Annotated in this window: 97 protein-coding genes, 4 tRNA genes, 4 pseudogenes and 1 riboswitch (1 of these 106 cut by a window edge); of the genes and pseudogenes, 46 read left to right on the plus strand and 59 right to left on the minus strand. The window is 70.4% G+C overall.

Annotated features, from left to right (window positions below):
* Together AB0878_RS05585 and AB0878_RS05590 are read right to left on the minus strand one after the other, a co-directional pair.
* A protein-coding gene (locus AB0878_RS05585) for an FHA domain-containing protein (protein ID WP_366576819.1) crosses the window boundary here: on the minus strand, positions 1 to 397 show its 5' end (the start). The gene continues 437 nt to the left of window position 1, outside the view; the window shows 397 of its 834 coding nt (coding positions 1–397); its start codon is at positions 395 to 397; its stop codon lies off the left edge, out of view.
* The gene (locus tag AB0878_RS05590) at positions 394 to 2,208 is read right to left on the minus strand and encodes a serine/threonine-protein kinase (protein ID WP_366576821.1); all 1,815 of its coding nucleotides are present in this window, start codon (positions 2,206 to 2,208) and stop codon (positions 394 to 396) included. Before AB0878_RS05590 ends, AB0878_RS05585 begins: the two co-directional genes overlap by 4 nt.
* Before the next feature lie 468 nt (positions 2,209 to 2,676).
* Between AB0878_RS05590 and AB0878_RS05595 the strand changes: the two genes are divergently transcribed.
* The 5 genes from AB0878_RS05595 to ahcY all read left to right on the plus strand — a co-directional run bounded on the left by AB0878_RS05595 (position 2,677) and on the right by ahcY (position 6,782).
* Positions 2,677 to 2,946: a DUF3040 domain-containing protein gene (locus AB0878_RS05595; RefSeq protein ID WP_366576823.1), complete on the plus strand. Its 270-nt coding sequence runs from the start codon at positions 2,677 to 2,679 to the stop codon at positions 2,944 to 2,946.
* A gap of 63 nt (positions 2,947 to 3,009) precedes the next feature.
* Positions 3,010 to 4,071 (plus strand): DNA polymerase IV, encoded by a 1,062-nt coding sequence (locus tag AB0878_RS05600; protein ID WP_366576825.1) that lies wholly within the window; start codon positions 3,010 to 3,012, stop codon positions 4,069 to 4,071.
* Positions 4,072 to 4,144: 73 nt separating this feature from the next.
* A complete protein-coding gene (locus AB0878_RS05605; protein ID WP_366576827.1) occupies positions 4,145 to 4,918 on the plus strand; it encodes a GAF and ANTAR domain-containing protein in 774 nt (257 codons plus the stop codon).
* Between the two features lie 63 nt (positions 4,919 to 4,981).
* Positions 4,982 to 5,065: riboswitch (S-adenosyl-L-homocysteine riboswitch) on the plus strand.
* Positions 5,066 to 5,082: 17 nt separating this feature from the next.
* Complete coding sequence (locus tag AB0878_RS05610) at positions 5,083 to 5,211, plus strand: hypothetical protein (RefSeq protein ID WP_366576829.1); 129 nt, start codon at positions 5,083 to 5,085, stop codon at positions 5,209 to 5,211.
* Between the two features lie 95 nt (positions 5,212 to 5,306).
* On the plus strand, positions 5,307 to 6,782 hold the full coding sequence (gene ahcY, locus AB0878_RS05615; RefSeq protein WP_366576832.1) for an adenosylhomocysteinase: 1,476 nt from the start codon (positions 5,307 to 5,309) through the stop codon (positions 6,780 to 6,782).
* 254 nt (positions 6,783 to 7,036) lie between these two features.
* On the opposite strand, the gene AB0878_RS05620 is transcribed toward ahcY, so the two are convergent.
* Positions 7,037 to 7,249 (minus strand): hypothetical protein, encoded by a 213-nt coding sequence (locus tag AB0878_RS05620; protein ID WP_285966505.1) that lies wholly within the window; start codon positions 7,247 to 7,249, stop codon positions 7,037 to 7,039.
* Positions 7,250 to 7,436: 187 nt separating this feature from the next.
* A complete protein-coding gene (locus tag AB0878_RS05625; protein ID WP_366576834.1) occupies positions 7,437 to 8,327 on the minus strand; it encodes a Ku protein in 891 nt (296 codons plus the stop codon).
* A gap of 237 nt (positions 8,328 to 8,564) precedes the next feature.
* Between AB0878_RS05625 and AB0878_RS05630 the strand changes: the two genes are divergently transcribed.
* The 3 genes from AB0878_RS05630 (at position 8,565) to AB0878_RS05640 (ending at position 13,081) form a co-directional block, all read left to right on the plus strand.
* On the plus strand, positions 8,565 to 9,218 hold the full coding sequence (locus tag AB0878_RS05630; RefSeq protein ID WP_366576836.1) for a TetR/AcrR family transcriptional regulator: 654 nt from the start codon (positions 8,565 to 8,567) through the stop codon (positions 9,216 to 9,218).
* A gap of 123 nt (positions 9,219 to 9,341) precedes the next feature.
* A complete protein-coding gene (locus AB0878_RS05635; RefSeq protein ID WP_366576838.1) occupies positions 9,342 to 11,075 on the plus strand; it encodes an ABC transporter ATP-binding protein in 1,734 nt (577 codons plus the stop codon).
* A 116-nt stretch (positions 11,076 to 11,191) separates the two neighbouring features.
* A complete protein-coding gene (locus tag AB0878_RS05640) occupies positions 11,192 to 13,081 on the plus strand; it encodes an ABC transporter ATP-binding protein (RefSeq protein WP_366577002.1) in 1,890 nt (629 codons plus the stop codon).
* An 82-nt stretch (positions 13,082 to 13,163) separates the two neighbouring features.
* Here the strand turns inward: AB0878_RS05640 and AB0878_RS05645 are convergent, their stop codons facing one another.
* Positions 13,164 to 14,912 carry a pyruvate dehydrogenase gene (locus AB0878_RS05645; protein ID WP_366576840.1) on the minus strand — a complete coding sequence of 583 codons (1,749 nt, stop codon included), beginning with the start codon at positions 14,910 to 14,912 and terminating at the stop codon, positions 13,164 to 13,166.
* Positions 14,913 to 15,032: 120 nt separating this feature from the next.
* Here AB0878_RS05645 and AB0878_RS05650 point away from each other — a divergent pair, with 120 nt between their 5' ends.
* Both AB0878_RS05650 and AB0878_RS05655 read left to right on the plus strand, forming a co-directional pair.
* Positions 15,033 to 15,782, plus strand: a complete 750-nt coding sequence (locus tag AB0878_RS05650; RefSeq protein WP_366576841.1) for an SRPBCC domain-containing protein — start codon at positions 15,033 to 15,035, stop codon at positions 15,780 to 15,782.
* Between the two features lie 50 nt (positions 15,783 to 15,832).
* Positions 15,833 to 17,266, plus strand: coding sequence for a DNA polymerase ligase N-terminal domain-containing protein (locus tag AB0878_RS05655; RefSeq protein WP_366576842.1), 1,434 nt, complete (start codon positions 15,833 to 15,835; stop codon positions 17,264 to 17,266).
* On the opposite strand, the gene AB0878_RS05660 is transcribed toward AB0878_RS05655, so the two are convergent.
* The 5 genes from AB0878_RS05660 to AB0878_RS05680 form a co-directional block, all read right to left on the minus strand.
* Positions 17,250 to 17,648: an SPW repeat protein gene (locus AB0878_RS05660; RefSeq protein WP_366576844.1), complete on the minus strand. Its 399-nt coding sequence runs from the start codon at positions 17,646 to 17,648 to the stop codon at positions 17,250 to 17,252. The two genes, AB0878_RS05655 and AB0878_RS05660, sit on opposite strands and share 17 nt — an antisense overlap.
* Before the next feature lie 112 nt (positions 17,649 to 17,760).
* The gene (locus AB0878_RS05665; RefSeq protein ID WP_366576846.1) at positions 17,761 to 18,111 is read right to left on the minus strand and encodes an STAS domain-containing protein; all 351 of its coding nucleotides are present in this window, start codon (positions 18,109 to 18,111) and stop codon (positions 17,761 to 17,763) included.
* 186 nt (positions 18,112 to 18,297) lie between these two features.
* Entirely contained in the window at positions 18,298 to 18,804 is a 507-nt protein-coding gene (locus tag AB0878_RS05670) for a hypothetical protein (RefSeq protein WP_366576848.1), read from the minus strand.
* Between the two features lie 98 nt (positions 18,805 to 18,902).
* Complete coding sequence (locus tag AB0878_RS05675) at positions 18,903 to 21,863, minus strand: BTAD domain-containing putative transcriptional regulator (RefSeq protein ID WP_366576850.1); 2,961 nt, start codon at positions 21,861 to 21,863, stop codon at positions 18,903 to 18,905.
* Between the two features lie 753 nt (positions 21,864 to 22,616).
* Positions 22,617 to 23,318: a DJ-1/PfpI family protein gene (locus tag AB0878_RS05680; protein ID WP_366576852.1), complete on the minus strand. Its 702-nt coding sequence runs from the start codon at positions 23,316 to 23,318 to the stop codon at positions 22,617 to 22,619.
* Positions 23,319 to 23,416: 98 nt separating this feature from the next.
* Between AB0878_RS05680 and AB0878_RS05685 the strand changes: the two genes are divergently transcribed.
* From AB0878_RS05685 to AB0878_RS05695, 3 genes are all read left to right on the plus strand, one after another.
* Complete coding sequence (locus tag AB0878_RS05685) at positions 23,417 to 24,394, plus strand: GlxA family transcriptional regulator (RefSeq protein WP_366576854.1); 978 nt, start codon at positions 23,417 to 23,419, stop codon at positions 24,392 to 24,394.
* 580 nt (positions 24,395 to 24,974) lie between these two features.
* Positions 24,975 to 26,588, plus strand: coding sequence for a YibE/F family protein (locus AB0878_RS05690; protein ID WP_366577004.1), 1,614 nt, complete (start codon positions 24,975 to 24,977; stop codon positions 26,586 to 26,588).
* Positions 26,589 to 26,689: 101 nt separating this feature from the next.
* Positions 26,690 to 26,977 carry a hypothetical protein gene (locus AB0878_RS05695; RefSeq protein WP_366576856.1) on the plus strand — a complete coding sequence of 96 codons (288 nt, stop codon included), beginning with the start codon at positions 26,690 to 26,692 and terminating at the stop codon, positions 26,975 to 26,977.
* Here the strand turns inward: AB0878_RS05695 and AB0878_RS05700 are convergent.
* The gene (locus AB0878_RS05700) at positions 26,949 to 27,605 is read right to left on the minus strand and encodes a hypothetical protein (protein ID WP_366576858.1); all 657 of its coding nucleotides are present in this window, start codon (positions 27,603 to 27,605) and stop codon (positions 26,949 to 26,951) included. The two genes, AB0878_RS05695 and AB0878_RS05700, sit on opposite strands and share 29 nt — an antisense overlap.
* 5 nt (positions 27,606 to 27,610) lie before the next feature.
* The gene (locus AB0878_RS05705) at positions 27,611 to 28,186 is read right to left on the minus strand and encodes an MBL fold metallo-hydrolase (RefSeq protein WP_366576860.1); all 576 of its coding nucleotides are present in this window, start codon (positions 28,184 to 28,186) and stop codon (positions 27,611 to 27,613) included.
* Positions 28,187 to 28,332: 146 nt separating this feature from the next.
* Between AB0878_RS05705 and AB0878_RS05710 the strand changes: the two genes are divergently transcribed.
* On the plus strand, positions 28,333 to 29,220 hold the full coding sequence (locus AB0878_RS05710; protein WP_366576862.1) for a peptidylprolyl isomerase: 888 nt from the start codon (positions 28,333 to 28,335) through the stop codon (positions 29,218 to 29,220).
* Between the two features lie 18 nt (positions 29,221 to 29,238).
* Positions 29,239 to 30,024: an aminotransferase class IV gene (locus AB0878_RS05715; RefSeq protein ID WP_366576864.1), complete on the plus strand. Its 786-nt coding sequence runs from the start codon at positions 29,239 to 29,241 to the stop codon at positions 30,022 to 30,024.
* A gap of 18 nt (positions 30,025 to 30,042) precedes the next feature.
* On the opposite strand, the gene AB0878_RS05720 is transcribed toward AB0878_RS05715, so the two are convergent.
* A complete protein-coding gene (locus tag AB0878_RS05720; RefSeq protein WP_366576865.1) occupies positions 30,043 to 30,822 on the minus strand; it encodes an enoyl-CoA hydratase-related protein in 780 nt (259 codons plus the stop codon).
* A 73-nt stretch (positions 30,823 to 30,895) separates the two neighbouring features.
* On the opposite strand from AB0878_RS05720, the gene AB0878_RS05725 reads away from it, so the two are divergent.
* Positions 30,896 to 31,759: an alpha/beta fold hydrolase gene (locus tag AB0878_RS05725; RefSeq protein WP_366576867.1), complete on the plus strand. Its 864-nt coding sequence runs from the start codon at positions 30,896 to 30,898 to the stop codon at positions 31,757 to 31,759.
* Here AB0878_RS05725 and AB0878_RS05730 read toward each other — a convergent pair.
* The 8 genes from AB0878_RS05730 to ruvC form a co-directional block, all read right to left on the minus strand.
* On the minus strand, positions 31,735 to 34,098 hold the full coding sequence (locus AB0878_RS05730; RefSeq protein WP_364058943.1) for a bifunctional (p)ppGpp synthetase/guanosine-3',5'-bis(diphosphate) 3'-pyrophosphohydrolase: 2,364 nt from the start codon (positions 34,096 to 34,098) through the stop codon (positions 31,735 to 31,737). The genes AB0878_RS05725 and AB0878_RS05730 overlap by 25 nt on opposite strands.
* 178 nt (positions 34,099 to 34,276) lie before the next feature.
* Positions 34,277 to 34,795, minus strand: a complete 519-nt coding sequence (locus AB0878_RS05735) for an adenine phosphoribosyltransferase (RefSeq protein ID WP_366576869.1) — start codon at positions 34,793 to 34,795, stop codon at positions 34,277 to 34,279.
* A gap of 5 nt (positions 34,796 to 34,800) precedes the next feature.
* Positions 34,801 to 36,054 carry a protein translocase subunit SecF gene (secF, locus tag AB0878_RS05740; protein WP_366577006.1) on the minus strand — a complete coding sequence of 418 codons (1,254 nt, stop codon included), beginning with the start codon at positions 36,052 to 36,054 and terminating at the stop codon, positions 34,801 to 34,803.
* 16 nt (positions 36,055 to 36,070) lie between these two features.
* Positions 36,071 to 37,825: a protein translocase subunit SecD gene (gene secD, locus AB0878_RS05745; RefSeq protein ID WP_366576871.1), complete on the minus strand. Its 1,755-nt coding sequence runs from the start codon at positions 37,823 to 37,825 to the stop codon at positions 36,071 to 36,073.
* A gap of 205 nt (positions 37,826 to 38,030) precedes the next feature.
* On the minus strand, positions 38,031 to 38,459 hold the full coding sequence (yajC, locus tag AB0878_RS05750; RefSeq protein ID WP_366576873.1) for a preprotein translocase subunit YajC: 429 nt from the start codon (positions 38,457 to 38,459) through the stop codon (positions 38,031 to 38,033).
* 155 nt (positions 38,460 to 38,614) lie between these two features.
* Positions 38,615 to 39,697 carry a Holliday junction branch migration DNA helicase RuvB gene (ruvB, locus tag AB0878_RS05755; protein ID WP_366576875.1) on the minus strand — a complete coding sequence of 361 codons (1,083 nt, stop codon included), beginning with the start codon at positions 39,695 to 39,697 and terminating at the stop codon, positions 38,615 to 38,617.
* Between the two features lie 3 nt (positions 39,698 to 39,700).
* A complete protein-coding gene (ruvA, locus tag AB0878_RS05760; RefSeq protein ID WP_366576876.1) occupies positions 39,701 to 40,297 on the minus strand; it encodes a Holliday junction branch migration protein RuvA in 597 nt (198 codons plus the stop codon).
* Positions 40,294 to 40,935: a crossover junction endodeoxyribonuclease RuvC gene (ruvC, locus tag AB0878_RS05765; protein WP_255638075.1), complete on the minus strand. Its 642-nt coding sequence runs from the start codon at positions 40,933 to 40,935 to the stop codon at positions 40,294 to 40,296. The genes ruvA and ruvC overlap by 4 nt, the downstream gene beginning before the upstream one ends.
* A 74-nt stretch (positions 40,936 to 41,009) precedes the next feature.
* On the opposite strand from ruvC, the gene AB0878_RS05770 reads away from it, so the two are divergent.
* Positions 41,010 to 41,456 (plus strand): cupin domain-containing protein, encoded by a 447-nt coding sequence (locus AB0878_RS05770; protein ID WP_366576879.1) that lies wholly within the window; start codon positions 41,010 to 41,012, stop codon positions 41,454 to 41,456.
* Positions 41,457 to 41,490: 34 nt separating this feature from the next.
* On the opposite strand, the gene AB0878_RS05775 is transcribed toward AB0878_RS05770, so the two are convergent.
* The 3 genes from AB0878_RS05775 to pdxT form a co-directional block, all read right to left on the minus strand.
* Complete coding sequence (locus AB0878_RS05775; protein ID WP_360604007.1) at positions 41,491 to 42,012, minus strand: DUF4262 domain-containing protein; 522 nt, start codon at positions 42,010 to 42,012, stop codon at positions 41,491 to 41,493.
* A gap of 213 nt (positions 42,013 to 42,225) precedes the next feature.
* Complete coding sequence (locus tag AB0878_RS05780) at positions 42,226 to 42,981, minus strand: YebC/PmpR family DNA-binding transcriptional regulator (RefSeq protein ID WP_360604005.1); 756 nt, start codon at positions 42,979 to 42,981, stop codon at positions 42,226 to 42,228.
* 60 nt (positions 42,982 to 43,041) lie between these two features.
* Entirely contained in the window at positions 43,042 to 43,686 is a 645-nt protein-coding gene (gene pdxT, locus AB0878_RS05785; protein ID WP_366576881.1) for a pyridoxal 5'-phosphate synthase glutaminase subunit PdxT, read from the minus strand.
* Positions 43,687 to 44,139: 453 nt separating this feature from the next.
* On the opposite strand from pdxT, the gene pdxS reads away from it, so the two are divergent.
* On the plus strand, positions 44,140 to 45,054 hold the full coding sequence (pdxS, locus tag AB0878_RS05790) for a pyridoxal 5'-phosphate synthase lyase subunit PdxS (RefSeq protein WP_366576883.1): 915 nt from the start codon (positions 44,140 to 44,142) through the stop codon (positions 45,052 to 45,054).
* A gap of 40 nt (positions 45,055 to 45,094) precedes the next feature.
* On the opposite strand, the gene AB0878_RS05795 is transcribed toward pdxS, so the two are convergent.
* Positions 45,095 to 45,658: an XRE family transcriptional regulator gene (locus AB0878_RS05795; RefSeq protein ID WP_366577007.1), complete on the minus strand. Its 564-nt coding sequence runs from the start codon at positions 45,656 to 45,658 to the stop codon at positions 45,095 to 45,097.
* A gap of 70 nt (positions 45,659 to 45,728) precedes the next feature.
* Here AB0878_RS05795 and AB0878_RS05800 point away from each other — a divergent pair, with 70 nt between their 5' ends.
* Positions 45,729 to 46,424, plus strand: coding sequence for an AzlC family ABC transporter permease (locus tag AB0878_RS05800; protein WP_366576885.1), 696 nt, complete (start codon positions 45,729 to 45,731; stop codon positions 46,422 to 46,424).
* Positions 46,424 to 46,744 carry an AzlD domain-containing protein gene (locus AB0878_RS05805; protein WP_366576887.1) on the plus strand — a complete coding sequence of 107 codons (321 nt, stop codon included), beginning with the start codon at positions 46,424 to 46,426 and terminating at the stop codon, positions 46,742 to 46,744. The genes AB0878_RS05800 and AB0878_RS05805 overlap by 1 nt, the downstream gene beginning before the upstream one ends.
* 4 nt (positions 46,745 to 46,748) lie before the next feature.
* Here AB0878_RS05805 and AB0878_RS05810 read toward each other — a convergent pair whose 3' ends face one another.
* Together AB0878_RS05810 and AB0878_RS05815 are read right to left on the minus strand one after the other, a co-directional pair.
* Positions 46,749 to 47,714, minus strand: a complete 966-nt coding sequence (locus tag AB0878_RS05810; protein WP_366576889.1) for a DUF5937 family protein — start codon at positions 47,712 to 47,714, stop codon at positions 46,749 to 46,751.
* A 59-nt stretch (positions 47,715 to 47,773) separates the two neighbouring features.
* Complete coding sequence (locus AB0878_RS05815) at positions 47,774 to 49,213, minus strand: FAD-binding oxidoreductase (RefSeq protein ID WP_366576891.1); 1,440 nt, start codon at positions 49,211 to 49,213, stop codon at positions 47,774 to 47,776.
* 143 nt (positions 49,214 to 49,356) lie between these two features.
* On the opposite strand from AB0878_RS05815, the gene AB0878_RS05820 reads away from it, so the two are divergent.
* Positions 49,357 to 51,468, plus strand: a complete 2,112-nt coding sequence (locus AB0878_RS05820; RefSeq protein ID WP_366576893.1) for an elongation factor G-like protein EF-G2 — start codon at positions 49,357 to 49,359, stop codon at positions 51,466 to 51,468.
* An 18-nt stretch (positions 51,469 to 51,486) separates the two neighbouring features.
* Here the strand turns inward: AB0878_RS05820 and AB0878_RS05825 are convergent, their stop codons facing one another.
* The 10 genes and pseudogenes from AB0878_RS05825 to AB0878_RS05870 form a co-directional block, all read right to left on the minus strand.
* Positions 51,487 to 51,999: an XdhC family protein gene (locus tag AB0878_RS05825; protein ID WP_366576895.1), complete on the minus strand. Its 513-nt coding sequence runs from the start codon at positions 51,997 to 51,999 to the stop codon at positions 51,487 to 51,489.
* Positions 52,000 to 52,034: 35 nt separating this feature from the next.
* Positions 52,035 to 52,523, minus strand: a complete 489-nt coding sequence (locus AB0878_RS05830) for an NUDIX hydrolase (RefSeq protein WP_366576897.1) — start codon at positions 52,521 to 52,523, stop codon at positions 52,035 to 52,037.
* Positions 52,520 to 53,665, minus strand: coding sequence for a glycosyltransferase family 4 protein (locus AB0878_RS05835; RefSeq protein ID WP_366577009.1), 1,146 nt, complete (start codon positions 53,663 to 53,665; stop codon positions 52,520 to 52,522). The genes AB0878_RS05830 and AB0878_RS05835 overlap by 4 nt, the downstream gene beginning before the upstream one ends.
* 16 nt (positions 53,666 to 53,681) lie before the next feature.
* Positions 53,682 to 54,599, minus strand: a complete 918-nt coding sequence (locus tag AB0878_RS05840) for a phosphatidylinositol mannoside acyltransferase (protein ID WP_366576899.1) — start codon at positions 54,597 to 54,599, stop codon at positions 53,682 to 53,684.
* Between the two features lie 170 nt (positions 54,600 to 54,769).
* Positions 54,770 to 55,369 (minus strand): annotated as a pseudogene (gene pgsA, locus AB0878_RS05845) (phosphatidylinositol phosphate synthase); the annotation flags it as partial.
* Between the two features lie 100 nt (positions 55,370 to 55,469).
* A complete protein-coding gene (locus AB0878_RS05850) occupies positions 55,470 to 56,000 on the minus strand; it encodes a MarR family transcriptional regulator (RefSeq protein ID WP_366576901.1) in 531 nt (176 codons plus the stop codon).
* 167 nt (positions 56,001 to 56,167) lie between these two features.
* Entirely contained in the window at positions 56,168 to 56,716 is a 549-nt protein-coding gene (locus AB0878_RS05855) for an HIT domain-containing protein (protein ID WP_366576903.1), read from the minus strand.
* Positions 56,713 to 58,740: a threonine--tRNA ligase gene (gene thrS / locus AB0878_RS05860; RefSeq protein WP_366576905.1), complete on the minus strand. Its 2,028-nt coding sequence runs from the start codon at positions 58,738 to 58,740 to the stop codon at positions 56,713 to 56,715. Before thrS ends, AB0878_RS05855 begins: the two co-directional genes overlap by 4 nt.
* Positions 58,741 to 58,919: 179 nt before the next feature.
* Positions 58,920 to 60,497 carry a sugar transferase gene (locus tag AB0878_RS05865; protein ID WP_366577011.1) on the minus strand — a complete coding sequence of 526 codons (1,578 nt, stop codon included), beginning with the start codon at positions 60,495 to 60,497 and terminating at the stop codon, positions 58,920 to 58,922.
* Positions 60,498 to 61,493: 996 nt separating this feature from the next.
* A tRNA-Val gene (locus AB0878_RS05870) sits at positions 61,494 to 61,568 on the minus strand.
* A gap of 385 nt (positions 61,569 to 61,953) precedes the next feature.
* Here AB0878_RS05870 and AB0878_RS05875 point away from each other — a divergent pair.
* From AB0878_RS05875 to AB0878_RS05890, 4 genes are all read left to right on the plus strand, one after another.
* Positions 61,954 to 62,379 (plus strand): SsgA family sporulation/cell division regulator, encoded by a 426-nt coding sequence (locus AB0878_RS05875; protein WP_005159130.1) that lies wholly within the window; start codon positions 61,954 to 61,956, stop codon positions 62,377 to 62,379.
* A 127-nt stretch (positions 62,380 to 62,506) separates the two neighbouring features.
* Positions 62,507 to 62,579, plus strand: a tRNA-Gly gene (locus tag AB0878_RS05880).
* A gap of 25 nt (positions 62,580 to 62,604) precedes the next feature.
* Positions 62,605 to 62,675 (plus strand) — tRNA-Cys (locus tag AB0878_RS05885).
* 1 nt (position 62,676) lies between these two features.
* Positions 62,677 to 62,751 (plus strand) — tRNA-Val (locus AB0878_RS05890).
* Between the two features lie 55 nt (positions 62,752 to 62,806).
* On the opposite strand, the gene AB0878_RS05895 is transcribed toward AB0878_RS05890, so the two are convergent.
* Positions 62,807 to 64,126, minus strand: a complete 1,320-nt coding sequence (locus AB0878_RS05895) for an integrase (RefSeq protein WP_366576908.1) — start codon at positions 64,124 to 64,126, stop codon at positions 62,807 to 62,809.
* A 120-nt stretch (positions 64,127 to 64,246) separates the two neighbouring features.
* Positions 64,247 to 64,423 carry a helix-turn-helix domain-containing protein gene (locus AB0878_RS05900; RefSeq protein ID WP_366576910.1) on the minus strand — a complete coding sequence of 59 codons (177 nt, stop codon included), beginning with the start codon at positions 64,421 to 64,423 and terminating at the stop codon, positions 64,247 to 64,249.
* 89 nt (positions 64,424 to 64,512) lie between these two features.
* Here AB0878_RS05900 and AB0878_RS05905 point away from each other — a divergent pair, with 89 nt between their 5' ends.
* The gene (locus AB0878_RS05905; RefSeq protein WP_366576912.1) at positions 64,513 to 64,740 is read left to right on the plus strand and encodes a hypothetical protein; all 228 of its coding nucleotides are present in this window, start codon (positions 64,513 to 64,515) and stop codon (positions 64,738 to 64,740) included.
* 22 nt (positions 64,741 to 64,762) lie between these two features.
* Positions 64,763 to 65,704, plus strand: a complete 942-nt coding sequence (locus AB0878_RS05910; protein WP_366576914.1) for a glycoside hydrolase family 6 protein — start codon at positions 64,763 to 64,765, stop codon at positions 65,702 to 65,704.
* A 232-nt stretch (positions 65,705 to 65,936) separates the two neighbouring features.
* On the opposite strand, the pseudogene AB0878_RS05915 reads toward AB0878_RS05910, so the two are convergent.
* A pseudogene (locus tag AB0878_RS05915) lies at positions 65,937 to 66,140 on the minus strand (site-specific DNA-methyltransferase); the annotation flags it as partial.
* Between the two features lie 339 nt (positions 66,141 to 66,479).
* On the opposite strand from AB0878_RS05915, the gene AB0878_RS05920 reads away from it, so the two are divergent.
* Entirely contained in the window at positions 66,480 to 66,818 is a 339-nt protein-coding gene (locus AB0878_RS05920) for a hypothetical protein (RefSeq protein ID WP_366576916.1), read from the plus strand.
* Here AB0878_RS05920 and AB0878_RS05925 read toward each other — a convergent pair.
* Complete coding sequence (locus tag AB0878_RS05925) at positions 66,744 to 68,030, minus strand: MFS transporter (protein ID WP_366576917.1); 1,287 nt, start codon at positions 68,028 to 68,030, stop codon at positions 66,744 to 66,746. The two genes, AB0878_RS05920 and AB0878_RS05925, sit on opposite strands and share 75 nt — an antisense overlap.
* A 97-nt stretch (positions 68,031 to 68,127) precedes the next feature.
* Between AB0878_RS05925 and AB0878_RS05930 the strand changes: the two genes are divergently transcribed.
* Both AB0878_RS05930 and AB0878_RS05935 read left to right on the plus strand, forming a co-directional pair.
* Complete coding sequence (locus AB0878_RS05930) at positions 68,128 to 68,502, plus strand: ArsR family transcriptional regulator (RefSeq protein ID WP_366576919.1); 375 nt, start codon at positions 68,128 to 68,130, stop codon at positions 68,500 to 68,502.
* A gap of 103 nt (positions 68,503 to 68,605) precedes the next feature.
* Positions 68,606 to 69,625: an NAD(P)-dependent oxidoreductase gene (locus tag AB0878_RS05935; protein ID WP_366576921.1), complete on the plus strand. Its 1,020-nt coding sequence runs from the start codon at positions 68,606 to 68,608 to the stop codon at positions 69,623 to 69,625.
* A gap of 754 nt (positions 69,626 to 70,379) precedes the next feature.
* Here AB0878_RS05935 and AB0878_RS05940 read toward each other — a convergent pair.
* Positions 70,380 to 70,517, minus strand: a pseudogene (locus AB0878_RS05940) (IS3 family transposase); the annotation flags it as partial.
* A gap of 21 nt (positions 70,518 to 70,538) precedes the next feature.
* On the opposite strand from AB0878_RS05940, the gene AB0878_RS05945 reads away from it, so the two are divergent.
* Positions 70,539 to 70,928, plus strand: a complete 390-nt coding sequence (locus tag AB0878_RS05945; RefSeq protein WP_366576922.1) for a hypothetical protein — start codon at positions 70,539 to 70,541, stop codon at positions 70,926 to 70,928.
* A gap of 92 nt (positions 70,929 to 71,020) precedes the next feature.
* Here the strand turns inward: AB0878_RS05945 and AB0878_RS05950 are convergent, their stop codons facing one another.
* Positions 71,021 to 71,347, minus strand: coding sequence for a DUF1232 domain-containing protein (locus AB0878_RS05950; RefSeq protein ID WP_366577013.1), 327 nt, complete (start codon positions 71,345 to 71,347; stop codon positions 71,021 to 71,023).
* 364 nt (positions 71,348 to 71,711) lie between these two features.
* Between AB0878_RS05950 and AB0878_RS05955 the strand changes: the two genes are divergently transcribed.
* From AB0878_RS05955 to AB0878_RS05965, 3 genes are all read left to right on the plus strand, one after another.
* On the plus strand, positions 71,712 to 72,338 hold the full coding sequence (locus AB0878_RS05955; protein WP_366576924.1) for a hypothetical protein: 627 nt from the start codon (positions 71,712 to 71,714) through the stop codon (positions 72,336 to 72,338).
* A gap of 1,171 nt (positions 72,339 to 73,509) precedes the next feature.
* Entirely contained in the window at positions 73,510 to 75,522 is a 2,013-nt protein-coding gene (locus AB0878_RS05960; RefSeq protein WP_366577015.1) for an ABC transporter ATP-binding protein, read from the plus strand.
* Positions 75,523 to 75,582: 60 nt separating this feature from the next.
* Positions 75,583 to 75,729: a hypothetical protein gene (locus AB0878_RS05965; protein ID WP_366576926.1), complete on the plus strand. Its 147-nt coding sequence runs from the start codon at positions 75,583 to 75,585 to the stop codon at positions 75,727 to 75,729.
* Between the two features lie 1,271 nt (positions 75,730 to 77,000).
* Here the strand turns inward: AB0878_RS05965 and AB0878_RS05970 are convergent.
* Positions 77,001 to 78,455 carry an ATP-binding protein gene (locus AB0878_RS05970; RefSeq protein ID WP_366576928.1) on the minus strand — a complete coding sequence of 485 codons (1,455 nt, stop codon included), beginning with the start codon at positions 78,453 to 78,455 and terminating at the stop codon, positions 77,001 to 77,003.
* Positions 78,448 to 79,140, minus strand: coding sequence for a response regulator transcription factor (locus AB0878_RS05975; RefSeq protein ID WP_366576930.1), 693 nt, complete (start codon positions 79,138 to 79,140; stop codon positions 78,448 to 78,450). Before AB0878_RS05975 ends, AB0878_RS05970 begins: the two co-directional genes overlap by 8 nt.
* Before the next feature lie 134 nt (positions 79,141 to 79,274).
* On the opposite strand from AB0878_RS05975, the gene AB0878_RS05980 reads away from it, so the two are divergent.
* From AB0878_RS05980 to AB0878_RS05990, 3 genes are all read left to right on the plus strand, one after another.
* Positions 79,275 to 80,021 carry an ABC transporter ATP-binding protein gene (locus AB0878_RS05980; protein ID WP_366576932.1) on the plus strand — a complete coding sequence of 249 codons (747 nt, stop codon included), beginning with the start codon at positions 79,275 to 79,277 and terminating at the stop codon, positions 80,019 to 80,021.
* Positions 80,021 to 82,513, plus strand: coding sequence for an FtsX-like permease family protein (locus tag AB0878_RS05985; RefSeq protein ID WP_366576934.1), 2,493 nt, complete (start codon positions 80,021 to 80,023; stop codon positions 82,511 to 82,513). The genes AB0878_RS05980 and AB0878_RS05985 overlap by 1 nt, the downstream gene beginning before the upstream one ends.
* 278 nt (positions 82,514 to 82,791) lie before the next feature.
* Positions 82,792 to 82,971, plus strand: coding sequence for a hypothetical protein (locus AB0878_RS05990; RefSeq protein WP_366576936.1), 180 nt, complete (start codon positions 82,792 to 82,794; stop codon positions 82,969 to 82,971).
* Positions 82,972 to 83,267: 296 nt separating this feature from the next.
* Here AB0878_RS05990 and AB0878_RS05995 read toward each other — a convergent pair whose 3' ends face one another.
* The 5 genes from AB0878_RS05995 to AB0878_RS06015 are packed head-to-tail and all read right to left on the minus strand — an operon-like array spanning position 83,268 to position 91,569.
* Complete coding sequence (locus AB0878_RS05995; RefSeq protein WP_366576938.1) at positions 83,268 to 84,848, minus strand: NAD(P)/FAD-dependent oxidoreductase; 1,581 nt, start codon at positions 84,846 to 84,848, stop codon at positions 83,268 to 83,270.
* Positions 84,845 to 86,368, minus strand: a complete 1,524-nt coding sequence (locus tag AB0878_RS06000) for an AMP-binding protein (protein WP_366576940.1) — start codon at positions 86,366 to 86,368, stop codon at positions 84,845 to 84,847. Before AB0878_RS06000 ends, AB0878_RS05995 begins: the two co-directional genes overlap by 4 nt.
* Entirely contained in the window at positions 86,368 to 88,665 is a 2,298-nt protein-coding gene (locus AB0878_RS06005; protein WP_366576942.1) for a hydantoinase B/oxoprolinase family protein, read from the minus strand. The genes AB0878_RS06000 and AB0878_RS06005 overlap by 1 nt, the downstream gene beginning before the upstream one ends.
* Entirely contained in the window at positions 88,665 to 90,752 is a 2,088-nt protein-coding gene (locus AB0878_RS06010; RefSeq protein ID WP_366576944.1) for a hydantoinase/oxoprolinase family protein, read from the minus strand. Before AB0878_RS06010 ends, AB0878_RS06005 begins: the two co-directional genes overlap by 1 nt.
* A gap of 52 nt (positions 90,753 to 90,804) precedes the next feature.
* The gene (locus tag AB0878_RS06015; protein WP_366576946.1) at positions 90,805 to 91,569 is read right to left on the minus strand and encodes an SDR family oxidoreductase; all 765 of its coding nucleotides are present in this window, start codon (positions 91,567 to 91,569) and stop codon (positions 90,805 to 90,807) included.
* A gap of 214 nt (positions 91,570 to 91,783) precedes the next feature.
* On the opposite strand from AB0878_RS06015, the gene AB0878_RS06020 reads away from it, so the two are divergent.
* On the plus strand, positions 91,784 to 92,392 hold the full coding sequence (locus AB0878_RS06020) for a TetR/AcrR family transcriptional regulator (protein ID WP_366576947.1): 609 nt from the start codon (positions 91,784 to 91,786) through the stop codon (positions 92,390 to 92,392).
* A gap of 567 nt (positions 92,393 to 92,959) precedes the next feature.
* On the opposite strand, the gene AB0878_RS06025 is transcribed toward AB0878_RS06020, so the two are convergent.
* Complete coding sequence (locus tag AB0878_RS06025) at positions 92,960 to 93,136, minus strand: hypothetical protein (RefSeq protein WP_366576949.1); 177 nt, start codon at positions 93,134 to 93,136, stop codon at positions 92,960 to 92,962.
* A gap of 806 nt (positions 93,137 to 93,942) precedes the next feature.
* Complete coding sequence (locus AB0878_RS06030; protein ID WP_366576951.1) at positions 93,943 to 94,083, minus strand: hypothetical protein; 141 nt, start codon at positions 94,081 to 94,083, stop codon at positions 93,943 to 93,945.
* A 675-nt stretch (positions 94,084 to 94,758) separates the two neighbouring features.
* Here AB0878_RS06030 and AB0878_RS06035 point away from each other — a divergent pair.
* Positions 94,759 to 95,112 carry a hypothetical protein gene (locus AB0878_RS06035; RefSeq protein WP_366576952.1) on the plus strand — a complete coding sequence of 118 codons (354 nt, stop codon included), beginning with the start codon at positions 94,759 to 94,761 and terminating at the stop codon, positions 95,110 to 95,112.
* A gap of 286 nt (positions 95,113 to 95,398) precedes the next feature.
* Here AB0878_RS06035 and AB0878_RS06040 read toward each other — a convergent pair whose 3' ends face one another.
* The 3 genes from AB0878_RS06040 to AB0878_RS06050 all read right to left on the minus strand — a co-directional run bounded on the left by AB0878_RS06040 (position 95,399) and on the right by AB0878_RS06050 (position 99,102).
* Positions 95,399 to 96,367: a hypothetical protein gene (locus AB0878_RS06040; protein ID WP_366576953.1), complete on the minus strand. Its 969-nt coding sequence runs from the start codon at positions 96,365 to 96,367 to the stop codon at positions 95,399 to 95,401.
* 116 nt (positions 96,368 to 96,483) lie between these two features.
* Complete coding sequence (locus AB0878_RS06045; RefSeq protein WP_366576955.1) at positions 96,484 to 97,590, minus strand: hypothetical protein; 1,107 nt, start codon at positions 97,588 to 97,590, stop codon at positions 96,484 to 96,486.
* Between the two features lie 327 nt (positions 97,591 to 97,917).
* Entirely contained in the window at positions 97,918 to 99,102 is a 1,185-nt protein-coding gene (locus AB0878_RS06050; RefSeq protein ID WP_366576957.1) for a hypothetical protein, read from the minus strand.
* Between the two features lie 1,746 nt (positions 99,103 to 100,848).
* Between AB0878_RS06050 and AB0878_RS06055 the strand changes: the two genes are divergently transcribed.
* The 3 genes and pseudogenes from AB0878_RS06055 to AB0878_RS06065 form a co-directional block, all read left to right on the plus strand.
* Entirely contained in the window at positions 100,849 to 101,385 is a 537-nt protein-coding gene (locus AB0878_RS06055) for a hypothetical protein (RefSeq protein ID WP_366576959.1), read from the plus strand.
* A 543-nt stretch (positions 101,386 to 101,928) separates the two neighbouring features.
* A complete protein-coding gene (locus AB0878_RS06060) occupies positions 101,929 to 102,333 on the plus strand; it encodes a PHP domain-containing protein (RefSeq protein ID WP_366576961.1) in 405 nt (134 codons plus the stop codon).
* Positions 102,255 to 102,497: pseudogene (locus AB0878_RS06065) on the plus strand (hypothetical protein); the annotation flags it as partial. The gene AB0878_RS06060 and the pseudogene AB0878_RS06065, both read left to right, overlap by 79 nt.
* Before the next feature lie 56 nt (positions 102,498 to 102,553).
* Here the strand turns inward: AB0878_RS06065 and AB0878_RS06070 are convergent.
* Positions 102,554 to 102,865 carry a hypothetical protein gene (locus AB0878_RS06070; protein ID WP_366576963.1) on the minus strand — a complete coding sequence of 104 codons (312 nt, stop codon included), beginning with the start codon at positions 102,863 to 102,865 and terminating at the stop codon, positions 102,554 to 102,556.
* Between the two features lie 50 nt (positions 102,866 to 102,915).
* Here AB0878_RS06070 and AB0878_RS06075 point away from each other — a divergent pair, with 50 nt between their 5' ends.
* The 3 genes from AB0878_RS06075 to AB0878_RS06085 all read left to right on the plus strand — a co-directional run bounded on the left by AB0878_RS06075 (position 102,916) and on the right by AB0878_RS06085 (position 105,294).
* Positions 102,916 to 103,233 (plus strand): hypothetical protein, encoded by a 318-nt coding sequence (locus AB0878_RS06075; RefSeq protein WP_366576965.1) that lies wholly within the window; start codon positions 102,916 to 102,918, stop codon positions 103,231 to 103,233.
* A gap of 240 nt (positions 103,234 to 103,473) precedes the next feature.
* Positions 103,474 to 103,992, plus strand: a complete 519-nt coding sequence (locus AB0878_RS06080) for a hypothetical protein (RefSeq protein ID WP_366576967.1) — start codon at positions 103,474 to 103,476, stop codon at positions 103,990 to 103,992.
* 504 nt (positions 103,993 to 104,496) lie between these two features.
* Positions 104,497 to 105,294, plus strand: coding sequence for a DUF3592 domain-containing protein (locus AB0878_RS06085; RefSeq protein WP_366576969.1), 798 nt, complete (start codon positions 104,497 to 104,499; stop codon positions 105,292 to 105,294).
* 342 nt (positions 105,295 to 105,636) lie between these two features.
* Here AB0878_RS06085 and AB0878_RS06090 read toward each other — a convergent pair whose 3' ends face one another.
* Genes AB0878_RS06090 through AB0878_RS06100 form a run of 3 tightly spaced genes read right to left on the minus strand, consistent with a single transcriptional unit; the run spans position 105,637 to position 106,778 of the window.
* Positions 105,637 to 106,224 (minus strand): DUF6461 domain-containing protein, encoded by a 588-nt coding sequence (locus AB0878_RS06090; protein WP_366576971.1) that lies wholly within the window; start codon positions 106,222 to 106,224, stop codon positions 105,637 to 105,639.
* 9 nt (positions 106,225 to 106,233) lie between these two features.
* Complete coding sequence (locus AB0878_RS06095) at positions 106,234 to 106,503, minus strand: hypothetical protein (protein ID WP_366576972.1); 270 nt, start codon at positions 106,501 to 106,503, stop codon at positions 106,234 to 106,236.
* A complete protein-coding gene (locus tag AB0878_RS06100) occupies positions 106,500 to 106,778 on the minus strand; it encodes a hypothetical protein (RefSeq protein ID WP_366576974.1) in 279 nt (92 codons plus the stop codon). Before AB0878_RS06100 ends, AB0878_RS06095 begins: the two co-directional genes overlap by 4 nt.
* 490 nt (positions 106,779 to 107,268) lie before the next feature.
* On the opposite strand from AB0878_RS06100, the gene AB0878_RS06105 reads away from it, so the two are divergent.
* Positions 107,269 to 107,544: a hypothetical protein gene (locus AB0878_RS06105; protein WP_366576976.1), complete on the plus strand. Its 276-nt coding sequence runs from the start codon at positions 107,269 to 107,271 to the stop codon at positions 107,542 to 107,544.
* Positions 107,545 to 107,660: the final 116 nt, after the last annotated feature.

Genomic DNA, 107,660 nt, shown 5'->3' on the forward strand with positions numbered 1-107,660 from the left:
GCTCCAGCAGGTGCTCGCGGTCGGCCGAACCGCGCACGAACACCGCCGTGTAACCCTCCGCGAGCGGCACGGGCTCCTCGTCGGGGAACAACAGGCGCGAGCCGGGCAGGCGGATCGGCTGCCGCCCGGTGTTGTGCATCCACCACGCGTCGCCTCGGCGCACGAGGAAACCCTGTTTGCGGCTGACCTTCCGGTCGTCCTCCCCCACGCACACGTGGACGTCCTCGCGGTTGCGTCCGAAGAGGACTTCCCGGCCGTCGCGGGGCGGCATGCGCACGCCGCCGGTCACGGCCAGCGCGAAGATCGTGCCCGGCGCCGCGGGCGGCACCCCGTAGGCGAGGCTGCCGTGGTCGGCGCCGAGGGACTCGGCCGGCCCGCCGGATCGCAGCGCGGTCATGCCTGCGGCAGCTTCGCGACGACGTCGCCCGCCAGCGACGTGGCCGGGCCGCAGAGGCCCTGCGACGGCGGGTCGCCGTGGACCACCACCTTGATCTGCTCCACCGCGGCCTCCCCGTGTGCGTCGGTGTAGGTCCGGTACACCAGCAGCGCCTGGCACGTGTTGTCGGCGAAGTCGTCGGTCGCGAGGTACGCGTCGTGCCCGGAGACCTTCACGAGCTGGCCCGAGTCGCCGTCCGGCGGCTGGTCGCGATCGAAGATCACCGTGACCGCGCGGTCCGACGCCGAGCTGTCCCAGTCACAGGTCCAGTTCCCGTAGCCCGGCATCACCTGCACCGGCGCCGTGACGCCGGCGGTGGTGCCGAGCGAAGCTGAGCTCAGCAGCGAGCAAGCGTCCACTTCGGACAGCGAGCCGGACGGGACCGGCGAGGTCCGCGCCGGCACGCCCGCGACGGCGAGCACCTTCGTCGCCGACGCGACGGCGACGTCGGCGGGCTTGCACGTGTCGAGGTTGTCGCCGTCGTCGTCGGACACCGTCACGCGAACGAGGTACTTGTCCTGCAGCTGGATCAGGCGCACGCAGGCGCCGTCCTGCGCGGGGTCGCCGAACACGTCGAACGGGCCGGAGCGCGAGCGCTGCCCCTCCGGTGCGGCGCCGTCGGACGGCGGGTCTTCCAGCTCGACCTTCACGTCGGCCTGCAGATCGTTGCCCCGCTTGAGGATCACGTCGCAGCGGTCGAAGTTGCCGTAGTCGGGATCGACCTCGGGCTCACCGAACGGGCGCAGCGGCACCGCGTCCACGAGCCGGCACGGATCGGCCGAGTGCGGGTCCTTGCCGATGCCGAGCTTCGCCGGCGCGGCCGGCACCTTCGAAGCCGCGGCAGGGGCCGGTGCCTGGCCACTGTCGGGCAGCAGGACCAGGGTCACCGCGGCGAGCACCACGACGGCGGCGACCGCCCCCGCGATCATGAACCGGCGCCGACCGCCGGAACGGCGCAGCGGCGGTGCGGGAGGCAGCCCGCCCACGCTGCCGGCCAGCAGGTCGTGCGCGGCGGAGGCGGTGGGCCGGTCTTCGGGAGCCGTCCGCATCAACGCGGCCAGCACGGGTGTGAGGTCACCGGCCTTGCGCGGCGGCGGGACCGCACCCTCGGCCGCGCGCCGGATGGTCGCGTACTCGTTGCCGCCGCCGAAGGGCGGAGCGCCCTCGACGGCGGAGAACAGCGTGGCACCCAGGGAGAAGACGTCGGACGCGGCGGTCGGCGGGTGCCCCTGGGCGACCTCCGGCGCGAGGTAACCGGGGGTGCCGCCGATGTGCGGGGAGTCGGTGACCGTCTCGTCCGTGCGGACCGAGCGCGAGATGCCGAAGTCGGTGAGCTTGGCGCGGCCGTCGTCGGTGATGAGGACGTTGCCGGGCTTCACGTCGCGGTGCACCACGCCGCCCTCGTGCACCGCGGCGAGCGCGCCCGCGACCTGCACGCCGATCTCGGCGACCGTGCGCACGGGCAGGCTGCCCTCGGCGGCGAGGACCTCGGCGAGGCTGCGCGAGGGCACGTACTCCATCACGAGCCACAGCTCGTCGCCCTCGGCGACGACGTCGAAGAAGGTCACCACGTTCGGGTGCTGCACGCCGGCGGCGAGCCGGGCTTCGCGACGCAACGTGCGGCCGCTGACCGCATCCGAGAGCCGGGCTTGCTTGAGCGCCACCTCGCGGTCGAGCTGCTCGTCGTGCGCACGCCAGACCACGCCCATGCCGCCGGTGCCGATCCGCTCGAGCAGTCGATAGCGCTGCGCGATCAGCTGGTCACCCTGCACCGACGCTCCCCTCGGCGTGGTCGGACCTCTGTGAGGTAACGCGCAGTAACGATACTGCATCACGTCCGATGGCAGGAAGCGCCCCGGATCGGGACCACTCCCCCGCCGCCCCGAGGGCAACCACGTCGACCCGGCCGTCCACTGCGAGGTCGGGATCGACAAATCGTCCCGCGCAGGTTACGTCGGGCCCGAGCCGTGACGTCGGTCCCGATTCCCTTGCGCGCCAACGGGAACCGGCACCGCAGCGCACTGCGCTGCGTGAGCGCCGGGGTCACCCGTCCGGCCGATCAAGTGTCCACAGAGGACACCGAAACCGGCACGGTGGTCCAGGATTCGACGTATAGACCGTTATACGGATGGGTGCGGCCGGGTGAATCCGCCGGGCAGCGCCCGGATCCGCGGTTGGATCACGGTGGCCGGGGGTATCTGGCGGACGTGACGGCAGGCGCGCCGCCGAAGGAGACTTCCATGCTCAGTCACCACGAACGCAGCGAGCTGGACAAGATCGAACGCTGGTTCGAGTTCAGCGATCCGGAACTGGCGGCGGCGCTCTCGCGGGGCAAGCCGGCCCCGAAACGCCGCTTGCTCACCTTCTTCGCGGTGCTCTTCGACGTCTCGGCCGTCGCGTTCCTCGTGACCGGTCTCGTCACCACGAGCCCCGCCTTCACGCTGTGCGCGCTGCTCGCCGCCGGCGGCGGGGTGGCGCTGCACATCGTGCGCGGGCACGGCCGCTCCTGACGCGGCGGCGCCCGCGGCGCGTCCGACGTGCGTCGACCGAGGTCCGCACCGCACACTGGTGGGGTGTCCGCCTGGGTCCTGCACGTCGATCTCGACCAGTTCATCGCCGCGGTCGAGATCGCGCGCCGGCCCGAGCTGCGCGGCCGGCCGGTGGTCGTGGGCGGCAACGGCGACCCCACCGAGCGTGCCGTGGTGGCCACCGCGTCCTACGAGGCCCGCGAGTTCGGCGTGCAGTCCGGCATGCCGCTGCGGCTGGCCGCGAAACGCTGTCCCGACGCGGTGTTCCTGGCCACCGACGCGCCCGTCTACCAGGAAGTCTCCGACCGCGTGATGGCGCGGCTGCGCGAGCTGCCGGTGGTGGTCGAGGTCCTTGGGTGGGACGAGGCGTTCCTCGGCCTCGACACCGACAACCTCGGCACCGAGAGCGCCGGCGCCGACGACCCCGAGGCGTTCGCGGCCGAGGTCCGCCGGGCGGTCGAGGACGAGACCGGGCTTTCGTGCTCGGTCGGCATCGGCGACAACAAGCTGCGCGCCAAGCTCGCCACCGGGTTCGCGAAACCCGCCGGGATCTTCCGCCTCACGCAGGAGAACTGGTGGGCCGTGATGGCCGAGCGGCCCACCGACGCGCTGTGGGGCATCGGGCGCAAGACCGCCAAGAAGCTCGCCGAAGCCGGGTTCACCACCGTGCTGCAGCTGGCCGGCGCCGACGCGGACGACCTCGCCGCCCGCTTCGGCCCACGCCTCGGCCCGTGGTACCGGGTGCTGGCGGGCGGGATCGGCGACGCCGAGGTCACCGCCACGCCGTACGTCGCGCGCTCCCGCAGCCGCGAAACCACGTTCCAGCAGGATCTCACCGATCCCGCTCGCATCGCGGAAGAAATCGACACCCTCGCCGTGCGGGTCGCCCACGACGTCGTGGACGAAGGCCGCCCGGCGGCGCGCGTCGCGGTGAAGGTGCGCTTCGCGCCGTTCCACACGCACACCCACAGCATCACGCTGCCGGAACCGACGTCGGACGCCGCGGCGATCGGGCGCGCCGCCCGCGAGGTGCTCGGGATGTTCACGCTCGGCAAGCCGATCCGCCTGCTCGGCGTTCGAGCGGAGTTCCCCCACCCGCCCGCGTGACCCGACGGCGGGTGCGCGTTTGGCGGCGCCCCGGCGGGGTAACCGGCGCTCCGGCACACGAGTGAGGTGAGGCATGTCCGAAAACGGCTTTCCCGCGACCGGTTCCGACGACCGGTTCGGCGGGCTGGGCGGCGAGTTCCGGGACCTCACTCGGTCGCTGCTGGAGGTCACGACCGTCGGGGGCGTGCTGCAGCAGCTGGTGACGGCGGCGGTCCGGGTGATCCCCGTCGCGAGCGTCGTCAGCGTCACGCTGCGCTCACCCGACGGGCTGTTCTACACGCCGATCGAGACCGATCCGATCGCCGTGGAGCTCGACCAGGTGCAGTACCGCACCGGGGAGGGCCCGTGCCTCGACGCGGCACGCCCGGACGGACCGGCCCACGCGGAGAGCCAGGACCTCGCCCACGAGCCCGCGTGGCCGAAGTTCGGGCCGGCCGCGGCCGAACGCGGCATGGGCTCGATGCTCGCCATCGCGTTGCTGCCCGACGCCCGCGAGCCGCAGCTGTCCGGTGCGCTCAACGTCTACGCGCGCGAAGCCGGCGCGCTCACGCCCACCGACCGCGACCTCGCGCTGCTGCTGGCCACCCACGGATCGCTGGCGCTGGCGACCACCAACGCCGTGACCGCCGCGGACCTGCAGCGAGCGCACCTGCGCAAGGCCATCGACTCGCGCGACGTGATCGGCCAGGCGAAGGGCATCCTGATGCAGCGGCGCGGCATCTCGGCCGACGAGGCGTTCGACATCCTGCGCCGCACGTCACAGGACCTCAACGTGAAGCTCGCCGTGCTGGCCGAGACCCTGGCCACCCGCCACACCGAGCTCGACCTGCCCGGTCCGCGCGCTTGACAGTCTCCGGCCCACCTTGCCATGGTGGGAACCGGTAGAACCGTGCGCCGTCGAGGCGCACTCCGGGCCGAGAGGCGCTGCGACGGAAGCCGAGGGGTTTCCGCCACGCTCGGCCCGCGAGTTCCGGAACAAGGGCGCCTCCTGCGAAGGAGGTGCCTTTTTTGATGACCCAGTTGTTGATGACACCGTGGTCGACCACGCCGTTGGCGACCACACCGTTGTCGTCACAGCAGTTGTCGACGAAACCGTTGCCGCCGAAGGAAAAGCCGGCGGACGGCCCCCGCACCTCCTGAACCCTCCCGGGTGAGCCCGGTGCCGCCGAACCCGGTGGTGCCGCGATTCCCCGTGCCCTGAAACAGAAACCACACCGAATGGGAGCGGAACAACGATGAGCCCGAAACTGCAGAACGTCGGCGGACTCGAGTTCGCAGTGGCCGATCTGGCGCTCGCCGAGGCCGGGCGGACGCAGCTGCGCCTGGCCGAGCACGAAATGCCGGGCCTGATGGCGATCCGGCGCGAGTTCGCCGAGGCGCAGCCGCTGAAGGGCGCCCGCATCGCCGGCTCGCTGCACATGACCGTGCAGACCGCCGTGCTGATCGAGACCCTCGTGGCGCTGGGCGCCGACGTGCGCTGGGTGTCCTGCAACATCTTCTCCACCCAGGACGAGGCGGCGGCCGCCGTCGTCGTCGGCCCGAACGGGACGGCCGAACGGCCCGAGGGCACGCCCGTGTTCGCGTGGAAGGGCGAGACGCTCGACGAGTACTGGTGGTGCACCGACCTGCTCTTCCGCTTCGCCGACGGCCAGGGCCCCAACATGATCCTGGACGACGGCGGCGACGCGACGCTGCTCGTCCACAAGGGAGTCGAGTTCGAAGCCGCGGGCGCCGTGCCGGCCGCCACGGACGCCGACGCCGAGGAGTACGCGATCGTCCTGCGCACGCTCGCCGAGAGCCTCGCCGCCGACCCGAAGCGCTTCACGCGCATCGCCGGCGAGGTCCGCGGCGTGACCGAGGAGACCACCAACGGCGTCAAGCGGCTCTACAAGCTCGCGACCGAGGGCACGCTGCTGTTCCCGGCGATGAACGTGAACGACTCGGTGACGAAGTCCAAGTTCGACAACAAGTACGGCATCCGCCACTCGATGGTCGACGGCCTCAACCGCGCCACCGACGTGATGATCGGCGGCAAGCTCGCCGTCGTGTGCGGTTACGGCGACGTCGGCAAGGGCGCCGTCGAGGCGCTGCGTGGCCAGGGCGCCCGCGTGGTGGTCACGGAGATCGACCCGATCTGCGCGCTGCAGGCGGCGATGGAGGGCCTCGACGTGGTCGAGCTGGACGACGTCGTGGAGCGCGGCGACATCTTCCTCACCACCACGGGCAACTTCGGCATCATCTCCGCCGCGCAGATGGCGCGGATGAAGCACAACGCGATCGTCGCGAACGTCGGCCACTTCGACAACGAGATCGACATGGCCGGCCTCACGAAGGTGGCGGGCATCCGCAAGCTGGAGATCAAGCCGCAGGTGCACGAGTGGGCCTTCCCCGCGGACGGCGGGCGCCCGGCGCACTCGATCATCGTGCTGTCCGAGGGCCGGCTCATGAACCTCGGCAACGCCACCGGGCACCCGTCGTTCGTGATGTCGAACTCGTTCGCGAACCAGGCGATCGCGCAGATCGAGCTGTTCACCAAGCCCGGCGAGTACCCCGTGGGCGTGCACCGCCTGCCGAAGCTGCTCGACGAGAAGGTGGCGCGGCTGCACCTCGACGCGCTGGGCGTGAAGCTGACGAAGCTCACGAAGGAGCAGGCGGAGTACATCGGCGTGGACGCGGCCGGCCCGTACAAGCTGGAGCACTACCGCTACTGAGCCACCGCTACGGGCCCGGGCCGCCCCGGCGGAGACCGGAGGCCGGAAATAAGGGGTCCTCCGGCTCCGAGGGGGAGGGAGAGCCGAAGGACCTCGTTAGTGTTAGCACATCGCCAAGCCGGTGTACACAGCTGCATACACGATCGGGTAAGGATCGGGGGCCGAGGGGAATCCTTCGGCGGAAAACCGTGAAGGCCTCGTTCCGCGGGCTGCCGGGGAACGAGGCCTTCACGGTCACTGGGCCGCGGGAGGGCTCAGGAAGCCTGCCGAAGCTCCGCCTCCACCTCGACGGCGAGCGTGCAGGAGCACTCCGCGTCGACGGTGTGGCAGTCGATGATCAGGGCGTGGCGGACGCGGTCGAGGTCCGCGCAGCTCTCGTCCGTGCACTCGGCGAACCCGCCGTCCGGGTGAACCACCAGGGTGCCGTGACAGTGGTCGATCCCGCTGGTGCAGAACGCGCACTCCATGCTCAGGCCGCCTTCCGCTCTCGTGCTCTCGAACCGGTGCTGTTCGAACCCGGCTCATCTCGGACCGGACAGCTTCTTGGTACCACCGGTGAGCGCCAGAGTCTGGCATACGGGCGGCGTGTCGCCGCACCCGGTCCGGTGATCTCGGACCGGCGGCGATTTCGGCGGCTCGGCGGGAAAACTGCGCTCAGGCGCTCTTCGGCCGGCGGGCGCGCGGGGCGGCCTTCTTGGCCGGTTTCTCTTCGTCCGGTGCGGCCTTGCGCGAACGCGAGGAGGTGCTCTTGGCCGGCGCGGCCGAGCGTGACTTGCGGGCTTCGGAGACGCTCGCCTCCAGTGCCGCCATGAGGTCGACCACGTCGGCTTTCGCCGCCACCGCCCCGGGTTTCGTCGTCTCGTTACCCGAGACCTTGGCCTCGATCACGGATTCGAGCGCCTCGCGGTAGCCGTCGGTGTACTTTTCGGACTCGAACACCGGTTCCGCCAGCGAATCGATGAGCGAGCCGGCCATGGTGAGCTCCTGCGGGCGCACCTGGGGCGGATCTTCGCGCAGGAACGGGAAATCGGGCGTACGCACCTCGTCCGGCCAGAGCATCGTCGTCATCACGAGGACGTCGGACACCACGCGCAGCAGGGCCAGGCTCTCGCGCTGGCGCACGGCGACCTTGGCGATCGCCACGTGACCGGCCTTGTGCAGCGCGTCGCGCAGCACCACGTACGGTTTGACGGCGTTCTTCTGCGGCTCGAGGTAGTAGGTCTTGTCGAACTGGATCGGGTCGATCGACTCGAGCGGCACGAACTCCAGCACGTCGATCGTGCGCTGCGTGGCCAGCGGCAGGTCGGCCAGGTCGGCGTCGGTGATCACGACCATCTCGCCGTCGGGCAGCTCGTAGCCTTTGGCGATCTCGGCGTAGGGCACCTCCTGCCCGTCGACCGAGCAGAAGCGCTTGTACTGGATGCGGCCGCCGTCCGACTCGTGCACCTGGCGCAGCGAGACGTTCTTGTTCTCCGTGGCCGCGTACAGCTGGATCGGGATGCTGACCAGCCCGAACGAGACCGAGCCCTTCCACATCGACCGCATGCGCGCTCCTCCGCCGTCCGCCGGTCCTCCACTCACGCTCGGTAACAACCGTAGCCCGGATCATCCGATCCCGACAGTCCCGCCGGTCGGCGCGGGTCCCGACCGGCCCAGCCTGACCTGCGGTGACCCGCCCGAGCCGGTCACCCGGGGTAGCGGCTGCGCCGAAAACTCCCGCCGCACAAAAGTGCGGGGCACGCAGTTTATTGCGTGCCCCGCACTTTTGCTACGCTGGCTCGCATGACCTCCGAACCCGCGGAGCCCGTGCTCGGGCTGCGCGAACGCAAGAAGCTGGCGGCCCGGCAGGCGCTGGGTTCCGCGGCGCTGCGGCTCGCGCTCGAACGCGGCCTGGACCAGCTGCGGGTCGAGGACATCGCGAGCGAGGTCGGCGTGTCGCCGCGCACCTTCAACAACTACTTCTCCAGCAAGGAGGAGGCCGTCTGCTCGTTCATCGTCGCGCAGCAGGAGCGGATCCGGGAGGCACTGCGGGCCCGGCCGGCCCACGAGCCGCTGTGGGAGGCCGTGATCAACGCCGCGGTCGTGCAGGCCACCCACGACGGCGCGCCCCGGCGCGAGGACGTGCACCGCATGCGGGACATGCTCCGCAACGCGGGGTTGTTCGCCGAAATGCTGCGCGCGCACGCCACCGTGGAACGCGTGCTGGCCGAAGCCGTGGCCGAACGGGCGGGCAGCACCGCAAATCCGTTGCACGCGAGGATGCTCGCGGGGATCGTACAGAGCGCTTTCCGCATCTCGTTCCACACGTGGCTGACCTCCGGACCGGACACGGAGTTCCTGCCCACGTTCGTGAACCTGCTGCGGGAAGCATCCGCGGGCATGCCCACGCTGACCGCGGCCGCCGCGACCACCACGGCACGCACCGTAGCTTCATGAAACACCGGGGTTTCATGAACCACCCGGCGTCGTGAACCGCCCGAACCGCACCACAATTCCACAACCGAACCGTCCGAACCGGACACACCACCGCAGAACACCACCCTGGGGGAGAACCGACCCGTGCTGATCCGCCTGTTGCGCAGTCATCTGCGCCCCTACAAGACGGCCATCTGGCTGGTCGTCGTCCTGCAGTTGATCCAGACCCTCGCCGCGCTGTACCTGCCGACGCTCAACGCCGACATCGTCGACAACGGGCTCGTGAAGGGCGACACCGGCTACATCATGCGGATCGGCGGGATGATGCTGCTGGTCACGCTCGTGCAGATCGCCGGCTCGATCGGCGCCGTCTACTTCGGCGCGCGCACCGCCATGTCCCTGGGCCGCGACGTGCGCGGCTCGGTGTTCCACCGGGTCCAGGACTTCTCCGCCCGCGAGGTCGGCCAGTTCGGCACGCCCTCGCTCATCACCCGCACGACCAACGACGTGCAGCAGGTCCAGATGCTCGTGCTGATGACGCTGACGCTGATGGTGTCGGCGCCGATCATGTGCGTCGGCGGCATCGTCCTGGCGCTGAACCAGGACGTGCCGCTCTCGTCCCTGCTGCTGGTGATCGTGCCCGTGCTGGGCGTCGCCGTCGGGCTGATCATCGCCCGCATGCGCCCGGCGTTCCGGCTCATGCAGGTGCGCATCGACAAGATCAACCAGGTGATGCGCGAGCAGATCATGGGCATCCGCGTGATCCGCGCGTTCGTGCGCGACAAGCGCGAGCGCGAGCGCTTCGGCCAGGCCAACGACGAGCTGCTCACCGTGTCGCTGCGCGTCGGCCGGCTGATGGCGCTGATGTTCCCCACCGTGATGCTGGTGGTCAACGTCTCGAGCGTCGCGGTCCTGTGGTTCGGCGGGCACCGCATCGAGAGCGGCTCGATGCAGATCGGCGCGCTCACCGCGTTCCTGGCCTATCTGCTGCAGATCCTGATGTCGGTCATGATGGCCACGTTCATGTTCATGATGGTGCCGCGCGCCGAGGTGAGCGCCGAGCGCATCTCCGAGGTCCTCGACACCGAGTCGAGCGTCCGCCCGCCGCTGAAGCCGGTCTCCCCCGGCCGCGTGCACGGCGTGCTGGAGCTGACCGGCGTCGAGTTCTGCTACCCCGGCGCGGAGAAGGCGGTGCTGCGCGACATCTCGCTGCTCGCGCGCCCCGGTGAGACCACCGCCGTGATCGGCAGCACCGGCAGCGGCAAGACCACGCTGCTCAACCTGATCCCCCGGCTCATGGACGCCACCGCCGGCACCGTCCGCGTGGACGGCGTCGACGTGCGCGAGCTCGACCCGGCGGTGCTCGCCTCGGCCGTCGGGATGGTTCCGCAGAAGCCGTACCTGTTCGCGGGCACGGTGGCGAGCAACCTGCGCTACGGCAACCCCGACGCGACCGACGAGGAGCTCTGGCACGCGCTGGAAGTGGCGCAGGGCAAGGACTTCGTGCAGAAGATGCCCCAGGGGCTCGACTCCCCGATCGCCCAGGGCGGCACGAACGTCTCGGGCGGGCAGCGCCAGCGGCTCGCCATCGCGCGGATGCTGGTGCACAAACCGGAGATCTACCTGTTCGACGACTCGTTCAGCGCACTGGACTACGCCACCGACGCGGCGCTGCGCCGCGCGCTGACCGACGAGACCCGCGAGGCGACGGTGGTCATCGTCGCGCAGCGCGTGAGCACCATCCGGGGCGCCGACCGCATCATCGTCCTCGACGACGGGCGCGTCGTCGGCACCGGAACCCACCACGAACTGATGGACGGCAACGAAACGTATCGCGAGATCGTGCTTTCGCAGCTGACCGAGCAGGAGGCGGCGTGAGCGAGGAAGAGGGCACCACGGGAGCCGTCGCGACGGAGGTCGGCGAACGGCCGACGGCGGCGCGGAACAAGAACGTCGCGCCGGCCGCGGGGCCGGGGCGGTTCATGGCCGGCGGCATGCCGCCGGAGAAGGCCATGGACTTCAAGGGGTCGCTGGCCCGGCTGCTGCGCCTGCTGCGGCCGCAGCGCGCGGCGCTGATCGGGGTGCTGGTGCTCGGCACGCTGAGCGTCGCGCTGACCGTGATCGGGCCGAAGATCCTCGCGCGCGCCACCGACCTGATCTTCGCGGGCGTGATCGGCAAGAACCTGCCCGCCGGCGTCACGAAGGACGCGGTGGTCGCGGGCCTGCGGGCGCAGGGCAACACCACGCTGGCGGACATCTTCGCGCGCGCCGACATCGTGCCGGGCCAGGGCATCGACTTCACGGCCGTGGGCCAGGTGCTGCTGATCGTGCTGGCGCTGTACGTGATCGCGTCGTTCTTCGGCCTGATCCAGGCGCGCCTGACGACGAGCCTCGTGCAGGGCGCGGTGTACTCGCTGCGCCGCGACGTGGAGGAGAAGCTGGCGCGGCTGCCGCTGCGCTACTTCGACCGCCAGCCGCGCGGCGAGGTGCTCAGCCGCGTCACCAACGACATCGACAACCTCGCGCAGTCGCTGCAGCAGACGCTCTCGCAGATCGTCACGTCGGTGCTGACGGTGATCGGCGTGCTGGTGATGATGTTCCTGATCTCCCCGCTGCTCGCGGTCATCGCGCTACTGACCGTGCCCGCGTCGGTGTTCATCGCGGCCAAGATCGGCAAGCGCGCGCAACCGCAGTTCATCAAGCAGTGGGCGACGACCGGGAAGCTCAACGCGCACATCGAGGAGATGTACACCGGCCACTCGCTGGTGAAGGTCTTCGGCCGGCGCGAAGAGGCGGAAACGACGTTCCGCGAGCAGAACGACACGCTGTACAACGCGAGCTTCCGGGCGCAGTTCATCTCCGGCACGATCCAGCCGGCGATGATGTTCATCGGCAACCTGAACTACGTGCTGGTGGCCGTGATCGGCGCGCTGCGGGTGGCGTCGGGCAGCCTGACGCTGGGCGACGTGCAGGCGTTCATCCAGTACTCGCGCCAGTTCAGCCAGCCGGTGACCCAGATCGCGAGCATGGCGAACCTGCTGCAGTCGGGTGTCGCCTCGGCCGAGCGGGTGTTCGCGCTGCTCGACGCGAAGGAGCAGGAGCCCGAGCCGGCGGACCCGCAGCGCCCGGCCGTGGTGCACGGCAAGGTCGAGTTCCACGACGTGTCCTTCCGCTACCTCGAGGACACCCCGCTGATCGAGGACCTCTCGCTCACGGTGGAGCCGGGCCAGACCGTCGCGATCGTCGGCCCGACCGGTGCCGGCAAGACCACGCTGGTGAACCTGCTCATGCGGTTCTACGAGATCGACAGCGGGCGCATCACGCTCGACGGTGTGGACATCGCGAAGATGGACCGCGAGGAGCTGCGCGACAAGACCGGCATGGTCCTGCAGGACGCGTGGCTGTTCGGTGGCACCATCGAGGAGAACATCGCCTACGGGGCCGACGAGGTGACCCACGAGCAGGTCGTCGAAGCGGCCACGGCGACGTACGTCGACCGCTTCGTGCGCACCCTGCCCGACGGGTACGCCACGGTGCTCGACGACGAGGGCGGCTCGGTCAGCGCCGGCGAGAAGCAGCTGATCACGGTGGCGCGGGCGTTCCTCGCGAAACCGGCCATCCTCATCCTCGACGAGGCGACCAGCTCCGTGGACACGCGCACGGAGGTGCTCATCCAGCGCGCGATGAACTCGCTGCGCGAGGGCCGCACGAGCTTCGTGATCGCCCACCGCCTGTCCACGATCCGCGACGCCGACGTGATCCTCGTGATGGAGGCGGGCCGCATCGTGGAGCAGGGCGACCACGAAACCCTGCTGCACGCGGGCGGCGCGTACTCCCGTCTGTACGCGGCGCAGTTCGCCGAGGCGATGGCCGAGACGGACTGATCGTTCGAGGTGCTCGGTCCGGGGCGGTGCCGCTGTGGTGAACCACGGCGGCGCCGCCCCGGACTCTTTTCCGGGCCGTGTTTTACAGGCGGGGCACGTTGCGCAGGTTGGACTTCGCGAGCTGCAGCATCTTGCCCACGCCACCGCCGAGGACGGTGCGGCTCGCGGCGAGCGCGAAGCCGCGTACCTGGGCGGCGGTGATGTTCGGCGGGATCGACAGCGCGTTGGGGTCGGTCACGACGTCGAGCACCGCGGGGCCGTCGTGGTCGAGGATCTCGCGGATACCGTCGCGCACATCGGCCGGCTTCTCGACGCGGCGCGAATGCAGGCCGGACGCGCGGGCGATGGCGGCGAAGTCGACCGAGTCGTGGTCGGTGCCGAATTCCGGCAGGCCGTCCACGAGCATCTCGAGCTTCACCATGCCGAGCGAGGAGTTGTTGAACACCACGGCTTTCACGGGCAGCGCGTGGGTCTTCAGCGTGAGCAGCTCCCCCATCAGCATCGCCAGCCCGCCGTCACCGCACATAGCCACGACCTGGCGGCCCGGCGCGGCCGACTGCACGCCGATGGCGTGGGGCAGGGCGTTGGCCATGCTGCCGTGCACGAACGAGCCGATCAGCCGGCGCCGGCCGTTGGGCGTGACGTAGCGGGCCGCCCAGACGTTGCCCATTCCGGTGTCCACGGTGAACACCGCGTCGTCGGCGGCCTCCTCGTCGAGGATGTCGGCGACGTACTCCGGGTGCAGCGGCACGCGCTGCGCGACGTCGCTGGTGTACGCGTCGACCACGCGCTGCAGGCTGCGTTCGTGCTTGTGCAGCATGCTGTGCAGGAACGAGCGGTCCTCCCGCCGCCGGAGCCGCGGCAGCGCGGCGCGGATCGTGGCGCCGACGTCGCCCAGCACGCCGAACTCGAGCACCGAGCGGCGGCCGATGCGGGCGGGGTCGATGTCCACCTGCACGGTGTTGCGCTGCGGCAGGAACGTGTCGTACGGGAAGTCGGTGCCGAGCAGCAGCACGAGGTCGGCCTCGTGCATCGCGTCGTAGCAGGAGCCGTAGCCGAGCAGGCCGCTCATGCCGACGTCGAACGGGTTGTCGTACTGCACGTATTCCTTGCCCCGCAGGGAATGCCCGACGGGCGCGCCGATCGTGTCGGCCAGCGCGAGGAGGTCTTCGTGGGCATCGCGGCAGCCCGCACCGGCCATGATCATCACCTTCTCGGCGCGGTTGATCCGCTCCACGAGCCGGTCGACGTCGGCCGCGGCGGGCACGATGGCCGGCGGCGTGCCCAGCGGCGCGGACACGCCCGTCGGGTTCACGGCGGACTCGTGCGAAACGTCGCCGGGCAGCACCAGCACGGCCGCGCCGCGCCGGCCCACGGCGTTCTGCACCGCGATCCGCGCGAGCCGCGGCATCTGCTCCGGTCCGCTTACCAGCTCGCAGTAGTGCGAACACTCCGCGAACAGCTGCTGCGGGTGCGTCTCCTGGAAGAAGCCGGTGCCGATCTGCGTCGACGGGATGTGCGACGCGAGCGCGAGCACCGGCGCGCCCGAGCGGTGGGCGTCGTAGACCCCTTGCAGCAGGTGCAGGTTGCCCGGGCCGCAGCTGCCCGCGCACACGGCCAGCTCGCCGGTGAGCTGCGCCTCCGCGGCCGCGGCGAACGCGCCGGCCTCCTCGTTGCGCACGTGCACCCAGTCGATCCCGCCGCGCGCCGAGCCGCCGGTGCGGCGCACGGCGTCGACCACGGGGTTGAGGCTGTCGCCCACCACGCCGTAGATGCGGCGCACGCCGGACTGCACGAGAACGTCGATCAGCTGGTCGGCCACGGTCGCCATGAGCGGTCCTTTCCTCGGTTCCCCGGCAGTCTCGCACCTCCCGGTGAACGTCGCTCGCCCTTGACAACTATTCTTGTCAATGACACGGTGGGATTCCCGTCAGGTGAGGAGGAACCGGTCATGACCCACGAGTTCGACGTAACCAAGCAGGTCCGTCTGCCCGCGCCCCCGGAGGACGTGTGGGACGCCGTGGCCACCGGGCCGGGCATCGACTCGTGGTTCATGGGCAAGCACGAGGTCGACGCGCAGGCCCGGCGCGTCCGCTTCACCATGGGCGAGTTCACCAGCGAAGCCGAGATCACCACATGGGAGCCGCCGCGGCGCTTCGCCTACCGCGCCACGCCGGCGCCCGACGGCAGCTTCGACGCGTTCGAGTTCCTCGTGGAGGCGGCCGAGGGCGGCACGTCGGTGCTGCGCTTCATCCACCACGGCTTCACCGCGCAGGACTGGGGCGAGGAGTACCACGAGGGCTTCAGCCGCGGCTGGGACATGTACCTGCACACGCTCGGCCAGCTCCTGCGGCACTTCCCCGGCCGCCGCGCGCGGTTCGTGATCGCGAGCGGCCCGGAGCCGTCGGCTTCGCTCGATGCCTGGCAGAAGCTCGTGCACGCGCTGGGACTGCCGGACACACCCGAGGCCGGGCGGCCGGTGCGGTTCGCGGTCGACGGCGTGGGGACGGTCGACGGAATCCTCGACTACACGACCCCGCACTACGCGGGCATCCGGACCCCGGACGCGCTCTACCGCTTCCACGAGCGGTCGGGACTGGGGATGCCGATCGCGATCGGGCACCACCTGTTCGCCGCCGACGCCGACGTCGACCAGGAAAGCAAGGCCTGGCAGGCGTGGCTGGAGCGCGTACTGGCGTGAGCGGCCGCTAAAGTGGGCGCACCCGAAGGGACGGGGGTGCCACGCCTGCGATGGCGGACGAACTCGCCGAACGCCGGCGCCGACGCGCACTCGGCCAGGCTTCCGAACCGGTCCTCGAACACCCGGTCGACCACCATCCCGTCGAGACGCATCCTGCCGACCGGCACCCGGTCGAGAACGGTGGCGTGTTCGTGGTCCAGGAGCACCGCGCGTCGCAGCTGCACTGGGATTTCCGCCTGGAACGCGGAGGCGTGCTCACGTCGTGGACCGTCCCCCGCGGTCTGCCCCGCTCCCCCGGCCGCGGGCGCCTTGCCATCCGCATCGACGACCAGCCGGTGGACTACGCGGACTTCGAAGGCGAGATCCCGGCCGGCGAGTACGGCGCCGGAACGGTCGAGACGTGGGACCGCGGCCGCTACGAAACCGTGCACTGGCAGGCCCACCACATCGAGTTCGTGCTGTACGGCGAACGCCTGCGCGGCCGCTACGAGCTCGACCGCGGCGGCGCCGAGGCCGACGGGACGGACGGCTGGCGGCTGCGCCGTCTCGACCCCGCCGAGCCCGGCCACGAGGAGACGCCGCGCTTCCTGGCGCCGATGCCCGCCCGGCCGGGACGCATGCCGCCGGCGGCCGAGGACGGGGACTGGGCCTACGAGTTCGCGTGGCCGGGTCGGCGCACGCTCGTGCGCGCGGGCGGCGCACGCGTGACCGCCGTCGACGAGACCGGCGCCGACGTGACCGCGCGCTACCCGGAGCTACGTGGTCTCGCCGCGCAGCTGGGCTCCACGGAAGCGTTGCTGGACGGGCAGATCGTGGTGTTCGCCGCGGGCCGGCCGGACCCGCAGGGGCTGCGCCGCCGGGCGGAAGCGGACCCCGCGACGGCGCGCCGGCTCGGGGACCGGCATCCCGCGTTCTTCTTCGTCTCCGACGTGCTGCACCTCGACGGCCGCTCGCGGCTCGACCTGCCCTACGTGGAACGCCGCGAGCTGCTCGACGACCTGGGCCTCGCCGGCGACCACTGGCAGGTGCCGCCGACCCACCTCGGCGACGGGGGCGCGGTCGCGCGGGCGAGCCGCGACCACGGCCTGCCCGGCCTTCTCGCGAAACGCCGGAGCAGCCCGTACCGGCCGGGCCGGGCGAACACCGACTGGCTGTTCGTGGAGTCGCCGGACGTACGCCGGGTGCTCATCGCGGGCTGGCGCCCCGGCGGCGGCCGGCGAGCACGGACGTTCGGGTCACTGCTGCTGGCCGTGCCCGACGGCGCCGGCCTGCGCTACGCGGGCAGTGTCGGAGTCGGCTTCTCCGAAGAGGAACTCGGCTCGCTCGCCGCAGCGCTCGCGCAGCTGGAGCAACCGGAGCCGCCGTTCGCCGACGTGCCGGACCACCCCGACGCGCGCTGGGTGCGGCCCGTGCTCGCCGCGGAGGTCGTGCACGGGCCGAAGTCCGCGCCGCGCTGGCGCGGGCTGCTCAGCGAGCCCGGGTAGCCGGGCGGCGCAGGCACAGCGCGATGCCGGCCAGCAGCACGACGGCGCCGGCGATGAGGTTGCCCGTCAGCGCGCCCGCCGAGGGCGCGGTCTCGTCGCCGTAGCGCAGGACCAGCGGGGACACCGCGGCCCAGACGCCGAGCACCGGCAGAACCCACGTGAGGGCCTGCGGGCGCGTGGTGCGCGCTCGCACGGCGGCGAGCACGATGATCGCCAGACCGGCCACCGTGTTGCTGATCGCGAGCTCGGCCGCGCCGCCGAACCGCGCGAGCCACGGGCCGATGATCAAGTACAGGCCGGCCAGCACGGCCAGCCCGGCGGCGCCGCCGACCAGTGCGCCGACGGCGCCGTTCGCGCCGGTGCGTTCGGTCGTGGTGGACATCCCGGATCACCTCGCCGTAGTCGGGTTCCCTTGATCGGGTTCACGAGTGGAGTACCCACGATCGGCGGGGCTCGCACGGGCCCGGGTGATCTCCACCCGTTCGGCGGCCGGTCTAGGCGCGGGCGGCCGCGCAGGCGTCCACGAGCCGCGGCCGCACGTCCAGGGCCTGGGCGGCGCCTGTGACGTCGAAGACCCGCAGCACGAGGCGTCCGGTCGCGACCACGGACAACGCGGGGCGCGTGCGGCTCGTCTCCTCCAGCACGCGCAGGCCGGCGCAGCTGAGGAACCCGACGCGCGAGAGGTCGACCACGAGCTTCTCCCCCACCACGCACGCTTCGGCGAGCACCGTCCGGAAGTCGCCGACCGAGGCCGCGTCGATCTCGCCCGCGGCGGTGACGAGCACGAGGTCGTCGCGGACGGTGGTGAGCAGGGTGAGGCCGGAATCCCCTCGGCGCTGGGGCATTGGTTCGACGGTACGCGCTCCGCGGATGCGGTCAACCCCCGTGCGGCGCACGCGTGGGCGACCTCACGAATCACCCAGAGTGAGCGAACGGGTGCGGAACGGTCATCGGTGCTGCTGGGCCGGGCCGGGGACTGCCCATCGCCCTCAGTGGTGGGCAGTCCCCGGCCGGCCGCGCGGCCGGTCCGATCAGCCGCCGGTGGTGTAGTAGGTGATGTCCCAGTGGTTGCCCTCGTCGCAGTAGAGGTTGCTGGAGGGGGCCTGCCACTGCGGGTAGCCGTCGCCGCGGAGGCCGATGTAGGAGAAGTTGTTCTTGATGTAGCCGTCGATGCAGCTGTTGTGCGAGATGTCCACCTTGTAGCCGTTGTAGTGGCTGTAGGTGCCCGAGGCGTGGCCGACCTCGGTGCCGCCGGTGATGTTGATCGCGCAGCCGCTGGCGCGCTTGAGCGTGATCACGCCGCTGACGGTGGTCTGGTTGATCTGCTCAAACGACGTGCAGGTGGAGTTCGACCGCGTGGTGCACCCGCCGCTGGACGAGTGCGTGACACCCGCCGCCGACAGCTGCGACGCCGCCTGGGCCTGCGTCAGCTTGGTGACGGCGGGCGCGGCCGAAGCCGCGGCCGTGCCGAGCACCGTCATGGCCGCCGCGGCGGCCAGTCCGACGGCCGCCTGGGGCAGCATCGGAGGAATGCGCATGACTTGCCTCCTCGTGGGGACTTTCGACGAGGGGAAGCCAAGTGCGCGGCTCCATACGAACGCCAAACGCCGGTGCCGCGGCGACGCCGGCGTGTGCGTCAGGTCCTGATCTTCGCCAAGACTTCACGGGCCCGGTCGCCGGCGGGTGAATCACTCGAAGCGGCGTTGAGCTCGCGCAACGCGCGCAGCTCCCACAGCGGGAAGCCGAGCTCGCGGAAGACGTCCGCGGCGCCGGCGAGGGCCCGGGGTGCTTCGCCCGCGCGGGCCTGAAGCTTGCCGAGGCTCAGCAGCGCGTAGCCGATGCCGCGGCGGTCGCGCAGGTCGCGGAACACGGCCATGGCGCGGCGCAGGTGCTGCTGCGCGCCCGCCGGGTCGGCCGCGCGCAGGCGGGTCTCGGCGAGGCTGCGGTGGGTGTAGGCGGCCGCGTGCCGGTGGCCGATCTGCTCGAACAGGTCGAGCGAACGCGTGAGGCAGCGTTCGCCTTCGGCGACCTCGCCGGCGTCGGTGTGGAGGTCGCCGAGGCTGCGCAGGACGTGGGCCTCCCAGTGGCGTTCGCGGGTGCGGACGGCGCCGCCGAGCGCGCCCGTCAGCAGGTCGGCCGCGCGGTCGGTGCGGCCGTGGCGGCGGAGCACGTCGGCGTAGCGCTTGGCGACCTGGTCGTGCCAGCGGCCCGCGCAGTCGCCGGCGAGCAGGAGCGCGGCTTCGAAGCTCTCGCCGGCCCGGCGGACGTCGCCGAGGTCCTCCGACAGGCCGCCGAACTGCGCGGCCGCGATGGCCTGGCCCCGGACGTCGCCACACGCACGCAGGAGTTCCAGGGCTTCGCGCAGCTCTTCGACGGCGAGCTCGGCCTGGCCGGCGTCGGCGTCGAGGTCGGCCAGCGCGACCAGGGCGGCGCCGCGGCCGCGCGGGTCACCGAGGGCTTTGAAGCGCGCGCCGGCCAGGGCGAAGTAGGTACGGGCCTGGCGCGAGCGGCCGAGCTGCCAGTGGACGGAGGCGAGGGTGAACAGCTTGCCCGCCTCGGCCGGGCGGTCGCCGAGGCGGCGGGCCGCGGCGAGGCCGACGACCGAGACCGCCCTCGCGGAGCGGCCGAGCCACGGCGTGCCGGCCAGGGCCGCGCACGCGTCCGAAAGGCGGGCGGCCAGTGCGTGCCGGCGGTGGCGGCCGGCGAGCCGGGCGGCCATGGCGACGAGCTCGGTTTCCCGGCGGCGCCATGCGTCGGGGTCGGCGGTGGCGAGGCGGGCCGCGGCGACGTCCGGCTGCGCGAACGGCGGTCCGGCCGGTTCGAAACCCTTGTCCAGTACGGAAAGCACGCGTTCGGCGAGGGCCAGGACGGCTTCGAGCGCGCGGTCGACCGCGGCGGGGTCGGGTTCACCGGGCAGCCGGGCGAGGCCGAGGCGAACGAAGCGGGGCACGCCGTGGCGGCCGTGCTCGTCAGCGACCAGGAGGTGGGTGTCGGCCAGGGTTTCGAGGCGGTCGCGAGCTTCGGCGGGGCGGGTGGCGAGCAGCGCGGCGGCGCACCAGTCGGGCACGGGCCGGCGGAACAAGCCGAGCAGGCGCAGGAGATCGCGGTCTTCGCCCGGGCAGTCGCGCAGGGCCGGGAGGACGGCCGCGCGGACGCTGACGTCGCCGGCGGCGAGCTCGTCGAGGGCGCGACGGTCGTCGCCGAGGCGGGCGGCGAGGTCCGCGATCCGGAGATGGGGCCGGGTGGCGAGCCGCAGCCCCGCGACGCGCAGCGCGAGGGGAAGCCCGGCGCAGCGCGCGACCACTTCGCCGGCGGCGGCGGGCTCGGCCGCGATCCGCGCTTCGCCGGCGACGGCGGTGAGCAGCGTCGTGGCGTCCACAGTGGACAGTTCACCGACGGGAACGGGCCTTGCCGCCACCAATCCCGGCAACGGCCGCCGCGCCGTCACGAGGACGCCGCAGCCGGAGCCGCTCGGCAGCAGCGGGCGGATCTGGGCCTCGGTGCGCGCGTTTTCGAGCAGGACGAGCAGGCGCCGGTCGACGGTGTGGCTGCGCCAGGCGGCCACGAGCGCGGTGAGGTCGCCGGTGAGCTCGGCCGTGGCGGCGCCGAGGGCGCGCAGGAAGGCGACGAGGACGTCGCGGGGTTCGGTGGTGGCGAGGTCGGCCACGAGCTGCCCGTCGGGGAAGCGGCGCCGCGCCCGCCACGCGGCCTGCACGGCGAGCGCGCTCTTGCCCGCCCCGGCGGCGCCGTGGACCACGACCGGCGCGGGCGTGCGCAAGTGCCGCGAGACGGCGGCGAGTTCCGTTGCGCGGCCCGTGAAGTCGGGCACGGGTGCGGGCAGCTGCGCGGGCGGGCCGCCTGCCGTCCACTCGGCGCCGGCGATGCGGCGGTACAGCGCGTCGAGCTCCGGCCCCGGCACCACGCCGGCCTCGTCCCACAGCGCGCGGCGCGTGCGGCGCAGCACGTCGAGCGCGGCGTCGCGGCGGCCCAGCCCCGCCAGCGCCCCGGCGAGGCGGCCGGCGAGCCGTTCGTCGGCGGGCCGCGCGGCCACCACGGGGGCGAGCCGGTGCACCACGGCCTGCCCGTCGCCCTCGGCGAGCTGCAGGTCCACCAGCTGCAGGAGGACCGTCCGGCGGCGGTCCTCCAGCCACACCTCGTGCGCCTCGACGAGCGGTCCCGTCGCGACGTCGCAGAACGCCCCACCCCGCCAGCACGCGAGCGCCCGGGTGAGCAGCGCTTGCTTCGCTTTCGCGTCCTCCGCCGCCAGCCCGGCCGACGCCAGCGCGACGAACTCCGCCGCGTCGAGCTCCCCCTCGGCCACGCTCAGGGCGTACCCGCGCGGCCCCGACCTGAGCCGCTGCGCGGGGTCGTCCGCCGCCAGCCCGGGCGACAACGCCTTGCGCAGCTTCGACACCGTCACCTGAACGATCGCCGCCGCACTCGGCGGCGCCCCGTCGGGCCACAGCTCGTCGACGATCGTCGCCCGCCCGACCACCTCGTTGGGCCGCGCGAGCAACAACGCGAGCAACCGCCGCGGCTGCGCCGCCGACGGCAACGCGACGGTCGCCGCCAGCGGACCGAGGACCTGGAACCGCACCGCAAGCTCCCCACGGGCCGCACGTCACCTGATCGAGCGCCCCGAAAGTACCTGCGCGACCCTCCGTTCCCGCCGGTTCGGGCGGCCCTCACCCGGATGGCCCACCCCGTTGGAAGGGTGCTCGGGGCGGGGTTGGTGCGAACGGTCCTTTCGCGCCGGCCCGCCGTTGCACCCGCGCGACCACGCACCAAGGGGCGGCGCTCAACCTGGGCACCCGGGCGCGAACGGTCCCCCCGCGCCGGCCCTCGCCTACACCCAGGCCACCATGCGCCTCGCGCGGTGGCCGGCCTGATCAGTTGGGCACGAACGATCCCTTCGGCCCGACTCGCCGTTGCAACCGCGCAGGCACGCGCTCGGGCCGCGCTCAACCTGAGCAACCAGGCGCGAACCGTCCCTTCACTCCAGCCCTTGGCCAGCAGGCCGGGCGAGCTTGCGCCTCGCACGGTGATCGGCCTCAGCAGTCCGCGCGAACGGTCCCTTCGCGCCAGCCCACGGCCGACAGGCCGGCTGGTGGGCTACGCGGCTCGCCCGGCCGACGTAGCTCATCGCGAATCGTGCCGTCGCGCTCGACCACCGCTCGGCGAGCGGCCGTTCGCCGAACGCCGTGCCACGCCCCACGATCCTGTGCGGCCCGCGCGAGCGGTCCCGCCGCGCTCACTCCCGCCGCGCCGCGGCCGCCGAGTCAGCCGGCCACCGTCACAGCGCCCCCGACCGGGCGTCGGCGTGGACGGTCCCCCCACACCGGCGTCCGGCTCAGGCGTGTGCGAGCAGCTTCGCCTTGAGGTCGGGCCGGTCGGCCAGCACGTGGTCACCCAGGGTGTGTTCCAGCAACGGCTTCAGCGCACCGTGCGGCGCGGTCTCCCAGTCGAGCGGGCCCAGTGGCGGCTCGGGGTCGTATTCGATGCCGAACTGGACGGTGCGGGCGACGTCGGGGCCGGCGAGGCGGTCGACGAGGTGCAGGGCCAGGTCGATGCCCGCCGAGACGCCCGCGGCGGTGATCACGGGGCCGGCGTCGACCCAGCGGCGGGCGACCGGGGTGGCGCCGAACGCGCGCAGCAGGTCGCGGAACATCCAGTGGGTGGTGGCTTCGCGGCCGTCGAGGAGGCCGGCCTCGCCGAGGAGCAGGGCACCCGTGCAGACGGACGTCATGAGCTCGGCCGTGCGGGCGGTCGTGGCCAGGTAGTCGATCAGCGGCCGGTTCGCGAGCGCCTCCAGGGTCGGCGCGGAGCCGCCCGGGACGAGGACGCCGTAGGGCTCGCGGATGTCGGCGAACGTGTGGCTGGGCGCGATCCGCAGGGGCGTGTCGGTGCCGATCGGGTCGAGGGTCTCGCCCACGACCACCACGCGGAAGTCCGGTTCCGCCGTGGCGAACGCGCTCAGCACCTGGAGCGGGCCCACGAGGTCGAGCACCGTGAGGCCGGGGTAGAGGACAAAGGCGAACGTCTTCTCGGTCATGCCTCCCACCGTGCCCCCGCGAGCGCGCAGAGAGGAGGGCGATGTCCGTAATCCTGCGAACCATGTCGATCGGCCTGCTGACCTGCTAACGTTCGATCATGCCGGGGCCGGAACGGCAGGTCGTGATCGTCGGGTACCCCGACGCCGAGCTGCTCGACATCGCGTGCGTCTCCGACGCGCTCGACGCCGCCAACCGGCTCGGCGCGCGCCCCGGCTACGCCCTGCGGCTGGCCACTGTGGACGGACACCCGTTCCGCTGCCAGTCCGGCATCACGCTGACGCCCCACGTGCGCCTCGACCAGGTTTCGGGGCCGCTGCACACGATCGTCGTCTCCGGCGGGACCGGTCACCGCGCGGCCGCGGCCGACGAGCGCCTGCTCGAACACGTCCGCCGGCTCTCCCGCGACAGCACGCGCACGGCGTCGGTCTGCACCGGCTCCACCGTCCTCGCGGCCGCCGGCCTGCTGAGCGGCCGCCGCGCGACCACGCACTGGGCGTACGCGGCGCAGCTCGCCGCGAAGTACCCGTCGGTGCGGGTGGACCCGGTGCCGCTGTTCATCCGCCACGGCGACGTCTACACCTCGGCCGGCGTCACCAGCGGACTGGACCTCGCGCTGGCGTTCGTCGAGGAGGACCACGGCCCGACGCTCGCCCGCGAAGCCGCCCGCGCCCTCGTGACGTATTTGCAGCGCCCCGGCAACCAGGCGCAGGTGAGCATGTTCCTGTCCGGCCCGCCGCCCGAGCACCGGCAGGTGCGCGACCTCACCGCGTTCGTCGCCGAACACCTGGGCGACGACCTGGGCACGCCCGTGCTGGCCCGGCAGGCCGGCATCAGCACCCGCCAGCTGACCAGGTTGTTCGACGCCCACCTCGGCACCACGCCCGGCAAGTACGTGCGCACCGTCCGCGCCGAGCACGCCGCCCGCCTCCTCGCGGGCACCGACCTGCCGCTGGCGGCCATCGCCCGCCGCTGCGGCTTCGGCTCCACCGAGACGCTGCGCCAGGCCTTCCTCGACCACTTCGACACCCCGCCGTCCGCCTACCGCCGCGTGCACCTGCGCCAGGCCCTCGGCTGAGCGAAACGCCGGATACGACCGGGTCGTCCCCACCCGGTACGGGTGACGGCCACGGCCGGAGTGCAGGATGTGCGCCGTGGCACCGCCCGACTACCCCGCCGACTTCGACGACGCCGCCGACACCGGCCCCATCCGCCGCGTCGCCGACGACTCCTCCGCGCCCCCCGCCCGGCCCCGCCGCCCCCGCACGGGCGACGAACCGGCCTGGCCCGGCGCCGAAGAGCCGGTGCGCCGCGCCACGCCCCGCTCCGGCGACAACCCGGCCGGCCGCCGCACGGGCGAAACCCCCCTGCCACCACGCCGCGCCGGCGAGACGCCGGCCCGCCGCCGCACCGGGGACACCCCACCCCCGGCGAGCCACCGCACGGCCGAATCCCCTCGAGCCGGCCGAACCGGGCAGGCTCCGCTGCCGCCCCGCGACGCCGAGGGAACCCCCGCCGGCCGCGAGACGGGCGAAACCCCAGCGCCCCCACGCCGCCGCGGCGAGACCCCGCCTCCGACCGGCCGCCGGGGCGGTCAAACCTCGCGCCGGACCGGCGAAACTCCGCTCCCCGGCACTCGCCACACCGGCGAAACCCCGCTGCCACCCACCCGCCGCACCCCAGGGCAGGCACGCCGCGACAGCGAAACCCCGCGCACCACCAGCGAATCCTGGCCACCCGACACCGACGGCGGCTCGCCGTCCACAGGCCGCCACACCGGCGAAACCCCGCTCCCACCCACCCGCCGAACCCAGGGACAAGCGCGCCGCGACGGCGAAACCTCGCACGCCCCAAGCGAATCCTTCTCGCTCGACGCCGAGAGCGGCCGGCCGTCCACCGGCCGCCGCACCGGTGACACGCCTCCCCCCACCGGCCGCCGCCCCCGCACCGCCGTGAGCCCGGGCGACGCGCCGGAACCCGACGCCACCCCCGAACCCACCGCCCGCAAGGGCCTCCGTGCCGCGCTCACCGCCAAAGCGCACGGCCACGGTCATGGGCACGGACATGGCCACGGCCCCGCCGCCCCTGCCTCCACCCGGGTGCGCAAGCTGCTCATGGTGCTGCTCATCCCGCTCGCCCTCGCGACGGTCGTCGGGATGATCGTGCTGTACCCGTGGGGCAAGGCGTCGCCGACGAGTGTGGTGCCGCAGGGCACGCCGGTGCAGGCGTCGATCACGGCGACCGCCACGGGGCCGTGCCTCGCGAACGGCCAGGTGCAGGTGGGCGCGGACACCGATCCCGACCAGAAGCCGTGCCTCACCGTCGATCTGACGATGACCGACGGCCCCGGCAACGGGAAACCGCTGCGGCTCATCGTGCCGATCGAGCCGAGCACGCCGCGCTTCTCCACCGGCGACAACGTGGTCCTCGCCTACAACGGCGGCAACGCCACCGACCCGGCGTCGTTCCAGCTCGTCGACTTCCAGCGCGGCACGCCGCTCGTGCTGCTGGCCGCGCTGTTCGCCCTCGCCGTGCTGGTGCTCGGCCGCTGGCAGGGGCTCGCGGCGCTCGTCGCGCTGGTGCTGAGCTTCGTGGTGATCGTGCTGTTCGTGCTCCCCTCGATCCTCGCCGGCGAGAACCCGCTGCTGGTCGCGATCGCGGGCGCCGGCGCGATCATGTTCGTCGCGCTGTACCTGACCCACGGGCTGTCGGCGAGAACGTCGGTCGCGGTGCTCGGCACGCTGGTGAGCCTCGCGCTGATCGGCATCCTGTCGGCGATCTTCTCCGTCGGCGCCTCCCTCACCGGCCTCGACGACAGCACGTCCACGCTCATCGGCTCGCTCGGCCACGGCATCGACGCGCGCGGCCTGCTGCTCGCCGGCATCGTGATCGGCGCGCTCGGTGTCCTCGACGACGTGACGGTGACGCAGACCAGCGCCGTCTGGGAGCTGCGGCGCGCGAACCCGGCGCTGGGCTGGCGCGAGCTCTACCGTTCCGGCCTGCGCATCGGCCGGGACCACGTCGGCTCGGCCGTGAACACCCTGGTGATGGCCTACGCCGGTGCCGCGCTGCCGGTGCTGCTCTACTCGTCGATCTCCGGCGTCGGGCTCGGCGCGCTGCTCGGCAGCGAGGACATCGCGTCGGAGATCATCCGCACGCTCGCGGGCTCCGTGGGCATCGTCGCGGCGGTGCCGGTGACGACGATCCTGGCGGCCTTGATCGCGGCGCGCGAGCCCGTCGACCACCTCGTGAGCACCACGAATACGCCGTAGTCACACCAGTAACACGAGCGAACCCCGGCCGGAACCCGACCCGGTGGCTGCGGTACGAAGTCCGCGACCGAGGCGAGTACATCCGTACCCGAGGAGGGGTCGTGTTCTCAGCCGTACTGGCGGGACCGCGGGTCACCGTGCACCTGGTCCGGCGGTTGTTTTCGGCGGTGCTGGAGGCGGCCGAGACCGTCCCGCGGATCGCGACCGCGCTCGACGACGTGCGGGCGACGCTGCGCCACCTCGAGCGCCTGCTCGCCTACGTCGCCGAGGAGCTGCCGGACCTCGCCGACCAGGTGGAGCAGATCCGCGCGCGCGTCGACGGCATGGAAGAGGCCTCGAAGGACCGCGTCACCCCGGCGGTCACTCCAGCGTCGCGACGAAGCGGCTGACGGCTTCCATCGGGAACCGCTGGATGTAGCGCCCGGCCGGGGCGGCCGACGCGAGCCGGTACAGCGGCCGCTCGGCCACGGCGTCGCCGCGCGCTTCCGACCGCAGCTCCGCGACCAGCAGCTCGGAGAACACCAGCCCGTTGGCCTCGGTGTTGTTCAGCAGCGCGTCGGCGACGCGGCGCAGCTGCAGCGCACCCAGCTCGCGCCCGCCCGTGCCGGCGAACACGGCGAGGTCGACCTTCACGGTCTTGCGCCGCTTGCCCGCGTTCACGAGCAGGCTCACCGTGCGGGTTCCGCGCACGTCGCCGATCACGATGTCGAGCCGCTCCGCCTCGACGAGCCCGATGCGGCGGACGCCCCACGTGCGCACGACCAGCGTCGTGCCTTCCAGCCAGATCCGGCGGCGCAGCGTGTACAGCACGATGTACAGCAGGGGAAGCGCCACGACCACCGCGACGATCAGGCCGGCGAGCTGGCCGCCGATCAGGCCCGCGATGCCCCCGAACGCCGCGGCCACGATCACCGCGCCGACGAACCCGGACCACGCGCGGCGGCGCGTGAGCTTCGCGTCCTCGGCGAACAGCGGCAGCCGTTCCGGGGCGCCCTTGACGCCGTCCTGCTCGGTCATGCCCGTCACGCCTCCGCCGCCGTGAGTGCGGGGTTGGTCGCGCGTTCGCGCCCGATGGTCGTGGCGGGCCCGTGGCCCGGCAGCACGACGGTGTCGTCGGGCAGGGTCAGCAGCTTCGTGCGCAACGATCTCTCCAGGTCGGCGCCGGAGCCGTCGGAGCGCCCGATCGACCCGGCGAACAAGGTGTCCCCCGTGAGCACCAGCCTGCCACCTTCGCTCGCCTGCCCGGCGAACGCGACCGACCCCGGCGTGTGGCCGGGCAGGGCCACGACGTCGAGCACCAGACCCGCCACTTCGAGCGAGCCTTCGGCCAGGGCCACCGACGGTCCCGCGAACCACTCGCGGTCGGCCGGGTGCAGGTGCAGCGGGAGGTCGTGGCCGGCGGCGCCGGCGACGTGGTCGGGGTGACCGTGGGTGGCGAGCAGCGCGACCGGCGTCAGCCCGTGCTCGGCGAGCGCGGCCGCCAGTGGTTCCGCGGACTCCTGCCCGGGGTCCACCACGACGCACTCGCCGCCGGGCTCGGGGGCGAGCAGGTAGCAGTTCGCGCGCAGTGGACCCGCGGCGAACCCGACGACGAGCACCAAACCCCTCCAGTCCCGGTGTTTGCGAAGCGGCGCCGATCACGATCGGATCGAGACTAGCGGCCCCTGTACAGAGTCCTCACAGGCTGTGCCCATACACTGCCGCTACCTCAGACGTGTGACATCGAGCCTGAACTGGAGGGCGGGTGGCGACCAACCAGCAGCGCCGTGAAGCCGCTAAGCGGAAACTCGAGCGGCAGATCGAGCGCCGGCGGGACCGGGCCAAGCGACGCAAGATCGTGGGCGCTGGAGTGGTCGGCGGTGTCGTCCTCATCGTGGCCGGCGTAGTCGTGTGGGTCGTGAACAGCGGCGGTGGCGACGACGCCACCGCGGCCGCCACCCCGCCGCCGTCGAGCTCGGCGCCGCCGGTGCCGACCGTCGGCCAGATCCCGACGCAGCGCACGGCGCTGCCGACGCGGCCGAAGGCCCTGCCGAACCCGACCACGTGCTCGTACCCGGCCGACACGACGAGCGCGCCGCCGCCGAAGAAGACCACGGCGCCGGACGGCAAGAACGTGTCGTCGCAGGGCAAGGTCGACATCACGATGAAGACCACCGTCGGCGACATCCCGATCACGCTCGACCGCGCGCTCGCGCCGTGCACCGTCGAAGCGTTCGTGAGCCTGGCGAAGCAGGGCTTCTACACCGACACGATCTGCCACCGCCTCGGCGTCACCGACCTGCAGATGCTGCAGTGCGGCGACCCGAACGCCAAGGGCGACGTGACGACCGACGGCACCGGCGGCCCCGGCTTCACCATCCCGGACGAGTTCATCGACGGCGAGAAGTACGGCCGCGGCATCCTCGCCATGGCCAACACGGGCCAGCCCAACTCGGGCGGCAGCCAGTTCTTCATGGTCTACGGCACCGCCGAGCTGCCCCCGAACTACACCATCTTCGGCAGCATCTCCGACGACGGCCTCAAGGTCCTCGACGCGATCGCCAAGACGGGCATCGGCACCGTCGGCCAGGACGGCGCGACCGGCGAGCCGAAGAAGCAGGTCAAGTTCACGGCCGTCAACGTCGCGGCCTGATTGTTCTCTCGAGGCTCAGTGTCCTTCCCGTTCGAGCTGAACGGCGCCGAACCCGGCGCCGTTCAGCTCGCTCGTTTTCTGGGCGGCTACGGCCACTTCACCGCGATGCAGGTCCGCGCCGGCCGAGTCCGCGGCCTCGACCTGCACCTCACGCGCCTGGCCTCGAGCACCCGCCTGCTGTTCGGCAGCGAACTCGACCTCGATCAGGTCCGCGGCTACGTCCGCAAACTCGTCGCCGGGCAGGGCGCGCTGTCCGTGCGCGTGCACATCTCTTCCTACGCCGGCGAAGAAGCTCCCGTCATGGCGCCCGAAATCCTCGTGTGCACCGGTCCCCCGCACGAGCACGTCGCCGACCCGATCCGGCTGAAGTCGGTGCGGTATGAACGCGACCTGCCCGAGGTGAAGCACACCGGCACGTTCGGCCTGATCCACCACTCGCGCCAGGCTGCGCTCGCGGGCTACGACGACGCGGTGTTCATCGACCACAGTGGACACCTCAGCGAAGCATCCATCTGGAACCTCGGGTTCCTCGAAGGCGACACCATCGTGTGGCCCGAAGCAGCGGTGCTGCCGGGCATCACCTACCTGCTGCTGAAGGAACGGCTGGGCGCCGCAGGCGTCGCGCAGGTGACCCGCCCGGTCCACCCCCGCGAGCTCCCCGGTTTCGACGCCGTGTTCCTCACCAACTCCGAAACGATCGGACGGCCCGTCGCGTCGGTCGACGGGGTGGCGTTGCGCAGAGACCCGGCGGTCGCGCGGCTGCTGGCCGAGGCGTACGAAAGTGCGCCCTGGGACGAGATCTGAGCGGCGCCCCCAGCGTCCTCAGCGGTACGTGAACTTCGGCGGCCGGCGGTTCAGGAACGCGTCGACGCCCTCCGCGTAGTCCTCGCCGTGCAGGGCGGCGAGGCGGATGGCGTCCACTTCGTCGTCCGGGGTCTGCTGGCCCGCGACGATCTTCTCGATGATCCGGTTCATGCCGCGGATCGAGGCCTGCGAACGCGAGCACAGCGTTTCCACGAAGGCCGCGGTGGCCGCGGTGAGGCCTTCGGCGGCGTGGAGATCGTTGACGAGGCCGATCTCGCGGGCGCGGACGGCGTCGATGAGCTCGCCGGACAGCAGGAGGTACCGGGCGTTCGCGGGGCCGACGAGGGAGACCAGCAGGCGGGTCGAGTCGAAGTGGAAGACGATGCCCAGCTTGGCGGGCGTGATGCCGAAGCGCGCGTCTTCCGAGGCGAAGCGGAAGTCGCACGCCACCGACAGCTGGCAGCCGCCGCCGATGCAGTTGCCCTGGATCATGGCGACGGACGGTTTGCGCATCGAGGTCAGGGCGGCCACGGCGCCGTCGACGGCCTTGTCGTAGGTGGCCGCGCCGTCGGCGGTGGAGCGCAGGTCGCGGAACTCGCTGATGTCGGCGCCGGCCGAGAAGTGCTTGCCCGCGCCCGTGAGCACGAGGACCTTGAGCGCCGGGTCGGCCTCGACCTCGGCGACGACGCCCGGGATGGCCGACCACATGTCGTAGGTGATGGCGTTCATCTTCTCCGGCCGGGCGAACGTCAGCCGCGCGACCTCACCGTCGCGCGTGAACTCGAATCCGTCGGTCATGCCAGCACCCTAGCGGGATCGCCCAGCGCGAAACCCGCGTCTGTGACCAGCTCGCCGCGCTAGCGTGGCCGCCATGGGGATGATCGAGGTCGACGGCGTGCGGTTCGGCTACGACGAGGCCGGCGAAGGCCCGCCGGTGGTACTTCTGCACGCCGGACTCGCCGACCGGCGCATGTGGGATCACCAGTTTGCGGCCCTGGCCGAGCACCACCGCGTGATCCGCTACGACCGCCGCGGCCACGGCGACTCGCAGGCGGCCGAAGGCACCGTCTCCCACCACCGCGACCTGCTCGCGCTGATGTCCGCGCTCGGCATCGACCGGGCCGCGCTCGCCGGCTCGTCGATGGGCGGCGCCTACGCGCTCGACGCCGCGCTGGCCGCGCCCGAACGCGTCACCCGGATCGCGCTCGTCGGCGCCGGGCTGTCCGGGCACGAGTGGCCCGAGCCCATGGCGTCGGACAGCCGTGAAGCCATGCGCGCCGCGGTGCCGCGGGAGAAGCTCGAGCGCTACCTCGACCACACCGCCGAACGCGTCGACGAGGAGGACGTCCGGGCCATCGCCGACGCCAACGTCCGCTACCTCGTCGTCGGTCCACATCGGACACGAGCGGACGTGGACCAGGACTTCTACACCCGCGCCCTCGCGCTGTGCGAGGGCGTCTACCGCCGTGAGTGGACCGATCCGAAGTGGACGGAGGACGTCCCGGACACCCGCCACCGCCTCGCCGAGATCACCGCGCCCACGCTCGTGATCATCGGCCTCGCCGACGGCTCAGGCCTGCTCGAACTGGCCGACCGGTTCGAGCACGAAATCCCCGGTGCGACCCGGCTCGACCTGCCCGACACCGGCCACCTGCCGCCGATGGAGCGCCCCGCCGAAGTGACCGAGGCGCTCCGTTCGTTCTTCGCCGATCAGGAAGCCGACGTGACCCGGTAGACGTCGTACACACCCTCGACGCCCCGCACCACCTTCAGCACGTGGCCGAGGTGCTTCGGGTCGCCCATCTCGAACGAGAACCGGCTCACGGCCACGCGGTCGCGCGAGGTCGTGACCGACGCAGAGAGGATGTTGACCTTCTCGTCGGCCAGCACCTTGGTGACGTCGGACAGCAGCCGGTGCCGGTCGAGCGCCTCGACCTGGATGGCCACGAGGAACACCGACGAGGACGACGGCGCCCACTCCACCTCGACCAGCCGCTCGGGCTGGGTGCGCAGGTCGTCGGCGTTGGTGCAGTCCGTGCGGTGCACGCTCACGCCACCGCCGCGCGTGACGAACCCGAGGATCTCGTCGCCCGGCACCGGGGTGCAGCAACGGGCGAGTTTGGCCCACACATCGCTGGCGCCCTTCACGATCACGCCGACGTCGTTGGACCCGCGCCGCCGCGTGACGGTGGACGGCGTGGCCCGCTCGGCGAGCTCCTCCTCCGCCTCGTCGACGCCGCCGATGAGCGCGACCAGCCGCTGCACCACGTGCTTCGCGCTGGTGTGGCCCTCCCCCACGGCGGCGTACAGCGAAGAGATGTCCCCGTGGCGCAGCTCCTTGGCGACCGAGCCCATCGACTCCGCCGAGACGAGCCGCTGGATGGGCAGCCCGACCTTGCGGATCTCCTTGGTGATCGCTTCCTTGCCCGCGTCGATCGCCTCGTCGCGGCGCTCCTTCGCGAACCACTGGCGGATCTTCGCGCGCGCCTTCGGCGAACCGGCGAACTGCAGCCAGTCGCGGCTCGGGCCGGCGTTCTCCGCCTTCGACGTGAAGATCTCGACGTTCTCGCCGTTCTCCAGCTTGCGCTCGAGCGCCACGAGACGGCCGTTCACGCGGGCGCCGATGCAGCGGTGCCCCACCTCGGTGTGCACGGCGTAGGCGAAGTCGACCGGCGTGGAATCCGCCGGCAGCGTGATCACGTCGCCCTTCGGCGTGAACACGAAGATCTCGCGCGCGGCCAGCTCGTAGCGCAGCGATTCGAGGAAGTCACCCGGGTCCGCGGCCTCACGCTGCCAGTCGAGCAGCTGGCGCATCCACGCGATCTCGTCGACGTCCATCGAGTTGCCGCTGTGGGTGCCCTTGGTTTCCTTGTACCGCCAGTGCGCGGCGATGCCGTACTCGGCGGTGCGGTGCATCTCGTAGGTGCGGATCTGCACCTCGAGCGGCTTGCCGTCCGGCCCGATCACGGTGGTGTGCAGCGATTGGTACACGCCGAACCGCGGCTGGGCGATGTAGTCCTTGAACCGGCCGGGCACGGGCTGCCACAGCGCGTGGACGACACCCATGGCGGCGTAGCAGTCGCGCACGTCCTCGACGAGGATCCGCACGCCCACCAGGTCGTGGATGTCGTCGAGATCGCGCCCGCGCACGATCATCTTCTGGTGGATCGAGTAGTAGTGCTTCGGCCGGCCTTCGACCTTCGCGGTGATCCGCGACGACACGAGGTTGCCCGTCAGGTCGGCGATCACCTTGCGCAGGTAGGTGTCGCGCGAAGGTGCGCGATCGGCGACCAGCCGCACGATCTCGTCGTACTTCTTCGGCTGCAGGATCGCGAACGCGAGGTCTTCGAGCTCCCACTTGACCGTCGCCATGCCGAGGCGGTGGGCCAGCGGAGCGAGCACCTCCAGCGTCTCGCGGGCCTTGCGGGCCTGCTTCTCCGGCGGGAGGAACCGCATGGTGCGCATGTTGTGCAGCCGGTCGGCCAGCTTGATCACGAGCACCCGCGGGTCCTTCGCCATGGCGATGACCATCTTGCGGATCGTCTCGGCCTCGGCCGACATGCCGAGCTTGACCTTGTCCAGCTTGGTGACGCCGTCGACGAGCTCGCCGACCTTGTCGCCGAAGTCGGCCTTCAGCTGGTCGAGCGAGAAGCCCGTGTCCTCCACGGTGTCGTGCAGCAGCGCCGCGACGAGCGTGGTGGTGTCCATGCCCAGCTCGGCGAGGATCGTGGCCACGGCGAGCGGGTGCGTGATGTACGGGTCACCGGACTTGCGCCGCTGGTCGCGGTGCAGCTCCTCGGCGACGTCGTAGGCGCGCTGCAGCAGCGCGAGGTCCGCGTTGGGGTGCAGCTCGCGGTGGATCACGGCGAGTGGCTCGAGCACCTGCTTCACGGGCGCGGCCCGCTGGGCCGTGATGCGCCGGGCCAGCCGGGCCCGCACCCGGCGGGTCGCCGACGGGTTGGGCGCGGCCCCGTTCGCCTTCGGCGGCGGTACCGACTGCGCACCGCGCGCACCGGAGCCATCCTTCGCGGGCACCGGCTTCGCGGGCACCGCGGCGTCGAGCTCTTGGCTCACCCGCACCTCCTGCTGCTCGTGCGGCCTTCGAACCCCCAGGGTAGCCGTTCGACCGCGTGGCCTCGCCGCCTACGTCCGATCGGCAGACGGCGCGCCGCCGAGCACCGGCGGGACCACGTCTTCTTCAACGCAGCACGCGCGTCCCGGCTTCCCGGCCGTTCGCGCTGGTGACGCGGGGTCAGACGACCTGCAGCGCCTCGACCCGGCGGCCCGCCAGCACGCCGCGGCCGCCCAGCGCCGCGAGCTCCAGCACCACCGACACGCCGTCGACCACGGCGCAGGCGTCTTCGAGCAGCTTGGCCGTCCCGGCGACCGTGCCACCGGTGGCGAGGACGTCGTCGATCACGCCGACGCGCTGGCCGGGGTGCACGACGCCGGCCGGCAGCTCCACGCTGGCGGTGCCGTATTCGAGGGCGTAGTCGACCCGGCCGGCCACCGACGGCAGCTTGCCGGGCTTGCGGATGAGCACCACGCCGAGGCCGCGGGAGTACCCGACGGCCGCGGCGAGGAGGAAACCGCGGGCCTCGACGCCGGCCAGCAGCTCGACCCCGGGGGTGAGCGTGCCGGCCAGCGCGTCGACGACCGTGGCGAACCCGGGGCCGTCCGCGAAGAGCGGGCTCAGATCGCGGAACAGCACGCCGGGCTCGGGAAAGTCCGGCACCTCGGCGATCAGGCCGAGGGCCTTTTCCAGCTCCATCCGGCTCAGCGCTTCCGCTTCGCCGACGACACGCCGCCACCGGCGCGGCGCGGCTTGTTCTGCGGACGCGCCTTCGGAGTGCGGGCCGGGACGCCGGCCGCCGCGGCCATCGCCTTCTCCTTGCGCAGCTCGGCGGCCAGGGCGTCGTCGTCCGTCGCGTCGAAGTCCTCGCCCTCGGCCTCGCGAGCGGCGGCCTTGGCCCGGCGGGCCGCGACGCGCTGCGCCTGCTGCTGGTACTTCGGCTCACGCATCTTGAAGTCGACCAGCAGCGGCGTCGCGAGCGCGACCGACGACAGCACGCCGACCAGGGTGCCCGTCAGCTGCACGAGCGCCAGGTCCTGCAGCGTGCCCGAGCCGAGCAGGACGTACCCGACGATGAGCAGGCCGAGGATCGGCAGCAGGGCGATGAACGCCGTGTTGAAAGACCGCATCAGCGTCTGGTTCAACGCCAGGTTGGCCGCCTCGGCGTACGTGCGGCGGGTGAGGCCGAGCAGGCCGCGCGTGTTCTCGCGGACCTTGTCGAACACCACCACCGTGTCGTACAGCGAGAACCCGAGGATGGTCAGCAGGCCGATCACCGTCGCCGGCGTGACCTCGAAGCCGACGAGCGAGTACACGCCCGCCGTGACCACGATGTCGTGGATCAGCGAGATCAGCGCCGCCGCGGCCATCCGCGTGTCGAAGTAGATCGCCAGGAAGATCACCACGGCGACGAGGAAGACCGCGAGCGCGATCAGCGCCTGCCGCGAGATCTCCCCGCCCCACGACGCGCTCACTGCGCTGTCACTGATGGCCTGCGCGCTCGGCTGGCCGTTGGTGCCCTCGGGCGCCAGGTCGGTGAACAGCTGCTGCTTCACCTTCGTGACCTGGTCGACGGGCAGCGCCTCGGAGCGGATCTGGATCGTCTTCGCGTTGCCGGTGCCGACGCTCTGGGTCTCCGACGGCTCCTTGCCCAGCGCCTTGGTGAACGACTCGGTCACCTGCGAAGTGGTGATCTCGCCGTGCGCGCCGTGGGCGGGCAGCTGGATCTGCGTACCGCCCTCGAACTCGATGCCGAAGTTGAAGCCGCGGATGAGCATCGAAAGGATGCTGACGAGCACCAGCGCCGCGAAGAAGATGTACCAGCGCTTGCGCGCGCCGACGATGTCGAACGCGCCCGTGCCGACGTAGAGCCGGTGGAAGACGCTTTCCTTCTTGCCGGACGGGGTCTTGCCGGACGGGGTGGCCTTGCCGGCGCCCGCCTCGGCGTCCGTGCCCAGGTCTTCGACGCCCACGTCAGGCCTCCTTCACGTTCGTGCGGCCGACGGCGGGGCGGGCGGACCTGCGCTCCGAGGCCAGGCGCTGGACGGCACCGAGGCCGAGGTTGCGGGGGTTGGACAGGAACGCCGACTTCGACGTGGACACCATCGCCACCAGCGGGTGCGTGACGAGGTAGACCACCACGAGGTCCAGCACCGTCGACATGCCGAGGGTGAACGCGAAGCCCTGCACGTCGCCGACCGCGATCACGTACAGGATCGCCGCGGCGAGGAAGCTGACCGCGTCGGACGCCAGGATCGTGCGCCGGGCGCGAGCCCAGCCGCGCGGCACCGCGGAGCGGAACGTGCGCCCTTCCCGGATCTCGTCCTTGAGCCGTTCGAAGTAGATGACGAACGAGTCCGCCGTGATGCCGATCGCGATGATCAGGCCGGCGATGCCGGCGAGGTCGAGCGTGTAGCCGATCCACCGGCCGAGCAGGACCAGCACCGCGTAGATCAGCAGGCCGGACAGCGCCAGCGACAGGATCGTGAGGATGCCGAGCAGGCGGTAGTAGATCAGGCAGTAGATGAAGACCACGATCAGGCCGATCGCGCCGGCCAGCAGGCCCGCCTGCAGCGACGCCGAGCCGAGCGTCGCCGACACGGTGGTGGCGTCGGAGGAGTCGAACGACAGCGGCAGCGAGCCGTACTTCAGCACGTCGGCGAGGTTCTTCGCGTCGGCCTGCGTGAACTGGCCGGTGATCTGCGTGTTGCCGCCGAGGATGGCGCCCTGGATGGTCGGCGCCGACACGACCTGCGTGTCGAGCACGAACGCGGCCTGTGTGCCGACGTTGGCGGAGGTGAAGTCGCCCCACGTCTTGCTGCCGGAACCGTTGAAGGTCAGGTCGACGACCCACTGGCCGCGCTGCTGGTCGTAGTTCGAGTTGGCGCTGGAGATCTCGGTGCCGGGCAGGAACTGCGGGCCCAGCACGTACTTCGTGGCGTCCTTGTCACCGCACGCGACCAGCGGCTTGTCCGAGAGGTCGTTGCCCTCGAGCGGGTCGCCGACGTTCGGCGCGCAGGTGAGCGAGGCCAGGGCGGCCTGCTGCGCGGCCTGCGCCTTGGCCTGGTCGGTCGAGACCAGATCCGGGTTCTGCCGGATCGCCTGTGCCTGCTGGATCGGCGTCTGCGCCTGGCCACCGGCCGCCGGCGTGTTCGAGGCCGGCGGGGCCGACGGCGTGGTGCTCGGCGGCTGCTGGGCCGGCGCACCGGCCGCGCCACCGCCGCCGTTCGGCGTGCTCGACGGCGCGCCCGAGGAGGGCGGCGGGGCCTGGCTGCCCGAGGGGGGCGCCGCCGTGCCCGAAGCCGGCGGGGCCGCCGGGTTGCCCGAGGCGGGCGGTGCGGCCGGGGTGTTCGGCTGCGAGGTGATGACCTTGCGGAAGCCGAGCTTCGCGGTCTGGCCGAGGGACTTCGCCTGGTCGCCCTGCGCGCCGGGGACCGTGATCACGACGTTGTTGCCGTCGAGCACGACCTCGGTGCCCGCGACACCGATCCCGTTGACGCGCTGTTCGATGATCTGGCGCGCCTGGTTCAGCGAGTCTCGCGTGGGCTGGCCGCCGTCCGGCGTCCGCGCGGTGAGCGTGACCCGGGTGCCGCCCTGCAGGTCGATGCCGAGCTTCGGCGTGGGCTTGCCGCTGCCGGTGAAGAACACCAGGGCGTAGAGCACGACCACGATCAGGGCGAAGAAGGCGAGATAGCGTCCCGGGCGGAGATGCCCGGCCGATGGTGCCACGGTGCTTCGGTCTCCTCGGACTGGGTGGACCCCAACTGGTTCGGTGAGCGAGCCGGGACGGTGCTCCCGGCACGCTGCTGGGCATGACTATGGCGGCGGACACGCACGCAGCACCGAGACAGTACTCGGTGCTGCGTGAGCCCTGCGTTCGCCCGTACCGACTTTCGTCGGCTACGCGCGTGTCACTGCCCGGGGAAGAAGCAGGTCACTTCTTGCCGTGCTCCAGCGGGGGCGCGATCTGCGCACCGGACTTCTCGCCGTCGTCCGCGATGGACTCCTGGGCGGGCGCCTCGGCGGTGGTCGAGGCGACGCCGCCGACGGTCTCGTCGGCGGTGTCCTCGGCGCCGACCTCGGTCTCGTCGGTCTCGACGGCCGGCTGCACCTTCTCGCGGACCGCGATGCGCAGCCACGTGGTGACGACGCCCGGGGCGATCTCGATGTCGATGGTGTCGTCGCCGGAAGCGTCGGCGACGGTGCCGTAGAGGCCCGAGGTGGTCATCACGCGGTCGCCGGGGGCGATGCTCTTCTGCAGGTCCTGCTGGGCTGCCTGCTGCTTCTTCTGCTTGCGGGTACCGAGGACGAGCGGCACGGCCACCACGACCAGCAGCAGCAACGGCAGCAGTAAGTTGTTCATGACTCTCCATTCGACGGACGTCGCGTCGTCGGTGCTTACGTCCGGTTTTGACGGATGTGCTGTCTTCGAGTGTGCCAGGTGCTCGCGAAATCGCCAGCACCCACCGTCCGTTGCGCTCCCGCCGGCCGGTGTCCGACGTCCCCGTCAGCCCTGGTTCAGCTCTGGTCGAACAACGTGGGACCGCCCTGGTCCGGCCGCCCTGCGTCAGGCGGTGGCACCAGGCCGAGGTGCTCCCACGCGGCCGCGGTCGCGACCCGGCCACGCGGAGTCCGGGCGAGCATACCCGCGCGGACCAGGTAGGGCTCGCAGACCTCTTCCACCGTGGTCGCGTCCTCACCGACGGCGACGGCGAGCGTCGAGATGCCGACCGGTCCCCCGCCGAACGAGCGGGTCAGCGCGGTGAGCACGGCCCGGTCCAGCCGGTCGAGACCGAGTTCGTCCACGTCGTAGACCTTCAGCGCCGCCCGCGCGACGTCCCTGGTCACGGTGCCGTCGGCGCGGACCTCGGCGTAGTCGCGGACGCGGCGCAGCAGGCGGTTCGCGATCCGGGGCGTGCCGCGCGAGCGGCGGGCGATCTCCGAGCAGCCGTCGCGGTCGATGGGGATGTCGAGGATCGTCGCGGCGCGGCGCACCACGAGTTCCAGCTCGGCGTCGGAGTAGAACTCCATCTGCCCGGTGAAGCCGAAGCGGTCGCGCAGCGGCCCGGTCAGCGAGCCCGACCGCGTGGTGGCCCCGACCAGCGTGAACGGCGCGATCTCGAGCGGGATGCTCGTGGCGCCCGGTCCCTTGCCGACCACGACGTCGACGCGGAAGTCCTCCATCGCGAGGTACAGCATCTCCTCGGCGGGCCGGGCGATGCGGTGGATCTCGTCGATGAACAGCACGTCGCCGGGCGCGAGGTTCGACAGCATCGCGGCCAGGTCGCCCGCGCGTTCCAGCGCCGGACCGGACGTGATGCGGATGGCCGCGCCCAGCTCGGCGGCCACGATCATCGCCATGCTCGTCTTGCCGAGGCCGGGCGGGCCGGACAGCAGCACGTGGTCGGGCGGCACGCCGCGGCGCCGGGCGCTCTCCAGCACCAGCTCCAGCTGCTCGCGCACGCGGGGCTGGCCCACGAACTCGTCGAGCTTGCGCGGCCGCAGGGTCGTCTCGACCTCGCGCTCGCCGTTCTGCGAGAGCGCGGAGAGCGTCTCGTCGGAGTCGCTGCCGGCTTCGAACTCGGTCACTTCGTGGTCCACCGGCTACCGCTTGCGCCCGAGGGTGGCCAGCGCCGAGCGCAGCACCGTGGCGGTGGTGTGCCCGTCGCCCTCGGCCAGCACGCGGTCCACCGCCTGCTCGGCCTGCTTGGCCGGGAAACCCAGTCCGGCCAACGCTTCCACGACCTCGGCGCGCAACGCGCCGGGCGCGGACACGGCCGGCATCTCGCCGGTGCCGCCGAGCGCGGTGACCTTGTCGCGCAGCTCGAGGCTGAGCCGTTCGGCGCCCTTGCGGCCGATGCCGGGCACCTGCGTGAGCACGGTGATGTTGCCTTCCACGAGCGCGGCGCGCAGCTTGTCGGGCTCCAGCACGGCGAGCGTGGCGAGCGCGAGCCGCGGGCCGATGCCCGACACGGTCTGCAGCAGGCCGAACAGCTCGCGCGCGTCTTCGTCGGCGAACCCGAACAGCGTCAGCGAGTCCTCGCGCACGACCAGCGCGGTGTGCAGCCGCACCTGCTCGCCGCGGCGCAGCGTCGCGAGCGTCGCCGGGGTGGCCTGCACGGCGAAGCCCACGCCGCCGACCTCGACCACGACGTGGTCCAGGCCGACGGACAGCACTTCACCGCGTACGGAGGAGATCATCGGGGTGCTCCAGTGTCGTCCAGCTTGCTGGGGGTCCGGCGGGCCGCGCGCCGCACCGGGGTGCGGGTGGCGGCGCCCGCCTGTTTCGCGGCGGCCGCCAGCTTGGCCTTGTGCGCGCGGGCCAGCTCGGCCGCGCGCGCCTCGGCCTCGGCGAGACGGACGCGCATCGGCTCGCGCCAGAGGTGGCAGATGGCCAGCGCCAGCGCGTCGGCCGCGTCGGCGGGGTGCGGCTTCACCTCGAGGTTGAGCAAGCGCATCACCATACCGGTGACCTGTGCCTTGTCCGCGCGGCCCGACCCGGTGACCGCGGCCTTGACCTCGCTCGGGGTGTGGAAGACGACCGGCAGCCCGCGCCGGGCCGCGGCCAGCGCGACGACGCCGCCCGCCTGCGCGGTGCCCATGGCCGTGCGGACGTTGTGCTGCGCGAACACGCGCTCGACCGCGATCGCCTCGGGCTTGTAGCGGTCCAGCCAGACCTCGACCTCGTCGGCGATGCCGAGCAGCCGGTGGGCGAGATCGTCCTCCGGCGGGGTGCGCACGACACCCACGGCCACCGCGCGGACGACCCGGCCCTTGCCACCGTCGACCACGCCGAGACCGCACCTGGTCAGACCGGGGTCGACCCCGAGCACCCGCACACCTTCTCCTTCGCCCGCGCGAACATCCGTTCGAGGTGCAGGCTACTGGGCGGGGGCCCGGCAGGATGGTCGCCATGCCGCAGCCGCCGGAATTCATCCGCCACCTGGGTCTGTCGCCGCTGCCCGTCGAAGGCGGCCTCTTCGCGCAGAGCTGGCGTTCCGAAGAGGGGTCCGCGATCTACTACCTGCTGGTGGCGCCGCAGTTCTCGGCGCCGCACCGGCTCGACCGCGTCGAAGTCTTCGTGCACCACGCCGGAGCGCCGGCGCGGATGCTGCTCCTGCATGCGGACGGCACGGTCACGCGGCCGGTGCTGGGCACCGACGTCGCCGCGGGCGAACAGCCGCAGGTCGTGGTGCCCGCCGGCACGTGGCAGGCGACGGTACCGCTGGGCGAGTGGTCTCTGCTCGGCACCGTGGTGGTGCCGCCCTACACCGACGACTGCGTGGAGTTCGCCGACGTCGAGACGCTCGCCGCGCGGTTTCCCGGCGCGGCGGCGGATCTGCGGGCCTTGCCGCGGTGATCAGCGGCCGGCGGTGATCACCGGCCGTGGCTGATCACGGGCCGTCGACGCCGGGGGTCCAGCTTTCGGGCACACCGCTTTCCGTGAGCACCGGCTGCCACTCGGCGAACCCTTCGGGAGCCGTGTCCTGCCAGGGGAAGTGCCCGTCGGCCGTGGCGACGAGGACCTGCAGTGCCGGGAAGTCGCCGTCCGGGTAGACGAGGAACGCCGAGCCGAAGTACTCCGGGTAGTGCCCCTTCGCGACGCGTTCGAACACGACGGCACTGCCCTGGAAGAAGTCGTCGTAGCGCTTGCCGACCTCGAAGATCTCGCCGTTGGCGGCGCGGTCGACGTACGCGTCGAGCAGGATCGGCCCCAGGTCGCCGGGCAGGCCGACGACCACGGCCTCCGGCACGTTGTGCAGCGCCCACGCGCAAGCGGTGAAACAGAAGCCGGCGCCCTGGTCGTCCTGCGGGACCGCGATGACCGCGTTGCCCCGTTCCTTCGCCTGGGACTCGATCCAGTCGATCAGACGCTGCTCTTCGGCGGTGAGGGCTGAGGTCGTCACGGCGGCCATTGTGCCGTACCCGCGCGGCTGAGCCCAGTACCGACAGCCGCGAATTTCCGGGCACAGCAAGGAATCCGACTACGCTCCGCTGATCACACGAGAAACGGCCCCGGCCGGACGCGGACTCTCCCGCACCCGACCGGGGCCGTTCGCCGGCACGCTCTACTCTCGGTGTGCCGCCGAATTCCTTACCGCGGCGGGAAAACCCGCCGCGGGCCGACGTCAGTCGACCGAGGCCATGACCTCGTCCGACACGTCGAAGTTCGCGTAGACGTTCTGCACGTCGTCGCAGTCCTCGAGCGCGTCGATCAGCTTGAAGACCTTCTTCGCGCCGTCGACGTCCAGCGGCACCGAGACCGTCGGGAGGAACGTGAGCTCCGCCGACTCGTACTCGAACCCGGCCTCCTGCAGCGCCTTGCGCACCGGGACCAGGTCGCCGCCCTCGGAGACGATCTCAAAGCTCTCGTCGAGGTCGTTGACCTCCTCGGCACCCGCGTCGAGCACGGCCATGAGGACGTCGTCCTCGGTCGCCTCGCCCTTGGGCATGATCACGACACCCTTGCGGTTGAACATGTACGCGACGGAGCCCGGGTCGGCCAGCGAGCCGTTGTTGCGCGTGAGCGCGGTCCGGACCTCCATGGCGGCACGGTTCTTGTTGTCGGTGAGGCACTCGATCAGCACCGCCACGCCGTTGGGCCCGTAGCCCTCGTACGTGATGTTCTGCCAGTCGGCACCACCGGCCTCTTCACCGGCGCCGCGCTTGCGGGCGCGCTCGATGTTGTCCTGCGGGACCGAGTTCTTCTTCGCCTTCTGGATGGCGTCGTAGAGGGTGGGGTTGCCGTCGGGGTCCCCACCGCCGGTGCCGGTCCGGGCGGCCACCTCGATGTTCTTGATCAGCCGGGCGAAGAGCTTGCCACGCTTCGCGTCGAGGTTGGCCTTCTTGTGCTTCGTCGTGGCCCACTTGGAGTGGCCGCTCATCTTTCCTCCATTTGTTCCGCGTGCCCCCGACTCGCGTCGCGCGCACGCCGCAATCCCTGCTCAGGCTTCTCGCACGAGCTCGACGAACAACCGGTGCACCCGCTCGTCCCCGGTGATCTCCGGGTGGAAGGCCGTGGCCAGCACCGACCCCTGCCGGACGGCGACGATCCTAGCCTCGCGCCCGCCACCGTCGGGGTCGTCGGGCACGAGCGACGCCGGCACGGTGGCCAGCACCTCGACCCCCGCCCCCGCCTTCTCGACCCACGGGGCCCGGATGAACACCGCGTGCACGGGCCCGTCTTCGACACCCGCGAAGTCGAGGTCCACCTCGAACGAGTCGACCTGCCGGCCGAACGCGTTGCGCCGGACGACCACGTCGAGCCCGCCGAGCTGCTGCTGGTCCGGGCGCCCGTCGAGCGCCTGGCGCGCCAGCAGGATCAGCCCGGCGCACGAGCCGAAGGCGGGCATCCCGTCCGCGATCCGCGCCCGCAGCGGCTCGAGCAGCTCGAAGCTCTCCAGCAGCCGCGACATGGTGGTGGACTCCCCGCCGGGGAGCACCAGGCCGTCCACTTCGGACAGTTCCGCCGCGCGGCGCACGGGCACGGCGTGCGCGCCCGCGCGCTCCAGCATCGCGACGTGCTCGCGCACGGCGCCCTGCAGGGCGAGCACGCCGACCGTCGGCCGTGCTCCCGAAGCTGTCGCCACCCGACCTCCCGAAAGACGTTCTGCTCAGCTTAGGGGGACGCCTCGCGGGCCTCCCGGCCAGGTCAGCGGGCAGTCGGCCGGCTGTCACCCACCCGAGCGACGGGGCCGGCCACCGGACCCCGGCGCCGCCGAGTGGCCTTCTCGAAACGTCGCCGAGTGGCCACCTCGAGGGGGATCTTGCCGGAGCTCAGCACACCCGCGGGCCGGGCGGCAGCGGGAATCCGCGTGGCCGCCCCCACAGATACCTCCAGGATACCCCGCCGGCGCCGGTGCAGGTCAGCGTCGATCCGGCGGCACGTGACGCGCCCGACACCGCCCGGCGGCGAGCGGATCCGCAGGTGGTGGCCACGCGAAAAGTGGACTGCCGAGATAGCCGGGCACTGGCCTGGTTCACCGGTCCACCGCGCCCCTACGCTCGAAGGCGCAGCAGTCCGTCCCGAGAAAGGCCCCGAGGTGTCCGAGCAGCAGACCACCCCCGAACCCCAGTCCGTCACCGGCACCGCCAAGGTCAAGCGCGGCATGGCGGAGATGCTCAAGGGCGGCGTGATCATGGACGTGGTCACCGCCGAGCAGGCGAAGATCGCCGAGGACGCCGGCGCGGTCGCGGTCATGGCGCTCGAGCGCGTGCCCGCCGACATCCGCGCCCAGGGCGGCGTCGCGCGCATGAGCGATCCGGACCTGATCGACGGCATCATCGAGACCGTCTCGATCCCGGTCATGGCGAAGGCCCGCATCGGCCACTTCGTCGAGGCGCAGGTGCTGCAGTCGCTCGGCGTCGACTACATCGACGAGTCCGAGGTGCTCACGCCCGCCGACTACGCCAACCACATCGACAAGTGGGCCTTCACCGTCCCCTTCGTCTGCGGTGCGACCAACCTGGGCGAGGCGCTGCGCCGGATCACCGAGGGTGCGGCGATGATCCGCTCCAAGGGCGAGGCCGGCACCGGCGACGTCTCCAACGCCACCACCCACATGCGCCAGATCCGCGCCGAGATCCGCAAGCTGTCCTCGCTGCCCGAGGACGAGCTGTTCGTCGCGGCGAAGGAGTTGCAGGCGCCGTACGAGCTGGTCAAGGAGGTCGCGCAGAACGGCAAGCTGCCGGTGGTGCTGTTCACCGCGGGCGGCATCGCGACCCCGGCCGACGCGGCGATGATGATGCAGCTCGGCGCCGAGGGCGTGTTCGTCGGCTCGGGCATCTTCAAGTCCGGCAACCCCGCGCAGCGCGCCGAGGCCATCGTCAAGGCGACGACGTTCTACGACGACCCCGACGTGCTGGCCAAGGTCTCGCGCGGCCTGGGCGAGGCGATGGTCGGCATCAACGTCGAGGAGCTGCCGGAGCCGCACCGCCTCGCCGAGCGCGGCTGGTAAGCCCCGGTTTTTCACCGCAGGGGTTCCCGGGTACCGCTTCTCACGAGTACTCGGAGATCTCCACCCCGAACGTGCCGGGCTCGAGCGCCTCGAAGATGTGCGGCACGTCCCCGGGGTAGCAGATGTAGTCGCCGGGCAGGAGCTCGACCGGGTCGTCGCGCACGCCGACGCGGGCCCGCCCGGCGCAGATCACGATGTGCTCGACCACGCCGTTCATGTGCGGGTCCGACCTGCGCGGAGTGCCCGGCTCCGCGCGGATCACGTACAGGTCCCGGCGCGCCGACGGCGGGCACGCGGACAGCAGCGTGCACGCGTAGTCGGCGTGCTCGGCGAACACCGTCGGCCCCTTGCCCGCGCGGATCACGCGGACCTGAGGCCGTTCGGGTTCCACGAGCCGGGAGAACGGCACGTCGAGCGCCACGCCGAGGGCCCACAGCGTCTCGACGCTCGGGTTGCCCGAGCCCGACTCCAGCTGCGACAGCGTCGACTTCGCCAGGCCGGCGCGGCGCGCGACCTCGGTGAGCGACAGGCCCGCGCGGGTGCGCTCGCGCCGCAGCGACGCGGCGATGATCTCCAGCGGCGCGCCGCCGGTCTCCTGCGACATCTGTGTTCGCTCCATCAGTCTTTCCGTTCGCCTTGACGAACACCCGGTCCTGTGTTCAGCATAAGACACTATGCGTTCGATTTGGCGAACACTCGACCGGGAGCTGACCCGGGACATCGCGCTCGTCTGCCTGGCCGACGGCCTCGTGGGCGTCTCCTACGGCGCCATCGCGGTGGGCTCGGGGTTCCCGCTGTGGGCTCCGATGCTGCTGTCGCTGCTGGTCTTCGCCGGCGCGTCGCAGTTCATGCTGGTGGGCATCATCGCCGGCGGCGGCAACCCGCTGGCCGCCGTGGTCGCGGGCCTGCTGGTGAACGCGCGGCACCTGCCGTTCGGCTTCGCGATCGGCGACGTGTTCGGCCCGAAGTGGGCCACCCGCATCGCCGGCAGCCACCTGATGATCGACGAGTCGGTGGCCTTCGCCCTGGCCCAGCGCGATTCGGGACGCCGGCGCGCCGCCTACTGGGCGTGCGGCGCGGGCCTGTTCGTCGCGTGGAACGCAGGCTGCGTCGCGGGTGCTTTCGCGGGCACCGCCATCAGTGACACCGCCGCGTTCGGCCTGGACGCCGCGTTCCCGGCCGTGCTGCTGGCCCTCGTCCTGCCGTCGTTGCGCGATCGCGCCACCCGGCTGCCCGTCGCCGTGGGCGTGGTGGTCGCCCTGGCGGCCACCCCGTTCCTGCCCGCGGGCCTGCCGGTGCTGCTGGCGCTGGCCGGCGTACTCGTCGGCGTGGCGGCCAAGGAACCGAAGACGCTGGAAGGAGCCCACTGATGGACGGCGTCGAGCTCCTGATCGCCACCGTGGTCCTCGCGGCGGGCACGTTCGCCTTCCGCTTCGCCGGGCCGGTGCTGCGCACGCGCGTCCACCTCTCCCCCCGTGCCCAGCGGCTCATGGCGCTCTCGGCCGTCGTCCTGCTGGCCGCGCTCGTCGCGACGAGCGCGCTCACGGAAGGGCACGCGTTCGCCGGCATCGCCCGCCCGGCCGGGGTGCTGGTCGGCGGGGTGCTCGCGTGGCGCAAGGCCCCGTTCGTGGCCGTGGTCGTGGCCGCCGCGGCGACGGCGGCGCTGTTGCGGCTGGCCGGGGTGCCCTGAGCCCTCAGTCGTCGGCCGCGGTCACCACGGCGTCGGCGGCGACCGTTCGTGAGTGGACGCCGTCGGGGGCCGTGGCGATCAAGCCCGCGGCACGCAGGAGCTGGAGGTGCTTCGCGACGACGCCCTGCTTCAGGCCCGTGCGGCGCGCCAGCTCGCCGAGGTCCGCCGGCGTGGTCAGCGAGGTGAGGAGCGTGCTGCGGCTGCGGCCGAGCACGCCGCGCAGGGCGGCCGACGACGAGGTACCACCGGATTCCCACAGGCCGGCGACGCCGCGGGCCGGATAGCGCAGCACGGGCTGCCGGCCCGCATGGGTCCGTGAGATCACACGCGGCCAGACGAACACCGACGGCGCCAGCACGAGCCCGTGGCCGTGCGGCGCGCCCGTGGCGGGGACGAGCCGCTGGGCGACGATCAGCGCGCCCTCGGCCCAGTGGACGGCGGGCGCGAGGTCGTGGAACAGGTCCTCCGCCGCGCCGGCGGCGAGCAGCCGCGACCGGTGCAGCACGTCGCCTTCCAGCAGCGCCCGCATGCGTGGCCACGCGGGCGCCAGCGCCACCGCCCAGTACCGCTCCATCAGCCCCGCGAGCCGGTCGAGCCCGGCCTCCGGGTCGCGGTGCAGGCGGGTCAGCGCGGCCGAGCGCGGCGGGTCCATCGCCTCCAGCTCGCGCCGCACCGCGCGCGGGGCGACGTCGCGCAGGTCCGCCAGCTCGTCGGCCAGCTGCGGCACGGGCGAAGCCGGTGCGGGCGTGAGGAACCGCGGCACCGAGCGGCCGGCGACGAGATCGGCGAGTGGCGTGACGTCGATCCCCGCGTCGGCCAGCGCGCCCGACGCCTTGCGCACCCACGGCAGGTGCAGCGCGTGCTCGCCCGGGCGGGCCAGCACCCGGACGCTCGCCACGATTTCCCACAGCGGGGAGAACGCGAGCCTCGTTCGCGCGAGTTCGTCCGCCGACCACGCCAGCTCAAGCACGTTCCTCCTCCTCGAAAAAACGGGAATCGGAGAAGTGTAAAACGATCCGTTGTGGACAGTCAGGCCGGGGTTACCCCTTGGGGGAAGGAGAACACGCGGTCCGGGTCGTAGCGCCGGGCCACCGCGCGCAGCCGGGGCAGGTTGCCGCCGTAATAGGCCTGGCCCCACTCCGGCATTTCCGGATCGAGGTAGTTGACGTAACCGGTGGTGCCGAATTCCGGCCCGAGCCCGTCGCGAATTCGCCCGATCGCGCGCCTTGCCGCGGCCTCGGTCGCGTGCTCCAGCCCGTGGGTGAACTGGAAGCTCGCGAGCGCCCGGCGGTGCGGGAAAGCCGAGTCGCCGCGCGCGATCGCGCCGCCGCCACCGTCCACGATCGTGTAAGAATCCGGGTCCTCGCTCAGCAGTTCCAGGACCGCGGCCGGGTCCTGCGCCGGGCGCATCAGCATCCGTGACGTCGCGACGTACGCGGCGGTCCCGATCTTGCCCGTGCCACCACCCCAGCCGGGGCCGCACGCCGAACCCGCGAGGTCCGGGCAACCGGCGAAGTACCGCATCGCGCCGAGGAAATCGGTCTCCGGCTCCTCCCGTTTCAGCGGCGCCGCGCCGACCCGGCGGACGAAATCGTCGAGGATCGGCTTCAGCCTGCTGCGCGGACCCACGAAGCAGCCGCCGAAGTTCGCCGCCGTGGCGCCGAGCCCGAGGTCGGACCAGAGCTCGTCGGGCATCCGCGGCTGCCAGTCCTGCCATTCGGCGAGGAGCGTCGCGGCCGTCTCGGGCGGGAACTGCAGGCTGAAGGACGTGAGGGCTTGCGCCTGGGCGGTCCGGAAGGTGAACGACGTGACGATGCCGAAGTTGCCGCCCCCGCCGCCGCGCAACGCCCAGAACAGGTCCGCGTCCTGGTGCGCCGACACCGTGCACACCACGCCGTCGGCCGTCACGACCCGCGCCGACTCGAGCTGGTCGCACGTGAGCCCGAGCTTGCGGCCCAGCACCCCGACTCCGCCGCCGAGCGTCAGCCCGGCGATGCCGACGGTCGGGCACGTGCCCGCGGCCAGCGCCCGCCCCGCGGTCCCCAGCGCCTGGTACACCGGGCCCAGCCGCGCACCCGCCCCCACCACGGCCCGTCCGTGGTCGAGGACGCGGATCCCGGCGAGCCGCCCGACGTCCACCACCAGTCCGCCGTCCACAGTGGAGTATCCGACGTAGCTGTGCCCGCCCGAGCGCGCGGCCACCGGGATGGCGTGCTGTGCGGCGAAGTCCACGCACGCCTGCACGTCCGCCTCGCTCACGCAGCCGGCGATCGCGGCCGGATGGTGGTCGTACAGCGTGAAATAACCGTGGCGAGCGGCCTCGTACCCCGCGTCGCCGGGTACGAGCAACGTCCCCGAAAGCCGTCGCCGCAGGGCCGCCCACCGGTCCGCCGTGGTGGCCCCCAGGCCCGCCGCCACCGGTACCGCCGCCCCGGACGCCCACAGGAACGTGCGCCTGCTGATCGTCATCCCGCCCCCGTCACCCGGCCCGAAGCCGGAACACACCGGGGAGCAAACGCGTGGTCCCCCCGGCCCTGCCTTGCCCTGCCCAGGGTAGCGGGTGTGTGATCGAGGACACATCGCGTACACCAGCCGTTCGCCGAGGAGTCGCCATGGCCGACAAACAGAGCAGGAGTACCGACACCGGGGCCGCCGTCGCTGTGGCCGACCCCGCCCGAGTACGCAACGTTGTGCTGGTGGGGCCCTCGGGGTCCGGGAAGACCACCTTGACCGAGGCGTTGCTCGCGGCGTCGGGCACCGTCCCGCGCGCCGGCTCGGTCGTCGAGGGCACCACGGTGTGCGACCACGACCCGGCGGCCGTGCGCCAGCAGCGGTCCGTCGGGCTGTCGGTGGCGCCGGTGCTGCACCAGGGCCACAAGATCAACCTCATCGACACCCCGGGCTACGCCGATTTCGTCGGCGAGCTGCGCGCGGGGCTGCGCGCCGCCGACGCCGCGCTGTTCGTGGTGTGCGCGGCCGAAGGCGTCGACGCCGCGACGGTCGCCGTGTGGGAGGAGTGCGCGTCGGTCGGGATGCCCCGGGCCGTGATCGTCTCCCGCCTCGACCACCACCGGGCCGACGCACTCGCGGAGATCGCCGCCTGCCAGGCCGCGTTCGGTGCGGGCGTGCTGCCGCTGTACCTCCCGGCTCGCGACGGGCTGGTCGGTCTCATCACCCAGCGCTACTTCGACTACTCCGCCGGCTATCCGCCGCGGATCGGCGAGCCCGATCCGGCCGACCTCGCCGGCCTCGAGGACGCCCGCAACGAGCTCATCGAGGGCATCATCGCCGAGAGCGAGGACGAGACCCTCATGGAGCGATACCTCGGCGGCGAGGAGATCTCCGAGGACACGCTCATCGCCGACCTCGAGACCGCGGTGGCGCGCGGGTCGTTCCACCCCGTCATCCCCGTGTGCGCCACCAGCGGCATCGGGCTCGCGGAGGTGCTCGACGGGATCGTGCGCGCGTTCCCGTCGCCGCTGGAACACACGCTGCCGGGCGTCACGACTCCCGACGGCGGCCCGCACGGCGACCTGACGGCCGACCCCGCGGGGCCGCTCGCCGCGGAGGTCGTGCGCACGGCCGTGGACTCCTACGTCGGCCGCGTATCGCTCGTCCGGGTGTTCTCGGGGACGCTGCGGCCGGAGAACGCCGTGCACGTGTCCGGGCACGGCCTCGCCGAGCGCGGGCACGAGGACCACGACGCCGACGAACGCGTGGCGCACCTGTACTCGCCGCTCGGGTCCGCGCTGCGCGAAGTTCCCTACTGCGTGGCGGGCGACTTGTGCGCGCTGACCAAGGTCGGCTCGGCCGAAACGGGCGACACCGTCTCATCGCCGGACGACCCGCTGGTGATGAAACCGTGGCGCATGCCCGAGCCGCTCCTGCCGGTCGCCATCATCGCCAAGACCCGCAGCGACGAGGACACGCTGTCCCGCAACCTTTCGCGGCTGGTGGCCGGAGACCCGACGCTGCGGCTCGACCGCAACGCCGAAACCGGCCAGCTCGTGCTCTGGTGCATGGGTGAGGCGCACGCCGACGTCGTCCTGTCGCGGCTGCGCGCCGGCGGCGCCGACGTGGACACCGAACCGGTGCGCATCAGCCTGCGCGCCACGTTCGGCAAACCCGCCCGCGGCCACGGCCGCCACGTGAAGCAGTCCGGCGGCCACGGCCAGTTCGCCGTGTGCGACATCGAGGTGGAACCGTTGCCGCGCGGCAGTGGGTTCGAGTTCGTGGACAAAGTCGTCGGCGGCTCGGTGCCGCACCAGTTCATCCCAAGTGTCGAGAAGGGCGTGCGCGCGCAGCTCAAGCGCGGGCTCATGGACGGGCACCCGGTCGTCGACGTGCGCGTGACGCTCGTGGACGGCAAGGCCCACAGCGTCGACTCGTCGGACGCGGCGTTCCAGACCGCCGGGGCGCTCGCGCTGCGGGAAGCCGCGGCGGCCAGCCGGATCACGTTGCTGGAACCCCTCGACACCGTCGCCATCACGCTCCCGGACGAGCACCTGGGCACCGTGCTGGGCGATCTGTCGTCGCGGCGGGGGCGCGTGCTCGGCACCGAGTCGGGCGAGGGCGGCCGCACGGTCATCAACGCCGAGGTGCCCGCCGCGGAGCTCCTGCGCTACGCGATCGACCTGCGCTCACTGAGCTCGGGCACGGCCACGTTCACCCGCGTCCACGCCCGGTTCGAACCGCTGCCGGAAGGAGCGGCGATGCCCCTGTGAACCCGGTGGTCACACCGGTCAGAACTCGAAGCCGCCCGGCTTGCCGTTGCGGTCGGCGATGAGGCCGGCCAGCACGGCGATGGCGATCTCCGCCGGCTTGCGCGAGCCGATGTTCAGCCCCACGGGGCGGTGCACCCGCGCGATGTCCGGGGCCGGCACGCCCAGCGCCGTCAGGGCCGCCACGTGCGGGCCTTCGTGCCGCGGGTTGCCGAGCACGCCGACCCAGCGGGCCTCCTCGGCGAGCGCGTCGCGCAGCACCGGGCCCAGCTCGGTGCGGTGGTGGTCGGTCACCACGACGTCCGCGGTCTTGTCGACCGACGGCATCGAGGTGCGGATGTCGCACGCGGACTGCACGTCGGTGGCGCGCGCGGCGTCCGGCTCGAACAGCACGGTGTGGTAGCCCAGGTCGGCGGCGTAGCTCAGCAGGTACCGGGCCACCGGCGACGCGAACACGGCGACCAGCGTCCGCGCGTCGGGGTTCGCTTCGGGAGCACCGTGGGCGACGGCGCAGGCATCCGGTTCGACGGTCATGCGGCTCAGTCTGCCACCGTCACCCCGAACTCCGGTCACACGTCGGGTTCGGCGAACTCGAAGTACTCCGGCAGCGGCGCCGTCCCGGCGAGCTTGAAATACCGCACTTTCCGCCGGCGCCGCAGCGCGAGCGTGTCGCGCACGGCGTCGTTGTGCACGCGGCGCGCGATGACCACGCGGTGCTCGGCGTCGGTGAGCTCCTCGGCCAGCGCCGGCGGCAGCGCCGTCCGGTCGATCGCGCCGAGCCTCAGGGTCAGCTCGTTTTCGTCGGCCTCGCGTTCGGCGCGGGCCGCGCGTTCGGCCCGCTCGGCCGCGGCGTGCAGGCCGGGACCGGTGCCGTCCAGCAGCGCGGCGACGGCCCGCGCGACCACCGCCCGCCGCGCCAGCGCCGCGTCGAGCGCGGCCCAGCCGGCGTCCATGCGCACGTGGAGGCGGTCGAGGCGGTTGGCCGTCGCGACGAGGAACAGCCCGCCCAGCACCACGATCGCGGCCAGCACGGGGATCAGCCACGCGAGCCAGCTCACCGCGCGAACTCCCGTTCCGCGGGGACGACCAGCCTCGGGTCGGCGGCGATCGCGGTCTCGTACACGCGCAGCACCTGGGTGACGACGACCGACCAGTCGTACCCCGTCACGCGCTCCCCCGCCGCCGCGGCCAGCGACGCGCGCCGCGCCGGGTCGCCGAGCAGCTCGCGCAGGCCGTCGGCGAGCGCGCCGGCGTCACCGGTCGCCGCGAGCTGCCCGGCCTTGCCGTCGTCGAGCACGCGGCGGAACGAGTCGAGCCCGCTGGCCAGCACGGGCGTGCCCGCGGCCATGGCCTCGGTGAGGATCATGCCGAAGCTCTCGCCGCCGGTGTTCGGCGCGCAGTACACGTCGACGCTGCGCAGCGCGCGGGCCTTCGTGGCATCGTCGACCTGGCCGAGCAGCTCGACGTGCGGCCACAGCTCGGGCCCGGCCATGCGCCGCAGCTGGTCCGGGTCGCCGCGGCCGACCACGAGCAGCCGCAGGTCCTCGAACTCCGGCAGCAACCGGCGCGACGCCTCCAGCAGCACGTCCATGCCCTTGCGGGGTTCGGTGAACCGGCCGACGAACCCGACCGTGCCGCCCGCGCGCGGGTAGCCCTCCAGCGGCGTGGCGCGGGCGAAGAACTCGGCGTCGACGCCGTTGGGGATCTCCACCGCGTCGCCGCCGGCGTGCTCGACCTGCACCCGCCGGGCCAGCGCCGACACCGCGATGCGCGCGGTGATCTTCTCCAGCAGCGGCCGCAGCACGGGCTGGAACGCCGCCAGCGTGCGCGAGCGCGTGGTCGCCGTGTGGAAGGTGGCGACGATCGGCCCGTCGGCCACCTTCAGGGCCAGCAGCGACAGGCTGGGCGCGGCCGGTTCGTGCAGGTGCAGCACGTCGAACCCGTTGTCGCGGATCCAGCGGCGCACCCGTGCGTAGGAGACGGGCCCGAACTGCAGCCGTGCGACCGAGCCGTTGTACGGGATGCCGAGCGCCTTGCCCGCCGGGTGCACGAAGTCGGGCAGCACGGCGTCCTCGTCGGCCGGCGCCAGCACGGACACGTGGTGTCCCCGCGCGATGAGCGCCCGCGCGAGGTCGATCACGTGGCCCTGCACCCCGCCCGGCACGTCGAACGAGTAGGGGCACACGATCCCGATCTTCAGCCCGCCCGCCACCGGGTCAGCCCACTTCTTCGAGGCTGGCGCGTTCGCCGGCCTCGAGGTCGGCGAGCCAGATCTTCTGCAGCATGTGCCAGTCGGCCGGGTGCGCCGCGATGTCGCCGGCGAACGCGTCGGCCAGCGCCTGGGTGGCCGCGGGGACCTCGGCGCGCGCGGTGACGCGGATGCGCGGGTGCACGCGGACCTGCCAGCCGTCCTCGCTGAACCACGAGCCGACGGGCAGCAGCGCCGCCCCGGTCGTGGCGGCGAGCCGCGCCGGGCCCGCGGGCATGCGCGTGCGCTCGCCGAAGAACCGCACCGGGACCCCGCTCGCGGTGAGGTCGCGGTCGCCGACGAGGCACACGACCTTGTTCTCGCGCAGGCGTTTCAGCAGCAGGCGCATCGCCGCGCTGTCGCCGGTGAGCGGCACGATCTCGAACCCGAGCGCCTCGCGGTAGGCCACGAACCGGTTGAACAGCGACTCGGGCTTCAGGCGTTCGACGACCGTGGTGAACCCGCCGAGCCGGTCGGCCAGCCACACCCCGATCGCGTCCCAGTTCCCGCTGTGCGGCAGCGCGATCACCGCGCCGTTGCCCTCGGCGAGGGCGGCGTCGATGTTCTCGACCCCCGTGATCGCGGCCCCGACCTTGGAGATCACCTCGGCGCGGTCCATCGACGGGAGCCGGAACGTCTCGTACCAGTACCGCGAGTACGACCGCATGGCCCGGCGGACGAGCTCGTCGAGCTCCGTCTCGTCGGCTTGCGGCACGACCCGCGCGAGGTTGGCGCGCAGCTGCCGCACGCCCCCGCCGCCGCGGCGGGTGGCGAGGTCTGCGCCCAGCGCGAACACCGCCGTCCCCATCGGCTCGGGCATCCGGCGGGCGAGCTGCCAGCCCGCCGTGTAGCCGAACTCGCCGAGCCGCTGGGACAGCGCGCTCACGGCTGCGCCCCGCCCGTCTGCACGTCGCCGGTCGTGGCCTGCTCGGCCGGAGCGGCGGCTTGCCCGGCCTGGGTGGGTTTCTCGGCCTGCGCGGGTTGCTCGGCGCGGGTGGGTTCCTCGGTCTGCGTGGCCTGGCCGGCCTGCGCGGTCTGCTTCGCTTGCTCGGCCACGGCTCGCGCGGCCTTCGCGACGGCGGCACCGCGCTGCAGCAGCGTGATCACCGACAGCACGGCGAGCAGCCAGAGCGTGATCTCCACCGTGTAGGGCACGCCGAGGCCGTGCAGGCCGGTGCCGACGAGCGCGATGATCAGCCGCTCGGCCCGCTCGACCAGGCCGCCGTCGGCTTCGAGGCCCGACGCGTCGGCGCGGGCTTTCACGTAGGAGATGACCTGGGCGAGCACCAGGCAGATCAGGGCGGCCGCCGCCGCGCGGTTGTTGTGGTCGACCACGAAGCACCACCACGCGATGGCGGCGAACAGCGCGCCGTCCACCAGGCGGTCGCACGTGGCGTCGAGGACGGCTCCGAACGGGGTGCCGTAGCCGCGGGCCCTGGCCATCGCGCCGTCGAGGAGGTCGAGCATGGCGAACCCCCACACGGTGAAGGTTCCCCACAGCAGGAGCCCCTGAGGGAAGAAGACCAGCGCGCACGCCACGGCACCCGCGGTGCCGATCACGGTCATCGCGTTCGGAGTCAGTCCGGCACGGACCAGCGTCCGACCGATCGGATCGGTGACGCGGGATACTGAGGCACGGGCGAAAATGTTGAGCATCTCGTCGTCTGGTGCACCTGGCTCGGGGGTGGGTGGGCCACGAAAGCCTATCGACCCGCCGTCACGGGCCCGACGTCCCGCCCCGCGACCCGCCGGGCGATCAGCCTGATTTCGGCAGTTCGACGACCGGGGCCACGAATTCGCCCGCCTCCTCGGCGGCGATCGCGGCCGCGCACTGGGGCCGCAGACCGCCGAGAATCGCCGAGCTGATCTCGCCCAGCTGGTGCGCCTGCTCCGGTGTCAGCCGGTCGAAGAGGCTCTCGCGCACGGCCTCGACGTGGCCGGGGGCGGCCGCTTCGAGCGCCGCGAACCCCGCGTCGGTGAGCACCGCCCACGCGCCGCGCTTGTCGGTGGGGCACGACTCGCGCCGCACCCAGCCTTTGCCCTCCAGGCGCGCCACGGCGTGGGACAGCCGGCTGCGCGAGGAGCCGCGCGCTTCGGCGAGCTCGCTCATCCGCAGCCGGCGCCCGTCGGCCTCCGACAGCGCGACCAGGACCTCGTAGTACGTGTGCGGCATGCCCGAGTCGTGTTGCAGCTGGCCTTCGAGGTGCGCTTGCAGAAGCGCGGCGGCCTGGGAGAAATCACGCCAGACGCGTTGCTCGTCTTCGGAAAGCCAGCGAGGTTCGGACATACCTCCATGCTACCCCTGATTGAGTGCTCAATTACTCATCCGGCCAAAGGTAGGCCGACCCCCTGGCGGCACGTAACCGTTGCTACGAAGCCATTCGGCCGTGACTGTGGTCGGATGAGTAATGATCGGCACAGACCGCGTCGGTACACTCGCGCGCCCCGTGGTCTTCACCACGCGTCGGCCAGGAGTTTCCTCGTCTCGCCGAGCAGCTGCGGCAGCACCTTCGTGTGCCCGATCACCGGCATGAAGTTCGCGTCGCCGCCCCAGCGCGGCACCAGGTGCTGGTGCAGGTGCGCCGCGATGCCCGCGCCGGCGATCACGCCCTGGTTCATGCCGATGTTGAACCCGTGCGCTGCCGACACCTCACGCACCACGCGCATGGCGTGCTGCGTGAACTCGGCCAGCTCGCGCGTCTCGGCCTCGGTCAGGTCGGTGTAGTCGGCCACGTGGCGGTAGGGCACCACCATGAGGTGACCGGGGTTGTACGGGTACAGGTTCAGCACCGCGTACACCGTCTCGCCGCGCGCCAGGATCAGCGCCGCTTCGTCGTCGAGGCTGGGGATGCGGCAGAACGGGCAGCCGTCGGACTCGTCGTCGTCCGGCTTCTCCTGCCCCTTGATGTAGGCCATCCGGTGCGGGGTCCACAGCCGCTGCAACGCGTCCGGGACCCCCACTCCGTCCTGCTCGACGATCTCGGGACCGTCCGCGTCGCTCACCGCAGGATCTTCTCCACGGCCTCCGCGCTCGGCGAGGCGTTCTCCCGGCCGGCCACCCACTCGGCGATGGCGTCGACGGCGGTGTCCACGGACACGCCGTTGATCTGGCCGCCGTCGCGGAAGCGGAACGACACCGCGCCCGCCTCGGCGTCCTTCGCGCCCGCCAGGAGCAGGAACGGCACCTTCTGCGTGGTGTGGGTGCGGATCTTCTTCTGCATGCGGTCGTCGCTCGCGTCGACCTCGGCCCGGATCCCCTTGGCGCGCAACGCCTTCTGCACCCCGTCGAGGAACTCGACCTGGTCGGCGGTGATCGGGATGCCCACGACCTGCACCGGCGAGAGCCACGCGGGGAACGCGCCGGCGTAGTGCTCGGTCAGCACACCGAAGAACCGCTCGATCGAGCCGAACAGCGCGCGGTGGATCATCACCGGGCGCTGGCGCGAGCCGTCGGAGGCGGTGTACTCGAGGTCGAAGCGCTTGTTCTGGTTGAAGTCCAGCTGGATCGTGGACATCTGCCAGGTCCGGCCGATGGCGTCGCGCGCCTGCACGGAGATCTTCGGGCCGTAGAAGGCGGCGCCGCCCGGGTCGGGCACGAGCTCGAGGCCGGAGTCGATCGCGGCCTGCCGCAGCGTCTCCGTGGCCTCTTCCCACTCCCAGTCCTCGCCGATGAACTTCTCGGAGTCGCCGCGGGTGGACAGCTCCAGGTAGAAGTCCGACAGCCCGTAGTCGGCCAGCAGGTCGAGCACGAACTTCAGCAGCGAGCGCAGCTCGCCGGGCATCTGCTCCTTGGTGCAGTAGATGTGCGAGTCGTCCATCGTCAGGCCGCGCACGCGGGTGAGGCCGTGGACCACACCGGACTTCTCGTAGCGGTACACCGTGCCGAACTCGAACAGCCGCAGCGGCAGCTCCCGGTACGACCGCCCGCGCGAGCGGAAGATCAGGTTGTGCATCGGGCAGTTCATGGCCTTGAGGTAGTAGTCCTCGTCCTCGAACTTGACCGGCGGGAACATCGTGTCGGCGTAGTAGGGCAGGTGGCCGGAGGTGTGGAACAGCTCGCCCTTGGAGATGTGGGGCGTGTTCACGAACTCGTAGCCGGCCTCCTCGTGGCGGCGGCGCGAGTAGTTCTCCAGCTCGCGGCGGATGATGCCGCCCTTGGGATGGAACACCGGCAGGCCGGAACCGATCTCCTCCGGGAAGGAGAACAGGTCGAGCTCGGCACCGAGGCGGCGGTGGTCGCGGCGCTCGGCCTCGGCGATGCGCTCCAGGTAGGCGTCCTGCGCCTCGCTCGACTCCCACGCGGTGCCGTAGATCCGCTGCAGCTGCGGGTTCTTCTCGCTGCCGCGCCAGTAGGCGGCGGCCACGCGGGTGAGCTTGAACGCCGGGATGAACTTGGTGGTGGGCACGTGCGGGCCGCGGCAGAGGTCGCTCCACACGCGGTCCTTGGTGCGCGGGTCGAGGTTGTCGTAGATCGTCAGCTCGCCGCCACCGACCTCCATCACCTCGTCGGTGTCCACTTCGGACTTGAGGTCGACCAGCTCGAGCTTGAACGGCTCGTTCGCCAGCTCCTTCTTGGCCTCGTCGACGGAGTCGAACACGCGGCGGGAGAACTGCTGGGCACCCTTCACGATCTGCTTCATGCGCTTTTCCAGCGCCTGCAGGTCTTCCGGGGTGAAGGGCTTGTCGACGGCGAAGTCGTAGTAGAAGCCGTCCTTGACCGGCGGCCCGATGCCGAGCTTCGCGTCGGGGAACTCCTGCTGCACGGCCTGGGCCAGCACGTGGGCGGCCGAGTGGCGGATCACGCTGCGGCCGTCCTCGGTGTTCGCCGCGACGGGCTCCACCTCGGCGTCGGCCTCCGGCGCCCACGCGAGGTCGCGCAGCTTGCCCTCGGCGTCGCGCACCACGACGATCGTGTCCGGGCCCTTGGTCGGCAGCCCGGCCTCGCGGACCGCGGCTCCCGCCGTAGTGCCCGCCGGGACCACCACGCGCTCGGCGGGGACGGCGGCGGCTGACGGCGGATGCGACACGATCGGCTCCTTCTGGGGCAAGTGACGGGGATGACTCCGGTCGATGCTAGTCGTCGGCCCGCGGGCGCCTCACGCGTGTCGGCGCTAACCGCGACGGCCCGGCCGGGCTCGTCTCCCGGCACCGCGGAAGCGGCCGCCGACCGGGTGGTCGGCGGCCGCTCCGCGGGGCGTGGCCCGGCTCAGTAGGCGCCGTCCCCGCCGACGACGGCCCGGAAGGTCTTCCACAGGATCACCAGGTCCAGCGCGAGCGACCAGTCCTCGACGTAGCGCAGGTCGAGCCGGATGCTGTCGGCCCAGGAAAGGTCGCTGCGGCCGCTGACCTGCCACAGCCCGGTGAGGCCGGGCTTCACGAGCAGGCGGCGGCGGGCGTCGGGCGCGTACTGGCGCGTCTCCTCCGGCAGCGGAGGCCGGGGCCCGACGAGCGACATGCGTCCGTAGAGCACGTTGAACAGCTGGGGCAGCTCGTCGAGCGAGTAGCGGCGCAGCAGCCCGCCGACGCGGGTCACGCGCGGGTCGCGCTTCATCTTGAACAGCGGCCCGGCGCCTTCGTTGGCCTCTTCGAGGTTCTGCCGGATCTTGTCGGCGTCGGGGACCATCGTGCGGAACTTCAGCATCGTGAAGTTCTCGCCGTCCTTGCCGACGCGGCGCTGCTTGTAGATCACCGGGCCGCGGTCGCCGAGCTTCACGGCCAGCGCGATCGCCAGCAGCAGCGGGGAGAACAGCGTCAGCAGGAACGCCGCGCCACAGCGGTCGACGGCCTCCTTCACGAGCCGGCGGCCACCGGTGAACCGCGGCGCCGTGACCCGCAGCAGGGGCATGCCGAGCACACCGGAGACGTTGAGCCGCGGCCCCGCGACCTCCATCAGCACCGGCGCCACGACCAGCTCCGCGGCGGTGCCTTCGAGGTCCCACGCGAGGCGCTGGAGCCGCTTCGGCGTCCAGTACTGGTCGGCGGTGATGGCGACGACGCGGTAGCCGCCGCGGCGCACGTGGCGGGAGAGCTCCTCGAGCCGGCCGACCACGGGCACGCCGTCGATCTCGCCGCTGCCGGAGCCGGCGCCCCCGCCGTCGACCGTGCAGACCGCCTCCACGCGCCAGCCGACGTGCGCCTCGGTCTTCGTGCGGGCGATGAGGTCGGCCACCGTCCCGGGGCTGCCGGCCGCCATCACGGGCAGCAGGCACAGGCCGCGGCGGCGCTGGCGGTGCAGGACCTGGCGCAGCAGGTACCGCTGAGGGAAGGCGAAGAGCGCGATCACGGGCACCACGATGAACACCCACGGCTGCACGTCGAGCGCGCGGAAGAGCAGGCCGCCGAGCGCCACCAGCACGGCGGCGGTGATGAGGCCGCGGCCGAGCGTCCGGTACTCCTCGGGACCTTCGCCGAGCACGCGCGGGCTCCACGCGCGGCTGACGGGCAGCGCGCACAGCACCGCCAGTGCCGTGCCGAACGCGTGCATGTCCTGCGGCGCCACGCGGTCGATCACGAAGGCGCTGACGCCGATCACCACGAAGGCGGCGACGATGTCACTGGCGATGACCCAGGCGCGGTATCGCTTCTCCCACGAAGCGGGATGCGATTTCGCCGTGGTCGACTCGACGGGCGCAGGCCGGGGTGCGTTCACGGCCGGCACGGGGTGCGCGGTCGCGGTTTTCCCGGTCCTCGCGCCGGCGGGTGCGGGGATCTCCGGCATCGCCTGGAGGTCGATGTGCGGCGGCGGTCCGCTGACCGTGGATGTGGGCCGCACCGACTCTTCCATCAGACCTCCCAGGAGCATGGTTCGAAGGTCTCCGCCGGCACGCTGAGTGAACGAGTTTGATCTCGGAGCGTGATCATGACCCTTACCCGATTCAGCCACCAAAGGAGCGACACACGCCAAGGTATCGGCGGCTATCCGGGACTCGTTACAAGGATTTCCAGCCACATCCTGCGGCTGCTTCACGCAAATGAATGGCTTGAAGATAACAGGATGATGACGATGAGTAATAAGTGGCAACCCACCGATAACTACGGAATGTAGTCAATGTTCCACCACTGTCCGCGGCGAGGGCGAGGCGTCCCGGCCACCGGGATGTTCCACTGTGGACACTCCGGTCCGGACGCGTCCACAGTGGATTTCCCCGGAGGCTCGGCGGATCGGATCGCGCCGGCGGTGACATTCTGCTTCGCGGTGTCACGGCGTCGGGTTTTCGTCGCACATGAGGCGCCGGCCGGGCGCCATACTCCCCCGGGGTGCGCGGGCCGGCGCGCCGATCACGCCGTGCTCCCACCGCGGAATCGCCGCGTTCACCCGTCTTGCCGAACCGGGCCCGCCGATACCAGAGGCTGTGGGGGCGCCTCGGAAGCGCGGCAGATTCACCGGAACGGCCGCGCCCCGGACGGAAACCTTCGAACGTCGGCGGACCGCGCCGCCGGCCCGCGGCCGGAGTTGCGGCGAACTGCGTGCGGCCGTTCGGGTGGTTCGAATCCTGACATGATCGAGAAAGTGCTCAGGATCACACTCAAGGTGTCTCACGGAGTCCTCGTGCCACAAAACCGACGCGAGCCGTACGGCGAAGGTCATCTGTGCGCGTGCGACCTGCAAATTGCAGGTCAGGAAGCCGTGTCGAGACCGTTGTGGAGCCGTGATCGACCAGGTCGGACCGGATCCCCCCGGACGCCGCGCCGGTCCGGGCCGCCGCGAGGTGCTGACCTGCGAAGATTCTTGCGCGAAAAACAGTCGAGGCCCCGGATCGTGAGATCCGGAGCCTCGATGTGGTGGGCGATACTGGGATCGAACCAGTGACCTCTTCGGTGTGAACGAAGCGCTCTCCCCCTGAGCTAATCGCCCGCTCGTGGAGTGAGGACAACTCTACAACACGACTTTCGAGGGCCTGCAAACGGGTGGTTGGCGCCGAACACCCTCCGTCTACCAGCGAATACGGAGCGAACAACCCCGAGCTAGCCGGGGTTGTGCCGCGGTGGGGCCGCTCGCGCCCGGCTTCGACATCCGTGCGACGGTGCTATCGCGCGGCGGTCGAACCGCGCAGTATGTACGTGTGGCTGCCCAGCGGGCGCCCGCGGAAGGCTGCGCGGCGCGGGCGACGACGGACGGAACGGTACTGCCGACCACGGACGGGTGATCTCCGGAGAACCCGCGACGGAATCGGCTTCCCGGAGCGTCTCATCGTCGTCCTCGGTCGTCCGGGCCGGGAAGGGAGACGAAGGGTAGGACGATGCGCAACGATCACGTGACGCTCCGCTCGACGGCGGTCTTCGACCTGCTGGCGCCGCGGACCCCGGCGGTTCCGGTCAAGGTTGAACTGCGCTACGACACTCGCGACCCCTACGCGGTCGTCGCCGCCTTCCGCACCGGCCGCGCGGGCTGGGTCGAGTGGGTCTACGCCCGCGACCTCCTCGCCGACGGCCTCCTCGCCGACGCCGGCGACGGCGACGTGCGGATCCGCCCGTCGGTCGAAGATCCCGAGTCCGTGCTCATCGAGCTCAACTCCCCCTCCGGGCACGCCATGTTCGAAGCCTCCGCCCAGGAGCTCGCCGACTTCCTCGACCGCACGTACGACGTGGTGCTCCCCGGCAACGAACACCTGTGGGTCGACGTCGACGACGCCCTGACCCACCTCATCCCCAACGATCTCGCCTGATCACAGCCCCGCAACCGGCAGATGGCCCCCCGGTGACGGGGCGGTTTTCGGGGTCCGATATGGTTCTCTCACACCACGGCGACGGGGTGCCAGGCCACTGACCAGGCACTCGGGACCCGCGGAGAGTGCGGACGTAGCGCAGCTGGTAGCGCATCACCTTGCCAAGGTGAGGGTCGCGGGTTCGAATCCCGTCGTCCGCTCGAAAGCCTCTTCGAGGCCTTGCACGGTGGAGTGGCCGAGAGGCGAGGCAACGGCCTGCAAAGCCGTGTACACGGGTTCGAATCCCGTCTCCACCTCGCGCGATTAGCTCAGCGGGAGAGCGCTTCCCTGACACGGAAGAGGTCACTGGTTCAATCCCAGTATCGCGCACCAGCCAAAACACAGGCCGGAAGCCCTGTTCCTCTTCGGAGGGGCGGGGCTTCAGTCGTCAGATGCCGATGAGCCGGCGATGGCCCCAGGCCCGAGCCCCCGTCGAGACCGCAGATGCGGGAACCACGACATCAGCTTCGCCCGTTCCCCCGGGATACAACGAAGCCAGCGACTGCAGCCACCGTTCCTCCGACGCGTCGAGGATCTGGTTCACCATCGCCGGGGTCACGTGGTCGTAGACCCGGGCGATCCCCTTCATCTTCTGACCCAGCCACGCCCACCGCGCGACCTCCGGGATCCCGTCCTCGGTCAGCCACGTGCTGTGCGTGTGCCGACCCTCGTGGAAGGTAAACGTCGGCAGAATCGGCGGCCGCCGCTCCCCCGCCCCGGCATCGTCAAGCTCGACCCCGTCCCACGCCGGACGCCAAAACCGGATCCGGAAATTAGACCGCCGCCAGGGGTGCCCCTCCGGCGTGGCCAACACGAAGGGATCACGGTGGCTGTCCATCAGCTCCTCGTAGAGCACCGCGATCCCCGACGGCAGCGCCACGAACCGAGTCCCCGCCGGAGTCTTGGTCCGCCCCTTCTTCGGCCGGGTGTTCCCACGCCTCGTCGGCGGCCGCGAGCGACCGTCCGAGTGGTGATCATTACTCTTCCGGCCTCCCTTGTAGACCTTCCCTCCGACTTCCTTCAGCGGTGTCCGGATCTCGATCCCACGCTTCTCAGCGTCGTACTCGTGCCGCTGCTGCCCAACAAGTTCACCCCATCGGGCACCGGTGTAGAAGTCCATCAGGCACAACATGAACCCCGACATCCCCAGACCCATCTCGTAGAGCCGCATGGCAGCCCGCAGCGCCTGAGCCGGACTGGCGACCAGCCGCTCGGTATCGAACTCGCCACTGGTCACGCGGACCCCGCTGCACGGGTTGGCCGGGATCATCCGCGCACGGACCGCACCATTGAGGATGGTCGAGAACAACGCGAAGTACGACGACACCGACGACTCCGCGTAGTCCTCGTGCAGCTCCGAGAGCCACCGCTCGATCTCGACATAGCCGTTGAAGATCGCGATCAACGGCCACGCCTGCCACTGCGGCAGCAGCTGGTTGTCCAGGTACGACCGGTACTTCGCGGCCGTGTTCAGCTCCAGCCGCGGACGCACAGCGTCCAACCACGCCTCGGCGAAGTCGGCAAACCGGGTTTCGCCATCGCGCGGATCCAGCCACAGGTTCCGCCGGATCAGCGCCTCCTGCTCCACGCCCCAGTCCTCGGCAGCCTTCTTCGTGGGAAACCCTGACCTGTTCCCCCACGTCCCATCGGGACGCTTGTACCGGGCACGCCACTCACCCGTGCCGGGCTCTTTCTGGCCGAAGGCCATCTCAACTTCCTTTCTCTCTTACTCCGCCCCGCTTCACGCGGCGCGGAAGTCCTGCGCAAGGCCCTCCAGCGGCACCCGCCGTCGCGCCCGCTTCACCTCGGCGGCGCCCAGCCGCACGATCTAGGCCACATCCCCGCGGGTGAACCGGTAGTGCTTGCCGAACCGGTGATGCGGCAGAACACCGGCGGCAGCCTGGTCCTTCAACGTCCTCGGCGACAGCTGCAGCAACTCCCCCACGTCTTCCGCCGTGAGCAACGCATCCGGGTCCGCCGGCGGATCCGGCGCGGCAGCACGCACCGCCGCCGCAACTTCTCGAATCCCCGCTCGATTTCGACCGGCTGCCGTCGCGGCTGGGACCCGGTTGAGAGAGAGGCAGCCATGGACCCATGGCAGCGTTCCCGAGTGAGGAGGATCAGGAAGCCTTGCGCCTCCTGATCCACGGCGACCAGGCCCTGCAAGGCGGTGGCTTCGCCTTCCGCGACGGAGAGTGGATCGTCCTCCTCTCCCCGGTGCGAGGCGTCGCCACTGGTCGAAGACCGGACGAATTCCGGGGGTACCGGATAGTTTGGGAGGACATCGGGCCCGTCCACGGCCTGGGCGAGAAGGGACAATGAGGCGGGGATGACTCGTACGAGGGTGACTCCGGCGCACCGGCGCGTCGCGGTGGCGGCAGCACTGGTCGGGCTGTTCGCGACCCTCACGGCGTGTGGCCCCACCGTCAGCGCGGTCGACCCGCCGATGGCAGGGGCGCCACCGGTGATGTTCGACGGCGCGGCGGGGATCTACGTCGACCCGGACAACCCAGCGGCAGCGTGGCTGCAGACCGCGCCGTCCGGAACCACCGCGGAGGTCGTTCGGAGCGCCATCGCCGGCAAGCCTGCGGCCGTCCTGATCGCCTCCCCTGCCGTGGCGGTGGCCACGCGAGCCCACGCAGTCGTCGCGACGGCAACCGCTGCCAATGCGATCCCGGTCCTCCTCGCCGACGCCGACCAAGCTGGTGCCTGCCCATCCGGATATTCGCAGTGGTTCAGCAACCTGGCGAACGGACTGGGACAAGCCCGGGCACTGGTCGTGGTTCGCGCCGGTCAGCGTTGCGCAGCAGTGTCCTCGCCGGCTGCCCGAGCGCGGCTGCTCACGGACGCAGTCCACGCTCTTGCCCGCGCCTCGCACACGACGGTCCTGGTCGATGTCACCGACGCCCCGTCGCCCGCCGCAGCCGCGGATCTGGCCGCAGGGTCCGACGGGGCAGCCCTGAACATCGGCCGTTACGCCCCCGACGACGTCGCCACCGCGAATGCCCAAGCGATCCGGCGCGCCCTGATAGCCAAGACCGGCCGCACGGACTACCTCACGGTGATCGACAGCAGCCGCAACGGCGCGGCGGTGTCCGGTGACTGCAACCCGCCGAACGCCCGCACAGGGCAGAACCAGGTGCTGACCAGCGACCGTGATCAGTCCCAGCAACTGTGGCTCACTACGCCCGGCATCTCGGACGGTCCCTGCGGGATCGCGCCGGCAAGTCAGGCCGGTGAGTTCGTGCCAGAACTCGCCGTGGCTCTCGCGCAACGGCCCAGCTGAAGCCCTCATGGCCCACGCGCCGGACGGACGCGCACATCATCAACGGCTCGATATCTCGCCGTTCCCTGACAGCGCCTCACCCACAACAGAGCCACGGTTCAGACCAGATTCGACCTTTGGCCTACGAGAACGCCGCGGCTGCGCCGAAGCGCCCGGAGGTGTGGTTTCGCCACCCGAACCAGTTCTGATGTGGAACTGGCGACACCACTGTCGTCCCGCTCGAACGTTCCGGTCAGGCAGCCCAGTGACCGGGCCCGATCATCCCGTACTCGTGATGTGTGGAGGTCGGACGCGTCGCTCCCGCGCCTGAACGCTGGTGGGCGACATCCCGATCGTCCGGAGTTCGCAGAACGATCACGTCCTCGTGGGTGATCAGGTGCAGCGGTAGCCCCGCTGCGCGCTGTTTGCGGATGAAGTCACGTTGGAAGAAGCTGCCGACAACGCAAGTGACTCCGGTCATTGTGGCGCAACTCATTCGAGATCGAGCCGACCGCACAATCTCCGACATGCCGCGCCATAGTCGCCCGGAGGACCACGCCAATACGGCATCCGGACTGAGCCGAAGATCCTCGCGCACCGCCACCGGACTTGTGCGGCGTTGATGGCCGCAGAGCAGTTTCCGGCCGGGTCTCACGTCCAGGTCACTGGGCAGCCTCCTCGGCGAATTCGGCGCGGACGACGTCGACCAGATGGCGGGCGCGGCACGCCCCATTCCAAGCCGGGCGCGTAGTACCTCCGCGGAAATTGGCTTGGGTGCATCGTCCTCGTCTGGGGAATGCGCATTGTTGGTGGCGCCGATCGCCTGCACAAGGGCAGGACCGACCTCCGACCATCCGATCAACAGCAGCGGACCGACCGCGTCGAACGCTGCCTTCCCGAACTGACCCGCCACGAACGCCGGGTGCACCACCGCGCCTGCCGGGCGATCCGCCTGCGGCACCCGGTCGTCGGAGACCTGACCGTCGACTGCGAGACCTTCACGCCGGCCGGGGACCCGGACGCCACGCTCCACGTCTGCACGGCGGAACCCGATTCGCCGTCACAGCGAGCGCTGAACCTGCTGGGGAGCTGGGACCTTGCGGACGGCTCCTCGACCCCACCGGCGGCCGGCTGAGCCGGCCGGACGATCCGTCCGCGCGGTCGCGGTGTGCCGCCACACGAGCGCCCCGGCGGCCAGCGCGGCGAGGGAGAGTGCGACGGCGAAGAGGGTCGTTCCCGTGGCGAGGCCGAGGCTGTCGCTGAGGTAGCCGGTGGCCACGGGGAGCAACGCGGCGGGGATGTAGCCGCCGAAGTTGAGCAGTGCGTTGGCTTCCGCGCGCCGGTGGGCGGCGACGTGGGTGCTGATCATCGTCAACCCGCCGAGTTGGCCGAGGCCTTGCGCGGCGCCGGCGAAGATCGCGGTGACGACGATGGCCGCGATCCAGCCGGCGTGCACGGCCGCCAGCAGCGAGCCCATGCAGGCCAAGGCGCTGATGGCGCCGGTGAGCAGGACGGCGCGGATGCCGAGCCGTTTCGCCGCGAACTGCACGGCGGTAGCGGTTCCGAACATGACGAACGCGGTGACCCCGGCGAGCAGCCGGCTGGCGGTGCCGAGGACGTCGGCCAGCAGGGCCGGGCCGAGCGAGAGCACGAACGACGTCGAGGTGATGCCGGGCGCGAAGACCGCGATGCCGAGCGCGACGTGCTTGCGGTGGGCGCGCGGCACGTTGGGCACGCGGACCCAGCCGCCGCCGGCGTCGGTGCTCGGGCGGCTCAGTGGCAGCCGAGCGGCCACGACCGCGGCGACGAGCAGGAGCACGGCCGCGAGGACGAAGATCGACACCGTCGGCGCGGGGAGGGTCTCGGACAGGGCTCCGGCCAGCAGCGGTCCCAGGCCAGCGCCGAACACCATCGCGGTGGACGCGGCCAGGGTGGCGGTGCGGGCCCGGCCCGGGCCACCGACGTCCACGACGGCCGCCATGCCCGCCGACACGGTGATGCCGACCGCGACGCCGGTGAGCAAGCGCGCGAGCGCCAACACCTCGACGGAGCCGGCGGTGGCGAACAGCACGCAGGCCACCAGCGCGAGCACCACGCCGGGCAGGATGACCGGCTTGCGGCCGATCCGGTCCGAGGCCCGGCCGGCCACCAGCAGCGCGACCAGCAGGCCGGCGATGTAGGCGGCGAAGATCACCGTCAGCGTGCCGGAGGAGAAGCCCAGTCGGTGCTGCCACAGCACGTACAGCGGCGTGGGGGCATTGGACAGGACGAACACGGCGGTGACCGGCCACGCGGCCGGCCACGGGCTGCTCGTCCGGGCTGGTGCGGTGTCGCGCACGTCGTCCATGGGAACTCCAGTACGAATGAGGTCGAACTATGCGGGGATTGGGCTGTGCAACCGACGGTAGTTCGACTTTATTCGTATTGAGGTGTTGACTGTGTCCATGACCACGTCGACCGTGACCGGCCCGGACACCCCTCCTGCAGATCTGCCACCCGCGCTGCCGGAGCCGGCTCGCGAGGAGCTGCGACTGGAGGCGGTGCTGGGCGCGCTGAGCGACCCCTTGCGGCTGACGATCGTGCGCAAGCTGCTGCGGGAACGCGAGGCCTACGACCACACCTGCGGCTGGTTCGAGCTGGACCGGCCGAAGTCGTCCTTGACGCACCACTTCAAAGCGTTGCGGGAAGCCGGTGTCCTGCGGCAGCGGCAGTACGGGCTGGAACGCCGCAGCCGCGTGCGCACCGAAGACCTCGACGCCCGGTTTCCCGGTCTGCTGGACCTGGTCGCCACGTGGGAACCCGCGTCCAGCCCGAAGTGAGAGTGTCGCGCGTCCTGCTCGGTGTGGCGGACGACTGTTGTGACACCTCAGCCACCGTCGAGGTGCCGAGCACCACGACCGAGCGAAAGGACCTCGCCCAGCGATGAGCCGACCACGACCGAAGATGCTGATCCTCGACGATTGGGAAGGTGAGCTCCGCACCGCGCCCGGCGCGGACCGGTTACGGCAGCTGGCCGACGTCACCGTGCTGGACAGCCCGCTCGCCGACGTACCCGATACCGAGCTGGCAGACGTTCGCGTCGTCCTGGCGATCCGCGAACGCACCCGGTTCGACGTGGCCATGCTGGATCGGCTGCCCCTGCTCGAGCTCATCCTGCAGACCGGCGGACACGCCTATCACATCGACCTCGACGAGGCGGCCCGGCGAGGCATCGCGGTGCCGCTGTGGCGCCGCCACGATGCGTGCGAGGCCGCCATGCGGGAACTCACCTTCGGCCTCATGATCGCCGCGCTGCGCAAGTTTCCCGAGGCGCACCACTCCCTTGGCACCGGGAGGTGGCCCGGCCTCCTTGGCGGCACGCTGCGCGGCCGTCGCCTGGGCGTGCTGGGCATGGGTCTGCAGGGCGCGGCCGTGGCCCGGCTCGGGCAGGCGTTCGACATGGACGTCGTCGCCTGGTCCAGGCCGGGCAGTCGCGCCGCAGCGGACGACGGAGTCCCTCGGCTGCCGCTGGAGGAGCTGCTGGGAACCTCTGACGTGGTGAGCATCCACCTGCGGCTCACCGCGGAATCGCGCGGCCTGCTCGACGCGGCGAAGCTGAGCAAAATGAAACCCGGCTCCGTGCTGATCAACACCGCTCGCGGAGCAATCGTCGACGAGAACGCGCTGGCCGAAGTTCTGCAGGACGGCCCGCTTCAGTCCGCCGGGCTGGACGTGTTCACCACCGAACCGCTGCCCGAGGACTCTCCACTGCGCAACCTGTCCAATGTAGTGCTCACCCCTCACATCGGCTGGACCGTGCGCGAAGCCTTCGCCGAATTCGCCTCAGGCGCCGCCGGGCAGCTGGAGGACTACCTCGCGTCGTGCCTCGACCCGCGAGAACTGGCCTTCACGCCCGCCGCGCGGCGACGCCCCGATGCGGTGGGTGGAGTGTTGCCGCGGTAGTGAGTCGTCAGGCCGGTTATCTGGGATGGTGCTGCTGCCACGGCAAATCAATAACACGCCGGTATTTGCGCGCTTGAACTCATTGTGGCCAGGCGCTGCTCAGCAAGCGGTCGGCCAAACTGAAATGACGCACGGTCCGCCGCAGCTGCCACTGCTGCCGGCAGTCGGCATGCTCTGCGCATGAAGCGAAGCCCACGATCAGATGGTTCGGTACGGCCGTCTGGCCCCCGACGCGAAGGTTTACGATTCGGCGAGCGTGACCAGCAGGGCATCCGGCAGGGGCCGCATTGGTGATCACGGCGCATACCGCATCGGGCCGCTCCAGCGAACCCACCAGAGGTGGCAAGGCCGCCGGCGAGTTCCCGCCGTCACACGAATCCGTCTCGGCTCCGGTGGATCACCCGTCCCCCATGCCGAAATGGCTTATCCTGGGCGAACCATTCTGGTGGTCCTCGGCGCGCGGGGCGTGCATAGTCATCACCGACAGCTCCTGCGCCATCGCGATCGGCGCTGGCGCGACCGAAGGTTCGCTGTTTGGTGGCGGCGGGCGCGGGGCCGCTGTGGTCTCGGGAGGGTTCCGGCGCTGTCACGTCAGTAAAGTTGGTGTTGCGTCGACCGGTTGAACCCGGGTTCACTGCTCGCGTTGGAGTGGTGGAGCAGCTCCGGCTCGACCGGATGCCCGGCGCGATCACGTCGCCAGATCGCCATATTCAGGGGCTTGGATACCAGGGCCGCTCTTCGAACCCGCGGCGGTCCAGCCAATGATGGCGCGGGATTGAACGTCGAACAGGAACGCCACATACACCCATCCCGTCCGGGTCGACACGTAGGTGAAGTTGGCGACCCAAGCGAGGTTCGGGCGCCGGCGCTGAAATCCCCGGTTGACCCGGTCGACGGTGCAGAAGGCCACCTCGTGGCCCTGGCGGCGCAGTCAAGGGCTCATATTCCGCCGCCCATACATCGCATCGAGGTCGGCAAGCTGCTGGGATTCCTCGGCCTGACTCGCGGCCAACGGGAGGCCGACGACCTGTCCACGATCGTGGGCCGCGCCGACCAGCTGCTCTACGTCCGGGAGTTCGCCGCAGGGCTGGAGGAGTGCAAGCAGACGTGGGAGTTCTTCTCGTTCTGCCAGGGCGCGCATGCAGGTGACCGGTTCTTCCAGCACGGCACGTTTACAGCGACGGAGACCGATACAGCCACCTCGCCGGCGTGCGGCGATGACGACGTGATCTCCTCTCGAGACTCTCACCGTGCACAAGGAAAACGCGGTTCTGTCAGGAACAGGCCCATGAGGTCCACTTGATGACGCACAGCCCAATGATTCGAAACTAATCCTGATTCAACCGGACTGCAAAGTCCAACGCTGAGATGAACGCCACCACATGTTCGAGCAGGCTACGGCGCCATAGGAGATACTGGTCCCCGACGGCAGTGGCCTCCGGGGTGGGCTCCATCGGCTGCAACGACCTCCCCTCCACCACCCGGCACCGCACTGCCCCACGACAGCATCGAACTCGTCGACGCCGTCGTCGGTGCCCGGCCTGCGGCACCAACGGTGTCGAGGCCGGCGCGGCGCACGACCGCGCGGAGCACCGCAGTCACCACGATCGCGTCGTCGGCGTAGCCCAGGACCGAGATGACGCCGGGGATCGGGTCGATCGGGAGCGCAAGGCAGGAGGCGTTGTTGTCGAGGCAGCGGCGCCAGTGGTCGACGAGCTCCAGTTCATCCGGCTGCCCCGGCGGAGCCCGCGCTCGCCTACTTCGAGGATGTCGGCGCCGAGCGTGGAGCCAACAGCAGGCAGCATCTTCGCCTGGTGTGCAGTCGACTCCGGCACGTACCGGCCCTTGCGCTGCGGGACCGGTGACGTCTGGGCGGTCGCCCACGCCGACACCGGTCCCGCCGTTCCTCCGGCGACGAGGGCGAGCTGCCGTCGCAGAAAAGTTCGAGGCATGAACTTCGTGTTCCCGGGAAGCCTTCAGGTGACAAGAAGGAGGTTTCCATGGCGGAGAACAACGAAGGCGTCCTCGAGCTGCTGCAGCGGGAGCGCTGGGAATCCACGAGCGGTTCACTGGGTGGTGAGCGGCGGTGAAACACGGAGAACCGCACGATGGCGACGTCGGGGCCAACCCGGCGGGGTTCGCGGACGAAACCAGGACGGCCCCGGCGCCCCGGGAGATGCAGGAGTACCACGAGCCGAGTCAGTCGACGGCTCCGGTCTCCGGCCGCCGCCGGCTGGCCGGCGTGCTGCGGATCCTGTTCGGGGTGGTGTGGGCGATCGACGCCTCGCTCAAGTGGCGCCCCGATTTCCTGCGCGGCCAGGCGTTCGCCCACCAGTTCGGCATCCACGACCAGATCACCACTCCCGTCATCCGCCAGTGGATCGACCTGTGGCAGTACATCGCCGCCCTGGCGCCCACCGGGATGGGCGTCGCGACGGCCATCGTCGAAACGCTCATCGCGGTCGGCCTGCTCACCGGCACGCTGTGCAATGTGGTGTATGTCGGGAGCGCCGTGTACTCGTTCGGGATCTGGTCGGCGGCGGAGGCGTTCGGCCTCCCGTGGTCCGCGGCCGGCGCCACCGACATCGGCCCGTCGATCGGGTACATCATCGCTGCCCTGGCCCTGCTGGCCGCTCCGGGCAACGCCATGTGGAGCGTCGACCGCAAACTCCGGCCACGACTCGGCAAATACGGCTGGATGTGCGGCGATTGAGTCCCACCGGGCATCCCGAATACCAGTGAGTGCACGGCACGTCGCGCTGGGTGACTTCCGCGGGAGACGCGGGAGAAAACCGACCGTCGAGTGCGCCGGCAGGCACGCAGCAACGCTCGGACGATCGCCGCGCACAGCCAAACCGACGCCGCGGTCAACCCCGGCAACTCCCGCGGCGCACGTCGCCTGCGCGGTGCCGTCGGCAGCCGTGCTCGTCGGGCTCGCTTGACGACTCGGCTTTGCCGAGTGAGCCCCTCGCGAACTACCCGTCACGGGCGAGGCCCGCTTTCGCCGCCCTGTAGAGCCCCGACGACAGGGTCCGCCTGGCCGATGACTCCGGCAACGAGCGGACCGGTCCCTCGCCGGCAGTGGAGCGCCGGCCGCGAGCGGGTGAGGCTCCGGATGTCGCAACGCCGGCATTGCGCACGCTGATCAACTGAAGGCCTTGGTGTGATCGACTTTCTGTCGCAGGAAGCATGATCACCCAGGGGCTTCATGCGTGATCATCAAGTTCCTGATCGCCCAGTTCAGACGTGAAAACTCGGGCCAGACAGCGAATCGAGGAAGGTCGGTTGCCGCGCTTCCTGTTTCCCATTTGTCAGGTATGCGCGAGCCAAGCCGGCCCCATGAAGACGTCAAGATCGGCGACAGTTTTACCCTAATCCGATGTGGGCGCAGGAGTTGATCTATGGGTTGCGTGGTGTGTGGCTTTTCATCGGCTGGCGTCGCATTTGCGCACTCTGCGCAAATGCGGACCATGGCCGGAAATCGCCTTTCCTTACGCAGTTTTCACGGTCTACGCGACGTGTTCGACGACACTTCTCGCACCAAGTCTGCTTGTCGATTTCCGGGGTACCGTCGTTGATGTCGGGGCGCGCCGACGGAACAGATTCAAACTGTATTGAGGAGGAGATCACGATGGGTTCTTTCAAGCCGGTTCACCGCGACCGCTACGACTCGCGGCGCAACGACCACGACCACTCCCGGCGGTACAACCGCAACCGTCGCTACGGTCGCTGATCCTGTTCTGATGGTCAGGACAAGCAAGTCCTGATCGCGAAAGAGGGGGAGGGGCCGGCGCGTCGAAAGCGCCGGCCCTCACTCTTTCCCCTACCCGGCCGGCCGGCTCGCCATCCATGGAACGACTCGAAACGAGGTGCGCGTGACCGCCATGATTCCCGCAGCGAGCGACAGTGGCACCTACCCGAGCGACGCGGACAGCCCCGCCAAGCCGGCGTCGGTACGTCAGGCATTCCGGAGGTTCTGGCCCTATGTCCGGGCCGAACGCCGTCTGCTGCTGCTGGCCATTCTCTTGCTGGTGATCAGTGCGGTCGCGGAGACCGTGGCGATCTGGACCTTCGGTGTGATCATCGACGACGCCTTGACCACGGGCGACCTCCGCGGGTTCTGGCGGCCCGCCGCGATCTGGGTCGGCATGGCCGCAGTCGGGGGGTTCGCCTCGTTCGGAGGCGGCCTCCTTACCTCCTGGGTGTCAGAGCGGTTCCTGCTTCGCCTGCGCGACGCCGTATACGCGCACCTGCAACAGCTTTCCCCCGACTTCTTCGCCCGGCATGACACCGGTGACCTGGTGGCCCGGGTGACCAGTGACATCGAGATGGTCGAACAGTTGACCGCGTCCGGGACGGTCGAAACCGTCAGCGCGATCGTGACCGCGATTTTCTACGCCGGCGCGGCACTGATCGTATCCTGGCAGCTGGCACTCGCGTCATTTATTCTCGCCCCGCTGTTCGGACTGGCGGCACGGTCGTTTTCGAAGAGAATCAAGACAGTGTCCCGCGACGAGCGCGACTACAACGGCATGATCACCGCTGCGGTCCAGGAAAGCCTGACGAACCTGCCCCTGGTGCAGGCCTACAACCAACAGCAGACCGAACAGCGGCGGCTGCACGCACACGGCGCGTCCTGGATGCGAACCAAGGTGCGCGAAGCACGGGTGTCCGGAGCGTACGCACCGTTGGTGGACATCACGGAGGTCACGGCGCTGCTGCTGGTCGTTGGCGCAGGGATCTGGGAGATCAGCCAGCATCACCTGACCCCGGGGGGCGTGCTGGCGTTCACCGCATACCTCGGCTATCTCTACCCTCCGCTGCGCCAGCTCGGCTCTCTGACGATCATGGTGAACGCGGCCACGGCGAGCTCCGACCGCATCTCGGAATTGCTGAACACAAGACCGACGGTCGTCGACCACGCGGGTGCCCACGTGCTGGCCCACTCCCGTGGCGAGATCAGCGTGGACCGGGTCAGCTACCGCTATCCTGACGCCGACCGGCCCGCGCTGACCGAGCTGTCGTTCACGGTCCGCCGTGGCCAGTTGGTGGTGATCACCGGGGCCAGCGGCGCCGGCAAGTCGACCATCACAAAATTGCTGCTGCGCTTCGCCGACCCGTCTTCAGGCAGTATTCGGCTCGACGGCTTCGACCTGCGCGGTATCACCACCGAATCGCTGCGCGAACAGTTGACCCTGGTGCTGCAGCAGACCCAGGTCTTCCATGGCACCGTGCGTGACAACATCGCCTACGGACGGCCCTCGGCCACCGATGCCCAGATCGTGGCCGCGGCGGTCGCGGCGGACGCCCACGAGTTCATCTCCGCCCTGCCGGAGGGATATCAGACCGTGCTGGACAGCTCCGGCCAGCGGCTCTCCGGTGGGCAGCGGCAACGGCTGGCGATCGCCAGGGCCATCGTCCGCGACACCCCGATCCTGGTCCTGGACGAGCCCACCGCCGGGCTGGACGCGCGAGCCGTCCAGCGCGTGATCGAACCACTGCGCCGGCTGGCCAGCGGCAAGACGACGATCCTGATCAGCCATGATCTGTCCCTGGCTCCCGCTTCAGATCACATCCTGATGTTGGACCACGGCCGGCTGATCGAATCCGGTCGGCACCAAGACCTGCTCGACCTTGGCGGACCGTACGCCAAGCTGTACGCGCAGCACCGGGCTGAAGCGAAAACCCCACCCACGTCGCCACGGGCGCTGGTGGGCTCGCAGGCAAGGCCGGAGGCTGGTGGTCCCCAGGCGACTGACCCTTCCACTATCCACGGTTCCGTGACAGCCGCGCGAGGCGAAGGCGAGCGGCGTCCGGGGATGGAACCCGTCCGCTGGCGGATACAGGGCCAGCTTTTCGACCCAGAGGACGGCCACCGTTCCGCCCTTTCGCAGTGACTGGGCAAGAATGCATCGATCTCCAGGTACGGGTTGCTTCCGCGCCGGCGGTGAGTACCAGTGTTCACCGAAACCGGTGCAGCTGTGCGTCTGAACATCGACGAACGTCCTCAGGCGCGCCGGACGCTTCGCAACGCGGCCGCTCTATGTCCGCAGAGCCGCCTGCCAAGCGGCGACAGCGCCGAAGAGCGCGAGCAGCTCGACTAGGAGTCCACCGGCGGCGCCGTACACCCCGAACTGCCGCCACACCATGCCGAGCCTCGCACCTTCCGACGCCGGCAATCCAGCCCTCCCGAAAGAGGCCGCCAACGCCCACGCCGTTGCATCTCGCTCAGAATCGAATCACCGGGGCCAGCAGGGGTGCAGACCATGGCCGCGCAGCGACGTCGAGAAGGCTCATGTCGGTGTGGGCCCCTGGCACCGGGCCCCGGGTAGAGCTAGCAGCGCGTCATTCGTCGCCCTCATCGCCCTGCCCCGATCACCGACCGCGTAGGAGCCGAGCAACTCGAGACCGCTTGCGCATCTGAGCCATGTCCGCGGCCGATGGCGATTCCTCGGCGGCGGTAACCCGACGCGGCAGTGTCGAAGCGCCCCCTGACCAAAACCGCAGGTCAGAAGCCCTTCCCCTCCCCAGAGGGGCGGGGCTTCAGTCGTCAGATGGCGATGAAATGGCGATCGGCCCACAACCCGGGTCGAGCCCTCTGGAACCTCAGGTGCGGGAACCACGACACCAGGGTCGCCCGCTCCCCCGGGTACAGAGAAGCCAGTGACCGCAGCCATCGCTCGTCCAACGCCCATCCGCGGCCATCGCCGCCCGCCGGTGCGCCGGGAACCCATCGCGAGGCCAATCAGACGATCTGGTCCGCGTTCACCCTCGGGCCGCCGTTCACGTCCAGAACGCCACCGCCACTCGCGACAGGGCGCTGGTCGGCACCGGCTTGTCGCTGATCGCGGGTACGAGGTGCGGCGTGGTGAACCCGATGCATTGCTGGCCTGGTACGGCGGGGGCAGCAGTGGTGATCGGTTTGGCTGTGGATGCCACTGGGTCTCCAGCTTGGGGGCCACGCAGGGCGAACTCAGGTACGTCTCTCCAGGTCAGCTTCTGGCCAAGGTCGCCGGCGACGAGAGAGCGCGGCGAACGGTGACGATTAGCCGGGGCCACTGGCCTGCTCTCCCTGCCGGGACATGACCGCACTGCGCGAGCTCTACGGAGTACTTCGAGAAAATGTCCGAAGATCGAGCCAGGTGTTGGCCTCCCGTGATGTAAATCCGAGCGCAGCTGATCGGCGTCGTCCGCGCCCAGTTCCGGTGAATCACGCGTCGGGTACACCGCGACCGCCACGACGGGGCGGAATCTGGCCACGGAAACGGCCGCACTCGGCGCCGGGCAAGCCGGCCGCGACACAGGTCAGCGCCATCGTCTCGATGTGCGGTGCCACGAGCGTGCCGAGTACTCCCGGCACGACGTAACGACCACCTCAGTCCGCGGCAGGTAGCCGCGCAACCAGGCGGGCGCCGGTTTCCGAGTCGGCCACCGCCAGGGAACCGCCGTGGCGCCGGGCGATTTCGCGTGCCAGTGTGAGGCCCAGTCCGGAGCCGCCGGCGTCGCGGGTGCGGGCGTCGTCGAGGCGGGCGAAGCGGTCGAAGACGCGTTCCCGATCGACAGGGGGAATGCCGGGGCCGTCGTCGAGCACTTCCAGCACCACGGAGGTGCCGTGGCGACCCACGGTGACGGTCACGGCGGAGGTCGCGTGGCGGACGGCGTTGTCGAGGAGGTTGCGCAGCAGGCGTTCGAGTTGCACGGGTTCACCGAGCGCTCGCGCGGGGCCGTCCACAAAGGATCGCACGGCCGGGCGGCCCGGCACGGCCGAACGTTCGGCGACCTGCTCACGCACCACGTCCGCCAGGTCGACCTCCACCGGCGCGACGCGACCGGGGTCGACGGCGAGCTGCAGAAGGTCGGCGGTGATGCGGTGCAGGCGCCGGACGTCGAGCAACGAGCGTTCGGCGACGGCGGGCCAGTCGGCGCGCTCCGGGTGTGCGAGGGCGACCTCCAGGCCGGTCCGCAGGTTCGCCAGGGGGCTGCGCAGCTCGTGGCTCGCGTCGGCGACAAATCGTTCCTGCTGCTCGTGGGTGTGCTGCAGACGGTCGAGCGTGGCGTTGGTCGTGTGCGCCAGGCGTGCGATCTCGTCACGCGAGCGCGGCACCGGCACGCGGCGGCCGAGCTGGCTGCCGCTCACTTCGGCGAGCTCGCCGCGGATCGCCTCCACGGGCCGCAGCGCGCGCCCGGCGGCGAACCACGCGACGAGCGCCGTGAGGAGCACGGCCAGCGGCACGAACACCTCGAGGATGTCGTCGAGCAGCGTCAGTGTGGTGAGCGTGTCCCACGGGAGCACGAACAGGTAAAGCGTCAACCGGTAGTGCGTGCTCGAGGCGGCACGCGACAAGCCGGTGTCCACAGTGGATCCTTCACGGCCGAGCGGTTCCACCAGCGTGGCCGGCACATCGTCGACGACCGTGCCCACCACGGTGTAGGTGCGGTACTCGCGCCACTGCGGGTGGGTGCCCGGGTGCAGCGCGGCGGTCGTGGTGGTCGTCCACCCGTGCGGCGCGTCGCGAGGGGCCGGCGGCAGTGGCTGCCATGCCGGATCCAGCCGGGTCAGGTTGCCACTGTGGACCACGGCCCGGCCGTCGTCGGCGACCACCTCGAACATCGCGTCGCCGTTGAGCGCCGCCGAGTCGATCACGCCCAGGCGATACGCGTCGGCGACCCGCTCGAGCTGCGCCCGGGTCGCCTGCACGGCGTTGCGCGAGAGCTGCGTCGCCACGAACTGCCGGATCCCCCACCAGCCCAGCCCGAACACCAGCACGCTGAGCAGCACCGCCGCGAGCGCCGTGCTTCGCCGCACGGACTCGGGCCACCACCTACTCATGCGACGCACCGGGTCCGTCGGCGACCAGGCGGTACCCCACGCCGCGCACGGTGGCGATCGTGCGCCGCCCGAACGGCGTGTCCAGCTTGCGCCGCAACGCGCTCACGTAGACCTCCACGATGTTCGGATCGCCCTCGTACGCGACGTCCCACACCTGCCCGAGGATCTCGTGCTTGGCCACCACGTGCCCGTCGTGGCGCAGCAGGCATTCGAGCACGGCGAACTCCTTCGTGGTCAATGCGACCGGCGTGCCGCCGCGCCGGCACGTGCGTTTCGCGGGATCGAGCACCAGGTCGCCGAACGTCAGCGTCGCCGCCGCGCCTGCCCGGCCGCGGCGGACCAGCGCGCGCAGCCGGGCGGTGAGCACCACGTAGGAGAACGGTTTGCTCAGAAAGTCGTCGGCGCCCGTGTCGAGGGCCTCAGCCTCGTCGTACTCGCCGTTCTTGGCCGTCAGCATGAGGATCGGCGTCGTCACCCCGCGCTCGCGCAGCGCGGCGCACACCCGGTAGCCGTTGAGCTTCGGCAGCATGATGTCCAGCACGATCACCTGGTACGGGTGCAGCTGCCCCCATTCCAGCCCCGTCTCGCCGTCGTGGGCAAGGTCCACGGCGTATCCGTCGGCCTCGAGCCCCCACCGCAGCGTCTCGGCCAATCGCTTCTCGTCCTCGACCACGAGCACCCTCATGAACCCGATCTTCCCAGAAGCCCGCGCGGGAACCTGAAGCGATCTTCAGGGTTCTTCAGGAGTGCTTCAGCACGGCCCCGCCAAGCTCGGGCCGAGGCGCCGAGAACGGCGCGACGAGGTCGGGGAGAGAGCGGATGCAACCAGACACAGTGGACAGTCCCGTCGCAGCGGGAGTGCGGCAGGTCGTGAAGATCCACGGACGCGGCGACACGGCGGTGCGGGCCTTGGACCACGTGTCCCTCGACTTCCCGGCGCGGCGGTTCACCTCCGTGCTCGGGCCGTCGGGTTCCGGCAAATCCACGCTGATGCACTGCCTCGCCGGGCTGGACACCGTGGACGCCGGCAGCGTCCGGATCGGACGGACCGAGCTCACCGGGCTCTCCGACGCGGCGCTCACCCGGCTGCGGCGCGACCACGTCGGGTTCGTGTTCCAGTCGTTCAACCTGCTGCCGACCATGACGGCCGAGGAGAACATCCTGCTCGGCCTGCGCCTGGCCGGCCGCAAGCCCGACCCGGCCTGGTTGCGTGTGGTCGTCGACGCGCTCGGCCTGCGGCAACGCCTGCGCCACCACCCCGGGGAACTGTCCGGCGGTCAGCAACAGCGCGTGGCGTGCGCGCGAGCGCTGATCGGGCGGCCGCAGGTCGTGTTCGCCGACGAGCCCACCGGCAACCTCGACTCGCGCTCCGGTGCCGAGGTGCTCGGCTTCCTGCGCGCGTCGGTGCGCGAGCTGGGCCAGACGGTGGTGATGGTGACACACGATCCCGTCGCCGCCTCCTACACCGACCACGGCGTGCTGCTGGCCGACGGTCGCGTCGCCGCCCACGTGCCCCGTCCGACGGCCGACTCCGTGCTGGCCGCCCTGACCGGCCTGGGGGTGTGATGCTGCGCGTCATCGCCGCCGGGGTCCGGGCCCGGCCCCTGCGCCTGCTGCTCTCAGCCGTCGCGATCGCCCTCGGCGTGGCGTTCGTGTCCGGTTCGTTCATCCTCTCCGGTGCCGTCGGCGCCGGGCTCCGCGACGCGGTGTCCGTCCACCTGCGCGGAGCCGACGCGGTCGTCAGCCAGACCCGCGGCGCGACCTTGGACGACGCGCTGCTCGCGAAGGTGCGCGGGGTGTCCGGCGTCGCGGCGGCGGACGGGCGCGTCACCGTCAGCGCGCCGATCCGCGACGCCTCCGGGCACGCGACCGACGCGGCCGCAACCGCGCTGCCCGCCGATGCCGCGCTGCGGCCGTTCGACCTGGCCGGTGGCCGGTTCCCTCAGCAGCCCGGCGAGCTCGCGATGGAAGCGACCACCGCCCGGGACTTCTCGCTCGGGCAGCAGGTAACGCTGTTCGATCAGCAGGGCAAAGAACACGCCTACACGCTCGTCGGCACCTTCAGCCGGCCGACGGACGCCGGGATCGGGGCCGAGGACCTGGTCCTCACACCCGAGGGGCTGCGCCAGGTGGCACCCGGCGCGGAGTTCGACGAGATCGTGGTGCGGGCGGCGCAGGGGGTCGCCCCGTCTCAACTCGTCACCAACCTCGACCAGGCGGTAGGCGGGCAGGGCATTTCCGTAGTGACGGGAAGCCGGGCCGCCGCCGAGCTGCTGAACACGACCGCGCCCGATTCGGCGGAGCTCACGAAGTTCTTCACCGCGTTCGCCGTGCTGGCGATGGTCGTGGCCGCGATGGTGATCGCCAACGCGTTCACCATCCTGGTCGCGCAGCGGGCGAACGAGCTGGCAATGCTGAGGTGCGTGGGCGCCGGGAAACGGCAGGTGTTCGGCGCGGTGCTGGCCGAAGCGGCCGTGGTCGGGGTGGTGGCGTCCGTCGTCGGACTGTTCGGCGGGCTCGGGGTCGCCGCCGCGCTGCAGGCGATCACCGGCTCTCCGGGAGCGCCGGTCTACGTCCCGCTCACCGCGCGGACGGCGGTGCTGGCGCTCGTCGTCGGCGTGCTGGTCACGGTGCTGGCGGCCGTGCCCCCGGCGCGGGCGGCGACGCGGGTGGCGCCCGTGGCGGCGTTGCGAAAGCCGGTCGAAGGACGTCAGGCCCGCGCGGGACGGCCCCGCGCGATCGTCGCGGCCGTGCTGTTCGTGGCCGGAGTCGGGGCGGCGGTGGCCGCGCTCGCGGCGGACGCCCAGGACGGCGCGGTGCTGGCCGTCGCCGCGATGGTCGCGTTGCTCGGCGCACTGCTCGCGGTCGGGCCGCTGCTGGCCGGACCCGCCGTGCGGGTACTGGGCGCCGTCACCGCCCCGGTGCTGCGCGAGCCGGCGAAGCTCGCGGCGCTCAACGCCGACCGCAACCCCCGCCGCACAGCCGCAACCGCTGCGGCGCTGACCATCGGACTGGCCGTCGTCGCGCTCGTGACCACGGTGACCGCGGGCGTCGAGGCCGGCCGCAGCCAAGGCGTAGAGCAGCAGCTGCGAGCAGACTTCACGGTGACTTCGGTGGTCAACGGGCAAGGACTGCCCGCGACCCTCCCCGCGACGCTCGCGGCGGTGCCAGGGGTCGCGGCCACGGCGTCGGTCACCGAGTTCACGGGCGACCTCGGCTCGCTCGGTGGCTACGGCATGACCGCCGTGCGCGGCGACTCGCTCGGCACGCTGCTGCGACCGGTCGTCCTCTCCGGTGCACTCGACCGGCTCGGCCCCGGCGAGCTGGCCGTGAGCCGGCAGCTGTCCGAAGAGACCGGGCTGGCGGCGGGCGCGACCGTGCGCACGGCTTCGCGGTCGTCGCTGCGGGTCGTGGCCGTTTACGACAGCGTCGACGCGCCGGGCGCCGACCTCGGCCTCGCGCTCGTCGACCAGGGTGAGCTGCCGAAAATCGCGATGCCGGACAGCGAACACGATGGCAGTGTGCTGGTGAAACTCGCTCCGGACGCCGACGCCGACCAGGCCGCGGCCACGCTCGATCGGGCGCTGCAACCGACTCCGCTGGCGAAGCTGAGCACGATCGCGGACCTGGAAGACCAGCTGTCGGCGCCGCTGCGCAGCACGCTCGACCTGCTGTGGGCGCTGACCGCGCTCGCCGTGCTGATCGCGTTCGCCGGGATCGCCAACACGCTGTCGCTCTCGGTCCTCGAACGCACCCGCGAATCGGCCCTGCTCCGTGCCCTCGGCCTGACGAGGGGTGGCCTGCGCGCCGCACTGGCAGCCGAGTCGGTGTTCGTCGCCGTGTTCGGCGCGGCCTGCGGCCTGCTGCTCGGGATCGGCTCGGCGTGGCTGATCGCCCGCGTGGCCTCGACCGACGCCGAGCCCGTGCTCTTCGCGCTGCCCTGGGCCCGCCTCGCGGTGCTGCTGGCCGCCGCCGTGCTCGCGGCCCCGATCGCAGCGGCACTGCCGGCCCGGCGCGCCGCCCGGGGCTCGCTCACCGCCGGGATGGCCGGGCAATAACCAGTCCACGGAGGACGTCCGTTCTTACCTCGGTCCGTGGTCGATCGGGAACGCACCGTCGGCAAAAAGTGTGCTGCCGGCGGGTTCCCCTTATCCGATAAGACAATTTCGGCGAACGACACGCAGTTCACGGCACCGGGCACCGGAAGTTCACCGGTCGTGCGTGGTGCCGCCACACCACCGCACCGGACTGGCGTTCACCTCGGCAGCACCGGTGCCGGCAACGACGCCACGCGAGGCTCCGCACCCACTCCGTTTCGCGCACGAGAGGACAGCTCATGCCCAAGGTGACAGTCGGGGAAGAAAACGGCGCGCCGATCGAGCTCTACTACGAAGACCACGGCCCGGGCCGCGAACTGGCCCACACGGGTGCCGGCTCCTACCGAGTCCGCGTGCACGCACGCGGCCGCGACATCGCCCCCATCTCAACGTCCAGGAACCCGTCGAGAACTACCTGATCCTGGCGGACCTCGGTCTGCTCGACCAGCCACCGGCAGCCGCGGGTCAGGAAGTTGCGGTTCTCCCGCGCGAACCGCGCCCACCTCGGGCATGGACGCGATGATCTGCTTGGCTGCGACCTTGTCGACCTCGTACCAGCTGTTCCCGCCCACCAATGCGGCTTGGGTGAGCCCCTGCGGCGCCCTGGTCAGGGCGCGACAGGGGCGGCCTACGCGCTGCTCCCGCCCCGCCCCGCAGAACCCGGGCGCACATTCCGAGGTCAACGGGAAGTGGCGTCTCGTAACCGGAAATCTGGTTACGATTCGGTGCCGCGTGGTCCGGCGGATGCAGTCGCCAGCGCGACTGCAGGTTCACGGTCAATGGGATTACCGCGACATTCGCAGCTGAAAGTCCGACATCCGGGCCCGCCGGGTTCGGCGCCAGAAGCGATCGTCGTGTCCGGCCACAGGACTGTGTTGCGCCCGGAGCGAGGGTCCTGGTACCAGCTGCGGCAGCCGCCGGTCTGCCACACGGTGCCGGCCATGCGTGAATCGAGCCATTCGTTGTACGAGTCCTGTACTTCCGGCCGGACCTCCACGCACTCCGCTCCTCGCCGCCGGAGCCTGCGCAGGCTGTCGACGATGTAGCGGGCCTGCGACTCGATCATGAACACCTGCGAGTTGTGGCCCAGCGCGGTGTTCGGCCCGACCATCAGGAACATGTTCGGGAATCCGGCGACGACGGTGCCGAGGTAGGCCTTGTTCCCCTCGCTCCAGGCCTCGGCGAGCGTGCGGCCGTCGCGTCCGGCGATGTCGATGCGCACAGTGTTCTGAGAGTCGAACCCGGTGCCGTAGATGAGGACGTCGGCGGTGGTCTCGGTGCCGTCCGCACCGACGACGGCGTCGGCCCGAACCCGGGCGACTCCGCCCTGGTGCACGGTGACCTGCGGCTTCGACAACGCGGGGTACCAGTCGCTGGAGATCAGCAACCGTTTACAGCCGATGGTGTAGTCCGGCGTGACGATCTCGCGCAGTTCCGGGTCCGGCACCTGCTTCTTGATCAGCCGTCGGGCGAGCGCCGCGGTCTGCTCCATCGCGGCCGGGTCGCTGACGAAGCCCGCGGCGCGGTTTTCGTGGATCCAGAACAGCCGCTCCCGCACCCACCATCGGTAGGGCGGCAGCCATCGCGCCAACCTGCGGTGCCGCTCGTCGAAGGGCCGGTCGGCCTTGGGGACGATCCACGGCGGAGTCCGCTGGAAGACGGTCAGGGAGGCGACCTGATCGACGATCGCGGGGACGAACTGGATGGCGCTGGCACCCGTCCCGATGACCGCGACCCGCTTGCCGTTCAAGTCGACGTCGTGCCGCCAGTTCGCCGAGTGGAACACCGGCCCCCGGAAGGTCTCCACACCGGGCAGGTCCGGGTAGGCCGGATGGTGCAGGGGCCCGACCGCGCAGATCAGGAATCGCGCGCGGTAGCTGTCCCCCGTCGAGGTCAGGATTTCCCAGCGGGCGTCCGCCTCGATCCACCGTGCCCGCTGCACGCGCTGCCCGAACCGGGCGTGGTCGATCAGGCCGCGGCGCCGGGCGACCTCACGCAGGTAGTCCAGGATTTCCGCTTGGCCGGCGAAAAGCCGGGTCCAGTCGGGTTTCTGGTCGAACGAGTAGGAGTAGAGCGGCGAAGGGATGTCGCAACCGCAGCCCGGGTAGGTGTTGTCCCGCCAGGTTCCGCCGAGGTCGTCGGCTTCCTCGAGGATCCTGAAGGACCGGATGCCGGCCTTGCCGAGCATCGCCGCGACGCCCAGCCCGCTGAATCCGGCGCCGACGATCACGACGTCGACGTCGTTGACGGCCGGTACCTCGGCCTCGGCCGAGGAAGTGTCAGCCGCGGAAGTCATCGAACTCCTTCGCCGGTGGCGGCCGCGTCCTCGACGAGGCGGCGTTTGAGGACTTTTCCGGAGGGGTTGCGGGGTAGTTCGCCGACGAAGCGGATTTCGGCGGGCACCTTGTAGTCGGCCAGCGAGCCGGCGGCATGGGCGCGCAACGACGCCACGCTCGGAGTGCGCCCCGGCCGCGGGACCACGACCGCCCGCACCCGTTCGTCGAAGATCGGGTCCGGCACCCCGACGACGGCCACCTCGGCCACGTCCGGATGGGTGGCGAGGACGTTCTCCACCTCGAGGCTGTAGACGTTCTCGCCACCCCGGATGATCATGTCCTTCAGCCGGTCGAGGACCCGGACGAACCCGTCGGCGTCGATACTGCCCACGTCGCCGGTGTGCAGCCAGCCGTCGACGAAGGTCGAGGCGGTGGCCTCAGGGTTGTTCCAGTAGCCGCCCGCGACCACCGGCCCCCGGACGCACAGTTCGCCGACAGTGTCGCGCACATCCCGGGGCCGCCCACCTTCGAGGGAAATGGCGACCTGCACGCCGGTGACCGGCTTGCCCACCGTCTGGGTGCGGCCGAGGTACTCGTTGCCTTCGGTGTAGGTGACGATCGAGGTTCCTTCCGTCAGGCCCCACACGTTGCCGAGGGTGAGCCCGGGAAGCTGCCGCGCGACCTCCGCGGGAAACCCCTCGGGCACCGCGGAGCCGCCCAGGACGAACAACCGCAGCGCGGACAGATCCGCGGCGGTGTCGGCTGCCTTGAGCAGGATGAGCCTGAGCATCGCGGCGACTCCCGCGAAGAACGTGACTCGCTCGTGGGTCATCAGCGCCACGGCTGTCTCGGCCTTGAACGCGGGGGTGAACACACAGCACGCTCCCGCGGTGAAGAAGCCGATGAACTGGGAGACGGTGCCGGTCGCGTGGAACATCGGCGCCGCGATCAGCGTCCGCTCGTTCGCGGCCGCACCGAGCAGTTCCCGGACGGTGCGCGCGTTGAACAGCAGGTTCGCATGTGTGTGCATGGCCCCCTTGGGCCGGCCCGTCGTCCCGGATGTGTAGAGCAGGTGGGCGACGTCGTGCGGAGCGCGGGCACACCCGGGCAGGGTCGCGGGATCGACATCCTCGGCTGCGCCTGGCTCGGCCGTGAGAAGGTCCGCGGTGACGATCCGGTCGGCGAGCGCCGCCGGCACCCGGGCGCCGAGCGTGTCATCGGTGACGATCACGGTGGCACCGCTGTCGTTCAGGATGTGATCGAGTTCCGGCTCGGTCAACCGGGTGTTCACGAGCACGACGATCGCGCCGGCCAATTGTGCGCCGCAGTACCCGATCGCGTACTGCCAGCCGTTGGGCAGCAGGATCGCGACCCGGTCGCCCGGCGCGATACCCCGGGCCAGCAACCGGACCGCGACGGCTGTCGAGTGGCGCAGCGCATCCTGGTGCTTGAGCCGCACGGGTCCGTCGACCAATGCCTCGCGAGCAGCGTGGGCACCGGCGACCTCGACGAACCGTCCCGCCACATTGGTCGCCGTCATCACGCTCGCTCTTGGAGAGCCATGTCGCGAAGGGGCTCGTCGCCGTCCCGCAGGATCTCGGTTTCGATCCGGCGTCCCGTGACCGGGCACAGGTACTCCCGGTACCGCACGGCGTAGCCGGCGCGCGCCTCATGTGTCGAGAACTCCGGACCCAGATCCCGCACCGGGCGCTCGAGCACCGCACAGCCGTCTTTGTAGTTCGCGGTCACCGGCGCGAGCAAGGCGCGGCCGGACGCGGTGACGAAGTGCCACGCCCCTTCGTGCTGGACCAGTGCGAGCTCACCGCCGAGCAGATGCAGCTCAGCCGACTCGGGTGCGGTGCGCACGCCGTCCGGGACGGTCGCCGCGGCGAGGCGGTCTCGCAGCAGCTGAGCCCGCCGCGAGGTCGTCGCCGGCGCGTCGACCTCGCCGCCCGAGCGGAGCACCACGCCGTAGACCCGGTCCGCGGCATCGGCGGGCAGTGCACCCGCGGCCACATCCGCGGCGACCGAGTCGGACTCGCGGGCCAGCGGGTCACCGAAACCGGTCGCGTTGGCACCGGTCCATTCCCACACCCCGTCATCGCCGACCATGAGCGCCGGGCCCTTCGCCTCGACAGCCGCCTCAGCGCCCCCGATGGCGTCGAAGTCCTGAGGGATCACGCCGGCCTCGAACGACTTGCGGACGTCCGAGCCGTGCTTGAGCCGGAAATGCCCGACCGACCCCGGATTGGCGCCGAACGCACCGACCACCTTGGGGAACGACTCGTCGATGTAGACCGCCGCGGCCAGACCCGGGACCCCCCACGGGATGGCGGCCTCGAGGAACCCGCGGCCACCGCGGAACTGCCCCGCACCGTCGGCGCCGCCCGGAAGTGCCCGCCGGTAGAGGTAGAGCATCGGCCACAGCAGTTCGAGCTCCTCCACGTTGCTCGCCGTGCCCTCGGGGATCCAGAAATGACCGCCGAAATCCACGCCGTCGCCCGCCGGAGACGCCGCCAGCGAACCGATCATGTTGTTGGCGTTGGTGCCGATGAACTGATTTCCCTCCGCCGTGACGCCACCGGAGATCATCGCGTAGAACGCGGGGTGAGCCGGCCCGATCGCGAGCCCAGCGATCTCCGGCTCGGCGCACGCCAGCATCTTGCCGATCACGGTGCTGGCCAGGCTGATCAATGTCTCCATGGTGTACATCCCCGCCGGGCTGACCGCGGCGGGGAAGTCCGCGCACGACAGCGTTCCGGGGACCGGCTCGAAATGCACCCGCCGGTAGACCCCGCCGTAGGCACCGGCGAGATCCGAGGTCAGCGCCGCCGTCAGGGCAGCCAGGAAGGCACCGGCGAACCCCGCGTAGGCGACGTTGATCGACCCGGTCTGCGGATCGGTCCCGCGGTTGTCGACGTAGAGGTGCTCGCCGACCTTCCGCACCGTCGTCTGGTAGACGTACGTGGCATTGTCGCCCGTGTGCGCGGCCTCGGCGTACATGCGGTGAGACCAGGTGCCGTCGGGGATCTTCGCCAGCCGCTCCGCGACGGTTCGCTCCCCCGCGTCCAGCACGCGGTTCATGACAGCCTTCACCGTGTCCGCGCCGTAGCGCTCCAACAGCTTGGTGATCTTCTCCACGGCCACGAGGTTCGCCGAGATCGCCGCGCGCAGATCCATGTGCACGTTCGTCGGAACCCGGGACTGGCGCAGGAACATCTGTTCCAGATCCGGCCGGATCTTCCCGCGGTCCACGAGCTTGAACGGCGGGAAGGCGGGCGGGTCGAGGAAGATATCGGTGGCGTCGACGCAGAAGCTGCCCATCACCGAGCCGCCGACATCACTGTGGTGCAGAACGTTGGAGACCCAGCAGAAGATCTCCTCACCCACGAAGACCGGCGCGGCGACAACGGCGTCGGGCTGGTGCGGCGACCCGACGAACGGGTCGTTCGAGACGTACATGTCCCCCGGAGCGATGCCGGGGTCCTCGGCCCGGTTCTCCAGGACCCACTTGATGGTCAGTGACTGGGAGTTGGAGAAGTACTGCAGGTACGGCCCCAGGAAGACGACATCGCCCTCCTGGGTCAGGATCGACGGCTGGAAGTCCCGCGTGATCATGGTGACCGGCGAGACGCAGAGCCGCTGCAGGGTCTGGCCGTGCTCGAGATTGATGTTCATCAGCGAATAGCGCACGACCTCGAACGTCACCGGGTCGACGGCGGCGGAAGCCGTAGTGTGCAGCTGCACGGTTGACGGCACGGTGAGCGGCTCGCTCGGGATGTACCCGCGCGCGACACCGTCCCAGACGACACCCGGGGCCTCGGAAGAGATGGGCATCAGGACTCCTTCGTGGTCGGAAGCTGCAGGCGGAGCTCGTTGCGGGTCCCGGTGGACAGGGACGCGCCGGGCGGGACGGCGATGGTCGTGTGCGCGAGCTCGACGAGCGCCGGGCCGGAGACCGTTCCGGTCACGGAACCGCGGTGCACCTCGGTCGAGGTCCATCCGCGGCCGGGCCAGTAGACATCGGCGTGTTCGACCGGGGCGGCCGGCTCGCTGTGCGGCGCGGGAATCGGGATACCCGCGGCGACCGACGCCCGGGCCCGGAACGCGAACACCTCGACGGTCTGGAACATCGCGGTCCCGCCGGAGCCGTACCGGCGCACGTACTCCGCGTCGAAATCGGCCAGCAGTCGCTTGCCGTCCGAAGGCAGCGTCACCGGAATCTCCAGGCTGTGCATCAGCTGCTCGCGGAAGCGCATCAGCGCGTCGATCTCGACGACCACGTCATCCCCGAATCCGGCCGCGGCCAGGTCCGCACGGGCGGCGGCTTCCACCTCCGCGACGCCTGCGGCAAGGGCATCGGCCTGCTCACCGTCGAACGGTGCGAGCAGGCCGCGTTCGAGCTCCTTGTAGAGCACCACGTCGCCGGAGGCGATCCCGTAGGCCGACAAGGTCGATGCTCCGTTGCCCAAGGGGATGACGACTTCCCGCACCCCGGACTCGGCCGCGTAGCCGAAGGCGTGCACCGGGCCTGCGCCGCCGTAGGCGTAGAGCACGTAGTCGCGCGGGTCGTGTCCGCGTTCGAGCGTCTGCTGCCGGATCACCGTCGCCGCACGCATGTTGTTGATCTCCAGGATTCCGGCGGCGGTCTCCTCCAACGACAACCCGAGCTGCTCGGCCAGCCGCCCGACCGCGCCGACCGCCGCATCGCGATCCAGCGGCATCCGTCCGTCCAAAAAGGCCGCCGGCCGCAGGAGCCCGAGCACGACGTCCGCGTCGGTGACCGTGGGCTCGGTGCCGCCACGGCCGTAGCTGGCGGGCCCCGGCTCGGAACCCGCGCTCTGCGGCCCGACTCGCAGACCGCCTGTCGCCTCGTCGAACCGCGCGAGGGTCCCTCCGCCGCAGGCAATGGTCTTCACCGCCAGGTGCGGGAGCCGGTAGGTGTACTGGTCGATGACGTTGTCCTCCGCCATGACCGGCTTACCGTCGATGACCAGACCGATGTCGAAGGACGTACCGCCCATGTCGGTGGCCACGACCCGGTCGTGGCCGTACGCCTGCGCGAGGGTCGCGACTCCGGTCAGCCCACCGGCGGGACCGGAGTCGATGGTGCCCAGCGACGTCGCCGCGGCCGCCTCTGCCGGGAGGACACCGCCGTTGGACTGCATGACCAGCAGTGGCTCGGTGAGCCCGGTGTGACCGAGACGGTCGGCGAGCCGGCTGAGGTAGCGGGAGCACGCCGGCCCGACGTAGCCGTTCATCACAGTCGCGACGGTGCGCTCGTACTCGCCCAGCCGCGGCGACACCACCGCCGAACTGGACACGAACACATCAGGAGCCGCCGCTGCGAGCGCCTCGGCCAAGGCCCTCTCGTGCTTGGCGTTGGCGAAAGACCACAGCAGCGAGATCGCGATCGAGTCCAGCCGGTGCTCGGCGATCATCCGCGTGATGTCCTCGACCGCCTGCTCCGTGTCGAGGTCGACCACGACCGCGCCGGAAGCGTCGATCCGCTCGTGCACCTCCTGAATCGCTCCGGGCACAGTGATCGGCTGCGGGAGCCGGCTGCCGTGTACCGCGAAGACGTCCTCGATGGACCGGCCGGCCACCCGTCCGGATCCGCGCATCATCAACAGGGCGTCGCCGTGGCCCGCGGTCGCGACCAAGCCCACCCTGGCGCCCGCCCGCTCGAGAACCGCGTTGGTACCGATCGTCGTGCCGTGCCCGAACCGGTTGGTTCGCGCCAGCAGGGTGGCCAAATCGAGTCCCTCGGCCTCCGCGAGCCGCCCGAGCCCGGTCATCACCCCGGACACTGGATCATCCTTTGTGGACAACGCCTTCGCCGTGCGGTGCTTGCCGTTCTGGTCAACGAGGACACAGTCGGTAAAGGTGCCACCGATGTCTACGCCGATGTAGTACAAACGCAACTCCTGACTGTTGCTCCGCGGCGGCGCGATGCCGCGGCGGAGGTCGAGGGGATCAGCGGTAAAAGCCGCCGAGAGTGAGACCGGCGCCGCCGTCGAGGCGCAGGATCAGGCCGGTCGCGTAACCGGCGGCCGGGGAAAGCAGATAGAGCACCGAGCCGACCACCTCGCCGAGGCTGGCGACCCGTTTCATCGGCACCGAGGCGAGAAGCCGGTCCCGCGCCGAATCCGGCATCGCGAGCACTTTCGGCGTCGCGAACAACCCGGGCGCGACCGCGTTCACCCGGATCCCGTCGGGTGCCCACTCCGCGGCCAGGCTCCTGGTCAGGCTCAGCACCCCGGCCTTCGCCGCGGCATACGAGGCCTGACCGGGCAAGCCATCCTGCGCCGCGATCGAGGCCAGGAATACGATCGAGGACGAGTCCGCCGCCGCCAACGCGGAATATGCGGCCTGCGCGACCACAAACTGCGAGAGCAAATTCGCCTCGACGTCGGCACGGAAAGCCGCGAGGGGGAACGTCTTCGCCCGATGGATGGTGTCGACGATTCCCGCGCCGCAGACCAGCGCGTCAATACCGCCGAGTATTTCACCGGCCTGGTCGAGGGCGCGGCGTGCGGCGCCGTCGTCGGTGAGGTCGGCTTCGACGAGTCGCACTCCGGGCGCGCTCGTGGCGCCCGGGCGATCGATCCCGACCACGTCCGCCCCGATGCCGGCCAGCACCGAAGTGAGTTCACGGCCGAGACCACCGGCCGCTCCGGTGACCACGACCCGGCTTCCCGTGACAGGCGTCGTCGACCATCCCGAACCGAACTCCGCCATGCATGACCACCTTGTCATCCGACTCGCACCACGATCGCCCCAGGTCACCGCCCCTGCGGCAATGTCGATCGTTCGATCGACACGAACGGTATAGTGACGCCGACCACGGCGTCAATGGTTTCGGCACATATGTCGATCACTCGATCGACACAACGCCGGTGTCCGCTACCATCGCCGAACCCGGGGCCGGCGGGGCTCGACAGGAGGTGCGCGCGTGGCCAGGAAGAAGTCGCTCGACGACGGGCCTGTGCTGCGCGGGCACATCCTCGAGAAGGCCGGCCGACTGTTCTACGATCGGGGATTCGGGTCAACGTCGATTCGGGACATCGCCGACGCGGCCGGAATCTCGTCCTCGACGATGTACCACCATTTCGCGAACAAGCAGGACGTCCTGCACGCCATAGTCTCGCGATTCATGACCGACTTCGTGGATGCCACCGTCCCGATGCTTCGCGACCGCACGGTGAACCCGACCGAGCGAATCCGGCGGGCAGTCCGCCTCCATATCGAGATCAGCGATCACCGCCGCCCCGAGCTCCTCGTGGGCAACCCGATCCGCTATGCCCTCAACCAAGCCCAGAAAGAACAGGGCATCAAACTGCAGTCCGCTTACCACGACGCAGTACGGGACACCATCGAGGACGGCTGCCGCTGCGGAGAATTCAGCGTACAAAACGTCCCGATCACGACCATGGCCGTGCTTGACATGCTCAACGGCGTCCGCGAATGGTTCGCCCCGGGAGGCCCCCTGACCCGCTCCGAGCTTGTCGACCACTACACCGACATCGTCACGACGATCCTGGGCGCACGACCGGCTCGGTAGCAGCCGCTCACCGTTCACAGGCAGTCTGCGAGTCGGCCGCAAGCCGGAAGCCGACGGCACGACGGGCCGCAGACGAGCTTCGGTCGCAGTTCAACCCACTCGGCGACCGAGCGTCTGCGCAAGAATCGCCATCAGCTCTCCTATCTCACAACGAAAGTTGCCCCTCGATTACACGAGTTGAGACTGCGCGACCCATGAGGACAACGAGCTCGACGTGACCGAAGACTTCCGACGGGCGAGGGGCACCGTGGTGATCGGCAATGCCGAGTCAAAGGCCACAGGAACGATCACGGGTAAGAAGATCCACGGAAGTCCCTTTCCGGTGGGCCGAAAGCGCGGGCCCCTTCTGCAGGGCGCGAGGTGCCGGTCAGTCGATCTACCATCCACCGTGCACTCTCCGGCCGGATGAAATCCCACTGGCGAGAAGCCGTTCATCGCACGCTGGGCGCGGTACGGCGGCCGAGCCTCGATGACGGGGATGAACCGCCGCGGCCCAAACGGAACAGATCGCCTTCTTCGTACTGCCTCACGGTCCCGATCGACGGGCGGGCAAGGTCCCGATCGGGCTCACGGTTGTTCTCCGTTCGTCCGTCGCGCGACCCGAACGGACCGGCCCGTCGTCATCAGCTCCAGGAGTGCCTGCTCGTCGGCCTCGCCGACCCGGTGAACTCCGGCCAGCCCGCCGGAATAGAGCACAGCAACACGGTCGGCAAAGCGCAGGACCTCGTTCATGTCGTGCGACACGACGATCACCGCCGGCCCGCGGTCACCCGGTCTTAGCACCTGTCGAGATCACCTTCACGACGTCCGACGACGCCTCACCGATCGACCACCCGAGTGTCGGCCGCCGCGCCACAGAGCCATACCGGGGTGTGGCCGCCCTGTTGTCACGAACCTGGGGTAGCCACCGCCCTTGAATCGTCCCTACTCGCAGGTAGCAAAAGGCCAGGCCTATGGTCTGGGCTCCCCCGCTCGGACTCGAACCAAGAACCCTCCGGATAACAGCGACCAGCGAACCTCGCGCTCGAACTTGGTGAGGCCAACCAAGCAGACCACCAGCGACGCGGGCCAAACATCCTGGTGCGGTTCGCTGCCAACGCGTCCGCCAGGGTGCGCAGAAGACTTTGCGACAAGGTGGGTCGCCACACACTCGAGGACTTGATTGATCGGCAGTCGTCAGCTGCTGGAGGTGTCCATCCAGCTCGATGAAGGCGGCCGTCCTGTAGGTGCCCCAGTCCCCGCAATCAAGACCCTCCGACAACGTGGCGACCTCCTGGCTACGGGAACCCGACGCGACGACGCCGAGCACGCCCCTCCGGGAAGCAACTCGAGCCGACAACCTGCCGTGATACGCGTTTTTGCTGGTCAAACCGCTTGTCACGCTTCCCTGACACGGAAGAGGTCACTGGTTCAATTCCAGTATCGCGCACCAGCTGAAACCCGGGTCGGAAGCCACGTTCCTCTTCGGAGGGGCAGGGCTTCAGTCGTCAGATGGCAATGATCTGGCGGGCGGCCGGGCCGGGCGTTGATCGCTCGGCGAGGCCGCAGGTTCAGGAATCACGACGCTGGCTTTGCCCGCTCCCCGGATGCAGCGAAGCCAGCGACCGCAGCCAGCGCTCGTCTATCACGTCCAGGATTTCGTTCACCATCGCCGGCGTTACATGGTCATAGACCCGCGCGATCCCCTTCATCCTCTGCCCCAGACGCGCCCGACGAGCCACCTCCGGGATCCCGTCCTCGGTCAAACGTCCGGGTGCTGATCCTCGATGGCGGCGGCCCGTCGGCCTACCCGGAAGACGACGTGGTCCTCCTCAAGCGGTGGGCCATTCCGAGACTCAGAACGAGCCGTGGGCTGGCGCAAGCGCCCCACCCACCATCGCGTGCGACCGGCGCCTCTCGCGCACGAGGATCCGACCTACAACCGGCCCCGCTGCGTTCACGGCAGCTACACCGACGGTCCGTGCGCGATCGACCGGCACCGCCCCGAGGAAGCGCGACCTGAGGACGGAAGCCGCCGAATTGCTGGACTCGCACGCAGCTGACTGTCCTGAAAGGACCCCGCCCCTCTGACTCGGCGCTGCAGGCACGGCACCGAGCGGCGGCCAACTCCGCGAGGTACGCCGGCGTGGGGTGAAATGACGATGGCCTGCCGTTGCCGGCAGGCCATCGTCTTGGTCGGTGTGAGGAGACGGAGGGGCTAGGTTTCATCCGAAGTGAGGAGAAGAAAGTCCCCTCATGGCCTCGCTGGGTTCGGCATATCGGCTCGTCGGCGTGCTCGCCGCCCCCAACAACCTCGGCTGTGCGGGCCCGGCGGAATCGACCTCGGCAAGGTCAGGGACGTCCTTCGCGGAGGCCCCGTCGCGGTCGTGCTGCCCGACGCGCTCGATCGGCTCAGTAGCGCCGCGACGGTCGAGCTGCTCGCCTCGCTCAAACAGCTCGACAACGGCGCCGGCGTGCTCCTGATCGCGACCCACTCCCTGGACCCGGAAACCCCCGCGGGCACCGCTGCGGCATGCCCGTTCGAGCAGCAGTTCGCCACTGCCATGGACTCACCCGTTGTCTTCCGCACCGCCCGCGCGATCACCGAAGTGTTCGCCGGCTACGAACTCGTCCCCCGACCAGCCGCACACACCTGGTACCCCGAAGGGCCATCACCCGCCCGCGACGACGCCCAGGACCTCGTCGCCAGCATCGAAGCCAACACCAAGTCCATGACGTAGTAGCTCGAGGCTCCCCACAGTCGCTCACAGAGACGTCTGATGAGAACCGCCGTCCAGTCTCCGCATCCGCGCTGCGGAATCGCGGGCTCGAGAAGCACAAACGGCGAGCCGGCGCGGCGATCCCTCCGAGACCGGCACGTGAGCCGACCGAGCCGGACTGTGACAACCCGGCCGTGGAGATCTGGCCGAGCGGCGACAGCCACTATGACGCGGTCGGGTCTGGCCGCGCTACGCGAGCGATCCGAGCAGGTGTCACGGTTGAGCTCCGGCGCGCACGGAAGGGTCGCTAGCTCGTGGCGGGCGGGATCTCCGGAAGCGGCTTGTCCGGAGACCGCAACGTCCCGCTGATGGTCACAGTGGCCGTGAACACCGTCGCCGGGTCGCCCTTGTCAGTGGTGGTCGTGATGGGATCCTGCGCCCCACCGCACAACATCTCGTAGCCGACACTGGTGATGAACGGCTTGTTGAACAGGTCAGGCGAGTTCGCGCCGCACGACTTCCGGTAAGCCTGATACAGCGAATCGGCGATGCTCTTCTGGTTCGGGAACGCCGCCAGCATGGTGTTCTGCATCGCGTAATCCGTCATGGCGTACGCATCATCGGCGGATGCGACTTCCCCCTTGGACGGGATCATCGAAACAGTTCCACTCAGGCGGATGGTATCCAGCGGAAGCTTGGGGTTCAGGCGGAGGTTGCTCCAATCGATTTCCTGGGACCACCTGAACTTGCCGGCCTTGGGGTCCCTACCGTCTCCAGCACAAAGCCCGATGCTCCCATCCACATCAACACTGATCGGGGCGCTGGTATCTCCATGCTTGTAGCACTTCCAACCCTTGATGGATGCCAAGTACTTTTCCATGCCGTCCGGAGTGACGATCTTGTTGTCGAAACAGAAGGGTCCCTCGGGCGCCTCGGGGTCACACGGAATCGGCCCACCAGGCGGAGCCTTGTAAACGGAGGTGGACGGCGGCGGCGCGGATGAGGTGCCACCGGAGGATGAAGCCGACGTGGAGGATTGGGGACCGACAATGAGCCCGATGACGCCCAACCCAACGACAACAACCACCACGAGGCCGATGCAAATCAGCGCGACGACGAGTGCCTTCTTGCCTTTGCCCCACCGGGGCTTCGGTGACACCGGGGCATGACCGTACTGCTGGAGAACCGGCCCCACTGACTCATGGAACTGAGGCCGATCGGGAGCACAGTTCGCGCTACCCTGCTGGTCCACCCAAATTCCGTCACCGATCCTCATCGCAATCAGTCTGCCGCAGCTTCTGCATTGGAATACTTGCGGCTGAACTCCTTGAGGATTTGTCAACGCTCCCCCTTGGTGAGCCCCCGTCGATACGAGGTTTGGTACGGATGAGATCAGTTGAAGTCCGGGCGGTCGAACGGCGGCGCCTTGTATGCAGCGTTGTCCGGGGTGCCCGATGCCTGAAGGCGGCTACTGTCCAGCTGTTGGGGGAACCCATACTCGTAAAGTTGCCGCCACTGCGGTTGAGGAGCCTGCAAATCGGGGGTTCCATCGACGTTGAGCACTTTGGTATCCATGAAGACGGAGTAGGCGGGCAGCAGGGTCTGAGGATCGATGTAGTACGCCATGCGCTTACCCTGGCCCACGTTTCCGCTGATGATGAACGGCCACGTGCTCGGGTTCTTTCCGGTCTGTACGAACGCCGCGTTGAGGAACGCCTGCCCCATTCTGAAGTCATTGCTCTGAAGCTTCGAATCCTGAGGCGTGAGGCTGACCTTGAGCTGGATGTACTGCTTCCCGTCCTTGCCGGTGGCCACAATCGGCTTCTCTACGTGGATCAAGCCCGGAACGTGGTCGAGGTAGGAGATGAACTTGTCCATGTCACTGGACGACAAGCCCGCTGGTGCGATGCCGTCCCCATCGATGACATTGGCAACGTCCTGGTTGGGCTTCAGCTTGTCGTCACACGCGTGCATGGAATCCGGCGCAGTCTCCCATCCCGCGGGTTTTCCGACGATGGGATCAGCTTGCGAGTAGGTCCCCACCGTATTGCTGTCCAGACAGCGACGGACCGTGCTGGTGTCTGGAGACCCGTCGGCCTTGACCGACGTATCCTCCTGGATGAACTTCCGCGACCGCCAATCGATCACCGAGTGGCTCACCAACCCACCCGGCCAGTCGGCTTCGTAGTCCTGGGTTGTCATGTAGCCGCCGACCTTGGTGACCTCGGTAATCACGGCCATGCCTTGCCTCTTGAGCACGGCCCAGTAGAGCTGCCGGGGGTCGGCCGTAGCAAGTTGCTCGGCACTCGGGGTGGCACTGGGCATGTAGCCGGGAACGTCGGCTGGGTACTGCTTGGTGTCGCCAGCGGGAACGTTGACGAAGTACTTGTAAGGATCAGTTGCTGAACCCGAGCCGAGGTCCCGCTCCCCCGCAGACCGCGCACGATCCTCGGAGACCCCGTGGTAAACCACCGCGAACCCGCCGGCCAGGACGACCACGAGGAACAGGGGAAGCCCCACCTTCAACCAGAGCCTCCGCTTCCTCGGATTGGGTGGCTCCGCCTGGAACGGAGGCTGCTGGAACTGAAAGCCGGGGTTCGGCTGCCCCTGAGGCCAGGGGAACCCCGGCCCAGAAGCAGAGGGCATTCCCTGCTGAGGCGGCGACCCAGGAAGCTGAGGGTAACCGCCTCGCGAGGGTTGTTGCGGCTGCTGCGGATACCCGGGACCACCGGATGGGCCCGCGCCCGGGTAGCCCCTACCCGGCTGATCTGTCATCGGTGGTCCTTCCTGGTCATCCACACTATGCGGAGCGTCGAGCGCACCAAGCTACTTGTTCGAAATGTCCGGGCGAGGGAACGGAGGAAGTTTGAAGTCGACAGTCCCGGGGCCACCCGACTGCATTCGAGCAGGGTCCAGCTGCTGCGGATAGCCATACTCGTACAAGTCCCGGTTGGGATCAGAACGGGCGTCGGTGTCGACGGAGCCGTCCAGCTTCAGCACGTTGGTGTCCAGGGAAACAGCGTACGCGGGGAGCAGGGTCTGCGGATCAACGAAGTACAGGAAGTGCCGCCCCTGGTTCATTGCCACCCCGGTAACGAGGGGATAGTCACGGGGGCTCTTGCCGGATTGGGCAAATCCGGCTTGCAAAAAAGCGACGCCCTGCCGGTCCGGGTCCTGAATCTGAGCATCCTGGGGCACGATGTCCACGTCCAACTGGATGTACTGCTTGCTGTCCGCACCGGTGAAGACTGTCGGCTTCTTCACGTTGAGCAAGCCGGGAACGTGATCCAGGTAGGACAGGTACTTGTCAACCTGATCCGAGGTCAACCCACCAGGCATGACACCGTCACTGGTGCCGACATTTTGCACATCGTAGGTCGGCTGCATCCGGCGACTGCACGTGTGAAAGTCATCCTCCGGCTCGATGCGCCAGCTGGCTGCAATGCCGGCAATCGGATCCGCTGTCGTGTAGAGGGCTTGCCGGTTGCCGTCGATGCACCGACTCACGCCATCGTGGTGAAGACCGTTTCCGTCGTAGTCCCGAGGCTCGGAAATCGACTCTGACTCGTTGATGTTCTTCCGCGTGGCCCAGTCCACCACAGAGTGCCGGATGATGCCGTAAGGCCATTGGCTGGTGTAGTCCTCGGTGCTCGCGTACGAGGTCCAGGTCAGCTCGGTCAGCTTCACCATGCCTTGCCTCTTGAGCATGGCGAAGTACAGTTGCCTGGGGTCGACGCCGGCCAGTTGCCCAGCGTTCACCGTGGCACCCGGCGTATAGCCCCGGACTTCGGCGGAGTACGCGTTGGTTTCGCCGGCGGCGATGTCGACCCCGTACTTCAACGGGTCCGTGACCGAACCTGAACCCAGGTCCTTGTCCGGCGAGGAACCACCGGCCATCCCGTACAGAACCGCGATCCCGCCGCCGACCAGGACGACCACGAGGACCAGCGGGAAGCCCAGCTTCAGCCAAAGCCGGCGTTTCTTCTGCGGCTGCGACCCCTGGAATGTCATCCTCTGTTGAAATTGAGGACCACCCACGGCCCCTGGATGAGCAGGCCGGCTGCCCATCGGCGGCGACTGCGGAGGACGCTGCTGCGGATAGCCCGCTGGACCTGGAGGACCTTGAGCCCCACCGCTGCCTGGGTAGCCCCGACCAGGCTGATCTGTCATGGGTGTCCTCGCCTTTCATGGTTCTGAAACGGAGAAAGTGCTTGGACTTCAGCCTTACCGATAGAGTGGCAGCTGGCAAACGCAGTTCCCGACCTGCTTCCAGTTCCTCAGAGGTGGCTGCCGACCTGCAAAGCTGGCCTTTACCTCTCTGAACGGAGTGACGGAATCTGCTTGAAACGGTAGACGATCGTGTTCACGACCTTCCAAAGACCGTTTCGAACGTGAGCTCTGGTAGTCCTCACTCCTGAATGCCTACGTGGTGACCACGTGACGACCGAACTTGAACAGCAAGTGCCGGTTGTCAACAGCGGGCACCCGGCAACTGTCACAGTCGCCCTGTTTGGCCCTGACGTCCTCCATGGGGGCCACCCGGACCATTGGCGTCGAGGTGACCTCGCAGGAACGCTTCGGCGTCGCCCGCTTCGACCGCGAACTGGCGACGGCCACGCTCAGCTCGACCGCGGCCTGTAGGCCCCGCAACGTCCGATTCGGCCGGCGGTGTCAGGAGACCCGAGCTCACGCCGTTCCTCGTCGCTGGGGATAGTGCCGCGCGTCCGTGGTTCGCGGCCATCGCCGGGCGGCGTCCGCGTGTCCCATACCGGGCGGGCGACCCCGCCGCTGAACGGGCTCAAACCACCGCCGCGCCTCGGCGACGCGGAACATCGACACCAGCCGGACGGACCCTCGCGTGAGGTTCATGAGCTTTGAGATGGGGCGTTGCTGAGTGGCGTCGCGCGGATTCTCGGCGTTCGGGGGGACCCGGCGCAGGTCTTCGGCTTGTCACGCTTGCGCACGACCCCGATCTCGACCGCGGCGAGCACGTCGATCCGAACGATCTCGACGCCGAGCTCGTCGAGCGCATCGCCGAGCTCGCGCGCCAGGCCTGCGCAGGCGAACCGCTGGCGCGCCAGCTCGTGCGGGCCGCGCGTCAGCTGGACCGCCGCCTGCTCACCGGCCGGTCCGATGCATTACGACGACCCGGTGCTCAAGCCGGGAGGAACCGCCGGCGTTCGCCGGTCGTCAGACGACGCGAGACGGTGCAGCAAGTAGGCGGACCCGGAGATGACCTACCCACCTCAGCCGGGGCAGCGCGGCCAGCCCGGCCCTACGGCCAGGGCTGGCAGCAACCCGGCCCGGGCTGGCAGCCGAGCTGGGTCACCTCCTCGGCGTTGCGGGTGCGGGTCGGCCTCGGTTTCCGTGCCGGAAGGAGGCTCCCTGCCGACCAAGAGGGACATCGTGACTGTCACCAGCCGACACTCGCGACCACGGCTTTCGGGAACGCCTAACCACCGTGTCTGTCACCAGATGACCACGATTGTTGTCACCAGAGCACCGTGCGCGACCACTAATCTGCTGGTCGACGGCGGCCGTGCGACTGTGCGGTTGAGTTGGCCAGGCTCGCAGCCATCGACGCCCTGCCGGCCCGTCGAGAACTTGCGGTCTTCCGCGACGGATGTTTGATCAGTCACTGTGTCCGTTTCCGGCCCACGACCGAGCCATGACGTGGTGTCGTTCCGCTCGCTACCCTCTGGCTCAGCGTCTTTGTGCGCCCGCAGTGTTTGCCAAGCAGCAGTCAAGGACGTATCCATGGACTTCACCGATCCCGCCAACGTAGTGCCCGCCTGGATGTCGGCCACGGCGTTCCTGCAACTCAACGCGCCGCGTGCCTGGGCGGCGGAGATGGTGGACGGCAACGGCATCCCCTATGTGAGTCCGCCCTTTTACATCCCGGAATCCGCGTACTACCTGCCTGTCCAGGCCAAGGCCCAGTACTTGGCCGCTGCGGAATACCGTCGACTGGCCGAGGCCGAGCTGTATTACCTCGACGCTGAGGCGACCGCCGCCGCACTGGCCACGCCGGTGACGTCATCCCCTGACATCACCACTTTGCCCCCGGCACCGAGCGGACTGCTGGTGTGGGCCACGCCGGTGATCACCGACAGAGGCGCACCCCTCGTCGCGTTGAGCTGGGGGCCGGAGGACGGCGGGCTGATGGTGGCGTGGTGGTCCGACAGCGAAGCGGTGGCTCATCGCAGCGGCGACAACCTCGATGCCGTGATCAAAAGCAATGGCTACCTCACTTACGACCGCTGGGCCAGGTACCCCCCCTGGCTCGCGGCCTGATTGCGCGGACCTTCCCAGGGAGCCGTATGAGCTCGACCCGCATGTCGTCCCGGCAGCGATGGCGACCTGGACGGCGATGCGGGCCGGTCGTTTGCGCGCGGACGAGAACCTGGCGCCCACCTCGGGCGATCGTGAGCAGGCCAGTCGGATGGGCCTGACCGCGCGTCCAGTGCACTGCTACCGACACCATGACGGAGGTGACCTCGGCCATCCCCAATGAGCACAACCGGTGGCTGACTGCGGTGCACTCACAGGCCAACTGAAATGCACAATCACACGGCCGATCGGCGTCGAAGTCGCTTCGGTGACAGAAGGACTGGTCAGGTGACAGATAGCGCGGCCAGTCACAGTGACGGTGAGCATGTTGCGATCAGCGCACGTCAGGCACGATGATACGCACACTTGTTCGACACTTGCTGGTCGCCGGCCTTCCCACGGCGCAGACGTTGTGGGAGTTCGTCGTGGCGTTCAACAACCCGCCGATGCCGTGGTCGGAGCTGGAGCGGATCGCGTCCGGCCGCAGCGGGTCGGCGGTGCGCGGGGATGGCGGCGATTCGCCGGCGTGGTCACGCAAGCGCCGATGGCTACCGCCCACCGGGAGGCCTGTTGCGCCACCCGGCGGCCGGGACGGGCACGGCGCGGGTGTCCTACGCGGAGCTGCACAACTACGCCTTCTTCTCGTTCCTCGACGGCGTGTCCTCTCCGGAGGCGCTGGTGGAGGAGGCGGTGCGGCTAGGCCTGGACGCGGTGGTGCTGACCGATCACGACGGCATGTCCGGCGCGGTCCGCTTCGCCGAGGCCGCCGCGATCTCAGGATCCGCACCGGCCACGGCGCCGAGCTCTCGCTCGAGCTCCCGGCCCCGCAGAGCGGCATCCCGGATCCGGTCGGCACCCATCTGCTGGCCCTGGCCCGCGACCTCACCGGGGATCAGCGGTTGTGCCGGGTGATCTCCCGTGCCCAGCTCGCCGGCGGGGAGAAGGGCCGCCCGCTCTACGACCACGGGGAGGTGGTGGAAGAGCCACGCGGGCACGTGCTGGTGCTCACCGACTGCCGCAAGGGTGCCGTGCGCCAGGTCCTGGCCGACCGTGGCGCGCCCGCGGCCGCGCACGAGCTGCGGCGTCTGGTGGAGTGGTTCGGGCGGGAGCACTTCGCGGTCGAGCTGATCGATCACGGCCAGCCGATGGAGTCGACGCACAACGATCTGCAGGCCGGCACGGCCCGCGAACTGGGGTTTCCGACGGTCGCGTCGAACAACATCCACTTCGCCACGCCCGACCAGGACCGGCATGCGTTCGCGGTGGCGGCGGTGCGGGCGCGGCGCTCGATCGACGAGCTCGAGGGCTGGCTGCGGCCGGTGCCGCGTTCCTGCGCTCCGGTGCCGAGCAGGCCCAGGCCTTCGCCCGCTACCCGGGCGCGGTGCAGCGCGCCGCACTGCTCGGGGTGGAAGTTCGCGTTCGACCGCGCGCTGGTCGCGCCCAAGCTGCCGCCGTTCCCACGGCTTCGCCGACGAAAACGAGTTCCTGCAGCATTTGACGTTCGAGGGCGCACAGGTCCGCTACGGCGCCCGCGCGGACAACCCGAAGGCCTACGCCCAGCTCGACCACGAGGTGCAGGTGATCGAGCAGCTCGGGTTCCCGGGGTGCTTCCTAGTGGTGCGGGACATCGTGCGGTTCTGCCGCGAGGCCAACACCCTCGCCCAGCGCCGCGGCCCGGCCGCGAACTCCGCGGTCTGCTTCGCCCTGTTCTTCTACCAGCAGGTAGCAGGTCTCCACGAGATAGGCCCGGCTCCAACAGCTGGCCACCGCCGGATTCCGCATCTAAGCCCAAAACGAGCTCGTCACTGGTAGTCCGGTCAACGGTGTGGCGCCAGCACCGACGGCCGTGGCGGAACAGCCCGGCCCTGCTCCTGCGCGGCATCACCCAAGTCGGGTAAGGCACCGTGTCCCTCGTCGCCGACCAAGTCACCCCGCTCGACCTCAAGAACCTCGCGGTCGCGTCGAGGGACTTCCGCTGACCAGCACCGCCGACACGCTCCGTCGCGGATGGCGAGCAGCTGCCCGTGGTGCACCGCGTGGCAGGATTCCAGCGTGGCAGCGCGCAAGAACCCCGAGCATCTGGAGGCACCGGCCGTCCTGACCGACGGCCCGCCGTGGCGCGTCGACCGGGGCGCGACGGGCTTTGGGGACGCGGGGGCGAAACCGTTGCCCAGCACGGACCTGACCCGCTTCCGCGCGGCCTGCTTCACAGCGGCGAGGACCGCCGGCGGCCACGTCGGTGTCGTAACCCGCCTCGCAATGGCGACCTTCCACGCGGTCACGATCACCGGCCCCGGATGGTCCCGCACGGTCCTGTGCCACGCCCACCTCACCGCGGTCGCGTTTCCGTCGGCACCACCGCAAGGCTGGGAGTCGCCACGGACTTTCGATGAGCCCCCGGACTGGGCGGGGCAATTCGCCCTGGCCGGGTTCCGGGTGCTCGGCCAAGCCGAACTCGCGACGCCGGTCGAGGAGCTGGACTTGTCGAACCTCGCCCGGGCCGAACGCACCCAGGTAAGCCACTGGCGGCCCGCAACCCTGGGCGAACTGCTGTTCAACTGCTGGGACTGACCAGAATCGGCCGGGAACCGACTCGAGCCCCGGCAGACCACCGACGCGCCGCGCGGCGGGCCGCGACGGCGGACGGTGATGCGGACCATTCCGCTGCCTGCCGGCCGCGCGCGGCGTCACGCCTGAGCTGTCGGCCAGGGCGGAACTGTGAGCTCGGGCCACTAGTGGCGCCAACGGCCGGTCTTGGCCTCGAAGACACGACGTCTGCCAGGATCGGTTGGACCAGACGATCAGGTTGCGGACCGACACCGCAGCTGGCACAGAACGCTGCGAGAGCTGAACAGCCGACACGGCAAGCGGCGCACCGCAACCTGGCGGATCGCCGGCGCAGTTGAGGAAACGGCACGGCAGCTGGCGCTGAACGTGGTGACATCGCCCTGAGACAGCTCACAAACACGCAGGTCACGGAAGACCAAGATGTCACCGGCGACGAGAACCTTCCGGTGTTCTGGATCGCAGCTTTTTCGCTGGTGGAGCGCGATTTCCCGGTCGTACTCTCTCCTGATGGATCTGGGGACCGCGGGCGACAGCCCGGACCGACAGGACGACGAACCGCTTAGAGCCCGCACCGGCCGGCGGCCGAAGCCGGACCCGGTGACCTTGGACCGCGCGGTCCGCGCACGCCTGCACCGGGCGGTGCTCGCCGCGGTGGCGTGGGCACTCGTGACGGCCGCGACAATCGTCGGGGCGATCCTGCTGCTGCGCTGGTCGGACCGGCTGCTCGTCGACGGCGTTCGGGCGCCCGCGCGAGTGGACTCCGTGATGGACGACCCCCCGGGCCGCGGCAACAGCCCCTACTTCGTCGTGGACTACGCCGGCGTCCGAGGCGTGATCTTCTACCACGGCAGCACTTCCCACCACGTCGGCGAAGTCCTGACCGTGTACTACGACCCGGCCGATCCCCTGCACGTGCGCACCGCCGACAACCCCAACGGTGACGACCTGTGGGCCGGAGGGTTGATGATCTTGACCATCGTCGAGCTGGCCCCGCTCGCCTGGGCGGTCGCGTACCCGGTGCGCCTGGCCCAGCGCCGCCACCTCGCCGCACGCTCCGGATGGCGAGCGGTGAAGGTCACGCCCTTCTACCACACCTTGATCCTGCGGCCCGCCGGCCGCGAGCCCACGACCGTCAAAATCGTCACCGCGCTGCGCCCGCACTACCAATTCCTCACGGCGTCGGCGCCCACCCGCGGGTGGGTCGGCGGCAAGAACGCCCGCCTCGTGCTCGTGGTGCCGCGCGGCGAGAACCACTACGCCATCCCAGTTCGCGCCACCACCCAGCACACCGGAAACCGCAGCTGACCCCACGCGGCGGCATACGTGCCGCGGCCGGCCGACGTTGGGCATGCCGGATTGACTTACGCTGCATACGACATCAAAACTCATGCGCCTGTCGGCGCGGCACTCTTCACTCTCTGTGGCAAGAGGGCACAATCACTCCTCGCACGGTGACCTGATTCGAAAACGCGACACTCAGGTAGGACAGTGCCCGCGGCGTCGTTGCGATCTTGGGCAGTTTGTGCAAGATCAGCGGGTCCAGGACGGCGAAGCGTACTGGCCACCACCCCATGACCCGGCGGGACGGGGAGTCGCTCGAACTCGGATGAGTTCAGGCAGCTCCCAGTCCCGTCGAGCACGCCGCAATCACGAGAATCGTCGACGCCGACGAGTCACCAGACCCGCCGAGAGTTCGGCCCCGAGCACCAGATGTGTGTCGGCAACCACCCCTGAAACCTCAGCAGCCAACCAGTACATCTCGTTACCCGGCAACACCTCGGCGGGTGAGGGGTCCAAGCCCGACGCACGCATCTCTGTCACCAATACGTCTGGATTGCGGCCCGTCCGTGTCGCGGGACTGATCGGATCGAACTGGCACAGGAGTTCTCCGTCGCACCAGTAGCCGAAGCCTTCCATCCCTGAGCCCGTCCGAGTGACCTGGACGGCACGCCTGCTGCTCCCGGACAAGCTGCGCAGCACATCCGGTGCCGTCGCAACCAGCGACTCCAACTCCACAGCCACAGCCCAGCCGCCCGACTGCGCGACACGAATGCCGCTTCGGTCATCACCAGCGAGCACACTCAGCGGCCCAGGCTCCATCGGCACATCAAGTTCCTCAGCCGAAAGGATTCCCAAGATCTCTGCCGGCGTGAGCCCCTCGACGAATGTCAAGCAAACCATGGCCAGGGCCGGGTCGTCGGTCCACCCGAACGGATCTTTTCCTGCATCCAGCACACCCAGATCCTAACCAGCGCAGTCGAAGCAAGGCCGGACGTTCGCGTTCCCCACTGAAGTCGACAGCGAGCAGTCCACGCTTCGAGGCGAGCAACAGAGCCGTGGACTTCCGTTACCAGACAGGCAACGCTGAATGACGGTTGCGGACGTCGGCGGGACGGTTGAGACGGTCAGATGCTCCCGTCCGCGTAGGGAGTAGGCCGCGATGGTGGTCTCGGCGGGGTTGTTTTGGCTCCAGTCGATGAAGACCCGTCCGGTTCGCTGGGCCTTGGCCATCACGGAGATAACAGTGTCGGGGTCTCGCTGGCCACCTGTTGTGCAAGTCGCTTCGCGTAGACGATTTCGCCTTTGGTGAACCGGTCCGCCGGGTAGAGCACCTTGTCCAAATCGGACAAGGCCAGGCGCCGGTTGCCCACCTGGACGGTGACGCGCTCACCGAGATCGACCGCAGACCCCGGTGGCGGCTCGGTCTGCTTCGGCGCCTCGGCAAGCGGGTGCGTCGGAGCCGGGGCAAGGATCTCGGAGACAGCTTTCTCGTCGTGCAGGCCACACACACGCGGTGTGGCGCAGCCGGCCGGCGCCGCGGGTGAACTGCCGGAACACGACCTCGCCGACGAGTCTCGGGGTCACCCATCGGGCCCGCTCGGCGTCTTCACGGGGGGTGCCGTGGCGAACGGATGGGTGCGACGTTCGAGCGGTTCGAGCAGCTGTTCCAGCCGGGCGCGTTCCGCTGCGGAGAACCCGGTTCCTTCACCGGACCAGCCATCGAGTTTACAGATCCCAGCTCATCAGGCGTGCCTCGTAACCCATCCTTCTCCTTGAGTTGCATCCTCGGCCGGGCGGTCAAGAGTGCCAACCTCATGCTGGGTGAGGGTGCTGCGGTGTCACCGAAGTAGCCTTACGGCATGTCTCATCCCGTGACCCGGGGCCTCGTTCAAACACGCTTTGCTCCCGATCGCCAACCCCCGCGAGCTACCCGCTCCGCAACGGTTGTGGACCAACTCGGAATGGGAGCGGATCAGGCTGGGACTGCAGGAGGAGGACATGGACGACAAATGGGTGGCGCTGACCGAAGGCGACCGGCTGTCCATCTATCGCGCGGGAGTCGGGCAGTGCGTCTACGACGCCGTCTTCGCCCCTTGCGAAGGTGGCTTCCGAATCACCACAGCCCGGATGGAGGCTGGCCGCAACGACCGGCTAGACCTGCACAGCGCCTTCCTCGAACTGCTGATCACCGGGCAGATCCTGCACTCGCCCGACAGTGACTTATGGGCCAGGTTCACCACACTGGGCGGAATCCGCGCCCTTTTCGGTTCCTGACCGAGCTGCCCGCGGCCGCTTAGAGCTTGTCTCATGTGGTTAGTTTTCGGAGTTTCTTCCAGCAGGTCACGGCGGCTGCGAGTTGAAGGAAGGCGAGGAAGTGTGGGGCTTTGCGT

Origin of the sequence: Amycolatopsis sp. NPDC047767, from assembly GCF_040704195.1 — a bacterium.
Classification (GTDB): Bacteria; Actinomycetota; Actinomycetes; order Mycobacteriales; family Pseudonocardiaceae; genus Amycolatopsis.

Bases quoted from the DNA above. Each gene is read 5' to 3' on its own strand.
- AB0878_RS05595 (WP_366576823.1), top strand. From the start codon at position 2,677: ATGCTCAGTCACCACGAACGCAGCGAGCTGGACAAGATCGAACGCTGG.
- AB0878_RS05605 (WP_366576827.1), top strand. From the start codon at position 4,145: ATGTCCGAAAACGGCTTTCCCGCGACCGGTTCCGACGACCGGTTCGGC.
- AB0878_RS05610 (WP_366576829.1), top strand. From the start codon at position 5,083: ATGACCCAGTTGTTGATGACACCGTGGTCGACCACGCCGTTGGCGACC.
- ahcY (WP_366576832.1), top strand. From the start codon at position 5,307: ATGAGCCCGAAACTGCAGAACGTCGGCGGACTCGAGTTCGCAGTGGCC.
- AB0878_RS05620 (WP_285966505.1), bottom strand. From the start codon at position 7,249: ATGGAGTGCGCGTTCTGCACCAGCGGGATCGACCACTGTCACGGCACC.
- AB0878_RS05625 (WP_366576834.1), bottom strand. From the start codon at position 8,327: ATGCGGTCGATGTGGAAGGGCTCGGTCTCGTTCGGGCTGGTCAGCATC.
- AB0878_RS05630 (WP_366576836.1), top strand. From the start codon at position 8,565: ATGACCTCCGAACCCGCGGAGCCCGTGCTCGGGCTGCGCGAACGCAAG.
- AB0878_RS05640 (WP_366577002.1), top strand. From the start codon at position 11,192: ATGCCGCCGGAGAAGGCCATGGACTTCAAGGGGTCGCTGGCCCGGCTG.
- AB0878_RS05645 (WP_366576840.1), bottom strand. From the start codon at position 14,912: ATGGCGACCGTGGCCGACCAGCTGATCGACGTTCTCGTGCAGTCCGGC.
- AB0878_RS05650 (WP_366576841.1), top strand. From the start codon at position 15,033: ATGACCCACGAGTTCGACGTAACCAAGCAGGTCCGTCTGCCCGCGCCC.
- AB0878_RS05655 (WP_366576842.1), top strand. From the start codon at position 15,833: ATGGCGGACGAACTCGCCGAACGCCGGCGCCGACGCGCACTCGGCCAG.
- AB0878_RS05660 (WP_366576844.1), bottom strand. From the start codon at position 17,648: ATGTCCACCACGACCGAACGCACCGGCGCGAACGGCGCCGTCGGCGCA.
- AB0878_RS05665 (WP_366576846.1), bottom strand. From the start codon at position 18,111: ATGCCCCAGCGCCGAGGGGATTCCGGCCTCACCCTGCTCACCACCGTC.
- AB0878_RS05670 (WP_366576848.1), bottom strand. From the start codon at position 18,804: ATGCGCATTCCTCCGATGCTGCCCCAGGCGGCCGTCGGACTGGCCGCC.
- AB0878_RS05680 (WP_366576852.1), bottom strand. From the start codon at position 23,318: ATGACCGAGAAGACGTTCGCCTTTGTCCTCTACCCCGGCCTCACGGTG.
- AB0878_RS05685 (WP_366576854.1), top strand. From the start codon at position 23,417: ATGCCGGGGCCGGAACGGCAGGTCGTGATCGTCGGGTACCCCGACGCC.
- AB0878_RS05700 (WP_366576858.1), bottom strand. From the start codon at position 27,605: ATGACCGAGCAGGACGGCGTCAAGGGCGCCCCGGAACGGCTGCCGCTG.
- AB0878_RS05720 (WP_366576865.1), bottom strand. From the start codon at position 30,822: ATGACCGACGGATTCGAGTTCACGCGCGACGGTGAGGTCGCGCGGCTG.
- AB0878_RS05725 (WP_366576867.1), top strand. From the start codon at position 30,896: ATGGGGATGATCGAGGTCGACGGCGTGCGGTTCGGCTACGACGAGGCC.
- AB0878_RS05735 (WP_366576869.1), bottom strand. From the start codon at position 34,795: ATGGAGCTGGAAAAGGCCCTCGGCCTGATCGCCGAGGTGCCGGACTTT.
- yajC (WP_366576873.1), bottom strand. From the start codon at position 38,459: ATGAACAACTTACTGCTGCCGTTGCTGCTGCTGGTCGTGGTGGCCGTG.
- ruvA (WP_366576876.1), bottom strand. From the start codon at position 40,297: ATGATCTCCTCCGTACGCGGTGAAGTGCTGTCCGTCGGCCTGGACCAC.
- AB0878_RS05770 (WP_366576879.1), top strand. From the start codon at position 41,010: ATGCCGCAGCCGCCGGAATTCATCCGCCACCTGGGTCTGTCGCCGCTG.
- AB0878_RS05775 (WP_360604007.1), bottom strand. From the start codon at position 42,012: ATGGCCGCCGTGACGACCTCAGCCCTCACCGCCGAAGAGCAGCGTCTG.
- AB0878_RS05780 (WP_360604005.1), bottom strand. From the start codon at position 42,981: ATGAGCGGCCACTCCAAGTGGGCCACGACGAAGCACAAGAAGGCCAAC.
- AB0878_RS05795 (WP_366577007.1), bottom strand. From the start codon at position 45,658: ATGTCGCAGGAGACCGGCGGCGCGCCGCTGGAGATCATCGCCGCGTCG.
- AB0878_RS05800 (WP_366576885.1), top strand. From the start codon at position 45,729: ATGCGTTCGATTTGGCGAACACTCGACCGGGAGCTGACCCGGGACATC.
- AB0878_RS05805 (WP_366576887.1), top strand. From the start codon at position 46,424: ATGGACGGCGTCGAGCTCCTGATCGCCACCGTGGTCCTCGCGGCGGGC.
- AB0878_RS05815 (WP_366576891.1), bottom strand. From the start codon at position 49,213: ATGACGATCAGCAGGCGCACGTTCCTGTGGGCGTCCGGGGCGGCGGTA.
- AB0878_RS05820 (WP_366576893.1), top strand. From the start codon at position 49,357: ATGGCCGACAAACAGAGCAGGAGTACCGACACCGGGGCCGCCGTCGCT.
- AB0878_RS05825 (WP_366576895.1), bottom strand. From the start codon at position 51,999: ATGACCGTCGAACCGGATGCCTGCGCCGTCGCCCACGGTGCTCCCGAA.
- AB0878_RS05850 (WP_366576901.1), bottom strand. From the start codon at position 56,000: ATGTCCGAACCTCGCTGGCTTTCCGAAGACGAGCAACGCGTCTGGCGT.
- AB0878_RS05865 (WP_366577011.1), bottom strand. From the start codon at position 60,497: ATGGAAGAGTCGGTGCGGCCCACATCCACGGTCAGCGGACCGCCGCCG.
- AB0878_RS05875 (WP_005159130.1), top strand. From the start codon at position 61,954: ATGCGCAACGATCACGTGACGCTCCGCTCGACGGCGGTCTTCGACCTG.
- AB0878_RS05895 (WP_366576908.1), bottom strand. From the start codon at position 64,126: ATGGCCTTCGGCCAGAAAGAGCCCGGCACGGGTGAGTGGCGTGCCCGG.
- AB0878_RS05905 (WP_366576912.1), top strand. From the start codon at position 64,513: ATGGCAGCGTTCCCGAGTGAGGAGGATCAGGAAGCCTTGCGCCTCCTG.
- AB0878_RS05920 (WP_366576916.1), top strand. From the start codon at position 66,480: ATGCGCATTGTTGGTGGCGCCGATCGCCTGCACAAGGGCAGGACCGAC.
- AB0878_RS05925 (WP_366576917.1), bottom strand. From the start codon at position 68,030: ATGGACGACGTGCGCGACACCGCACCAGCCCGGACGAGCAGCCCGTGG.
- AB0878_RS05930 (WP_366576919.1), top strand. From the start codon at position 68,128: ATGACCACGTCGACCGTGACCGGCCCGGACACCCCTCCTGCAGATCTG.
- AB0878_RS05935 (WP_366576921.1), top strand. From the start codon at position 68,606: ATGAGCCGACCACGACCGAAGATGCTGATCCTCGACGATTGGGAAGGT.
- AB0878_RS05960 (WP_366577015.1), top strand. From the start codon at position 73,510: ATGATTCCCGCAGCGAGCGACAGTGGCACCTACCCGAGCGACGCGGAC.
- AB0878_RS05970 (WP_366576928.1), bottom strand. From the start codon at position 78,455: ATGAGTAGGTGGTGGCCCGAGTCCGTGCGGCGAAGCACGGCGCTCGCG.
- AB0878_RS05975 (WP_366576930.1), bottom strand. From the start codon at position 79,140: ATGAGGGTGCTCGTGGTCGAGGACGAGAAGCGATTGGCCGAGACGCTG.
- AB0878_RS05980 (WP_366576932.1), top strand. From the start codon at position 79,275: ATGCAACCAGACACAGTGGACAGTCCCGTCGCAGCGGGAGTGCGGCAG.
- AB0878_RS05985 (WP_366576934.1), top strand. From the start codon at position 80,021: ATGCTGCGCGTCATCGCCGCCGGGGTCCGGGCCCGGCCCCTGCGCCTG.
- AB0878_RS05990 (WP_366576936.1), top strand. From the start codon at position 82,792: ATGCCCAAGGTGACAGTCGGGGAAGAAAACGGCGCGCCGATCGAGCTC.
- AB0878_RS05995 (WP_366576938.1), bottom strand. From the start codon at position 84,848: ATGACTTCCGCGGCTGACACTTCCTCGGCCGAGGCCGAGGTACCGGCC.
- AB0878_RS06000 (WP_366576940.1), bottom strand. From the start codon at position 86,368: ATGACGGCGACCAATGTGGCGGGACGGTTCGTCGAGGTCGCCGGTGCC.
- AB0878_RS06005 (WP_366576942.1), bottom strand. From the start codon at position 88,665: ATGCCCATCTCTTCCGAGGCCCCGGGTGTCGTCTGGGACGGTGTCGCG.
- AB0878_RS06015 (WP_366576946.1), bottom strand. From the start codon at position 91,569: ATGGCGGAGTTCGGTTCGGGATGGTCGACGACGCCTGTCACGGGAAGC.
- AB0878_RS06030 (WP_366576951.1), bottom strand. From the start codon at position 94,083: ATGAAGGGGATCGCGCGGGTCTATGACCATGTAACGCCGGCGATGGTG.
- AB0878_RS06040 (WP_366576953.1), bottom strand. From the start codon at position 96,367: ATGAGGATCGGTGACGGAATTTGGGTGGACCAGCAGGGTAGCGCGAAC.
- AB0878_RS06050 (WP_366576957.1), bottom strand. From the start codon at position 99,102: ATGACATTCCAGGGGTCGCAGCCGCAGAAGAAACGCCGGCTTTGGCTG.
- AB0878_RS06055 (WP_366576959.1), top strand. From the start codon at position 100,849: ATGGACTTCACCGATCCCGCCAACGTAGTGCCCGCCTGGATGTCGGCC.
- AB0878_RS06060 (WP_366576961.1), top strand. From the start codon at position 101,929: ATGGCGGCGATTCGCCGGCGTGGTCACGCAAGCGCCGATGGCTACCGC.
- AB0878_RS06085 (WP_366576969.1), top strand. From the start codon at position 104,497: ATGGATCTGGGGACCGCGGGCGACAGCCCGGACCGACAGGACGACGAA.
- AB0878_RS06105 (WP_366576976.1), top strand. From the start codon at position 107,269: ATGGACGACAAATGGGTGGCGCTGACCGAAGGCGACCGGCTGTCCATC.